The sequence below is a fragment of the Herbaspirillum autotrophicum genome (genome assembly GCF_001189915.1).
GTDB lineage: Bacteria > Pseudomonadota > Gammaproteobacteria > Burkholderiales > Burkholderiaceae_D > Herbaspirillum > Herbaspirillum autotrophicum.
Genome location: NZ_LFLS01000007.1, coordinates 57,672 through 173,014 on the forward strand (window position 1 = coordinate 57,672; position 115,343 = coordinate 173,014).

Here is a 115,343-nt window from a genome sequence, read left to right on the forward strand (position 1 = left end):
GCCGTCGCCACAATCTTGAACGTCAAGACCAGCAACACGGTTGACCACAACCAGTCGGTATGCAGCAATGAATTCACCACGCTGTAGCCATTGCCCCAGACTTCCGGCACCTGCACCGACAACAACCCGACCAGCAAACCACCCAGCCCGAGTCGCACCGGTAACGGCAACGCGGTTTTCTGAAACTGCCGCTTGCTGAAGTCCAGCAGGCGCAAAAACTGCGGCGCGAGAAAGCCGGCCAGAATACCGAGCAGGACGAACAGCGCTATTTCCATACCGGCAACTTCCGGAAAATACGGCATTTCGTAGGCAGGCTTGTAGCCCGGCAATTCACGCATGGTGATGTTGGCCACCACCGAGGCCACCACTACCGGCCCGAAACTTTCCATCACCAGTGCGCCCAGCACGATTTCAGTAACAAAGAAAGCGCCGGCAATCGGCGCGTTATACGCCGAGGTGATGCCGGCGGCGGCACCGCAGGCAACCAGCAGCCGCAAGCGCGAAGCAGGAAAATGAATCAGGCGCCCGGCCAGTGAGGCGCACAAGGCCGATAGCTGCACCATCGAACCTTCGCGGCCAATCGAGCCGCCGGAAGCAATCGTGGCCAGCGAGGATATGCTGCGCAACAACGTCTGCCGCACCGGAATGCGACCATCACCGATTGCTACCGCTTCCATATAGTCAGAGGTGGCACCGGCAGGAACGCGTTTGGCCCACACCAGAAATCCGCCCGCCACAATACCGCCGCAGGTCGGCAACAGCACCCGCATCTGCCACGACAATCCTTTGGCGATTTCGACAAAACTGCCGCTGTGACCGGTCAGCAGAATTTGCAAACCGCTGATGCATTCCCGAAAGACAATCGTCGCCAGCGCCCCCAGAAAGCCGATGACCGCCGCCCATACCAGCATCGACTGGCTTTCCGACAGGTGCAGCAGCGTTTGCAGCCGCGTGCGGTATTTAAGCAGCGTGGCGCGCATCACGAGCGTCAGTTGGAGGTGACGACGATCAGCGACTGCAGAAAAGCCATATCATCGGCCACCGCTTTTTCAGCATTGATTTGCATGCGCCGGTAACGCTCGATCACCGTATGCGCCAGCTCGGTAATGCGTGCCCCGCCGCCTCTGGCGCCGCCGGTAGCGGTCTCGACCAATGGTTGCGCGAAGCTGCTGTTCATTTCTTGCACCAATATCCAGGCGCGCCGGTAAGACATATCCATATCGCGCGCGGCCGCAGAGATCGAGCCGGAGCGCTCAATCCCCAGCAACAGGTCAACCTTGCCCGGCCCGAAGGCAATCGTGTCGCCATGCATCACGCGCAAGCGAAGCGTTTTGGAATTCATCATGCGGCAGATTGTATAACGAAGCAGGCGGTTGACGATCGTTATGTCCTTGCGTATATTTCGACTGAATTTCCCTCTTTACTTTGCTGTTCACTTACAAGGAAGCCCATTCTTATGCCCTTCGCGCCCAACAAACTGAAATCACTGACAGCCGCTGCCCTTTTGTCGCTGCTGACGTTGTCGACGGCGCAAGCGGCTGAACTGGTGGTTTCAGCCGCTGCCAGTCTGACCAATGCATTCAAGGAACTGAGCCAGTCGTTCGAACAGCAACATCCTGGCACCAAGGTGGTCACCAATTTCGGCGCTTCCGACATCCTGATGCAGCAAATCGTGCGCGGTGCGCCGGTGGATGTGTTTGCTTCCGCCGATCAGACCGCGATGGACAAGGCGCTCACCGAAAAGGCCGTGAATCCGGCCACGCGCAAGAATTTCGCCGCCAACCAGATCGTGCTGATCGTACCGATCGACAGCAAGCTGCCGCTGACCACGTTGAAAGACCTGACTCAGCCTGCAGTGAAAAAGGTCGCCTACGGCAATCCGGCATCGGTGCCGTTTGGTCGCTATACCAAAACTGCATTGGAACAGGCCGGCTTGTGGGATGCCGTCTCGGCCAAGGGCGTGCTGGCGCAAAACGTGCGTCAGAGTCTGGACTATGTTGCGCGCGGTGAAGTCGAAGCCGGCTTTGTCTTTGCCACCGACGCCGCAGTCATGCCTGACAAGGTCAAGGTCGCCATCCGCATTCCATCCGATACGCCTGCCACCTACCCGATTGCTGTGACTGCCAGCACCACGCAAAGCGAACTGGCAAATCAGTTCATCGCCTATGTGTTGTCGCCGGCCGGTCAAAATGTACTGGCGCGCTACGGCTTCCTCAAACCTTAAGCTGCAGACCCTGCTAATCTGACGCCTGTCGCAAGCATTGCCCGTGGCCATCGCGCCTGCCGGGCAATGTTTGCATTTCAACGACTACCATACCGCCATCCTTATGAGTTCAGTCTGGACGCCGCTGTTGCTTTCGCTCAAAGTTGCCGGTTGGGCCACCGCGCTCAATCTGGTGCTGGGCGTCGCCGTGGCTTACGGCCTGTCGCGCTGGCGTTCGCCGCTGAGCGAGCTGATTGATTCGATTCTGACGCTGCCGCTGGTACTGCCGCCGACCGTGCTGGGTTACTACCTGCTGGTACTGCTCGGAAAACGCGGCACCTTTGGCGCCTGGCTGCACGACATGGGCATCGAACTGGTATTCACCTGGCAAGGCGCGGTGATCGCCTCCACCCTGGTGGCGTTTCCGCTGGTACTGAAATCGGCCCGCGCTGCATTTGAAAACGTCGACAGCCAGTTCGAGAACGCGGCACGCGTACTCGGCACCTCGGAAGCCGGCGTATTCTTCCGCGTCAGCTTGCCGCTGGCATCCAAGGGAATTATCGCCGGCGTGCTGCTGGCATTTGCGCGCGCACTCGGCGAGTTCGGCGCCACGCTGATGATCGCCGGCAATCTGCCGGGCCGCACCCAGACCTTGTCGGTCGCCATTTACGAAGCGGTACAAGCAGGCGACGACGGCAGCGCCACCACACTGGTCATCATCACCTCGGTCACCTGCGTGGCCGTGCTGCTGATCGCCAACCGCCTGGTGCCTGGCAAATCCCGCCGCATGGAGATTTGACACCATGAGCGTAGACATCCACATCAACAAACGCTTGCGCGCCAATGACCGCGTGTTCGATCTCGAGATCGCATTTTCTTCCGCCAGTGACCGCATCGTCTTGTTTGGTCCGTCGGGTGCCGGCAAGAGTCTGACCCTCAAAGCGGTTGCCGGTCTGATGCATCCCGATCAAGGCCGCATCCGTCTCAACCAGCGCACCTTGTTCGATGCCGCGCAACAGATCGACATCCGGACCCAGGAGCGCAACGTCGCTTACCTGTTTCAGGATTACGCGCTGTTTCCGCACCTGACGGTCGCGCAAAATATTGCCTTCGGCCTGCAACGCGGCTGCTTCAACTTGCGCCGTCCGGCGACCCATCCGGCAGTCAAAAAATGGCTGGCAACGTTCGAGCTGAACGCCATCGCCAACAGTTATCCGGGACAGATTTCCGGCGGTCAGCGGCAACGCACGGCACTGGCCCGGGCGCTGGTGCCGGAACCCGACATCCTGTTGCTGGACGAGCCGTTTGCGGCGCTGGATTTGTCACTGCGCGCCCATATGCGACGCGAACTGAGCGAGCTGCAACAACGGCTGCACGTGCCGATGCTGATCATCACCCACGATCCGGCCGATGTCGACGCGCTCGGCGAAGCGGTATTCGAAGTCCGCGACGGCCGCATTTACACACCGGCCTGAACAAAAAAAAGCCGCACCCTTGTGAGGTGCGGCTCAAACTGCACACAGCGCGCGAGTACGACGGAGTTACCGCCGCGCCCGGCACTTACATCTACTACCAACATCTGCTACTTGCTGCCGGCCGTTCCCGCTACGGCAAGAACCACCGGCCAAGTCAAACAACACCGCTGATTCAGGCCACCTTCTTGTCGGCGTTGCCGTCAAAGAATTGCTCATCTTCAGTCGAGCCATGCAATGCCGTGGTCGACGACTGACCTTGCTGAATCGCCTGGGTCACGGCATCGAAGTAACCGGTACCGACTTCACGTTGGTGCTTGACTGCGGTGAAGCCCTTGTCGGCTGCTGCGAATTCGGCTTCCTGCAATTCCACGAAAGCCGACATGTTGTTACGGGCATAGCCATGCGCCAGATTGAACATCGAGTAGTTCAGCGCATGGAAACCGGCCAGTGTGATGAACTGGAACTTGTAACCCATGGCGCCCAGTTCACGCTGGAACTTGGCAATCGTTGCATCGTCCAGATTCTTCTTCCAGTTGAACGATGGCGAGCAGTTGTAGGCCAGCAGTTTGCCCGGGAACCTGGCGTGAATCGCATCCGCGAATTTCTTGGCAAATGCCAGATCCGGTTTACCGGTTTCACACCACACCATGTCGGCAAATTCCGCATAGGCCAGACCACGCGAAATCGCCTGATCCAGACCTGGACGGGTCTTGAAGAAGCCTTCGACAGTACGCTCACCGGTCAGGAATGGCTTGTCATTGTCATCCACATCGGAGGTCAGCAAATCGGCGGCTTCGGCATCGGTACGGGCAATCACCAAGGTACGGGTACCGGAAACGTCGGCCGCCAGACGTGCCGCATTGAGCTTTTCAACGGCTTCACGGGTTGGCACCAACACTTTGCCGCCCATGTGACCGCATTTCTTCACCGATGCCAGCTGATCTTCGAAGTGCACGCCCGCAGCGCCGGCGTCGATCATCGACTTCATCAGTTCATAGGCATTCAACACACCACCAAAGCCGGCTTCGGCATCGGCCACGATTGGCGCGAAAAAGTCGATATCGTTTTTGCCTTCCGACCATTGGATCTGGTCAGCGCGCTGGAATGTATTGTTGATGCGCTTGACCACCATCGGCACCGAATTGGCCGGATACAGCGATTGGTCAGGGTACATTTCACCGGCCAGATTGGCATCGCCGGCAACTTGCCAGCCGGACAGGTAAATTGCTTTCAGGCCGGCCTTGACTTGTTGCATCGCCTGATTACCGGTCAGCGCGCCGAGCGTATTGACGAACGGTTCCGTGTTGAGCAAGTGCCACAATTTGTCGGCACCGCGCTTGGCCAAGGTGTGTTCGACTTGCAGCGAGCCGCGCAGACGTACTACGTCATCCGCCTTATAGTTGCGTTGAACGCCCTTCCAGCGTGGATTTTCGGCCCAGTCTTTGGCCAATGCCTGGATTTGTTGTTCGCGTGTCGGTGTCGTCATGCTCAAGCTCCTTAGGTGAAGTGAAAAAGTAGAACAAAGATCAAATTCAATGACTTCATCTTAGGCTTCTCTGTGCAGAGCAACAATGTCTTATATAAGACATATAAATAAATTTTATTTGTTTATTTTCAAATACTTAAACATTGAATTTCGCGATGCAGAACGACATCTCTGAAAATGAAATGAATCCATGCTGCCACGCAACCGCACTTTTCACAATGCGAAATAAGAATTTCGTATTGTGAAAAATACTGTCAATAGGTCAAGTTTCCGTTCCCTGTCATCAGCTTGATGATTTTTGGTAGTGTGGCAATACTGCAGAAAAAGCCACGGACTGCATATGGCGCAGAATTGCATCGGTAGCGCTGCATCGCAGAACGGATTGTCTGCCAAGCAAAACACCGCGCTTGAAGGCATAATCCGAACAGTCTTTCATAACAATAGTGACGCACCCGCACGGGTACACCAGATAATAAGGATGCAAACATGAGTAACAAAGCAGAAGTCTTGATGCAGTGGCAAACGCGTGAAGCCGAGGTACGCGCCAAACTGGCGCCGCCCGGCATAGCGACAATGGAGCAACTCAAGTCTTGCAGCGGCATGGCGTTTTTGCAGCGCATCTGGGACGGCGAGTTGCCATCGGTCCCGATTGGCGAAACGCTGGACTTCGTGCCGGTCGAAGGCGAACCGGGACGCATCGTATTTCAGGGTACGCCGGGTCCCAAACACTACAACCCGCTGGGCAGCGTGCATGGCGGTTACTTCTGCACCCTGCTCGATTCCGCTGTTGGCTGTGCGGTGCACTCCATGTTGCCGCAAGGTGTCGGCTATACCACGCTGGAACTGAAGGTCAATCTGATTCGGGCGCTGACTGCCAAGACCGGTCCGGTACGCGCCGAGGGCAAGGTGATTCAGGTTGGCAGCCAGGTCGGAATTGCCGAAGGCCGCATCGTTGACGCCGATGGCAAACTCTACGCGCACGCCACCACCACCTGCCTGATCTTCAAGCTGCCCTGATGCCGCGCATGCCGGCGCGGCAATTGACCAGCGCGCCGGCCGTCGCTCACAGTACGACAGTTCAGCACGAGCAAATCAATGCCGCATCACCCGCTTGGTGCACAGCGGTTGTTTAATTGGCAAAGAAGGCACAGAATGGCAGCTACTGAAATTTAGCGGCGCGCCGACGTCGATTGCCTTCATGCATTACGCCCTGGATATCCGTACCTTCCTCTTCAGTCATTATTTCAATACCGGTCTGCGCATCGCCACCGGAGTCGTCGGCATCACCATGCTGGTGTTCAATCTGGCCGACATGCAAACCACCATGACGGTATTTCTGGGCGCGCTCTGCACCAGCCTGATGGATTTGCCCAGCCCGCTGCGCCACAAATTCAATGAAATGCTGGCCGGGGTACTGCTGTGCACGCTGGTGATGCTGGTCATCAGCCTGTGCGCGCCGGTGCCGTGGCTGGTCAGCGTGATGATGGTACTGGTCAGTTTTTTCGCCAGCATGATGGTGGTGTATGGCAAAAAGACCTTGCCGCTGCAATTCGCCGCGCTGATGGTAATGACGCTGGCGATGGAAAACAATGTGCCGTTCGAAGCGGCCTTCCTGCACAGCGGCTTCTTCCTCGCCGGCGGCATGGGTTACCTCACCTATTCCATGATCGTGTCGTGGTTCCTCCGGCGCCGCATCAAGCAACAGATTCTGGCCGAAGCCCTGTTCGAACTGGCGCGCTATCTGCGCATCAAGGCCGACTTCTACGATGTGCGCAGCGAACTCGGCACCCAGTTCACCAAACTGGTCCGGCAGCAGATCGTGCTGGCCGACAAGCAGCAGGCGGCACGCGACCTGATCCTGCGGGATCTGCATACCAAGCAGGATGGCTTGCTGGTGCAGGTGCACCTGAGCATGCTCGAACTGTACGAACAAATTCTTTCGACCCACGCCGATTACGCCCTGCTGCGCAGCCATTTCGGCAGCAGCGATGTCATGATCTTCCTGCGCGATCTGGCCAACAAGACCGCCGAAGATATTGAATCGATTGCCTACGCCATTACCCGCAAGCGCGGCTCGGTGCCCTCGGTCAATTACAAGGCGGAACTGCGCGCGATCCAGTACGAGTTGCAGCAATTGCAGCAGGACAGCCTGGCCGGGCAGATTCCGGATGAAGCCATTACCGTGTTGCGCGTGACCTACAACAAGATTCGCGACATCATCGAACTGATTGCGCAATTGCACCTGGCCACGCAAAAGCCGGTTGACCCGATTCCGCTACTGCCCGGCTCCGACATGACGCCGTTCCTGACCCAGCAAAAATACAAGGCCAGCCTGCTGATTGCCAATCTGCGCTGGCAGTCGCCGATTTTCCGCTTCGCCATCCGTGTCGCGCTGGCCGTCTCGACCGGTCTGTGGATTGCCAACAGCCTGCCCTACGGCGCCCACGGCTACTGGATCGTGCTGACCATCGTCATCATTCTCAAACCCAATTTCAGCACCACCAAACAACGCCTCAGCGATCGTCTGATCGGCACCATCGTCGGCTGTCTGCTGACCGCCTTCATCTTGCGCTTCGTGCACGACCCGATGGGCTTGCTGGCGGTGTTGTTCGTGGCCAGCGTGGCAGCGCCGGCTTTTACTTACATCAAGTACCGCTACACCGCGATTGCCGCTTCGGTGCAAATCCTGATGTTGCTCAATCTGCTGGTGCCGGCCGGTCATCAGGGCATGGTCGGCGAACGCCTGATCGATACCGTGATCGGCGTCGCCATCGCCACTGCCTTCAGCTATGTGCTGCCAAGCTGGGAATACCGCGACCTGCCACGGCTGCTGAAAAATGTATTGCAGGCCAGCCTGCGCTACATCACCGCCAGCCGCGACATGCTGGAAGGCAAAGTACGCGACGATTTCTTTTACCGGGTCTGCCGCAAAGGTTTCATGGACAGCCTGTCGGCACTGATTTCAGCTCAGGTGCGCATGATGGATGAACCGATCAGCAAGCAGCGCGCGGTGCGCGAAATCAATCGCTTCGTGGTGCAAAACTATCTGGTGGCGGCCCACATCGCCGCCTTGCGCATCATGTTGCGGCGGCATGCCGAAGGCTTGCCGCGCGGACCGGTCAATACCCTGATCGAAAATGCCTACACCGACGCCAACAGCAAATTGCTGCAGGCGCAGGAAAAACTTGATTTCCACGGCAGCAGTGACAACGACACCATGGCCGATCATATTGCCGCGGCGGTCGCGGCAGCGGCCGAGCCGCCGTTCGCATTGGAATCCGACCAACCGGAAACCACCGAATGGTCGGGCTGGCATACGCTGCAACGCCGCGCGGCAATGCTCAACAACGATTTGCAAGAAATCGTCAACCAAACCGACACGATCAGCCGCATCCTGCGGCAACCCTGAATCGCCAGCTCTGGGCGGCGCATTCCTGCCGCCGCCCCGCCCGCCTGAAAAGCCGATATGGACATGCGCGTGTTTCATCCGGGCCGTGCGCATGGCATGGCGTCGCCTGTCTGCGGTGACGCCGGTCGGCCCCCTCACCCCGGGCTTCCCTCGAAAGGAAAATCTGCATGCTTGCAATGTCATCCGCTCCTGAGCTGACCGTTTCCGCGCGATCTGCTGCTGCCTTCGCTACGCGTTCCTCACCGGCATCGCCGGCCTGCGCCACCCATGACGATACCCTGCAATCCGATATGCTCAACACCGCCGCACCAGTCAATCTGCGCACCTCGCAACAGCGGATGAACGCATTGGCTGCCGCTGGCGCCTTGTACACGCCGAATACACCGGAAGTGTCAGCGCCGGCAGGCCACAGCACTGACAGCCGTCACAAACGCTTCGTACCGGTGATACTTGCCGCCGATGAAATCGTCACCAACGTGATTGACCAGATCAGTACCGCCATCACCACCAACACCATCGGCACCGAGCTGACAGCCGAAGCCGGCGCCGCCGAGGCCGCCGCATTTCCACGCGCAACCGTGATGGCAGCCGCCGCCGGCGGTCAATTGGCGGGCCAGGATGCTGGCATGGCTGCCGGCGCCGTGCACGGTGCCGAAAGTGGCGCACTGGAAGGCGCGCTCGCCGGCGCGGCGCGCGGTGAGCAGGCCGGTGCCATTACGGGCGCGTCGACCGGCGCATTGGCCGGCAGCCTGACCAGCGGCGGCGAACTGGAAGGAGCGATCTGGGGTGAGATGGCGGGCACGCATGCCGGACGCGCTGCCGGCAGATCACTGGGTCGCACCATTGGCTCCGGTGCCGGCCGTGACGCCGGCGCCAGATCGGGTGCTGCATTCGGCGCCACCGCCGGCAGCATTGCCGGCCAGCAGGCGGGAATGCTGGCCGGGCGCCTGGTGGCAAACGATCTGCTGCTGCGTCTGCCGCTGGAGGAACGAGATGACATCGTGCAAGTCTGGAGCATTGCCGAGGCACATGAGCATGCGGCCACGGTAGCCGGTCGTGAAACGGCGGCACTGGCAGCCCGTGAAGTGGGCGCCATGGCCGGAGAACGCGCCGGCATTCTGGCCGGTCGCCGCATGGGACAGGAAGTCGGCGGCCGCGACGGCGAACTGGCCGGCGCCCGGGCCGGTAACGAAGCCGGTCACCGTGCCGGCATCCGCGCCGGCGAAGTGATTGGCCGGCTGGCGCGCCATCCCCACAGCCAGCCCCATGTCAGCCAGAGCATCGATGCAATCCTGCTGGCGGGAATGGGAGTCGGCCACTACTTGCGCTAAGCCGGATATCGACCATCAGCATCTGCATGCGCGCGCAGTGCCGGGCCGCGCACATGGAGTCGCAGCAGGTACCCGGCATCACTGCTGCCCGCGCTTCCCTTGCCCGGCTTTCCGTCGCCACCAGGAGAATTTGCATGATGCTCATTTCATCCGTTCCAGCTTTATCTGCCGCCGCTCTGGCGCCTCGGTCCGTCACGCCGGCGGCGAACGATGGCAACACCAACCCGCAGCGCCCTGCCCCCATGACCACCGCCAGCCAGGTCGACCTCACTGCCTCGCGCCAGCGCATTTCATCCTTGGCAGCAGCCGGCGATTTGTACCACCCGGCCGCCGGCGCGCCATTGCATGAACCGGTCGCTGGCCGACAAAAACGCTTCGTACCGACCATGCTGGCCAGCGAGGAAATCACCACCAATGTGATTGACGAAGTCAGCGCCGCCATTCACGACAACACCGTCGGCGACGCACTGATTGATCACGTCACGGCCGCCGACGACGCGTTGTTTTCCGGTGCAACGCTGCAATCGGCGGCATTCACCGGATTGAGTGCCGGCCGCGAAGCCGGCCGGCTCAGCGGCGCATTTCAGGGTGGCGCCAGCGGCGCGCGCGAAGGTGCCTTGGCCGGCGCCACCCGTGGCGCGATTGCCGGCGGCATCATGGGTGGCACCAATGGCGCACTGGGCGGCATAATGGCCAGCCACGGTGAACCGGAAGGCGCGGTCTGGGGTGAAATGGCCGGGACTACGGCCGGCCGGTTTGCCGGCAGAACGCTGGGGCATATCATCGGCGCCACGGCGGGCCGTGAGGCAGGGGCACAATCCGGCAGTGCGTTCGGCATGACGGCAGGCGGCATCGCCGGCCAAAAGGCGGGCATTCTGGCGGGACGCATGGTGACCGACATGATGAGCGAAGATTTGTTGCAGCATTTACCGCTGGAAGACCGGGACGATCTCGTGCAGTTCTGGCATATCGCGGAACGCCATGAGCATGCCGCCGCCGTATCGGCCCGGGAAATCGCCGCACACACCGCACATCAGGTGGGAGACCTGGCAGGCAAACGCGCCGGCATGCTGGCCGGACTTCGCATAGGACAGGAAATCGGTGGCCGCGAGGGTGAATTGGCCGGCGCCCAGGCTGGCAACGACGCCGGTTATCTGGCCGGCATGCGCGCCGGCGGTGTAATTGACCAACTGGCCCGCCATCCCAATCGCCAAACGCATGTCAGTCAGGGCGTCGAGGCGCTGCTGCTGGCGCCGCTGCCTCACGGATAACGCCGGACAGGAAACCGCTGCACTTGCCACGTGCAGCGGAACGATCAGCGGCAGATCATCGTCAAACCAGTCGTGACGCCAGCCACCGCCCGCACAGCAAATACCATGCACATGTGCGCGCAACATCCGGGTGTGCGCATGCGTCCGCATCAGCCATGCCGCAAGGTGTCTGTTGCCCTTTCCCCGCCCGGACTCCCGACCTGGAGAACATCCATGACGATCATTTCATCTGCGCCCGCCTGGCGCGCTGCCGCTCCGGCTTCGACGACAGTCACGTCCGGCCCGGAACATGGGCGGCGTGACGCCCGCCACCTGAGGAACAACGCCGCGTTTACCGATCTGGCTTTCGGGCAACGCAGAATGTCGGTACTGGCCGCCGCCGGCCCGCTATATCAGCCGCAGCCTTCCGCTTCACTGCCGCCTGCCGAAGACCTTTCGCAGCACCGGCAAAAACGCTTCGCACCGGCCATGCTGGTGGCCGCTGAAATCAATGACATCAGCGCCGGCGCGATCAGCAAAACACTGGTCAGCATTGCCGACAACAGCATCGGCAATGAACTGCTGAGCGACCTCGGCGCCGCCGATACCTTTTCCCGGACAACGATCGTATCGGCGGCGCTGACCGGCGAACGGGTTGGCCGCAACGCCGGCCTCGCCATGGGCGAACTGGAAGGCACTCAAAGCGGCATGCGCGCAGGTGTCTTGAGCGGCGCCACGTATGGCGCGCTGGCCGGCAGCATTACCGGCGGCGCGCGCGGCGCATGGGCTGGCAGTCTGGCCAGCGGCGGCAGACTGGAAGGCGCCATCTGGGGCGAGCTGGCTGGCACCGCAGCCGGGCGCAACGCCGGCCTGTCAGCGGGCCGGACCGTCGGCATCGAGGCCGGCCGTGAGGCTGGCGCCAGAGCGGGAGCGATACACGGCGCCAGAGCCGGCGGCATCGCCGGTCAAAAGGCCGGGATGTTGGCCGGTCGTGCTGTCGCAGAACATTTGTTGCCGCGTCTTTTATCTGTCAACCAAAGAGATGATGTCATGCAAATCTGGAGAATTGCAGACGAACATGGACAGGCGGCCGCAGTAATCGCGCAAGAACCGGCCGAACGAGCTGCGCATGAAGTGGGAAAGCTGGCCGGCGAGCGCGCCGGCATTTTGACCGGTGGCCGCATGGGACATGAAATTGCCCGCCGCGACGGCGAACTGGCCGGCGCCCGGGCCGGTGCCGATGCCGGCTATCAGGCCGGCATGCGGGCCGGCAAAGTGATTGAACGACTGGCGCGCAATCCCAACGCTCAGATGAAAATCGGTCCCGGCATCAATGCACTGTCGCTGGCCCGAACCAAGAGCGCTGCGCATTCCTATCAGAATATTGATACGCTTTTGCTGCCGGCAACCATGAGCACCAAGCCCGCATCCCGCAACCTCGATGCACTCGCACTGGCGACCATCCGGCCTGGCGCGCAACCACGCTGAACCAGCCCACCGCCATGGCCGGTCACGATGTTGCAATGTTCGTTCGTGCCCGACTGGCGCCCCCGCTCGCCGGCATTGCCGGACCAATCGTACCTGCGCGATGTCGTCGATACCCCGCGCGCAACCCGTTACCGCAATCTGCCCGATGTTGAATTGCTACAAGCGGCAAGGAACGAAAAAAGTCCGCGCCACTTGAGATGACGCGGACTTCTGCACTGACTTCTGACGCAGTTGCTACTTCAGGGTTTTCAGATAGGCGATCAGATCAGCCCGTTGCTTGGCATCGGCAATTCCGGAAAACGGCATCAGATTGCCCGGCACCACTGCTTGCGGATTGGCGATATAGGCGTCCAGCGTCTTTTCATCCCAGGTCAGTTTGGCGCGTTTCATCGCCGGGCTGAAACGGAAGCCCGGCGTGACACCGGACTTTTCACCAACGATCCCGAGCAAACCGGGACCAACGCCATTGGCGGCCGTCACCGCATGACAGGCAGCACATTGCGCATACACTTGCTTGCCGGCGTTGACATCCTGGGCCAGTGCCGCAGTCAGCGGCAACGCGGCAATCGCCAGTGCCGCCACAACTTGATTCAATCGATTCATTGCATCACTCCTTCAAAGTCGGATTCAGCCGCGCCGGCTCACAGCATGCGCGGACGTTGTACGTATTGCACCAGATCATCGCCCAGACGCAAGGCCATGGCCGCCAGCGGTCCGGTCGGGTTGTAGCCCGAGTTGTGCTGGAACACCGAAGCGCCGACGATAAACAGGTTTTGCGCATCCCAGTGTTGCAGGCGCGGTGACACCACGCTGGTTTCCGGATCGGTACCCATGGTAGTGCCGCCGACGATATGCGTGGTCTGATAAATCCGCGTATCAAACGGGCTCTTGCGCGGTGCCGCCGGCCCCACGATGTCGGCCCCCATGGCTTTGGCAATCGCTTCCATTTTCTTGGTCACGTAGGCCGACATCTTGGTTTCGTTATCGCGCCAATCGAAAGTCATGCGCACCAACGGCTGACCATAGGCATCCTTGTAGACCGGATCGAGATCCAGGAAATTTTCGGTGTGGGGATAACAACTGCCCTGAATCGACAAACCAAAGGAATGCGCGTACCAGTCGACGTTGGCCTTTTTCCATTCGGTACCCCAGCGTGGCGTACCCGGCGGCAAACGGCGCGACGAAATCGGACGACCACCGAAGACATTGGCGCTGATGGCACCGCCGCCCAGAAAGCCGAGTCTGGTGTGATCGAAGTTATCGTTGTTGAAGTCGTCAATCACCATGCCGGTGCTGCCGGTCGCCAGGAACGGATTGATCCAGCGGTCCTTCATGAACAGATTGACGGACGACGTCGTCTGATAACAGAAATTGCGTCCGACCACACCCTTGTTGGTCACCGGGTCATACGGCCGGCCGATGCGATCGAGCATCAGCAGCTTGTTGTTGGTCATGGTGAATGCCGCCAGCACCACCACATCGGCCGGCTGCTCATACTCCAGACCATTGCGCAGATCGACGTAACGGACGCCGCTGACGCGCTTGCTCTTGCGGTCGTAATTCACACCGAGCACATGCGCCTGCAAACGCAGCTCAAAACCTTTGCGCTGGCGCAGCATCGGATACAGCAACACTTCCGGCGAGGCCTTGGCCTGCGCTTCACAAATGAAGCGTTCACAGTGACCACAGTACTGGCACTGGCCCAGCTTCTGTCCGTCCGGGTTGGTATAGACGCCTGAGGAATTGCCGGCAGGCGTCGGAAACGGATGATAGCCAAGCCGTTCCGTGGTTTGCTTGAAGATCAATCCGGCTTCGGTGATTTCCAGCGGCTTTTGCGGATACTCGCTGGTGCGCGGCGCTTCAAACGGATTGCCGCCGGGCAGGATCTTGCCGTTGACGTTACCGGCCTTGCCCGACAAGCCGAACAGCTTCTCGAACAGATCGTGATAGGGCTCCATTTCCTTGTACGTGATACCCCAATCCTGCAACGACATGTTGGCGGGAATCGCATTCTTGCCATAACGGTTGGTGTAATGGGTACGCAAGACCGGATCATATTCGGCCCAACGCCAGGTATGGCCGTTCCAGTGATTGGCGGCACCGCCCATGCCTTCGCCGGGCAGGAATGCTTCCATCCAGCGTACCGGCAACGAGGTGTCGCTGCGCGAGTGACGCAAGGTATAAGTCTGGACATCGTATTTCTGTACCAGGCCTTGCCGTACATCCCAGCGCAATTCATCGCGCTGGCTGGGCAACTTGGCCTCAGCGCCGTTGGTGTGATCACCGCCGCGCTCCAGTACCAGTACATCAATGCCTTGCGCCGTCAGTTGACGCGCAATGAGGCCCGCAGTGAGTCCGCCACCGACGATGACGACCGTCCGCTTTTCGAGTTTTTTTACCATGAAGTGCCCCTGTTAGCTGAAGTCGATAATCGACTTGGGATCTTTCGCACCCGGAAACGGCTTGCCCCGGAAATTCACCATATCCAGCGTATGCGTGGCAGGCAGGCCGGGATAGCCGACCATTTTCCAGAACACTTTATTGTTGTTGCCGCCGTAAAGCGGATCAGCAAAACAGGCTTGCGAAAACAAGGGGTAAATCAAATCGTTGAACCACGACGCCAGCGGCACATCGTCATCGGTCACCTTGCCACCGGCGATGCTGTTGAGGAAGGCGTCGGCATCTGCCGGCGTCAGCTGGTCGAAGGTCTTGTTGAATTTTTTCTGGCATTGCCGGTTGGCGGCCTCGACACCGGCCTTGAAGAACTGCTCCGGCGTCATCGGCAATTGCAAACCCAGTTCAGGTTTGCCGGGTTGCCACGGCCCGTGCATGTAGCGCCCGGCACCTTTGCCATACGCACCGGCGAGCTGGCGGTCAATGAAAATGGCGAGGCCGCAGTCGACGCCGTTCGGCGTGTACTGATCGGCCGGACACATGACATTGACCATGGTTTCGGTAAAGGCGGATTCATCGGCGCTGAAACATTCGTAACCGATCAGCGGCGGCGGTGCTGCAGCAGTCGCGGCATCAGCGGCATGCGCCGATGCTGCCGCCACGGCTGCAGTAACACCTGCTCCGGCAACAAACTGGGATGAAAATGGTGCGGCGCCAGCGACAGTAATGACCTGTCGCAAGAAGTTACGCCGTGGCGGGGGTGTGGGAATATCGTCGCTCATCTGTGCCTCCTTGAATAAGTGGGTGAGATTGCTGGAACGCGATTTAGATATTACTTTTTTATCCCCGCCCTATTTCCTTTTATATAACAAAGATGAATTGCAAAATTTGCAACAATGTTTGATGCTTACAACTGTCCCCGGGAAATCAGTATGCCATCGGCATCCGCGTAAATCCAGTCGCCGGGATAAATCGCAACACCGGCAATCGACACGCGGATATCCGCATCACCACTGCCTTTGCGCATGCTGCGCTGCGGGTGTGTCGTCAGCGCCCGCAGTCCGATTTCGCAAGCGTTGAGTTCGAGCACATCGCGCACGCAGCCGTTGACCAGGATACCGGCCCAGCCATTGTTTTGTGCCAGCACGCCAAGGTTGCCGCCGACCAGTGCACAACGCAGGCTGCCGCCGCCATCCACCACCAGCACCCGCCCCTGCCCCGGCGTTTCCAGTGCGGCACGCACCATCACGTTGTCTTCAAACACTTTCAGAGTTTTGGCCGGACCGCTGAAAGCGACCTGTTTGCCGAACGAGGCAAACATCGGCGGCAATACGGTCAACGTGCCATTGGCCAGCTTGTCTTCGTTGGCGTCACACAAATCACAGGTAGCAAATGTCATCAGCAAATCTCCTGATTGCAAAAAAGAGGAAAGCGATCAATACGATGTCAGCAGGACATCACGCGGTGCATCCGTTTTTGATCGAACATGCGCGAATCAGCCACGCGCAGCAGGGTTTCGATATCCAATCCGTCTTGCGGATAGAGCGCCATGCCGATCGAGGCTTCGATCTGATATTCCAGGCCGTCGCGACCGGCGACCGGCTTGGTCAGGAAGGTGCGGACTTTGTCGATAATGGCATGGGCAATTTCTTCGGTTTCCACGCCATGCAGATAGACCACGAATTCGTCACCGCCAAACCGCGCCACCGAATCATCGCGCCGCACCGCGCGCTGCAATTGCTGTGCCGCGGCAATCAGCACTTTGTCGCCTTCATCATGACCATACTGATCATTGATGGCCTTGAACTTGTCCAGATCGATGAACAGCAAGGCAAAGTGCAATGGGTTGGCTTCAGAGGCATTGCGCCGGCGGAAATCGATCTGGGCAATCAGGGAATCGCGGTTCAAGGCGTTGGTCAGGCGATCTGTGCGCAAATTTCGCTCCATCTCTTGAAAGCTGTGCGCCAATTGACCGATTTCATCGCGCCGGTCGATATTGAGGGACGGAAACGGTTCGCCGTTGCCGATACTCTTGGCCGCTTCGGTCAGCTTGCGGATGTCGCGCAAAACCCAGCGCAAAATCACGAAGCCGAAGACAAACGTCAGGCATACGGCAACAAACCCCAACAACAAGGTTTGGTAAACACCGCCCGTGACCGAGCCGAGGAAATCCGAACGCGGCACGGCACTGACGGCAATCCAGTCGAGGCCGGCGCTGTCGCGGTGCAGACGAAATGCCACCTCGGTTTTATCGTTGCTGCCGGCCAGGCTGTGAATCACCAGTTCACCGGGCACCAGCGCCTGGGTCTTGAGATAGTCAACCAGATTGCTGTATGCCTGACGCACCAGCGCCGAGTTGCTTTGCGCCGCATTCAGGCGGACAAAATTGCTGCCGCTTTGATCCACTTTGTAAATCGCTTCGGCATCCGAGGTGGCGATGAATTCGCCGGAAGGTTCGACAATGAAGGACACGCCGTTCTTGCCGGGCGGCAGTTTCTCCAGAATCTTGCCCAGCCGGAGCAGGCCGATGCTGCTGGTCGCCACGCCGAGCAAGACGTGGTCTGCGGTGTAGACCGGTTTGGATAAGCTGATGCCGAGGAATTTGAGGCGGAAATCGGTAAATACCGGCGACCAGGTTTCTTGCTTGCGCTCGACCGCGCGGACATACCAGGGACGATTGCGCGGCTCATAGTCTTGCGTCGCCACCAGTTCCGGCACGGTGCCGGGTCCGTGCAGATAATAGACGTAATTCTTGCCCTGCTGACCATCGCGAATGCTGTACATGAAGAGATTGGTTTCCTCCTGACGCAAGCCGAGGAAACTGCCGTCAACACCGCCGAAATACACGTAACTGGGCTCATCAAACAGCGAATTGGCGAGCCACAGGCGCTCTTCCAGCGCGGCATGGTCTTTCGGAAATGGCAACAATACCGGCTCGCCAGCCGGGGTCGCCGGCGGAATGGCATCCGGCGCCACCACCCGCAGGGTTTCACGTGCCCCCAGCAGTTGCCGGTCAGTGGCCTGGCCGACCCGCGCCATCGTATCAACCAGCGCATTGCGCGCCAACACCTCGGTAGCGTCATCACCGGCCCGGAATAAGAACCAGCCGATGGTAACAATCAGGCATAACATGAGAAATACAAACGGCAGAATGAATAGCCGTTGTAGCGAAGATTGCTTCAGAATTCCCCCTTGCCTGTACTGCGATCAGTATTACGGTTGCGCGCTCTTGCTGCTTTTTTGCTGCTTTTGCTGCTTTTGCTGCTTCTTGTTTATTTGTACGAAGGCGCGGTACCGGGGGGAACAGAAATATGACGATGAAAACAGTGCTTGTCAGCCGTTCGTCAGCATCGGCAAAAAAAACTCCCCGGGTTCCGGAAAGTGCCACATTGCAGCATGGCATTTTCCAAAGCCTCAGGGAGAGTAAATATCATAACCGTGTCGGTTTGATCAAGGTATTTCAGTGCTGGCCGAACGAAAGTGCACCATCTTGTACACCCACGTGCACAACGTCCTTGGGGCCAAACTTGCCGGACAGGATCAACTTCGACAGCGGATTCTCGATCTGCTGCTGAATTGCCCGTTTCAGCGGTCGTGCACCATAGACCGGATCGAAACCGGCTTCGGCGATTTTTTGCAGACCGGCATCTGAAATCACGAGGCCGATATCCATCTTGGCCAGACGTTGCTCCAGAATATGCAACTGAATCTTGGCAATCGCACCGATGTTTTTCTCATCGAGCGCATGGAACACCACGATTTCATCTACCCGGTTTACAAACTCCGGACGGAAATGCAGTTTCACCTCTGCCATGACAGCCATCTTGATCACCGCCGGGTCGCTGCCTTCCATCGACTGGATTTTGTGCGAGCCGAGATTCGACGTCATCACGATCACCGTGTTCTTGAAGTCCACGGTGCGGCCCTGACCATCGGTCATGCGGCCATCATCGAGCACTTGCAGCAAGACATTAAACACGTCCGGATGGGCTTTTTCAATTTCATCCAGCAAAATCACGCTGTAGGGCTTGCGGCGTACCGCTTCGGTCAGATAACCGCCCTCTTCGTAACCGACATAACCTGGCGGCGCACCGATCAGCCGCGCCACCGAATGCTTTTCCATGAACTCGCTCATATCGATGCGGATCATGGCTTCTTCGGTATCGAACAGATACGATGCCAGCGCTTTGCACAACTCGGTCTTGCCGACTCCGGTCGGGCCAAGGAACATGAACGAGCCGTATGGCTTGCTCGGATCACCAAGACCGGCACGGGAACGACGAATCGCATCCGACACCGCGACAATCGCTTCGTCCTGCCCCACCACGCGCTGATGCAACACTTCTTCCATGTGCAGCAGTTTTTCGCGTTCGCCCTGCATCATGCGTGACACCGGAATACCGGTGGCGCGCGCCACGATTTCGGCAATTTCTTCGGCACCGACCTGGGTCCGCACCAGCGTTGGCCGCGTGCTGTTGTGTTCGGCCGCCGCATCTTGCTTGTTCTGCGCTTCAAGTGCCTTTTCCAGCTCGGCCAGCTTGCCGTACTTGAGTTCCGACACTTTTTGCCAGTCGCTCTTGCGGGTCGCCTCTTCCATTTGCAGGCGAATCTGCTCGATTTCTTCCTTCAAATGCTGACTGCCCTGCACCGTCGCCTTTTCCGCTTTCCAGATTTCTTCCAGATCAGCGTACTCGCGATCGAGCTTAAGGATTTCTTCCTCAATCAAGGCCAGCCGTTTTTGCGAGGCTTCATCCTTTTCGCGCTTGACCGCTTCGCGTTCGATCTTCAACTGGATCAGTCGGCGGTCCAGCTTGTCCATGACTTCCGGCTTGGAGTCGATTTCGATCTTGATCTTGGCCGCAGCTTCATCGATCAGGTCAATCGCCTTGTCCGGCAGGAAACGGTCGGTAATGTAGCGATGCGACAATTCAGCCGCCGCCACAATCGCCGGGTCGGTGATATCGACGCCATGATGGACTTCGTATTTTTCCTGCAAGCCACGCAGGATGGCGATGGTCGCCTCCACGCTTGGCTCGTCCACCAGAATCTTCTGGAAGCGGCGTTCCAGCGCGGCATCCTTTTCAATGTACTTGCGGTATTCATCCAGCGTCGTGGCGCCCACACAGTGCAATTCACCGCGTGCCAGGGCCGGCTTGAGCATGTTGCCGGCATCCATCGCGCCTTCGGCCTTGCCGGCGCCGACCATGGTGTGCAACTCATCGATGAAGACAATGGTTTGCCCTTCGTCTTGCGCAATTTCCTTGAGCACCGACTTCAGGCGTTCCTCAAATTCACCGCGATATTTGGCACCGGCCAGCAGCGCCGCCATGTCGAGCGACAACACGCGCTTCGACTTCAGGCTGTCGGGGACTTCGCCATTGACGATACGTTGCGCCAGTCCTTCGACGATGGCGGTCTTGCCGACGCCCGGTTCGCCGATCAGCACCGGATTGTTTTTGCTGCGTCGTTGCAGCACCTGAATCGCGCGCCGGATTTCATCGTCGCGGCCGATCACCGGGTCCAGCTTGCCGCTGCGGGCACGCTCGGTCAGATCGAGGGTGTATTTCTTGAGTGCTTCGCGCTGGCCTTCGTCTTGCTGCGAAGACACGCTGGCGCCGCCGCGTACGGCATTGATGGCGCTTTCCAGCGATTTGCGCGAAAGGCCATTGGCCCGCGCCAGCTTGCCGGCTTCCGATTTGTCATCGGCCAGCCCGAGCAATACCATTTCGCTGGCGATGAACTGATCGCCGTGCTGCTGTGATTCCTTGTCGGCCAGATTGAGCAGCGACACCAGATCGCGGCCGATCTGCACTTCGCCGCCATGGCCGGAGACCTTGGGCAAACGCTCCAGCGCGCCTTGCAAGGCGGTGCTCAGACCGGCGACGTTGACGCCGGCGCGTTGCAGCAAGGAACGGCTGCTGCCGTCATCTTGCGCCAGCAGTGCGCGCACCAGATGGATGGGGTCGATATATTGATTATCGTGACCGACTGCCTGACTTTGGGCATCGGCCAACGCTTCCTGCAATTTGGTAGTGAGTTTGTCGAGACGCATGTTTCGCTCCAGTTCTTGAATAACAACAAGGTTGGGACATCCTGTCCCTTTTCAAGAAAACCTGACGTGATCTATATCAATCAGATCCATAACAAGCCGCACAGCAAGGCACGTGGCAAGCCCTGCAACAAACCCGGTCGGCCTCAGCCGAAAATTGCCCGATAAGTTGCAAAACCGGCAATACATAACGCAATCGACCCCATCAGGTGCAGCGCCGAGTGCGCCAGCGCCCACAGATAATCGCCCCGTTGCAGCAAGATCATGGCTTCTGCCGAAAAACTGGAAAACGTCGTCAGACCGCCCAGAAACCCGGTGATGGCGAACAAGCGCCATTCCGCCGGCAAGCCCGGATAGCGCTCAAAAAACGCCACCAGAAAGCCGATCACATAGCCGCCGCCCCAGTTGGCCGCCAGCGTTCCCAACGGCATGGCCTGACCGGCCACGCTCAACCACAATCCCAGACACCAACGCAGCCACGCGCCCAGCGCAGCCCCGACACCTACCGCAACCCAAGCCATTCATCGTCTCCCGTTCCGAACCTGCCCGATCCATTTTCTCTGCACCCGATCATGCCGAATGCGCGGCAATCCGGTCAAGCGCCAAATGATCTTCTTGCAAGGCCTTGTCCACGCTTTCGTGCATCCAGTCGACCCAGGTACTGATCTTGGCGTCCAGATACTGGCGCGACGGGTACAGTGCATACACGCCCATTTGCTGCATGCGGTATTGCGGCAGCACCCGCACGATAGTACCCGAGCGCAGCGGGTCGACCGCAGAATAAATCGGCAGCACACCGATGCCCATGCTTTCGCGGATGCTCAGCAACATGGCTTCGGCCACGTTGACCTGAAAGTTGCTCTTGATGGCAATCGATTCGTGTCCCTCCGGCCCTTCCACCAGCCACTCATCAAGCGGCGACACCGGACTCACCAGTTGCAGACAAGCGTGATTGACCAGCTCCGACGGCCGCTGCGGCGCGCCATACTTTTCAACATACGACGGCGAGGCACACACCACGCTGTAAATCGTGCCGAGTTGCCGAAAAATCAAACCGGAGTCCGGCAACTCGCGCGCCAGCACCAGCGACACGTCATAGCCCTCTTCCAGCAAATCAGGAATGCGTTGCGCCAGCGTCAGCTCGATGGCGACGTCGGGATAACGTTTCTGATAACTGGAAATGGCCGGTATCACATAGCGCTGACCGAAACTGGTCATGGCATGCACGCGCAAGCGGCCGGACGGTCGCACATTGGCGTCGCCGGCCTCGGCCTCGGCTTCCTGCACATACGACATGATTTGTTCGCAGCGTAATAAATAGCGCTCGCCGGCTTCGGTCAACGCAATCCGGCGCGTGGTCCGGTTCAGCAACCGGGTACGCAGATGTCGCTCCAGATCCGCTACCGCGCGCGACACATGGGCGGTCGTCAATTCCATCTGCTGCGCCGCTGCGGTAAAGCTGCCGGCATCCACCACGCGCATGAAAACGCGCATGTTTTGCAAGGTATCCATTTCATTCCCGATCTGCACGCGCCGCGCTGGCGGCGTCGCTGGTTGCCATCATTTGTTGCTTGCCGATGCAATTACCACCGGCCGGAGATCACATTAGGCGATACTGCAACAATCGTCTTGCTACCGCATTGTTACCCAATTTTGGCCAATGATTATTGCGATAATTGATAAAAACCTTTGTGTTTAGCGGCATTTCTCTATCAATAATTACAAAATATAATCGTTTGGAGAGGGTTTTGTAATAATTGATTGTGAGTCCGAACGCGGTCGCAGGCGTTACGTGCCTGGCGCAGCGGTGCTGCAGCAACGAGTTGCAACAACCGCATGTGACGCCTGCGGCCCGTTCCCGAAAGAGGTCGAACGCATCGCACAAGTCAATTGTTACCAGACCCTCAATATTTGCATTTTATTGGGTAATCTCATGAACACTCAGGCAAGCACACCAAACCAGCAAAATACCGCCCAGCGCCACTTGGCGACGGCGGCGCTGAGCCTGCCGCTGGCTTTTTGCCTGCTCGTCGCCGGTTGCGCCAGTGACGGCGGCATCGCCCCGCAAGCACATTTACAACCGGTTGCCACGTTTGATGTCGGCAACGCGATCCGCACCGTCGGCGCCACTGCCGGCTGGCCGCAACGCGCCTGGTGGGAAAAATATGCTGACCCGCAACTGAATCGACTGGTGACGGCCGCCATTGCCGACAATCCAAGCATGGCGATTGCCGCCGCCCGCGTACGGCAGGCGCAGGCGCTGACCGAGGTCGCGCATGCCGGCGAGTTGCCGCAAGCCAATCTGGATGCCGGCATCAACCGCAAGCATTGGTCCGACAACCCCTATTACGGTGGCGGTGCCATGGCCAGTACCGATACCTGGAATAACAGCGCCGTCATCAGCATGTCGTACAACCTCGACCTGTGGGGCCGCAATCGCAGCAATAGCGAACGCGCACAGGATGAATTGCAAGCGGTGGCCGCCGATGGCCGCGCCGCCCAGCTCGATCTGGAAAGCAATATCGTGCGCGCCTATGTCATGCTGTCACTGCAATACGGATTGCGCGACAACACCGAAGCCACGCTGCAGCAACAGCAACAAATCCTCGACCTCGCCAACAAGCGCTTCAAAGGCGGTATCGGCACGCAGCTGGAAATCAGCGAAGCGCAAGTGCCGCTGCCGGAAACCCGGCGTCAGATTGAAGCGCTGGATGAAAACATCGCGCTGGCGCGCAATCAGATTGCCGCCTTGCTCGGCAAAGGTCCCGGCGCCGGCGATAGTATTACCCGGCCAGCGCTGACAATGGATGCCGCCATCGGCTTGCCGGCGGTACTGCCAGCCGCATTGCTGGGTCGTCGACCCGATCTGAGTGCGGCGCGCTGGCGGGTCGAAGCCGCCGGCAAAAACATTCAGGTCGCCAAGGCCGCCTTTTATCCCAACATCAATTTGCTGGCCAGCATCGGACCGATGGCAGCCGGCGGTGGCTTGCTGTCGTTCCTGACGCTCGGCAATGTCAGCACCTCATTCGGGCCGGCTGTATCGCTGCCGATTTTCGAAGGCGGACGCCTGCGCGGCCAGCTCGGCGCCACCACCGCCGGTTACGATCTCGAAGTCGAACATTACAACCAGTTGCTGAGCATGGCACTCAAGAGTATTGCCGATCAGGTGGTGACCTTGCGCTCGCTGCAACGCCAGCAACAACAGGCAGAGCTGTCGGTCGATACCGCGCGCAAGAATGTGGCGATTGCCATGCGCGCCTTCCAGCGCGGCCTGACCGGCTATCTGAATGTACTGAATGCGCAGACCCAATTGCTGCGCCAACAGCAAATCATCCAGCAATTGCAGGCGCAAAAACTGAACGCCTACGCCACCCTGACAGCGGCGCTCGGCGGCGGTATCGAAGAGGATGTCCGGCACGATGCGCAGGCCAGCGCGGGTAGCAAACAATGACTACCGACACCACTGCCGCTGAGCGCCTGCCATGGTCGCGGCAACTCAAGGATGCCGTGACCGACTGGTATCAGAACGACCGTCTGGTCTGGACCTATATCTTCAAGATGGCGCTGGCGTCGCTGCTGGCACTCGGGATCGGCATGCTGCTCGATCTGGAATCGCCGCGCACCGCGATGACCACCGTGTTCATCGTCATGCAGCCGCAAAGCGGCATGATTCTGGCCAAGAGTTTCTACCGCATCATCGGCACGCTGATCGGCACTGCCGCCGTGTTCGTGTTCGTCGCCTTGTTTGCGCAAACGCCGGAACTGTTCCTGTTATGCACCGCGATCTGGATCGGCCTGTGCACCGCCGGCTCGGCCCACAACCGCAACTTCCGCTCCTATGGTTTCGTGCTCTCGGGCTACACCGTGGCACTGATCGGGATTCCGGCAGTGGTTCATCCGGCGCTCACCTTCGATTCGGTGGTCACGCGGGTTACCGAATTGTCGCTCGGCATTTTGTGTGCCGCCATGGTCAGCTCGCTGGTTTTTCCGCAACGTACCGCACCCAATCTGGTGCGCATCATTCGCGGCCGTTTTTCCGCCTTCGTCGATCTGATCGGCGGCACGCTGGCCGGCAAGGTTGATCGCAAACAACTGGAAGCCACCAACGCCCGCTTCATCAGCGACATCATCGGTCTGGAAGCGATCCGCAGTTCAGCGGTGTTCGAAGATCCCGATGTGCGTTTGCGCAGCGGCCGGCTGACGCGCATGAACAGCGAATTCATGGCCTTGTCGACCCGCGTCCATGCGCTGCACCAGTTGATGAACCGGCTGCACACCAACCATGCCGACACCGTCATTACCGCAATTGAGCCGTACTTCAAGGAAGTCACGCCGTTGCTGACACGCTCCGGCGGAGAACCGGTCATGAGCGCTACCGATGCCGCCGAATCCGCCATCAAGCTGGACCGTTTCAAAAAAGAATTGCCGAAGCGCATTCGCCAGACCCGCGCCGCGCTGCCGGAAGACAATGCCGTCACGTTGCTGGATTTCGACACTGCCAGCGAACTGCTGTATCGCGTGATCGAAGAGTTGCATGCCTATACGCTGACCTATGCCTCGCTGGTGCAGCGCTCGCATGAGCGCGAGCAATGGGACAAGTCATACGCCCCCAAGACCAGTCTGTTCACCGCTGCCGTGGCCGGCACCCGCGCTGCCGTCGTGCTGTTGTTGCTGTCGGCGTTCTGGATTGCCAGCGGCTGGCCCAGCGGCGACTTCGCCGCCCTCAATGCGGCCGCCTTCTGCGCCATCACCTCGGCCGCCCCCGACCCGGCCCGCACCACCCGCAACATGAGTTTCGGCGTGATCGCCGCCATCATCATCGGCTATTTTTACGTGTTCCACATATACCCGCATCTGGATGGATTTTTGTTGCTGGCCACGGCCCTGTTGCCGTTGTTGCTGTTTGCGGTATATCTGACCACGCGCCCGGCCTGGGCCGGATTCGGCATGGGTATCTGTATCTTCTTTCCGTTTCTGGCGGTGCCCGATAATCTGGCCAACTTCAATGCCGCCACCTATCTCAATGAATCGGTCGCCTTGATGGGTTCCTTGCTGGTGACGACGGTCGCATTCATGATTCTGCTGCCGCCAGCCAACGCCTGGGTAGTGCGGCACATGGAAAAGAAATTGCGCAAGCAAGTGGTACAAGCCTGCTCTGGCAAACTCAATGATCTGGCCGGTCGCTTTGAAAGCGGCACGCGCGACCTGATGCACCAGATCAGCGTACTGACCGCCAGCCAGCCGGAATTGAAACAATCGGCGCTGGGCTGGATGTTTGCCACGCTGGAAGTCGGACACGCCATTATCGAACTGCGCCAGGAGCTGGCCAGTATCCGGCGCGAAACGCCCAATCTGTTGCCGCCTGCGGCCTATCAGGCCCTGGCCGATATCCGCCGCACCATCCCGGCCTTGTTCGATGCGCCCAGCGCGCAAACGCTGGCAGCGGCAATGAGCGCCACCAACGATGCCATCGCCGTGGTACATCAAACCATCGGCCCGCACCAGCGTCCGCGCAGCGAACGGCATCGCTTGCAACGCACGCTGAGCTACCTGCATTTCATCCGCACCGCCTTGCTGGATGAGCATTCGCCGCTGCATCCGATCCGCACCGGCAGCAACACCTCTGCCACTTCAACCTCGGAAGGTCCTTCTCATGCCGCGTGAAATTTCATTATTCGACGCCTATGTGCCGGCGCTGCTGCTGCTGACATTCTTGTCGGGGCTGATCACGATCGCGGCAGACCGATTGCTGGTACGTCTCGGGTTATACGATTTTGTCTGGCACGCCTCCTTGTTCCGGGTCAGCCTGTTTGTCTGCATTCTCGGCGTGCTCGGGCTGGCGGTATATCGCTAACGGCAGCAGCAGCTGTCACCGCAGCAATCAACACATTGGTCAACGAAGTCATCAAAGCAATATTCAGGAGCATTTCATCATGTCGGTCAAATCGATTTTTCGTTTCAGCATTACCCTGCTGATTTTCCTCGCGGCCATTTTTCTCGGATGGACCCTGTGGAAACACTACATGGTTTCGCCATGGACCCGCGACGGCCGCATCCGTGCCGACGTCATCAATATCGCACCGGATGTCTCCGGCCAGATTGTCGACTTGCCGGTGCGCGACAACCAGCTGGTGCACAAGGGAGATCTGCTGATGCAAATCGATCCGGCGCATTATCAATTGGCGTTGCAACAGGCGGAAGCCGCAGTGCAAGAGAAAAAAGCTGAACTCGACATGCGCCGTGCCCAGGCGCGCCGGCGCGCCGATATGGATAATCTGGTGGTCTCGCGCGAAACCCGCGAAGACTCCGACGTCCAGGCCAGCGCCGCGCAGGCGCAATACCAGATTGCACTGGTCCAGCGCGACACCGCCAAACTCAATCTGGAACGTACCAAGGTAATTGCCCCGGTCGATGGCTATGTCACCAACCTGAATGTGCGACGCGGTGATTACGCCAGTGTCGGCGCCGCCAAATTCGCCATCATCGACAGTCACTCATTCTGGGTTTACGGTTATTTCGAAGAAACCAAACTGCCTTATCTGAGCGTCGGCGACAAGGCCAAAATCCAATTGATCAGCGGCGCCGTATTGCAAGGCCATGTCGACAGCATCGCACGCGGCATCTACGACCGCGACAATCCGCAAAGCCGCGAATTGCTGGCCGACGTCAATCCGACCTTCAACTGGGTACGGCTGGCGCAACGGGTGCCGGTGCGCATTCACATTGATGAGGTACCGCAAGGGGTATTGCTGGCCGCCGGTCTGACCTGCACGGTGGTGCTGGAACCGTCGAACAAGGACGACAAGAAATAGAGTAAAAAAGGGCAAAGAAAGAAGCTGTCACCATCAACAGAAAAGCCGGACCTGTGCCTGACAGGTCCGGCTTTTTCACATGGCGGTCGTGATGATGTTTATTTTTTGGCGAACTGTTTCAGGTCCGGCAGCGGCACGCCCATGTACTTCTGGAACACGGTCGACAGCGTACCGTTTTTCACATTGTCGTCAGTCCATTGCGTCAGCCATGCCTTGAGTTCCGGATCATTCTTGCGCAAGCCGATGCCCAATGGCTGCACCGTCACATCCAGCTTGATCTCCAGCTTCTTGTCGGCGTACTGCTGTTGCAGCGACAGGAACATGCCGTAAGGTGCGCACAAGGCATCCACCTGTCCCGACAACAAGGCCGCGATGGTGGTGGCGTCATCGTCATAACGCGACAGGATGGTTCCCTGCGGCGCGCGCCGGGTCAGTTCGGTATCTTGCAGATTGCCGCGTACCACGGCTATTTTCTTGCCGACCAGGGTATTCATGGAATTGATCGCCACCGGCGCCGGGGCAAACACCACCAACCGGTTGACACTGTAGGGCACAAAATCAACCACCTTTTCGCGCTCCGGGGTAATCGCAAACGAGGAGATCACGATATCGGCCTTCTGCGTCATCAGGAACGGAATCCGATTCGGACCGGTGACTTCGACAATCCGCAATTTCACGCCCATGTCCTTGGCCAGTTTGGTCGCCACATCGACATCGGCGCCAAACGGTTGTAGTTGCGCATTGACGGAGCCGAACGGCGGCGTTCCCAGATCGACGGCAATCGCAATTTCACCGCGCTTCTTGATATCGGCCAGTGTATTGGCATGCGCCGCCGTCACGGCAGCGGCACACAGCGCCAATGCAACGGCGGTCTTGAACAGTTGAACAGTCATTTTTTTCATTGTTGGTCTCCGGATTGTATGGATCAAAGCTGCTTGCACATCTTGTCACTTGCGGCGACGCCCTCCTGCGTCGCGTGGATGATTGCCGGTAGCGCTTACCAGTCGCCAATGGTCCCGTCAGCGCGAAATACTTCAGGAATCCAGGTGCCGTGATTGTTGGCGCGGGCGAACTCTTCATTGACGTGAATACCCAGTCCCGGCCCCTTCGGCAACCCGACATAACCGTCGGCACCGACCTTGGGAATATTGTCGGCCAACTGCTCCAGAAAATCGTGATGCTCGTGTCGATGTTCCAGAATCACGAATGGTTGCAGTGCCGCCGCCAGATGCATGCCGGCTATCGATTGCACCGGGCCATTCGGATTATGCGGCGCCAGCGCCACACCATAGGTTTCGGCGAAGGCGGCAATTTTCATCATTTCAGTGATGCCGCCGGCATTCGCCACATCGGGTTGAATCACGGTCGCCCATTCATTTTCCAGCACTTCGCGGAAATCGAAACGGGTAAACAGGCGTTCGCCGACGGCAATCGGAATCACGCATTTTTCTGCCAGCCGCGCCAATGCCTTGGGCGTTTCCGGTAAGACCGGTTCTTCAATCCACAATGGTTTGGTATGACGAATGGCGGATTCGATTTCCACCGCAAAGCCGCTGCTCAGGCGACCGTGGAAATCCAGCGCGAAATCACGTTCAGCGCCGATTTCATCGCGCACCGCTTCACAGCATGCCACCACTTGCCGGATCGTCGCCAGGCTATCGACCGCATTGACGGCCGGCAGCGGATAGAACTTGACTGCGGTATACCCCAGCGACACTGCATGCCGCACGCGCCGGCGCAATTCCTCCGGATCACTCGACAGGCCGCAGTTGGCGTACAAGCGAATGCGGTCCCGCACTGCCCCACCCATCAGTTTGTACACAGGTTGATTGGCCAGCTTGCCGCGAATATCCCACAAGGCAATGTCCACCCCGGACAAAGCCGCCGTCTGAATCGGACCGCCGCGCCAGAACGCGTGACGGTACATGCGTTGCCAGCACCATTCGGTATTGGTCGGATCGGCGCCGACCACCAGTTTCTCAAGATCGGCCACCGCGCCGAGCATGGCGTTCGGCTTCCCCGGTAACGAACATTCGCCCCAGCCGATCAAGCCCGGCTGATCAGTTTCCACTTTGACAAATACCCAGTCTGAAACAGGACTTACAGTTGCAAATGCTTTGATGGCAGTAATCTTCACGGCTTCCTCTTTGAGTTGAGATACGGACGTTCACGACAGCTTTTTATTTGAGGACTAGTGTACCAGTCGTCTAGTTCATGTCAACCTGTTGTGCGGAGTGACTCTGTATAATGAGATTTGTGCGCCGGGAATCGCGACGCTTTTAACCCCAAGCGACAGCCAATTGCGTCGAAATACCGACAAGATGCCGCGATTACGCAGCAAACATGCAAAGAGAGGAAAAAATCAGGTCGCTTTTGCAGATGAAAAGCGCCGATAGCATGGCACAACGGATGGGAACGCCGGCCCGACATTGGAATCATTTGATGGAACAACAAGCATGGATGTCGTAGCAAAAATATTCCTGGAGACGCCGCTGGACCGGAAATTCCGCGCCTCCGAGCAGATTTACACGCTGCTCAGGCGCGCCATCATTTCATTGGAATTGCCGCCGAATCAGCCGATTTCGGAACAGGAAGTCGCATCGACGCTGGCCATCAGTCGCACACCGGTACGTGAAGCGTTTATCCGTTTATCGGAAGATGGTTTGTTGAATGCCTATCCGCAGTTCGGCACCTTTGTCGCACCGATCCGCATGGAAGCGTTACTGGAAGCACAGTTCCTGCGCGAAGCGGTAGAGTGCGCCACGGCACGCCGCGCCGCTGAAATCATCGACCCGCTCAAGGCAGTGCGACTGCGCGCCGTGATGGACAAGCTGCGGGCAGCATTGCAGGCCGAAGACTGGACCGCCTTTCATACCGTCGATGAAGAAACACACTATGAAATCTGCGTTGCCAGCGGCATGCCCGGTCTGGCGCGCACAGTGGAACAGGCACGCGCCCATCTGGACCGGGTGCGCTATCTGATTTTGCCGGACATCGCCACCAACCATCGGGTCATCAATCAACACGGCGCCATCATCGAGGCCATCTGCCAGGGGCAACCCGAAGCCGCCTATGCCGCCATGCAAATCCACATGCGCGACATCATCGATCATTTGCCGGAATTGAAGCAGCGCCACCCGGCCTGCTTCGAAGAAAAGATTCAAGCCAACCGCAATCGCAAGGCGACCAAACCGGCCTGATTTTTGATGATGCGTTGGGCCGGACGCGCCCCGCCCTTGCGCTCAACTTGCCGCCGGCTGGGCGGCGCCGGACAAGCCATTGCGTTCGGGCAGCAACAGCGAAAAAATCAAGGTGCCATGATGGCCGGCATTTTCCAGCTTCACCTCACCGGCATGCATGGTGGCAATGCGCTGCACCAGATAGAGTCCCAGCCCGGCACCCGGCAAATGTTGCGCAATGCGGCCGCGAAAATACTTCTGGAACAGACGCGGCACTTCATCGTCGGCAATCGGCGGTCCTTCATTGCACACGGCGATGCGGATATCACCGCTATCCTGTACCCCGGCATGCACCAGAATCGGCCGCCCTTCAGGCGCATGGCGGTCGGCATTGGTCAATAAATTGCGCAATGCCACCCGCAGCAAACCTTTGTCACACACGAACTGCGGCGGCAATGCTTGCAGTGAACGCTGCACACGTTCATGCGGCCACTCATCCAGTACGCCATCGATCAAGGCGCCGAGGTCGCAGCGCTCGGGCCGGAATGCCGCGATGCCGGTATCCATGCGGTCGGCCGTCAAATATTCATCCACCAGCGCCGCCATCCGCTGCGCCGCATTGCGCAGATTCTGACAACGCACCAGCGTCTTTTCGCGCACCGCATCGAGATTCTTGGCAATTTGCTGCGCCGTGGTATTGATGATGGCCAGCGGTGTCCGGAACTCATGCGACACCATCGCCACGAAATCTTTTTGCTCCTCGCGCGTGCGCCGCTCGACTTCCAGCGCATCACGCAATTCCAGTTCCAGCAACTCGCGCCGCGCGATTTCCTGCTGCAAGGCGACCGTGCGTTTGGCGACCTGATGTTCGAGGCCATCGTTAAGCTGGCGCACCGCCCGCACCATTTCCGATTGCGCCATTTCCTTGTCGCGTCGCAAGCCGTTATAGCGCAGGTTGAGTCGCAGGCTCATCAACAGCATATGCAAAAAGGCACCGATGGCGGACGCATGACCGGTCCAGAAATTGAACGGCACCCATCCCAGATTGCGCATAAAACTGATGATCACACCGGCATAGAAAATACCGAACGCCAGCAAGAAAAAGCGCGCCGGCCGGTAGCCGCGCGTGAGCAGCCACAAGGACATGCCGATAAACCCGACAATCAGCAGCAAGGCCAGGATTTGCACCAGAATCATGCCGTCGGGGTAGCGCCCGGACAGCACCAGCGCGCAGCCGGCCGCACTGGCCATGGCGGTACCGAAGCTGACGGCCTTGCTGAAGCGCGGCCATAAAGTCGGCAACTCAAGTTGCAACGACGAGAAATGCGCTCCAACGGTCAGACTGATGCAGATCGACAGCCCCAGCAACGGGTCCGAGATCGTCACCGGCATATTGAACAATTGCTGCGGCAAGGCGACCGTCATGACTTCGTTCATGGCGTTGAACCAGACGTACAGCAGATACCAGCCACTGAGCGCCTCTCCGGTCATGCGCCAGAACAGGGTATGAAACAGGATCAGCAGCAGATAGCAGCCGAAGTACAAACCGTAATACAGATATTCGCGACGTGAAAAATCGTTGAAGGCGATACTGGTCCAGATTTCCAGATCGGTAGCCATGGCATTCTTGGTCTTGAGACGCACCAGCCAGGTTTCCGGCCCCGGGTTCTTGACGCGTATCGGCAACACCACGCCGCGCTCATCCATGAGCCAGTTGGCGCGGCCCACATCCTCGCCGGAATGCAGCGGGGTCCAGACGCCGTCAGCGTCTTGCCGGTAAAAACGCACATCATCCAGCAAGGCGTTGGTAAACCGCAGCACCCAATCCCTGGGTGCATCGGCAGTCCGGTTTATCTCCAGGCGCAGCCAGACCACATCCGCGGTATACCCTTCACTGACTGAATTGGGCAACTTGCGCCAACCACTGGCGAGCAGTGCCTGCGCCGGTGTCATGCTGCCATTGGGATCGCGCAGCAGCGTCATGGCGCCTCTGGCCGGCAGATACGTGGTATCCGCGCCCAATGCCAGCACCGGCTGCGACAGCGGCTGCGCTTGCAGCAGCAACGGCAGCAACAGTACCAGCAAAAAGAAAAATGGCAGACGTTTCATGGCGGCGCAGGATAGCATGCCGGCTCAGGATTTGAGATCAATTTGACGATTGCTCAGATTTGCTCAGATAACTTGCCGCCACAATCGGCTATGCTTGCGTCATGCCAAGAACCCATCTTATTTTGCTGGAAGACGAAATCGTCTTGCGTCAGGAACTCGCCGAGTTCCTGACCGATATCGGCTATCGCGTCGACACGGCTGACAGTCTGGCGCAATTCCATCAGATCCATGATCCGGCGCTGCACCGCATTGCGATTCTCGATCTGAGCTTGCCGGACGGCGATGGCCTCGACCTGATGCGCCAGTTGCGGGCCCAGGATCAACAAGTCGGCATTGTCATTCTGACAGCGCGCGGCGGTTTGCAAGACAAGATCACCGGCATGGATGGCGGCGCCGATCACTATCTGGCCAAGACCGCCGATCTCGACGAACTGGCGGTAACGCTGGTGGCGCTGCGCCGGCGTCTGGGCGAAGCCGAACCTAAAGAACGCTGGGTGCTGGAACTGGGTCCGCGCCAATTGCGCCCGCCCGGCGCCAATCCGATACCGTTGTCGCATCAGGACCTGACGGTATTGCGGATCCTGATGCAAGCGCCGGGCACGCTGATCAGCCGCAAGGATATCGTGCTGATGCTGGGTGCCGATTTCATGGATTACGACCAGCGCCGCATGGATACCCAGATCTGCCGCCTGCGCCGCAAAGCGCAACGGGCATGCGGCCTGACATTGCCGGTCAATACTGCGCGCAATCTGGGTTATCGTTTTTATGCCGAGGCCGAAATCCGCCTCTGACGCGGACCAGCCGGTTTGCGCCCGACTTGTTCAGCCAGCCGGCTTCCATTTGTCCAGCGCCTGCGCATCGCTGTCGCGCGCATCCACCCAGCGCGCGCCCTCCGGCGTCTGCTCCTTTTTCCAGAACGGTGCCTCGGTTTTCAGATAATCGATGATGAATTCGCAGGCGGCAAACGCAGTGCCGCGATGGCGTGACGTTACCGCCACCAGCACGATCTGGTCCAGCGGCAACAATGGCCCGACACGGTGAATCACCAGTGCATCGCAGATATCCCAACGTGTTTTGGCGTCCGCCACAATCTGCTGCAGGGCTTTCTCGGTCATGCCCGGGTAATGCTCCAGCTCCATGGTGGCGACACTGGCGCCGTCATTGATATCGCGTACCGTACCGACAAAACTGACCACCGCACCGATGCCCGGATCGTTACGACGCAGTTGTGCAATCTCGGCAGCGAGATCGAAATCGGCAGTTTGGACACGTATAGGCATGCTGGGGACAATTGAAAGGCAGTGTTGAAAACAGGTCGGATCAGGCTCATGGTACAAGCCGCCGCGCTTTTCACCAAGCCCGGCAGCAGCGCGGTTTCAGCCTGGCATCAGGTCAGCAGCCCCCACAACAGCAACGTCATGCCGAGTCCGACTACCGAGACGATGGTCTGGATCACCGACCAGGTAGCAAAGGTTTGCTTGAGATCGAGGCCGAAGTACTCCTTGACCATCCAGAAACCGGCATCGTTGACATGACAAAAGAAGACCGAGCCGGCGCCGATGGCCAGCGCCATCAAGGCGTTATGCGTACCCGACAGCGACGCCACCAGCGGCGCCACGATACCGGCGGTGGCGGTGGTCGCCACCGTGGCCGAGCCGGTGGCTTGCCGCAATGCCACGGCAATCAGCCAGGCCAGCAAGATCAGCGGCAAGTGGGTACCGGCCGCGACTTTGGTAATGGTATCGCTGATGCCGGCCGTCAACAGCGCTTGCTTGAGACCGCCGCCGGCGCCGATTGTCAGCAACAAGCCGGCAATCGGTGGCAAGGCCTTGCGCAAGATGGCGCCGACATCGGTGCGACTGACGCCGCGTCCCCAGCCCAGCACCACCACGGCAAACAACACGGTAACCGTCAGCGCGATGATCGGCTCGCCGAAGAAATTCAACATCTCGAACAAGGTAGTCTCTGGAGTCAGCCAGATCTTGGCGACGGTGCGCCCCAGCATCAGCACTACCGGCAACAGGATGGTCACCAGCGACGGTATAAAACCGGGTTGCATCTCTTCCGCTTGCTGGCCCTTGAACAACGCCCCGATCTGTTCCGGCTCACCGATCGGCATGCGCGGCGCCAGCCACATGCCATACAGCGGACCCGCCAGAATCACGGCCGGAATCGCCACCACCAGACCGAGCAGCATGGTAGTGCCGAGATCGGCATGCAAGGCGCTGACCGCAATCAGCGGCCCCGGATGCGGCGGCAACAAGGCATGCAACGTGGTCATGCCGGCCAGCGCCGGAATCGCCACGCGCAGAATCGGTTGCTGCGAACGCCGCGCCATCACGAAAATGATCGGCGCCATCATCACCAGGCCAACTTCAAAGAACAGCGGCAAGCCGACCACGATGGCGACCAGCGCCATCATCCACGGAATGAAAGCGCCGCGCGCGTAGCGCAACAGCGTGGTCACGATCTTGTCGGCTGCGCCGGAGTCGGCCATCAGCGCCCCCAGCATGGCGCCGAGCGCGATGATGATACCGGCCTCACCGAGAATGCTGCCGGCGCCTTTGCTGAATGCTGAGGCAATCTTTTCCAGCGGCAAACCGGCGCCCATGCCGGCCACGAAAGTACCCAGCAGAATCGACAGGAACGGCGCCAGCTTGAGCACGCTGATCAACAACACAATCGCCACCAGTGCAATCAGGACGGAAAACATCAGACGGGTATCCTGGGCGGCCCAGGCGACGATTTGAGCAGTCATGAGCAAACTCGTTTCTTCAAATGATTTTTTTCAAAAGACTTGTGTTGCTGCCGCTCAGGCCCGGCGGACGCTGGCCAGCACCGCGCTGGCGCCGAGGAATACCGCGCCCGACAAGCGATTGAACATGCGCGCGCGGCCCGGCGTGCGCAGCCATGGCGCAATCCGCGAAGCGAAGTGGGCATAAAACGTCAGCCAGAATAATTCGAAGCAAACGAAGGTCGCGCCCAGCAATAAAAATTGCGGCAACTGCGCCGCCTGCGGATTGATGAATTGCGGGAAGAAGGCGGTAAAGAACAGCAAGGCCTTGGGATTGCTGCCGCCCACCAGAAAGCCTTGCAGATACAGGCTGCGGCGCGATTTGCTGCGGCCCTCGGCAGCGTCTTCGGCAGCAAAGCTGTTTTGCTGCGAAAAGAAAGTGCGAATGCCGATATACGCCAGATAAGCGACGCCGCACCATTTCAATACCAGAAACACTTTTTCCGACACCGCCAGAATCGCCCCGAGTCCGGCTGCCGACACCACCATGATCAGGCATACCGCCGTCACGCTGCCGAGCGCGGAAGCGAACGCGCGCCGGGTGCCGTGATGAATGCCGTTGGTCACGCACATCAGCACGCTGGGTCCGGGCGTCACCGTCAAGACGAAGACCGCCGCCAGATACAGAAAAAAGGTTTGCAGGCTCATGCCGCTACTCCAGATTGGTTTGCCGGGTGAATTAACGCAATGGTCGCCGCCATACCGTGGCCAGCCACGGTTGCTGCTCGCGCGGCAAACCATCAGGACGATAATAATGCCGCAATTCGGTAAAGCCCGCTGCCGTCAGGTAGCTCTGCCATGCCGCCAGATCGTGATAGGCGCCGTAACGACCGCCGTTCCAGCCTTCCTGATTGCTGCCGCGCGGATTCGAACTGAACAGCACCCCGCCCGGCTTCAGCGTGACAAACAACGCCGCCAGCACGCGCGGCAATTCCTGCGTCGGGATGTGAAACAGCACGGCATTGGCAAAGATGCCATCGAAATGCGCGGGCGGTAAATCCAGATCCAGAAAATCCTGTTGCCAGACTTCACAGCCGGAATCGGCGCGCGCCATGTCGACAAATGCCGGCGTGCCATCGAGACCGATGGCGACATGCCCGAGCTTGCGAAAGGTTTGCAGATCGCGTCCCGGGCCGCAGCCGAAATCCAGGATCGTATACGGTGCCGGTGCTTCGATGGCATCCAGCAAGGCCGCGATATTTTGCGTGACATCATGATCGCGGGTGCCGGCGCGAAAATCCTCGGCACGCTGATCGTAATGCTGCAAGGTCAAGGCCGCGATCTGCTTCAGATCATCGCTGTTGATAGTCATGCCTGCTCCCGGTTCACGGTGGGTTCAGTCACCGCGCATTATTGATAAAAGCCTTTGGCCGTCAGCCATTGATTGATGACTTCGGCCACTTCCTGATTGTTGCGGTCCATCATCATCATGTGACCATTGCCACGGATACCTCGCTGCGGCAAATTGATGACTTCCGGCTGGCCGCCGGCGGCGCGCAATACTTCATAAAACTTCAGGTTATTGGCCTTGATCACAGGCCAGCGCGCGTCTTGTTCAATGTAGTCGCCGTAGATCGAGACCAGCGGCGTATTGCGCAATATCGCAGCCTGTTGCGGATCGCCTTGCGCCGAAGGCTCCACCAGCACCAGTGCCTTGACCTTGTCCGGTCTGGCCTGCGCGGCGCGGTAGGCGAACTGTCCGGCTTGCGAATGGGCCAGTACCACGCAGGGACAGACCTTGTCGACCAGCGCAATATAGGCCGCCAGTATCGCTTCGTCGGTGGTGGTCCAGCGCGGCACCAGTTGCTTGGTGAAATTGTCGTAACCTTCGAGCGGGAACTGATTTCCCGGCAATGCACGCGCCTGGCTCATATCCTTGTTGTAGGAACCGGGGCCGGCGCCGATGCGAAAGCGCTCGAACGGATTGTTCTTGGTCACGAAGACCGGTTCGGAACGAAAGATATCGGGATACATGGCCCAGCCGGCACGCCCGCGCTCAACCGCATCCGCGTTGTAGACCGCCCAGCCGCGCTTGAGGAAAATATTCAGCCAGCCATCGCGACCGTCCGGCGTGGTCTCATACTCAACCCCGCTCAGACCGCCGCCATGCCACATCAGCAGCGGCAACTTGCCGCGTTGTCGGGCCGGAATGAAATATTGCACATAGGCCTGCTCAACCTGATACACGCCGTTCGGGTCGATTTTAGTCGGCGCACCGCCGGGCGTGAGCAGCATCTCCTTGACCGGTTTGCCGCTGATGGTGACTTCCCGGCCACCGACAAAAAATGAGCCCATGTCTTTCAGGCTGATGACATCGGATGGCGGTGCCGCGCAAGCCGCCAGCAACAAACCACTACCGGCAGCCAGCCACAACCTCAGCAGTTGTTTCGGACCAAACAGAAAATCAGTCATATGCGCTCCCCAAATTCCGGTTCAATATTGGTGTCCAGGCCTTGCGGCAAATTGCCATATGCGGTGGTCCTTAACCGCCGGTCACCGGCGGGAAAAACGCCACTTCGCCACCCTCTTCAATTTCGGTTTCCGGTTCGCACATCACCTGACCATAGGCCATGCGCAATGCTTTTCCGGGACCCAATACCTCGGTCCAGAGGCCGCCACGGCTCTGCAAAAAGCTACGAACTTCGCCGACGGTCTTGACCTGTTCCGGCAACTCGACGACTTCATGGGTAACGCCGAGGGCTTCACGTACAGCGGCAAAAAAACGCAGTTCTATTTTCATCTGTTTTCATCCTGAAAAAGTGATGGCACGTGCCATCAAGGGGCGATATGAATCCTGGGCCGGAGATGCTTGAGTTGCGCCACGATGGTAAAGGTCATGACCACCAGCAAGGCCCACGCGCTCCATTTGCCGATATGCACGGTAGACCAGGCGCCGATCTGATTCGGATAGCGCCAGATACCAAAGAAGGTACTGATATTTTCTGCCAGCCAGATAAAGAAGCCGATCAACAGAAACGCCACCAGCAACGGCATCTTGCGATCCCGGTCAAACGGCCGGAACACCACCGTGGTGCGCGCATACAATCCGAGCGCACAAGCGCCGAGATACCAGCGGTAATCACCGATGTAATGATGGGTGAAGAAATTCACATAAATCAGCACCGCAATCAGCGTCGCCATCCAGTACAGCGGATGATGCAAAATGCGCAGATGAAACAGGCGCCATGCCTGAATGATGTAGCTGCCGACGGCGGCGTACATGAAGCCGGAAAACAGCGGCACGCCGAACAGTTTGGAGTAGGCGAAGTCAGGATAACTCCATGACTGAATGCTGCCGGATGTCTTGAACACTTCGAGAGCAAAACCGATCACGTGAAATACGCTGATGGCCTTGAGCTCATCCATGGTTTCGATGCCGGTCCTGACCATCCAGAATTGCACCGCCAGCGCGAACAGCAGCAAGGCGTCATAGCGCGGTATCCCGAACAGTCCCTGACGCGGCATCAGAAATATGGCAGCGAAGAACAAGCCGGCAAACAGACAGGAACGCGCTTCCTTGATGCCGAAATACCAGAACTCGACAATAAAGCGCCGCACACCGGACAATTCCGGCCGGTCGGGCGGCGCCATCAAATGGTGATCAATATCAACGAGCATGAATGGCCGGCTTCAGTTAAGCAGATTGTCGAAAGCAATGAAGCGCACCAGATCACCGGCGGCAATGGTCTGCCCCGGCGGATTGTCGATCAGGCCATCGCCCCATACGGTCGAGGTCAATACCGCTGAGCCCTGATGCGGAAACAGATCCAGTCCGCCTTGGTCATTGAATCTGACGCGCAGGAATTCCTGGCGGCGATCGGCCTTGGACCAGGTGAAGTCGGCGCGCATCTGCAACACGCGCGGCATCACCTGCGTCACGCCTTGCAAGCGCAACAGGAAGGGCCGCACAAAAATCAGGAAGGTGACGAAGGTCGATACCGGATTGCCCGGCAAGCCGATAAAGAAAGCGCGCTCAGCGCCGCCGGTCCGATTGATTTCACCAAACGCCAGCGGTTTGCCCGGCTTCATCGCGATCTGCCACATGTTGAGACGGCCTTCCGCTTCCACCGCCGGTTTGACATGGTCTTCTTCTCCCACCGACACGCCACCGCTGGTAATGATCAGATCATGTTGCGCCGCCGCTTCACGCAAGGTATCGCGGGTCGCTTGCAGTTGATCCGGCACGATGCCGTAATCGCTGACCTCGCAGCCCAGCTTTTCCAGCAAGCCGCGCAGCAAAAAACGGTTCGAGTTGTAAATGGCGCCGGGCTTCAGGGGCTGGCCCGGCATGGTCAGCTCATCACCGGTAAAGAATACGGCGACGCGCAACTTGCGCACCACGCTCAGCTCTGCCAGCCCGACCGATGCCGCCAGTCCCAGCTCTTGCGGCCGCAACCGCACGCCGGCGGCAAGAATGGTGCTGCCGGCGCGGATATCTTCGCCGATGTGGCGCACCCATTCGCCGGCAGCCGGCACATGGCGCACGATGACATGATCGCCATCAACTTCACAGGCTTCCTGCATGACGATGGCGTCGGCGCCTGCCGGCACCATGGCGCCGGTAAATATGCGCGCCGCAGTCCCGGCTTCCAGTGCGCTACCGACATGACCAGCCGGAATCCGCTGCGATACCCGCAAGCGCGCCGAGCCGCTGCTGCAATCGGCGGCGCGCACGGCATAACCATCCATTTGCGAGTTATCCATGCCCGGCACATTGATCTGCGCCGTTTGCGGCACGGCTAATACGCGCCCATTGGCGCCCAGCGTGGCGATGTTTTCGACAGCGCCGATCGGAATGGCGGCCTGGAGCAGAAAATCTTGCGCTTCGGCGACGCTGAGCATGGGAGGTCTGGCTTGCATGAGGGGGATTGAATCAGTTGATGGTGGAGGTATTCTAACGCCTGGGGCGATGACCGACGGCCTTGCTTCAGGCCGGCATATTACCGGCCTGATACTGCCGGCGGATTGCGGATTGGGGATACTGGTGCCGGACACCATGTCGATCAGGACACGGCAGCACGGCGCATGATGCTGAGCGCCAGGCGGCCCGCATCAGCACCATTGCCATCTGCTGTTACAGACCGGTATGCGCTGCGACAAATTGCTTGATCCGGGCGGCATCGGCTGCCATCACCTCAAAGCGCTGCGGCAAGGCTTCAATGTTTTCAAATCCGGCCGGCCGTTCAGCATCGCGCCCCAAGGCTTCCCGGATGGTTTCATTGAATTTGGCCGGCAATGCGGTTTCCAGCACAATCATCGTCACGCCCGGTTGCAGATGTTCACGTGCCACCTTGATGCCATCGGCGGTATGCGTGTCGACGGTAATGCCATATTGTCTTTCGGCAAAACGGATGGTCTCCAGACGGTCGGCATGGGTCGACTTGCCGGACGCAAAGCCGTAGCGGATCACGCTCTCGAATTCATTGCCATCGCTACCCGCCGCTCCCGACAGATCGAAGCCGCCAGCGGTGTCGACCTGATGGAACAAGGCCTTGACGCGCGCGCTGTCGCGGCCCAGCAAGTCATACACGAAGCGTTCGAAATTCGACGCCTTGCTGATATCCATGCTGGGGCTGCTGGTGTGGTAGGTTTCGGCCGATTTGCGTACCCGGTAAATGCCGGTACGGAAGAATTCATCGAGCACGTCATTTTCATTGGTGGCCACCACCAGCTTGGCGATCGGCAGGCCCATCATGCGCGCGATATGACCGGCGCAGATATTGCCGAAGTTACCCGAGGGCACCGTGAACGACACTTGCTCGTCGCTGGCAGTGGTTGCGCTCAGATAGCCGCGGAAGTAATACACCACCTGCGCCACCACGCGCGCCCAGTTGATCGAATTGACAGTGCCGATCTTTTGCGCGGCCTTGTAACCGAGATCGTTGGATACCGCCTTGACGATGTCCTGGCAATCATCGAACACGCCTTCGACCGCAATATTGAAGATATTCGGATCTTGCAGGCTGAACATTTGTGCAGTCTGAAACGCGCTCATCTTCTTGTGCGGCGACAGCATGAAGACCCGGATGCCCTGCTTGCCGCGCATCGCATATTCGGCCGCACTGCCGGTATCACCCGAGGTGGCGCCGAGAATGTTGAGTTGCGCCTGATTCCTGGCCAGCGCATATTCGAACAGATTACCCAGCAACTGCATGGCCATGTCCTTGAATGCCAGCGTCGGTCCGTTGGACAAACCCTGCAGCACCAGTTTCTTGCCATCCTGCTGTTCCAGCACGCGCAGCGGCGTGATGTCGGCTGCATTTTCGCCGGCCCGCACGTTGCAATAGACATCGGCACGATACGTCTTGTGCGTCAGCGCCTTGAGATCGGCATCGGGAATGTCGGTAGCGAACTTGCGCAGCACTTCATACGCCAGATCGGCGTAGGACAAGCTGCGCCACTGGTCCAGCTCGGCGCGGCTGACTTGCGGATACTCCGCCGGCAAATACAGGCCGCCGTCCGGGGCCAGACCACCAAGCAGGATTTCGGAAAAAGAAGGAGTTGCAGCATGACCGCGAGTGGAGACGTATTGCATAGCGTAGATGAGTTGTGTGTCGTGGGCGAACATCAAAGAAAGCGAAGAGCGTCATTATAGCTGCCGGGCATCAGGCATTGCCATTTTCGATGCAGATTCCGCCGGAAGTGCGGCGATTACAGGATCACATGCGGTTGCGAGGTCAGCAAGGCGCGCAACAGTTCGGCCTGACGCCTGGTGCCGGTCTTGGCAAACAGGCTGGCCAGATGGGTGCGTACGGTATTGCGACTGACATTCATCTTGAGTGCGTACGATTCAATGGTTTCATTGTCCAGCAAGGCTTCCACCAGCCGGGTTTCAGCCGGCGTCAGACGGAAAATCAGTTGCAGTTGCGTCGCCTGCGGCAGCGTCTGCCGCCTCGGATCTTGCAAAATCAGCAACGCGAACGGGCCGCCGCTCAATGGATCCAGCGCTTGCGGCATGGTCGCCGGAATCACGGAGACCAGCAGCGGCACGCTTTGCTTGCGACGCCGGATCCCGAACCACTGCCCTTGGCGCCCCTGCGGCGCGGTCGCCATTTGCACCGCCCGGCTCAGCTTTTCCATATCGTCCGGATGCACCGCACGCAATTTGTCCTGCCGCACCAGCAAACCATCGGCCAGCGCTAATATGGCCGAGGCTTGTTGATTGATAGCAACAATTCGTCCTTCCGCATTGACCCAGACCGTGCCGTACGGCAGATGGGCCGTGATCGACTCATCGGCTGCCTGCTGACGCTCCAGCTTCTGCACCTGCCGCCGCAACACCGATGAGCGCATCCAGTGCGATGACAGGCCGCGCAGATAGGCGTATTCATTTTCTGCGTATTCCGGCGCCCCCAGCGGCCGCAGCAATGCCACTGCTTCAGACTGCCCGACATGTTCGCCGATGCGTCCGACCACCATGTGGCGGCCACCATACTTGAACAGAAAGTCGTTATAGATTTCACTCTTGCGCACGAAATTTTCGTCGAAGTGCTGATGATCGGCGCGCCACTCGCCTACTTGCCCGGCGGCAAGCCAGCCGAGGCGATTGTCCACCTGACTGTAGTAATTCTTGTATTCGAGATCGCCGCTCTGATAGTCGTCACTGCTGACGCACGAGGCCGTGACCTCTCTGGTGGCCAGATCCATATGCACGTAGTGCCCCGCCACCGCACCCAGTTCGGTGCACATCAGCTCCATGGCCGGTGCAATCCGGCTCAGATCCTGGACCGAGTCGTATATCAGTTCGAGCAATTGCCCGAAGCGCTGCTGTTTATTATTTTCAATGCGCATGTCCACACCCCTGAACCGCTTGTTTGACGCAACTTTTGATGCGATTTTTTTACTTCTGGTGAGCATAGAACATTTCAAGATCTCATTCAAATGAATGAGGCTTTTTTTGCGAGCGATCTTTAGAATTCAAGCAACAAAAATACAGTCCGGCAACTTGCCGGCACTGCGCATCTGTCCTGGGGAGGATCGTTTCATGTCACAACAACATCTGTCCGCGCCGCAACGCGCAGCTAAAAGTCTCGTCGGCGGTCTCTGCATTACCGCGCTGCTGGCCGGATGCGCCATGCAAGGCTATGACAAAAAAGCCAGCTCGACGGTCGATGCCATGAAAGTCGGCAATGCCGATCTTGCCTTGCAGACACTGGAACAACAAAATCCGGATAAAGAAAAAGACCTGTTGTATTTCATGGAAAAAGGCGAGCTGTTACGCATGAAAGGGGCTTATGAAAGCAGCAAGGAAGTATGGCTGGCGGCGGATGAAAAAGTGCGCGGCTGGGAAGGTCAGGTCAAGACCGATCCCGCCAAATTGATGGGCGATATCGGCGCCTTCATCCTCAACGACACTAGCCGTCGCTACGATGGCCGCGACTATGAAAAAGTGTTCATCAATGTTCGCCTGGCGCTCGATCATCTGGCCATCGGCGACTGGGAATCGGCGCGCACCGAAATCAAGAAAATGCATGAGCGCGAAGCCATCATCGCGCAATTTCGCAGCAAGGAACTGGATGCCGCCAAAGACAGCGCCGAATCCAAAGGCCTGAAAACCACTTCATTCAAGGAATTGAATGGATACCCGGTGGAAACCTTGACCGATCCCGCGATTCAGGCGCTCAAGAATTCGTACGAGTCCGCCTTTGCCAACTATCTGGCCGGCTTTGTCTACGAAGGATTGGGCGAACCGTCGCTGGCAGCAGCGGGTTATCGCAAGGCGATTGAAATGCGCCCGAATCAGGCGGTGCTGGATGACGGCTTGAAGGGACTCGATGACCGGGTCCGCGCGCGCACGCCGAAACTGGTGGATACCCTGATCGTCGTCGAATCCGGCAGCGCGCCTGCCATCAGCTCGATGACGCTGCCGATCATTTTGCCGATTCCCGGTCGCAGCGGCCTGAGCCTGATCGCGACGCCGATTTCGTGGCCGGTGATTCGCCCCGCAGACAGCTCGATCGTGCCCGGTTCCGTCAACGTCAATGACAAGCAGGTGCCGGTTGCCTTGCTGACCAGCGTCGACCAGATGGCGCGTCGCGCACTGTCCGATGAAATGCCGGGCATCATCGCGCGCTCGTCGGTCCGCGCCATCACCAAAGGCGTGGCACAGAAAGCGATTGACGACAATGCCGGTTCACTGGGCGCCTTCGGCTCCTTGCTGAGCATTGCCGCCAAGGTCGGCACGATTGCCGGTGAAGTAGCGGATGAACGCAACTGGCGCACCCTGCCCGGCTTCTTTTCGGTAGCGCGGGTCAAACTGCCGCCGGGCACCCACACCGTCAGCCTGCCGACGCCCGGCGGATTGCAAAGCCGTCAGATTCAAGTGTCCGGCGCCTACGCGCTGATCTCGCTGCGCACCTCAGGACCTTCGGTCTATCTGGCGCAAACGCCCTATAACGCGGAACAGGCAGCACTGGCGCTGGCCGCGCCGGAACCGGCGCCACTCCAGACCGCCGCCAAGGGCAAAGCCAAGGCCAAGAAAGGCACACCGAATCAGGCTGGGGCTGCCGCTGCGGCCAGCAACGCTGCTGACAAAGCACGCACTGCCAGCGCCAGCAAGAAAACCGCCATCGTGCCGGTATCAGCGGCACTGCCCTGAGCACACTACGACTTCCTCTCCAACGCCTCACTCAAGGTCATCATGAAAACCACCTCCCTGTTGCGCGCCATTATCTTGAGCGGCGCCTGCGTGGCCGCGCTCGGCGTAACGCCGGCCGGCGCCCAGAGCATCGCATCCAAGCTGGAATTGCTGGGCACGCCGGCATCACTTGAATTCACCGGTTTGCGCATGCGCGAACAAAATGGCTTGCTCAACATTCAGGCCGAAGTCACCAATCGCGACAGCCGCCCGCAACGCGCCTTCTATCGCGTCAAGTGGACCGATGAAAGCGGCTTTCAGGTGTGGGAAGACGAACCGTGGAAACCGGTGCTGTTGCATGGCGACCAAAAGCTGACGCTGCAGATGTCGGCACCGACCACCAAGGCGCGCGACTTCACGATTCAGTTCAGCGCGGCCGACAACAAATCCCTTGGCGGCGCCAATGGCGGCAACTACGCCGCACCCTGACCTGCATGCGCCGCATTGACACTATTTATCGATAAGGAAACCGACATGACTTCCCCTCAATTCCGTTACGCCGCCCTGTGCCTGACCAGCGCCACCTTGTTCGGCTGTGCCACCAGCAGTTCACCAACGGTCGGCAGCAACGTCCAGTACGGCGATGCCAAAGCCGTAGAACAGGTCACCAATGAATTCGGTTCAACCGACTTGCAAACCATCGCCGAATCGATGGCCCGTTCGCTGGCGCAAAACGCCGCCGGCTTCAAAACCAAACCACTGGTCACGATTGCCGATGTCAAAAACAAAACCAGCGAATACATCGATACCAAATCGATTACCGATACCATCCGCACCCAGTTGATGAAGAGCGGCACCATGCGCTTCGCCACCAGCATTTCGGAAATGCAAAATCAGAATGACGAACTGATTCGCCAAAACAATTCCGGTCTGTACAAGAAATCGACCACGGCAAAAATCGGCAAGATGGAAGCTTCGCAATATCGTATCGATGGCAGCATCACTTCCATCGTCAAGCGCAGCGGCGACATCAAGGATGTCTATTACAAATTCAGTCTGGTCATGACCAACACCGAAGCCGGCACGCTGGAATGGGCCGACGAAAAAGAAATTCGCAAGACGTCGAAACGCTGAGCGCCGGCCTCCCTTCAGGAAAGATCATCATGTCGAATACATTACTGAAGACCGCGCTGGCAGCATGGCTGATGCTGGGCGCAGCACTGGTATCGGTGGCGCAGAATATGCCGAAGATCGCCGTTACCGACTTGTCCTATGAAGAAAAGGTAAAGGAATACTTTCAGTATTTCGAAGCCCGCGAAAAACATGACAACAGCTATTCCGCCAATGACCGCTATCGCGATTCGAATCTGAGTTCATCCGGCGCCTCATCGGCGCGGGCCTCCAGCCGCGGCGAAAGCTCCGTGGTCGCCGCATCCGGTTCGATCACCATGATCAGCCGCGGCGAACTGCGCAAATTTACCGCCGACATCAAAGGTGAACTGTTGAAATCGGGTTCCTATCGCCTGGTGCAAGGCAAACCATGGACCCAGCAAAATACCGAAAAACTGTACGACATCATCGACCGCATCAAGAAAGGTTTTTACCCCGGGGCCGATTATGTCTTGTTCGGTTCGATCAACAATATCGACTTCCGCCAGGAAGCCAATCCGCAACAAGGCACCAACACCATGGCGTACTCGCTGGCGCTGGAACTGGTCGGCGAGTTTTCGCTGATCAATACCCGCACCTATGAAATCAAGGCTGCCTTTTCGGCCATGGGTGAAGGCGCCGACGTGCGTCTGGTGAATGCCGCCGGCACCACCATTTCACTTAACAAGAGCAAGGTCATGCAAGAAGTGTCGCGCTCGCTCGGCGATGCCGTCGCCAGCGAAATGGAGGCGCAGTTCAATCCGGCCGGCCGCTGCCGCAATTCGCGCATGAATGAACAGCGGGTGGAACCGCAGGCGGAATCGAAGACGGTCATTTTCAAGTGACGCATGCAGGCGACGACACATGTTTCCTGCATGAAACACGACATGCAACTGCGATATCGACGACGACAAAATGTGATGTGCATCAAGGACGATATCGATTTTTTTCGCGCATAATGAAAATGACTGTTGTCGCCGGCGAAAAATACGAATTTGCGGCGATCGGATTTCTGCAAATACCCTGAAATGGCAGAAAGCAAATGGTTGCTTCACGCATCACCGAACCCGGTTGCTGTGACGGCATCAAAAGTCCGCATGCCATCTGCATGCAACATGATCACGACATTTTTGATAACGCCAACAACAAATTCAACCATGAAAACAACTCCTCTGCTTCTGCTGTCACTGGCCGCCCTGTTCGCTGCCGGCAATGCCAGCGCCCGCACCCAGCAATGCAAACCGATCAGCGAACAACAGGTCAGCGCCCTGTTCGAGCGCTGGAACAACGCCGTGCAATCGGGCGATCCGCAACAAGTGGTTGCCAATTACGCACCGAAATCAGTGTTGCTGGCTACCCTGGCCAACAAACCCTTGCTGACGCGCGAAGACAAACTGAATTACTTCACGCATTTCCTGGAAAAAAAACCGAGCGGCAAGATCGATGCGCATACCGTGGAAATCGATTGCAATACGGCGGTCGATGCCGGCCTGTACACTTTTACCTTCGGTGACGGCCAGCAGTTGCAGGCGCGCTTTACCTATACCTACAAGTGGAACGGCAAGAAATGGCTGATCACCAGCCATCACTCTTCCATGTTGCCTGAGAGAAATTGAATCTGACTGTATCCATCCTTGAAAGCCGGCGCAAGGCACGTTATGCTGGCGCCCGGGAATGCACGATCCGGGGAATTGCACCGGATCGTGCAAGTCAAACCGGCGAATCACACCAAATGAATGGATACGGCATGAAAAAATGGATATGGATGTTGGCTTTTGTCTGTGCAGGCGCCAATGCGGCTGACTGGCGCGTTCTGGGCAGCAGCGACACGGCTGAACTGTCGATTGATGCAGCCTCCATCAAGGATCAGAATGGCATGCGTACCGCGTGGTCGATGTGGAACTTCAAGGAAGCACGTGCGAATGCGGGTGACAAGACATTCCCGTCGCTCAAGTCGTATCAGGATCTGCACACCTATGACTGCAAGAACAAGACACTGAAACTGACGCGCGAAATCATCTTCGCCGGCGCCAACGGTACTGGCGACAAGCGCGATCATTCCGACGCTCTCAAGAACATGCAGTTTGCCAAACCGGCAACCGGCTCAATTGCTGAAAGCATGCTTACCGAAGTATGTGGCGCAATACTGACCGCCGAATGATTGCAGCACCGACTGACTGATGTAGCAATAACACGTCCCGCCAAAGAAAACAGGAGCCTCGGCTCCTTTTTCTTTTGTCATTGGCCAAACGAACATTATTCTGTACCCGGCATCACATGACGGCGCAGCTCCGGCACATTAATGTGCTGTATCGTTGGAGTGCCTTGACAGCAGACTCACTCACGGACTGTCCCTGCTGCCTGCTGCCTGCTGCCCGCTGCCTTCCACCAGCCCCCGCCCATCGCCTGAAACAACGCCGCCGTATCGGCATAACGGCTGGCTTGTGCCTGCACCAACGCAATCCGCGTCAGTTGATAACTCTGCTCGGCATTGAGCAGCGTCTGCGGCGTGACCGCCCCCAGCGCTACCGCACGCCGCGCCACGGCCAGGCTCGCGGCCGCACTGCGTTCGGCCTGCAATTGGGTACGCAAGACTTCGGCGTCATACTGCAGCGCGCGCAAACTATCGGCGACATTCTGAAACGCCGTGATCACCGTGCTGCGATACTGCGCAGCCGCCTGATCCAGCAGGGCCTCGGCCGCGCGCTTGCGATGCAGCAAGGTCCCGCCGGCGAACAAGGGCTGCGTCAAACCGCCGACCACACCCCAGATACCCGTGCCGGGTGCAAACAAGCTGCCGAACCCCGCCGCCGCGCTGCCGGCACTGGCGCTCAGGGTGATTTGCGGCAGCATGTTGGCAGTGGCGACACCGACCGCCGCGCTGGCCGCATGCAACTGAGCGCTGGCGTAGCGAATATCGGGACGCTGTTCAACCAGTTGTGACGGCAGGCTGAGCGGCAATTGTTGCGGTAATTGCAAAGCGGACAAATCAAAGGTTTCCGTCACGCCGTCGGCAGGCAGATTGCCGGTCAGCGCCGCCAGCAAATTGCGTTGTTGCGACAGCGCCTTTTGCAACGGTGGCAGGCTGGCCTGACTTTGCGCCAACGCCGTGCGCTGCGCCAGCAGATCGGCTTGTGCCACATCCCCGAGCCCATATTGCCGTTGCAGCAGCGTCAGCAATTCCTGTTGCAGCCGGATGATGTCATTGGCAGCGGTGATCTGGTCGCGCAAGGAAGCCTCTTGCACCACTGCCGCCACGACATTGGCGGTCAGGCTCAGATAAGCCGCCTGCAACTGATATCCCTGCGCCTCGGCCAAGGCTTGCAGATTTTCGACCTGCCGCCGGTTGCCGCCAAAGGCATCGAAGGTATAGGACACACTGACCTGTGCCGTACGCAACGTGTAGGGTGGCAAGGTCGGATCAGAGCGTTGCCGGCTCGGCGCCAGACCGGCATTCACGGCCGGATAATATGCTCCCTGTTGCGCCAGGACATTTTCCTGCGCTGCGCGCAATGCCGCCTGCGCCGATTGCAGATCGGGATTGGCTTGCAAGGCGCGGGCAATGACCGCGTTGAGCGGTGCCGAGGCAAACAAGGTCCACCACTGCGCCGGAATATCCATGCCGCGCACAAAATGCTGCGCCTCACCTCCTGCGATTCCGGCGGCTGCAGTAGTGGCGGTCAGCGGCTCCGGCGTATAGCTGGTCGCGGCGGGTGCTGCCGGTGCATGAAAATCCGGCCCGGCAGCGCAGGCTGCCAACAACACGCTGAATGCGCATCCTGCAATCCGCCCGCAACAGCGTGCCACTGTGGGCAACGACCAATGTACCTGCAGGCGCGCGTGATTCATTTTCGTTACCTGAAACGGGGTTGGCAGCAATGGGTAAAAAATGGTGGTGGTCATGTGCTTATCGCCCTTCATGTTCCGGTCCGTAACCGCGCCGCCGCTCAATGAAACTCTCCAGTGAGAAGTAAAAGGCCGGCAAAATGAACAGCGTCAACAAGGTCGCCACCACCAGACCGCCGACCACCACCGTGGCCAGTCCGCGTTGCACGTCAGTGCCGACGCCGGTAGCCAGCGCCGCCGGCAACATGCCGACCGAAGCCACGGTCGCCGTCATCAGCACCGGTCGGAAACGCTCGAACGCGCCGCCCAGCACCGCTTCGTGCAATGGCATGCCCTGATCGCGCACGCGATTGATGTTGGAGACCATGATGATGCCGTTCTGTACCGCCACCCCGAACAGCGCAATGAAGCCGACACCGGTCGCCACGTTGATGGTGCCGCCGGTAATGTGCAAGGCAACCAGGCCGCCGAGCGCCGCCAGCGGCACCACGCCGAGGATCAGCAGGGCTTGCCGCAACTTGCGGAAGCCGGCATACAGGATCATCGCCATCAATCCCAGCACCAGGCCGAATACCAGCAGCAACCTGGCTTGTGCGCGTTCCTGATTTTCAAATTGGCCGGCCCATTCGAGACGATATTGCGTGGTATCGAAATGCACATTGTTCGCCACTTTGTCCTGCGCCTCCTGATAGTAGGACAGCAAATCGCGGTCGGCATAATCCAGCCGCACCGTCAGTTGCCGGTGAGTCGCCTCGTGCGTGATGGTGCTTTCGCCGGTGGCGGCACGAATCCGGGCAATCTGCGCCAATGGAATGCGGGCGCCGCCGGCCGAGGTCAGCAACAAATTGCCGAGCGCTTGCGGACTGCTGCGCTGTTCTTTCGGAAAGCGCGCGGTGACGTTATAAATACGGTCGGCGACATACATCCGGGTCACCCCCGCCCCGCCGACGCCGGTCTGGATCAGATTCGAGACATCCGCGATATTGATGCCGAGCCGGGCTGCGGCGGCGCGGTCGATATCGATGCGCATTTGCGGCACCGGCGGCTCCTGAAAAATCGACACATCGGCAGTGCCTCTGACACCGCGCAACACCGCCACCACCTCATTGCCAATACGCCGCAGCTCTTTGAAATCTTCACCGTAAATCCGGATCACCAGCGGACTGTGGGCACCACCGACGGCATCGTTGACGTTGTCGCTGATGGGTTGACTGATGCCGATGGCATAGCCCGGCAATTGCTTGAAGCGGTCATTCAGACGGCGCACGAAAGCTTCCTTGTTTTCGCCGGCGGGCCAGGTATCGTAGGGTTTCAGGCCGACCGGCACTTCCATGTGCGATGGCGTCCACGGATCGGTGCCGTCATCACTGCGCCCCAGTTGCGTCACGACATACGACACTTCGGGAAAAGCCAGCAAGGTGCGCCGCAACTCGCTCGCCATGTCGCTGGCTTGTTCCAGCGACAGGCCGGAAGGCAGTTGCACTTGCAACCACAAGGCACCTTCATCGAGTTGCGGCATGAATTCACGGCCGACGCTGCCGCCCAGCACGATGACTGCCACCAGCGCCACGACGCCGATACCGTAGCCGACGCGCGGATGCGCCAGCAGCCGTGACAGTGTGCGACGATACGCCCCGCTCAGCCATTCCAGCGGTTTGTTGTGAAAGATTTTGCGCGGCTTGCGCAAGGCCATGTAAGCCAGCCCGGGCACCAGCACCAGGCTGCACAACAAGGCGCCGATCAGGGCATAACTGACGGTGAATGCCATCGGCGACAGCAACTTGCCTTCGGCCCGTTCAAAGGCGAACAGCGGCAAATAGGCGCTGATGATGATCAGCGTGGCAAAGAAGATCGGCCGCACTACCTCAGTGGTGGCCGCGCGCACCTCGGCCTCGGTCAGCTCGACCTCAGGTCTGGCTTCACGCCGCCGCAAGATGGCTTCGGTGACCACGATGGCGCCATCGACAATGATGCCGAAATCGATGGCCCCCAATGAAAACAGATTGGCCGGCATCTTGGTCAGGTACATCATGATGAACACCGCCACCAGCGCCAGCGGAATCGTCACGGCTGCTACCAGTGCACTGCGCGGGCTGCCGAGAAACAGGATCAGCACGATGCAGACCAGACCGATGCCTTCGATCACGGTGTGGCTGACTTTATGCACGGTCAATTCAATCAACTCGTCGCGGTCAATAAACGGCACAATCTTCACCCCTTGCGGCGCCAGTTGCTTTTGCAACTCATCGACCCTGGCGTGTACCTGCTTGATCACTTCCGACGCATTCTGATACTTGAGCAAGCGGACGATGCCTTCAATCGTATCGGGATTGTTGTCCTTGCCCAGAATGCCCTGACGCTCCTGATGGCTGTTTTGCAATTTGCCCAGATCGCGCACCAGAACCGGTACCCCGTTGACTTGTTTGACTACCACGTTGCCAAGGTCTTGCAGCGAACGCATCATGCCGATGCCGCGCACCACATAGCCCTGCTCGCCGCGCGTAATGCGGCTGCCGCCGGCATTGGCGTTATTGTTGTTGATCGCGGTGGTGACGTCGGACAGCGACACGCCGTAACGCTGCAATTGCTGCTGGTCGACCTCGATCTGATATTCCATCGTGAAGCCGCCGAAATTGGCAACCTCTGCCACGCCGGGTACCTGCATCAGTGCCGGCATCACAATCCAGCGCTGAATTTCCGATAGTTCCATCAGATTCTTGCGATCGGATTCCAGCGTATAGCGATAGATTTCACCGGCAGCACCGCTGACGGCATCAAGGCTGGGCGTAATCCCGGCCGGCAGCGTGGCCTGCGCCATGCGCTCCGTCACCCGCTGGCGTTCCCAGTAATCTTCGGCGCCATCCTTGAAACTGAGCGTAATCAGCGACAAGCCGAAGGTGCTGGACGAGCGCATGTGCACCAGCCCCGGCGTGCCACTGAGTTGTCGCTCCAGCGGAATCGTGATTTGCTGCTCTACTTCCTCTGCCGCCAGACCCGGTGCCTGCGTGGTCACCTGCGCCATCACGTCCGACAATTCCGGGTAGGCCTCGAGCGCCATCCGAGTCCACGAGTAATAGCCGAACACGGCCACCAGCAGCGTGACCAGAATCACGGCATAGCGTTTGTGCAGGCAATAACGGACGATATTGTTAATCATTGAGTAGTACTCCGACCTTGATCACGATCCGCTCGCCGCCTTCCAATCCATGCTGAATACGTACCAGACCCTGTTCTTCATAGCCGGTTTCTACCGTGCGGCGCACAAAGGTCCACGGTACGACTTCGACAAACACGGTGGTATTGTCGTTATTCATCAACAATGCCGACGCCGGCACCACCACCTGCTTCGGCTGCGTCACGGCAAACGTGACATTGGCGTACATGTTCGGCTTCAATCTGCCATCCGGATTGCGCATGGTGATGCGCACCGGCGAACGCCGCGTATCGGGTTGCAGAATGTCGCTGATGAAAGCTACCTTGCCTTGATATTTTTGCGCCGGATACGCCGGCAGACTGATATTGACCGCTTGTCCGGCCGCCACCGCGGACAACATGTTTTCCGGCACATTGGCCGTGACCCAGACGCTGTCGAGATTGGCGATGGTCATCATGGACGCGGTCAGGTCATTGGCATTCTGACCGACGCCGGTGGCCAGGGCGGTAATGCTGCCGGCGGTAGGCGCCAGTACCGTCAGGCTGCGGCCGCCGCTATCCAGTGCGGCATTGCCAAGCGACTTGAGCCGGGTATCGGCACGTGCGAATTCGGCGCGGGCCTGAACATAGTTGCTTTCCGCCTGCTCCAGATCCTTGGCAGCGCCGGCACCGGCCTGTTGTACGCCGCGCTGGCGCTCCACCACTTTCTGCGCCAGTTGCAGCGCATCGCTCGCCTTTTGCCGATCCGATGCGGCCTGGGCATAGTCGCCCGAGGTCATGATCAGCAGTGGCTGCCCTTGCCTCACCCGATCCCCGAGGCCGACTTTCAAGGCGATGACTTTGCCAGCCACCGGCGGCAACACGTTGATCGTGTGCGCCGGATCAGCCTCAATCTGCCCCGGCAATTCCACCGCATGTACGCCCTCGGACAACACTGTCGGCGCCACCGCGAGACGCTGCCGCAAGGGCGACCCGGCGGGGACTTCGATCCGTTCGCCGCTACGGATCATGGCCGGCACCGGCGCCGGCGCGGCACGACTGCTGCCGCTGCGCAAGAGCAACCAAGGCAGGCTGAGCGCCAGCGCCAGCACCAGCACGACAGCGATAAAGGACAGCGTCTGACGACGTTGGGCAAGTGACAGGATTTTGTTTTTCATGGCAACACAACTTTTGGTGTGCATCTTCACCGCATGCGACGGCGAGACGAAAACGATTAATGAAACCGGCGCCATGGGCCGTGCAAGTGCAAGTGCAATGAATGAATGAATGCGGCGGTGCTGGTGCCATACCAGCCCGGCGCGCATGCCTGGGCGTCGGGATCGCACGGTGGCGGTTGTGCGCCCGACTTGCGGCGCAACGACTGAGGCGTTTTATTTCAGCGGCAAGCTTACGGGCCCATGCTGTCGGGCGTATGACGAAGCGCTGACAAAATCTTGACAAGCGGAAAACTTGTTTGCAACGGTGGACGTGCAACCAGCATGCATACCACGGTCAATAGCCGCGGCAGACAAACCGGAATACAAAAAAAATGAGCCGGGGCCCCTGACGAGGTCCCGGCTCATTCGTATTGCATGCAACATCACCGGCTTCAGTACCGCCACCGGCAAATGACTTCTTAGTTCAGCTCTTCCAGACGAATCTTGGTGACACTGCCGACCACTGTCGACAAGGCTTCAATCTTGGCAATCGCAGCCTCGATATTGCGCTCCTGGGTCTGATGCGTGAGCATGATGATATCGGTCTGGGTTTCGCCTTCGGTCGGCTCTTTTTGCAGCATGGCGTCGATGGAAATCGACGAGTCAGCCAGAATGCGGGTGACGTCAGCCAGCACGCCCGGCTTGTCGGCAACATGCATGCGCAGGTAGTAGCTGGTGGTGACATCGGCCATCGACAGCACCGGTGTATCGGCCATCGAATTCGGCTGGAATGCCAGATACGGCACCCGGTGCTCCGGGTCAGCCGTCGCCAGACGGGTGATATCCACCAGATCGGCAATCACGGCCGACGCCGTTGGCTCGGAGCCTGCGCCTTTGCCGTAATACAGCGTTTCGCCGACGGCGTCGCCGCGTACCATGACGGCGTTCATCGCGCCTTCAACATTGGCGATCAGGCGGGTCGCCGGAATCAGCGTCGGATGCACGCGCAGTTCGATGCCCTGCTCAGTCTGACGGGTGATGCCCAGCAGCTTGATGCGATAGCCCAGTTGTTCGGCATAGCGGATGTCGGTGGCTTGCAGTTTGGTGATGCCTTCGACGTGTGCCTTGTCGAATTGCACCGGGATGCCAAAGGCAATCGAGGCCATGATGGTCAGCTTGTGCGCAGCGTCCACGCCTTCGATATCGAAGGTCGGGTCGGCTTCGGCATAGCCCAGTCGTTGCGCTTCCTTGAGCACGACATCGAAGTCGAGACCCTTGTCGCGCATCTCGGACAGGATGAAGTTGGTGGTGCCGTTGATGATGCCGGCAATCCATTGAATGCGGTTGGCAGTCAGGCCTTCACGCAAGGCCTTGATGATCGGGATGCCACCGGCCACGGCCGCTTCGAACGCCACCATCACGCCCTTTTCCTGGGCGGCCTTGAAGATTTCATTGCCGTGCGTGGCAATCAGCGCCTTGTTGGCGGTAACCACGTGCTTGCCGTTGGCAATCGCCTTCAACACCAGATCCTTGGCGATGCCATAACCGCCGATCAGTTCGATGACGATATCGATGTCCGGATCGCTGACCAGCAGATTGGCATCGTTGACGACTTTCACTTCTCCGTTGGTCAGCTCGGTGGCGCGCGCCGTGTTCAGGTCGGCCACCATGGTAATTTCAATGGCGCGTCCTGCACGCCGCGCAATTTCTTCCTGATTGCGCTTCAACACATTGAAAGTACCGGAACCCACGGTGCCGATGCCGAGCAAACCTACTTTGATGGATTTCATATTGTCTTCGTCATTGATAAAAAAAGCCGCCATGTCCACATGGCGGGTACTGCAGTCATACTTGAAAAGCGTATTCAGTGCGCTGGCGCATGCGCCCCGGCATTACCCCGCTCAGGCCGTGCCGTGCCGGCGCCGGTAACCTTCGAGGAAATGGGCAATGCGGCCCATCGACTCGGTCAGGTCATCCGTATTGGGCAGGAACACGACGCGGAAATGATCCGGCGTCGGGCAGTTGAAACCGGTGCCCTGCACAATCAGCACCTTTTCTTCGGCCAGCAACGCGTAGGCAAAATCCTGATCATTGCTGATCGGATAAATCTGCGGGTCCAGCCGCGGGAACATGTACAGCGCCGACTTCGGCTTGACGCAGGTGACGCCGGGAATATCGGTCAACAGCTTGTGCGCCAGATCGCGCTGCTTGGTCAGGCGGCCATTCGGCGCCACCAGATCATTGATGCTCTGATAGCCCCCGAGCGCGGTCTGAATCGCATATTGCCCGGGCGCATTGGCGCACAGGCGCATCGAGGCCAGCATGTTCAGACCTTCAATATAGTCGCCGGCATGCTTCTTTTCACCCGATACCACCATCCAGCCGGCACGATAGCCGCAGGAACGGTAATTCTTGGACAAGCCGTTGAAGGTGATGAACAGCACGTCATCGGCCAGCGACGCCAGCGAGGTGTGGGTATTGCCGTCGTACAGCACCTTGTCGTAGATTTCATCGGCAAAGATGATCAATTGATGCTGACGGGCAACTTCGACGATTTCCTTCAACACTTCCGTGGTGTACAGGGCCCCGGTCGGGTTGTTCGGATTGATCACCACGATGGCCTTGGTATTGGGCGTGATCTTTTTGCGGATATCGGCAATATCGGGTTGCCAGCCGGCCTGCTCGTCACAGACATAATGTACCGGGGTACCGCCCGACAAACTGACGGCAGCGGTCCACAACGGATAATCGGGCGATGGCACCAGCACTTCGTCGCCGGTATTGAGCAAGGCATTGACGCTCATGACGATCAGCTCGGAGGCGCCGTTGCCGAGGTAAATGTCGTCAATCGTGACGCCCTCGATATTCTTTTGCTGGGTGTAATGCATGACCGACTTGCGCGGCGCAAACAAACCCTTGGAATCGGTATAGCCGGAGGCATTGGCCATGTTGCGGATCATGTCCTGCACGATTTCATCCGGCGCATCGAAACCGAACGCGGCCAGATTGCCGATGTTGAGCTTGATGATCTTGTGGCCTTCTTCTTCCATCTGGCGTGCTTTTTCCAGCACGGGGCCACGGATGTCGTAGCAGACATCTGCCAGTTTTTTCGATTTTTGAATCGGTCGCACAGCGCAATCCTTTGAATGAGACTAAGCCCAAAGCATGTCTTGGGGCTTCCATACCACATGAAGTCCGGCACAAATCCGGTACGGCGAATCAGCATGCTGCATTGCCGTAACCGGCCATTTTGCCGAAAGCCCCCGAATTTATCAATCAATAAGCGTCAATAAGCGTCGCCCGCCAAAGGAAAACGCTACAATGCAGCACTTTTAGACCTAATGTGTCGATGTCCGGACCTCCCCTGGTGCCAGACGGCACACTCTGCGCCATGAAGCTTCATTCCACACAGACCCAGCAATACCAGACAGTCACCGCCTACGACGAAGACGGCATTGAACTGAATGCCGTGCGCTTCGGTCACAGCCTGCTGGTTTTGCCGGAAACCTTGCCGGTGGTCTGGCCGGTAGACAATTTCGACCTGCTCGATGTCAGCCATTTTGAACAGATCGACGCCACCCGGCCCGATGTCGTCATTCTGGGCACCGGGCGCAAGCAACGCTTTGTGCACCCGCGCCTGACCGCGGCACTGACGGCGCGCCGCATCGGTGTCGAATGCATGGACAATCAGGCTGCTTGTCGTACTTACAACATCTTGATGGCAGAAGGCCGCAAAGTAGCACTGGCCCTGATCATCGAACCAAAAACTGCGTAAGGAAATCGCCGCAATGCGCGAACTGCACAAATCAAAAGCATTCCTCTGGACCCTGCTCATTCTGTTTCTGCTGGTGTGGTTCTACATGCTGGGAGCACGCACCCTAGTGCCGACCGACGAAGGCCGCTACGCCGAAATGGCGCGCGAAATGGTGGCGACGCAGGATTGGATCACGACCCGCCTGAATGGCATCAAGTATTTCGAAAAACCGCCGCTGCAAACCTGGATGAACGCGATCACGTTCGAACTGTTCGGCCTCGGCGAATGGCAGGCGCGTCTGTGGACCGGTTTGTGCGGTTTGCTCGGCATCGGTCTGGTGGCATACGCCGGACGCCGGGTATTCAACGAACGTACCGCGTATTACGCACCGCTGGTGCTGGCATCCAGCTTTTTCTGGGCCGGCATGGGTCACATCAACACGCTCGACATGGGACTGGCCGGCATGATGACCATCAGCCTGTGCGGCCTGTTGCTGGCGCAGCGCAATGACGCCAGCCGCAGCGAACAGCGCAACTGGATGCTGGCCTGCTGGGCCGGCATGGCGCTGGCGGTGCTGTCCAAGGGTCTGATCGGGATTGTGCTGCCGGGTGCGGTCTTGGTGCTGTACACCTTGCTGTCGCGCGACTGGGCCATCTGGAAGCGTCTGCATCTGGTCAAGGGCCTGATCCTGTTCTTTGCCATCACCACGCCATGGTTTGTGCTGGTCTCGCTGAAGAACCCGGAATTCCCGCAATTCTTTTTCATCCACGAACATTTCCAGCGTTTCACCAGCAAAATTCACAGCCGCAGCGGCCCGTGGTACTACTTCATCCCGATCCTGCTGCTCGGCATCTTGCCGTGGCTGGGCGTGATGTTCCAGAGTCTGTTGCAGAGCCTGCGCGAACCGGGCCGCAGTGCCGGCAGCTTTGCCAGCCTGAGTGAAGGCAAATTCCAGCCCGGCAAAATGCTGATGGTGTGGTCGGTCTTCATCTTTTTCTTCTTCAGCATTTCCGGTTCCAAGCTGCCGTCGTATATCTTGCCGATCTTCCCGGCGCTGGCGTTGCTGATCGGCAGTTATCTGGATCGTGCCAGCTACAAGGCAATCGTGCTGTCGGCCTCGCTGGTGGCTTTGTCTTGTGCCGTCGGCATGGCATTCATTCCACATGTGCCATCGCTGGCGCGTGATGCGTATTCGTTGCCGCTGGTCACCGCCCACGTGCCATGGATCTACGCTGCCACCATCATCGCCTTCATCGGCGGCGTGCTGGCCATCCGCTTTGCCCGCACCCAAAAAGATCTGGCCGTGACACTGTTGGCGATCGCCGGTTTTGTCGCCGGTCAGTTGCTGATGCTGGGCCATGAGCCGCAAGGCCGTTACTCTGCCGGTATCGATTATGTGCCGGCACTGCAAGCCGAACTGACGCCGGCCACGCCGATTTATCTGGTCGGCCGTTATGAACAGGCGCTGCCGTTCTATCTGCGCCGCACCATGATTCTGGTCCAGCATGCCGACGAAATGGAGTTCGGCCTCAAGCAAGAGCCGCAGCTGTGGCTGCCGACCATAGACGCTTTCGTCGCGCAGTGGATCGCCGATCATGATGCCGGCAAGAAAGATATCGCCATCATTGATCCGTCCATTTATGTCACGCTGCAACAGCGCGGCCTGCCGATGCGCCTGATCGGTGAGGATCCGCGGCGCGTGATCGTCGCCAACAATCCCGGCGCCGACAGCAAGAAGGTGGCACCATGAATCTGCCCACCTTCGGCTTCATCTTCGTCGGCATTTGCCTCAACGCCGTGGCGCAACTGCTGCTCAAGGCCGGCACCAATGCCGTTGGCGCGATTCACCTGACGGCCGAAAACTGGTTTTCCACGGGCATCAAACTGGCCACGCAATTGCCGATTCTGGGCGGCCTGACCTGCTACGTGATCTCGGTCGTGGTGTGGATCATCGGCCTGTCACGCGTGGACGTGACGATTGCCTATCCGCTGTTGTCGCTGGGCTATATCATCAATGCCATCGGTGCCTGGTACTTCCTCGGCGAGGTAGTGTCGGCGCAGCGCATTCTGGCCATCGGCGTGATTATCGTCGGCGTCATCCTGCTGACCCGCAGCTGATGCAGCGCACCAATCGATTCATGTGAAATTAAGGTGCGCGGCAGTAAAATATGCCGCGTACCGCATCCCTTCCCTGCCACCCTGCTTTTATTCTTTACGCGAGCACTTGATGACGCAGCCAACGCTACCATTTTTGCCATTTTCCAAACCGACCATCGACGAAGCCACCATTGCCTCCGTAGCCGACGTTCTGCGCTCCGGCTGGATCACCAGCGGCCCCAAGGTGCAGGCCTTTGAAAAAGAGTTGTCGGATTATTTTGATGGCCGCATCACGCGCAGCTTCAATTCCGGCACCTGCACCATGGAGATTGCACTGCGCATCGCCGGCATCGGTCCCGGCGATGAAGTGATCACGACCCCGATTTCGTGGGTAGCCACCGCCAATGTCGTCATCGAAACCGGCGCCACGCCGGTATTCGCCGACATCGATCCGGTCACACGCAACATTGATCTGGACAAACTGGAAGCCGCCATCACGCCGCGCACCAAGGCCGTCATCCCGGTCTACCTGTCGGGCCTGCCGGTCGACATGGATCGCTTGTATGCGATTGCCGCCAAACACAATCTGCGCGTGATCGAAGATGCGGCGCAAGCTCTTGGCTCCAGCTGGAAAGGCAAGCGCATCGGTTCTTTCGGCGACTTCGTCTCGTTCAGTTTTCAGGCCAACAAGAACATTACCTGCTCCGAAGGCGGTTGCCTGGTCGTCAACAATGCCGACGAAGCCCGGCTGGCTGAAAAATACCGGTTGCAAGGCGTCACCCGCACCGGCTTCGACGGTCTCGACGTGGATGTCCTCGGCGGCAAATTCAACATGACCGATGTCGCCGCCGCCATCGGCCTGGGCCAGTTCGCCCATATCGATGCGGTCACCGCCAAACGCCGTGAGCTGGCTCGCCACTACTTTGCCTGTTTCGGTGCGGACTTCGAAAGCCGGTACGGCGCTCAGTTGCCGGTAGCCGACTTCGACAATTCGAACTGGCACATGTACCAGCTGGTTTTGCCGGAAAGCACCACCCGCGCCAGTTTCATGGAAAAAATGATGGCGCTGCAAATAGGCATTGGCTATCACTACCCGCCGATTCACCTGCTCAAACTGTATCGTGACCGTGGCTTCAAGGAAGGCATGTTCCCGGTCGCGGAACGGGTCGGCCGCCTGATTGTTTCCCTGCCGATGTTTACTGCGATGAGTAAAGAAGATGTCGAACGGGCAGTTGACGCGGTAAAATCCGTGCTCGGATAATTTGCCGGAACGGCGCAAGTGTCATATCAACCCGATGTTTCCACGTGGAAATGCCGGGTAATCAGTTGTCGGGACAGGTATTTCGCCCCATGATCCGCGGCGCCATTGGCAACACTGCAACCAGGATCAAGATGCAGCGCTGCGGCAGCGTGCACGAATACTGAGTTACCAAGTGAATACTGAATATGCACATGGCCCGGGCATTTCCGCTGCTGCAACTTTCACCTATTTTCAGGCTTTGATGAAACCAGAACTCTCCGTCGTCATTCCCGTCTACAACGAGGAATCCGGCCTTGCCCAGCTCTTTGCGCGCCTGTACCCGGCGCTGGATGCCCTGGGCATTTCCTACGAAATCATTTACGTCAACGACGGCAGCCGCGATACCTCTGCCAGTATTCTGGCCGAACAGTTCCGCCAGCGTCCGGACGTCACCCGCGTGGTCCTGTTCAACGGCAACTATGGCCAGCACATGGCAATTCTGGCAGGCTTTGAAGCAACCCGCGGCAACATCGTCGTGACCCTCGACGCCGACTTGCAAAATCCACCGGAAGAAATCGGCAATCTGGTCGCCAAGATGAAGGAAGGCTACGACTATGTCGGCTCGATCCGTCGTCTGCGCCAGGATTCAGCCTGGCGCACCGTGGCGTCCAAGGCCATGAACCGCCTGCGCGAAAAAATCACCCACATCAAGATGACCGATCAGGGCAACATGCTGCGCGCCTATGGGCGCAACGTCATCGATCTGGTCAATCAGTGCCGTGAAATCAATACTTTCGTACCGGCGCTGGCCTATACCTTTGCCCGCAATCCGACGGAAATCGTGGTCGAACACGAAGAACGCGCCGCCGGCGAATCGAAGTATTCGCTGTACAGCCTGATCCGCCTCAACTTCGACCTCGTCACCGGCTTCTCGCTGGTGCCGCTGCAATTCTTTTCATTGCTGGGCATCGGCTTGTCATTTGCCTCGGCTGCGCTGTTCATCCTGATGGTGATACGCCGCTTCATTCTGGGCGCCGAAGTCCAGGGTGTGTTCACCCTGTTTGCGATCACGTTTTTCCTGATCGGCGTGATCCTGTTCGGCATCGGTTTGCTGGGCGAGTACATCGGCCGTATCTATCTGCAGGTACGGGCGCGTCCGCGCTACGTGTTGCAGGCGATACTTGAACAATCCACCGCAGAGGACAAACAAAACTCATGAACGCAGTCGTCTTTGCTTATCATGACGTCGGTGTGCGCTGCCTGAAGGTATTGCTGGCGCGCGGCATCCGCGTGTCACTGGTGGTCACGCACGAAGACAATCCGAACGAAAACATCTGGTTCGCCTCCGTCGCCGAAACCTGCCGCGAATACGGCATCACGTTCGTGACGCCGGAAGATCCGAATTCGGCCAAGTTGCTGAGCCAGGTGCAAGCCGCCAAACCCGACTTCATCTTCAGCTTCTATTACCGTCACATGTTGCCGGTCGGTTTGCTCAGTGAAGCCAGGTATGGCGCCTACAATATGCATGGCTCGCTGCTGCCGAAATATCGCGGCCGGGTACCGATCAACTGGGCGGTGTTGCACGGTGAAACCGAAACCGGCGCCACGCTGCATGAAATGGCCGCCAAGCCGGACGCCGGCGCCATCGTCGCGCAAACGGCGGTGCCGATCCTGCCCGACGACACGGCACATGAAGTCTTCTGCAAGGTGGTGGTTGCCGCTGAGCAAACTTTATGGAATGTATTGCCGGCCATGCTGGCCGGGCGCACCCCGAAATTGCCCAACGATTTGTCGAAAGGCAGTTATTTCGGTGGCCGCAAGCCGGAAGATGGCCGTATCGACTGGAAAAAACCGGCGCAGCAGGTGCATAATCTGGTACGCACCGTGGCGCCACCCTATCCGGGCGCCTTCGAAGAAATCGCGGGTGATAAAATTACGCTCGCAAGAACCCGACTCGTCCCGACTTCGGCCCGCGCGGCACTGGAACGGACGCATGGGGCGCAAGACAAGTTCTTTGAGGGAGGCCGTCTCTACGCGCGCTGCGGCGATGGCAACTACCTGCAAATTATGGGTATCCTGATCAACGATCAAGATGTCTCTCTTAACAATTATCTGAAATACATGGCTGTTTAAAGCGGCTCACATACTATGAAAAAAGTCCTCATTCTCGGCGTCAACGGCTTCATCGGCCATCACCTGTCCAAGCGCATTCTGGAAACTACCGACTGGCACGTCTACGGTATGGACATGATGACCGACCGCATCACCGACATTCTGGAAAATGAGGCGTTCAAGTCGCGCATGCATTTCTTTGAAGGCGACATCACGATCAACAAGGAATGGGTCGAATACCACGTCAAGAAGTGTGACGTGATCTTGCCGCTGGTGGCGATTGCCACGCCGTCGACCTACGTCAACAAGCCGCTGCGCGTGTTTGAACTGGATTTCGAAGCCAACCTGCCCATCGTGCGTTCGGCTGCCAAGTACGGCAAGCATCTGGTATTCCCGTCGACCTCGGAAGTCTATGGCATGTGCCACGACGACGAATTCGATTCGGAAGAATCGGAACTGATCTGCGGTCCGATCAACAAGCCGCGCTGGATCTACTCCTGCGCCAAGCAATTGATGGACCGCGTGATCTGGGGCTACGGCATGGAAGACAACCTGAACTTCACGCTGTTCCGTCCGTTCAACTGGATCGGCGCCGGTCTCGATTCGATCCACACGCCGAAAGAAGGCAGCTCGCGCGTGGTCACGCAGTTCTTCGGCCACATCGTGCGCGGCGAGAATATTTCGCTGGTCGACGGCGGTCAGCAAAAGCGTGCATTCACCTACATCGACGACGGCATTGATGCGCTGATGAAGATCATCGCCAACGAAAACGGCATTGCCACCGGCAAAATCTACAACATCGGCAATCCGGTCAACAATTATTCGATCCGCGATCTGGCCGGCATGATGATTGAACTGGCCGCCGAATATCCGGAATATGCCGACAGCGTCAAGCAAGTGAAACTGGTCGAAACCACCTCCGCCAGCTACTACGGCAAGGGCTATCAGGACGTGCAAAACCGCGTACCGAAGATCACCAACACCTGTGAAGAGTTGAACTGGAAGCCGACCACCACCATGGCCGACACCCTGCGCAACATTTTCGACGCCTATCGCGGCCAGGTCGCCGAAGCCCGCGCATTGATGGACTGATGCTCCCCGACCTGACCGGCAACCCCGGTCAGGTTATCTGTTACTGCCCCTCCCCTTCCTTCTGCATTCCTGCTGCATTCACCGGCATGGCATTGCGCCCCGCCGCCCGCACGCACTGCGCGCATCACATTACTGCTGAAATGGTTTATTGCAGCGCACTTTCGTGCCACAATTCGCCATCCGCCGCTGGTTTCCGCGCTGCCCGCCAGTTGCTCTCGCTATCGCCACAGAAGTCCGTTGCCCGCTGCACCGGCCATTTTTTCTCAGAGAACGCATTTGCCACTACTCATCCTCAAAATCGACGCCGACACTTACCGCGGCACCCGCGAAGGCGTCCCCAATCTGGTGCGGCAACTGCAACGCCATCAAGCCAACGCCACGTTCCTGTTTTCGCTGGGACCGGATCATACCGGCTGGGCCTTGAAGCAAGTCTTCCGGCCCGGTTTTTTCAGCAAGGTATCGCGCACCTCGGTGGTCGAGCACTACGGCATCAAAACCCTGATGTACGGCACCCTGCTGCCGGCGCCCGATATCGGTAAAACCTGTGCCGCGCCCATGCGGGCGGCGCGCGATGCCGGCTTCGAATGCGGCATCCACACCTGGGACCACCGCGTCTGGCAAGACCACGTGCGGCAACGCGGTGCCGAATGGACCAGAGAAACCATGCAACGCGCCTATGCGCGCTTTCATGAAATCTTCGGCCAGGCGCCGGTAACGCATGGAGCGGCCGGCTGGCAGATGAATGAATATGCGTTCGCGCAACTGGATGAATTCGGCATCGCCTACTCCTCCGATGGTCGCGCACAATTGAATGAAGATGGCTCGCTGGCCGATCCGAATGCCGGGCCGCACCGGCTCAAGGCGCTCGGACGTCCGCTGTCCTGCGTCCAGTTGCCGACCACGCTGCCCACGCTCGATGAGTTGCTGGGCCGCACCATCAACGGCCAGGTCATCGACGCGTCAAATGCGGCTGCCATGATTCTGCGGCTGACCGCGCAACCGCGCGATCATGTATTTACCCTGCATGCAGAACTTGAAGGACAGAAACTTGCCCCAATATTTGAACAACTGCTGTCAGGCTGGCGCGCACAAGGCTATGAACTGACGTCCATGGGCCGCTATCACGAAACGCTCGGGGACGACGTGCTGCCGATCCTGCCGGTCGCCTGGGGCGAACTGCCGGGACGCTCCGGCGACATGATCCTGCAGGCAGCCTGAGCTCAGCAACGCATCACGACCACACGATAAACCTTTACTTCGGGGCGCCATTTTGACAGACGACAGACCATCCATTATCAACAAGACCGTACCGGATTTTTCGGCAGCCATGACCAGCGGCAAGACGTTCAGGCTGTCTGACTATCAAGGTAAAAATCTGGTGCTGTATTTTTATCCCAAGGACAACACGCCCGGCTGTACCACCGAGGGTATCCAGTTCCGTGAACTGTACCCTCAGTTCCAGGCGGCCAATACCGAAATCTTCGGCATCAGCCGTGACAGCCTGAAATCCCATGAAGGCTTCAAGGCCAAGCTGGACATGCCGTTCGAACTGATCTCGGACCCTGATGAAACGCAGTGCATCATGTTTGATGTCATGAAAATGAAGAACATGTACGGCAAGCAGGTACGCGGCGTCGAGCGCAGCACGTTTATCATTGACGGCGCCGGCACATTGGTGAAAGAATGGCGTGGAGTGAAGGTGCCGGGACACGTGGATGACGTCTTGGCGTTTGTGAAAACCATTGCCGGGTAATAACATCGCAACAGCAGCAAACAAGTTTCAGAACGTCTTGCACTGGCTGTGGCAAAATGGAGCGGCGTCTTACCCGCAGCCATTTTGCGGCAACCTGCCGAATTATGCGGTCAATTTATACAAGCCTTTGAATTCAAACAGAAAATCGTTTTTTGAAAGCCGTTTATGGATTAGGTCACTGACCTTCCAAAACGGCTTTTTTACTTTGCGATTTAGCCCTCCCAACAAAACCCTGCTGCCGCCGGCCACATTGCCGCATCGGCAACGTGAGTTGCAACAGGTTTTTCTTGGTGGCGGCCCCATGTTGTTTGCACCGCGGTACCTGATCGCTCTGACAAAGCGGCATTTTTCCCGAGTTCTTTCCTTTTACTACCGAGGTTCTGATGCCCCTGCCCAAACTGCCAAGTAAACCAGCAGCCTTATTGGCTCCCAAAGATTATCCCAAGGCCGAACGCGGTAAAACTGTCAAACCCCATATCGCACTGGTAGAACCTGCGCCTGTGACGCCGGCAGCCAAGGCGCCGGCGGTTACCCAGCCGCGCGCCAAGATCAGCACCAAGAGCCCGGCGGAAAAACCGCGTGCCACGCCGAAAGTCACCGAGTCGCGCGTCAAGTCGACCACCAGCCGCACCGCCGACAAACTGGGCGTATCCAAACTGTTCGTGCTGGATACCAATGTGCTGATGCATGACCCGACTTCCCTGTTCCGCTTCGAAGAGCATGACATCTATTTGCCGATGATCACGCTGGAAGAATTGGACAACCACAAGAAAGGCATGTCCGAAGTCGCGCGCAATGCCCGCCAGATTTCGCGTTCGCTCGACGCGCTGGTCAGCGACATCGCCGAAGATGCGATTGACCTCGGCATTCCGCTGTCGAAGCTCGGCAACAAGGATGCCAAGGGCCGTCTGTTCTTCCAGACCAAACTGCAAAATGCCAAGTTGCCGGACGGCCTGCCTGAAGGCAAGGCCGACAATCAGATTCTGGGCGTGGTACGCGCGCTGGATCAGCAGTATCCGGAGCGTCCGGTGGTGCTGGTGTCGAAAGACATCAACATGCGCCTCAAGGCCCGCGCCATCGGTCTGCCGGCGGAAGATTACTTCAACGATCACGTACTGGAAGATACCGACCTGCTGTATTCGGGCATCCAGCAATTGCCGGACGATTTCTGGAACAAGCACGGCAAGGGCATGGAATCGTGGCAGGAAAACAAGCACGGCACCAGCTATACCTATTACCGCGTGACCGGCCCGCACGTGCCGTCGATGCTGGTGAACCAGTTCGTCTTCATCGAGCCGAAGAATGGCGAAGCCGCCTTCTACGGCCAGGTCACGCAGATCAACGGCAAGACTGCCGTGCTGCAGACCCTGCGTGATTACGGCCACGCCAAGAACAGCGTGTGGGGCATCACGGCGCGCAACCGCGAGCAGAATTTCGCGCTCAATCTGCTGATGAATCCGGAGTGTGATTTCGTCACGCTGCTGGGTCAGGCCGGCACCGGCAAAACACTGCTGGCACTGGCCGCCGGTCTGGCGCAGGTTCTGGAAAACAAGACCTACAACGAAATCATCGTCACCCGCGTCACGGTGCCGGTGGGCGAAGACATCGGCTTCCTGCCCGGCACCGAAGAAGAAAAGATGGGACCGTGGATGGGGGCCTTCGACGACAATCTGGAAGTCCTGAACAAGTCGGATGGCGATGCCGGCGAATGGGGTCGCGCGGCAACGCAAGACCTGATCCGTTCACGCATCAAGATCAAGTCGCTCAACTTCATGCGCGGCCGTACCTTCGTCAACAAGTTCCTGATCATCGACGAAGCGCAGAATCTGACGCCAAAGCAAATCAAGACCCTGGTCACCCGTGCCGGCCCCGGCACCAAGATCATCTGTCTCGGCAATATCGCGCAGATCGATACGCCATATCTGACCGAAGGATCGAGCGGCCTGACTTACGTGGTTGACCGCTTCAAGGGTTGGTCGCACAGTGGTCACGTCACCCTCGCCAAGGGCGAGCGCTCACGTCTGGCGGATCATGCCAGCGAGGTGCTCTGATCCCAGCAGGCAGACTCTCCGCAGTAAAGAAAAAGCCACCGCAAGGTGGCTTTTTCTTTGTCCGTCACTTTCTGCCCGGGCGCCAAACCGTGGCGGACAACCACCGATTCGTCAGCGCAATTCATGCATATCAACATCATGATTTCGCATAAGGCATTAATCAGATTTGAATATCAAATATCGGTCTTTGACCAAGTAAGTACGCGTTGTTTACCATCGTCAACACGATGGAAATGCGGCTCATATCTGTTTTAAGCATGCGTCATCAAACCCAAGTCGTTAAATTGAATTTGGATCAAAAATTCCCAGGAAAGCAGCTTCGCCATGTACGCAGCACTTAATCCCACCGCACCGACAACCGCGTCGTTTGATCCTGCTTCGGATCACGCCGCGACCAGGATTGTGCATGCAGACCAACAGCCGCAGGCATTGGTGAGTGCCCGCAACGTTTCCAAATTGTATGCGACCGCCACCGGGGTGAACTGGGCACTGGATGACGTGAGTCTGGACATCGCGCCGGGCGAATTTGTCTGCGCGATTGGTGCCAGCGGCTGCGGCAAGACCACGCTGTTGAATATGCTCGCAGGATTTGTCGCGCCTTCGCAAGGCACACTGTCTTTCAATAATGCGCCATTACGTGCAGCAGGCCCCGACCGCGGCGTGGTGTTTCAAGAGTACGCCCTGTTCCCGTGGCTGACCGCCCGACGCAATGTTGAATTCGGGTTGCGCCTGAATGGCATGGACCGGAAAGCCAGACGCCTTGAAGCGGAGCGCTTGCTGGAACTGGTCGGACTCGCACGGGCGGCGGACAGCTATCCATTTGAATTGTCTGGCGGCATGCGTCAGCGCATTGCCGTGGCGCGTGCCTTGGCAACCAAACCAAAACTCTTGCTGATGGATGAACCGTTTGCCGCCATCGACGCGCTCACCCGCACGATGTTGCAAGAAGAGTTGATCAAGCTGTGGAAAGAACTCGGCATCAGTGTGTTCTTCATCACCCACAACATCGAAGAAGCGGTGTTTTTAGGTCAGCGCGTCGTGGTCATGAGTGCGCATCCGGGATGCATCAAGGAAATCGTCAAGGTCGATTTGCCGTATCCACGGCATCGTGAAGATCCGCAATTCGGCCGCTATTACGCACACATTTCCGAGGCGTTTGCCCATCATGCTTAATGTCACGACAGCGGCTGAACGTACACGGCTCGAACAACATGTGCTGGCAGTGCGCCGCCAATCACAACATCAGGTACGACTGCGCAAACTGGTGCTGGGCGTGGTCGGCATGCTGGTGTTTTTGCTGACATGGGAAGTGGCGCCACGGGTGGTCGATGGCGTCAATATTCTGATGTTTCCACCACCGTCGGTGGTGGCCAAGACCTTCTGGTCGATGACCGTCAGCGGCGAAATCTGGCCCCATATGCTGGCCAGCCTGTATCGCATCCTGATCGGCTTTGTGGTGGGCGCAAGCACCGGCGTGCTGGTCGGTGTGGTGACCGGCAGCAGTGCACTGGCGCGCTATGTCAGCGACCCGATATTGCACGGCTTGCGCGCGATTCCTGTCATCGCGATCGTGCCCTTGGCAATCGTCTGGCTGGGCCTGGGCGATATAGCGAAGATTGTCTTGATTGCCTGGGGCGTGTTTTTCCCGGTATGGGTCAACACCTTCATCGGGATTCGCAGCGTCTCCATTCTGTATCTGCGCTCCGCGACATCCATGGGAGCCAATGCACTGCAATTGATGTTTCTGGTCGCATTGCCGGCCGCACTGCCCTATGTCTTTGCAGGTTTGCGTCAGGCCACTTCGCTGGCATTTGTAGTGATGGTCGCCGCCGAGCTGGCGGGTGCCGAAACCGGATTGGGATTTCTGATTTCCTATTCACATCTGGTGTTTCGCATTGACATGATGTTTGTCGGATTGATTTATCTGGGCGCGCTGGGTTTTCTGTCGGATCAGTTTTTTGTTGCCATGCTGCATAAGTTCTTCCCTTGGTATCAGGAACGCCGGTAAGTGGATCACAGCTTATTAATTTAATTTATTTCGGGGAGTGGGAATATGGATCGTCGTCGTTTTCTGGCCGTGCAAGGTCTGGCAGCCGCAAGTCTGGTGGGTGGTTTGAGTTCACGTTTTGCTTTTGCGGCAGCCGGTACCGCGGTGACCATTGCTGAAAGTGAGGGACATAGCTGGGCCGTGCCGTTTGTCGCGGATGCCGAATCACTGTGGTCACGTCATGGCCTCAATGTCACCACCACCCACTTCACTTCCGGACGACTGACTGCGGAAGCGGTACTGGCAGGCAAGGCCGATTTTGCAACGACCACCGACAGCGTGGTGGCATTGGCGGCATTGCAAGGACACAAGCCGGTCGTGTTTGCGGAATTCGCCAATTCATCGACGCAAATGCTGGTCGCCGCGCGCAAGGACAAAGGCGTACTGAAGCCGGCGGATCTGCGCGGCAAGCGCATCGGGACCTTCTTTGGCTCGGCCGGACATTTTTATCTGAACCAGTATTTGAAGCTGCACGGCCTGACGCCAAAAGATGTATCGATCATCAATCTGCGCCCGCAAGACATGGTCACCGCGTTGGCCCAAGGCAGTATCGATGCCTTTAACTGGGACTGGTGGGCGGCAGATGCAGCCGCCAAACAAGAAGGCAAAGGCAATGTGCATGTACTGAGCACGGAAGGTATCGAGAAGGTATATACCAGCCACTTCCTGTTGATTACCAATGAAAAGACGGCCAAGGAAAAACCGGCGGCGTTGCAGGCCGCGATCCGGGCCCTGATCGATGCTGAAGGCGTGTTCAAGAAAGACTTCAACCGTGCAGTCGCCGTATTGGCAGAACGTACCAAGGGCACGCTCGAATCGTCACGCAACGGCCTCGAGCGCAATCATACCGAGGTACAACTGGCGCCCCGTCTGATTACCGATCTGGTGGCCAACGGTGAATGGGCGATCAATGAAAAAATTGCCCAGGCACCTGCCGGCGACTTGCGTCAGTTATACGCAGGCTTGATTGATACATCGGCATTGAAAGCAGTCGATCCGGCGCGCGTCAAATCATGAGTCGTTCGTCAATCGGGTTGATACTGCACAATGCCAACATCATCACGATGAATGCGCAACAGCCTGCTGCTCAGGCAGTGGCTGTTGCCGGCGGCCATATTGTCGCCGTCGGTCGCGATGAGGACGTGCTACCGCTGGCCAATGATGCTACGCGCATTGTCAATCTGGGCGGGCAGACCGTCACGCCGGGCTTTATCGACGCCCATGCACACATGGAGCGCGAAGGCTTGAAAACGCTGCGGCCATCCTTGGCGCATGCGCGCACGATCAACGATGTGCTTGAGGTGGTGCGGCAAGAAGTCGCACGTCGTCCGCAAGGCGAATGGATTATCACGATGCCCGTGGGCCAGCCGCCCTACTACTTCGGCGGCCCCGACAATCTGGTGGAAAAACGCATGCCGGATCGCTGGGAACTCGACGCGGTCGCCCCCGATCATCCGGTATACATCCCGGGGCTGTTTGGCAACTGGGGCGCGCCGCCGGGTTACAGCGCACTGAACTCGCTGGCACTGCAACACAATCACCTGCATCCGGATACCTGCCCTTGCTGCCAGGGGATCGACATCCAGCGCGCAGATAACGGTGAGCTGAACGGCATTATCGTCGAGACGAACAAACGACCGATGGTGGAGTTCGATGTGTTGTCGAAGGTCCCTGCATTTTCCTATGCCGACCGCATCGAAGGATTGCGCCGCTCCCTGAAAACCTATCATGCCTACGGCACTACCAGTATTTATGAAGGCCATGGATCGGCCCCCGAAACACTCTCGGTGTATCGCAAGCTGTGGGAAGACGGTGAATTATCGATGCGCAGCCGCTTGTGCATCAGCCCCACCTGGACCCGCGACAACGCTGACGTATTCTTGCGCGACAGTTATGCCTATGCGCGCGGCATTGGCCTCGGAGATGACTTCCTGCGCATTGGCGGCATCAATCTTGGGCTCGGGGGCGCTGCCGAATCTGCTGCGGCCTCACGCAACGCCTTGCCCAACACGGGCTGGGCCGGTTTTGTCGAGTGGCACAACTCGATTGACGATTACCGCTTTTATGCCACCGCAGCCGCCCGGCACAATATCCGCGTGCACAGCGTTGTCGATGATCGCCTGCCTGAGGTGCTGGATGTCTACGAAGCGATTGACCGTCAGTATCCGCTGGCAGGACGTCGCTGGGTGGTGGAACATATCGGCAATGTCAGTCCTGAAGACATTGTGCGCCTGCGTCGCCTGGGCATATTCATCACCACCAATCCGCTGTACACCGTCTGGAAAAACGGCGCGCCCAAAGTCGATGCAGCGCATGGCGGAAACCGTTTCATGCCGTTAAAGACATTGCTGGAAGAAGGTTTTCAGGTATCTGCCGGCAGCGACAATATTCCCGTGAATCCGTTTTATGCCGTGTGGACCAGTGTCGTGCGACAAGAGCGCACTACCCAAAAGATCATTGGCGCAGAGCAGCGTTTGAGTCGTTTGCAAGCGCTCAGCCTGATTACCGCGCATGGCGCATGGTTAAGCTACGAAGAAGACCTCAAAGGGACGATTGCCGTCGGCAAGTTTGCCGACTTTGCGGTCCTGAGTGCCAATCCGTTAACGGTGGCGGATGATGCGTTGACAGACATTCATGCGCATCTGACCGTGGTGGGCGGCAAGGTCGTGCATGGCGAGCTTGCTTCATTTCCTGCGTGACGGAGAAGAGTATGTCGGATAAATATGTTCCTGTCGGTGAGCGACATGTCTTTGACCACGATCTGGGCCCCTGGCATGACGCCGTCGAGGCATTGGCTGCCATTCTCGGCGAGACAGCCATTGCACGCGACAAAGCCGGCGGCACAGCGTTGGCTGAACGCGGCGCGATACGTGACAGCGGCTTGCTGACCCTGCGCCTGCCGGATGCTGCCGGTGCCCCACGGGAGGCATGGCCACGCATTTTGCGCATTGTGCGACGTCTGGCTGCGGTGGACAGCTCGCTGGCGCATTTGCTGGCCTTCCAGCATTTGCAGGTGGAAACCCTGACGCTCTTTGGCACCCCGGCGCAGCAACAGCAGTTCTATGCGCTGACGCAACAAGGCTGGTTCTGGGGCAATGCCACCAACGACCGCGATATCCGGTTGAATCTGATCCAGGATGGCGGCCGTTACTATCTGGATGGCGAGCGGATGTTTTGTTCCGGTTCGGCCGACTCGGATGGTTTGATTATCAATGTTGCCCACCCGGCCTTGCCCGGCGCCCGCGTATTTATCGCATTGGCCACCAGGCAGCCCGGCATTGAGGTGGCAAATGACTGGGATGCCATCGGACAGCGTCAGACCGACAGCGGCACCGTGCGCTTCCATAAGGTATTGGTCGAAGAGCAGGCGTTTTTAGGATGGATTCCGGGCCAGCAACCATTGCAGCGTTCGCCCCGGCATTCATTGCGCGCCTGTCTGGCGCAATTGATCCTGGCAGAAATCTACCTCGGCAATACCGAAGGCGCCCTGGCGCATGCGCTGGACTACGTCGGCACCCGGCGTCGACCCTGGCCGTTACTGGGCGAGACGGATTTGCTCAATGACAGCGTATTGCAATTGCGCTTTGGTCAGTACTGGACCCAGTACCGTGGCGCGCGTGCCTTAACCGACCAGGCGGCAATTGCCTTGCAAGCCGCATGGGACAAGGGTGATGCATTGACAGCGCGGGAGCGCGGGCAACTGGCATTGCTGATTGCGGAGGCGCGCCTGGCCGCGGTGGAGGCGGGATTGACGATTACCAGCGGAATATTCGATCAGGCGGGTGCGAGCGCAACTTTATCGGCATTCGGACTTGACCGCTTCTGGCGCAATATTCGCGTGCACAGCTTGCACGATCCGCTGGACAGCAAGCGTCAGGCCCTCGGTGCATGGCTGTTGAAAGATGAAATTCCGGCACCCTCCGGGTATAGCTGAAGTGAAGACCGGGCGCAGTAAAGAAAAAGCCACCGCAAAGGTGGCTTTTTCTTTGTCCGGCTGCACTGACGGCAACGCCATGCGTTACAGAATATGCTTGCCGATCCACCACGCTACTGCCGCGACGAACGCCGAAGCGGGAATGGTGAAAATCCAGGCCCACACGATATTGCCGGCCACGCCCCAGCGCACGGCCGACATCTTGTGCGAAGCACCGACACCGACGATGGCACCGGTAATGGTATGCGTAGTCGATACCGGAACACCCATGGCAGTGGCGATGAACAAGGTGATGGCGCCACCGGTTTCCGCGCAAAAGCCACCGACCGGCTTGAGCTTGGTAATCTTCTGGCCCATGGTCTTGACGATCCGCCAGCCACCGAACAAGGTCCCCAGACTGATCGCACAGTAGCAGCTGATGATGACCCAGGTCGGCGGATTGTCGGTACCGGAATAGCCGGCTGCAATCAGCAGCATCCAGATGATACCGATGGTTTTCTGGGCATCATTGCCACCGTGACCCAGACTGTACATCGACGCCGACACCAGTTGCAGACGCCGGAACCAGCCATCGATCTTGCGCGGCGTGGAGCGCACGAATATCCACGAGACCAGCAACATCATGATCGAGCCGAGAATGAAACCGAGCAGCGGCGACAACACAATGAACAGGATGATCTTGAGCAGACCTGACGAAATCAGCGCGCCGGTACCGGCCTTGGCCACTGCCGCGCCGACCAGGCCACCGATCAGTGCATGCGACGACGACGACGGGATCCCGTAATACCAGGTCACCAGATTCCAGAAGATCGCGCCTACCAGCGCACCGAACACGACCACGTGATCGACCACTGCCGGATCAATCGTACCCTTGCCGACCGAGGCCGCCACGTGCAACTGGTGAAAGACGAACACTGCCGCCAGATTGAAAAACGCCGCCATGGCGACTGCCGTCTGCGGCCGCAGCACGCCGGTAGAAACCACGGTGGCAATGGCATTGGCCGCATCATGAAAACCATTCATGAAGTCGAACAGCAATGCCAGAACAATCAGCAAGGCAAGGATATGAAGGCTTATTTGGACTGTATGCATGGAAAAATTCTTAGACAGACATCAACGACCCCGACGCCCGACCGGTCGCAACCGGTGACGTCAAGGCATGCGAATCAGGCGTTCTCGACAATAATGCCTTCGATAATGTTGGCAACGTCTTCGCAACGGTCGGTGACGGTTTCCAGAATTTCGTAAATCGCCTTGAGCTTGATCAGGTTGCGCACATCGGGCTCATCCCGGAACAGCTTGGACATCGCGGCGCGCATGACGTGATCCGCATCCGATTCCAGACGGTCGATTTCTTCGCAGATCGACAGAATCTGACGCGAGTTGTCCATGTTGTGCAACAGGCCCACTGCGGCCTTGACCTTCTCCGTACAGGCCAGGCACAACTCCGCCAGCCGTTTGGCTTCCGGCGTGATGGCCTTGATGTCGTACAGCGAAATGGTCTGCGCACCATCCTCGAGCAGATCGAGAATGTCATCCATGCGCGTGATCAATTGATGGATGTCGTCGCGATCGAGAGGGGTAATGAAGGTCTTGTGCAACAGCTCGATGGCATTGTGCGTGATCTTGTCGGCCTGTTTCTCCAGCGTCTCGATGGCATGCACGCGCAATTCCAGATCATCGAAATTGACCATCAGTGCGACCATTTCCTTGGCGCACTTTACGCCCAGTTCGGCGTGCTGATTGAAGAGGTCAAAGAATTTGCCCTCGGTGGGCATAAAGCGTCCAAACATGTTCCACTCTCTTGTAATTTATCAATGCTTTTGATTCATGCGACGGCTGCATGGCGCAGTCGCCGGCACAACGGATTCGCTTCTACATCAATCTCCGCCGTAAGGCGAAGCCAGACTACCGGAATAATTGTCGAATTTGGTAAATTGGCCCAGGAATGCCAGCCGGATACTGCCGATAGGTCCGTTACGCTGCTTGCCGATGATAATTTCGGCCGTGCCTTTGTCCGGCGAGTCCTGATTGTAAACCTCATCGCGGTAAATGAACAAAATGACGTCGGCATCCTGCTCAATAGCGCCGGATTCACGCAAGTCGGACATCACGGGACGTTTATTGGGGCGTTGCTCGAGCGAGCGGTTCAACTGCGACAAGGCAATCACCGGGCAATTCAGCTCTTTCGCCAGCCCCTTCAGATTTCGCGAGATTTCGGAAATTTCAGTGGCGCGGTTTTCACCACCGGAGTTACCCGACATCAGTTGCAGGTAATCGATGATGATCAGACCGAGCTTGCCGCACTGGCGCGCCAGACGACGCGAACGCGCCCGCAATTCGATGGAACTGAGCGCCGGCGTTTCGTCGATATACAACTGGGCGTCGTTCATCTTTTGAATCGCATGCGTCAGACGCGGCCAGTCTTCATCGACCAGACGGCCGGTACGCAAGCGATGCTGATCGAGACGACCGACCGAACCCAGCATACGCATGGCCAGCTGGGCGCCACCCATTTCCATCGAAAACACGGCGACCGGCAAGCCACTGTCGATGGCGACGTTTTCACCGATGTTCAAGGAAAACGCGGTTTTACCCATCGACGGACGACCGGCCACAATGATCAGGTCACCCGGCTGCAAGCCGGAGGTCATCTTGTCCAGATCCATGAAACCGGTCGGCACCCCGGTGATGTCGCTGGTGCTGTCGCGGTTGTACAGTTCATCGATACGTTCGACCACCTGCGTCAGCAGCGGCTGGATTTCCTGGAAACCCTGAGAGCCGCGCGAGCCCTCTTCGGCAATCGCAAAAATCTTGGACTCGGCTTCGTCCAGCATCTGCTTGACTTCCTTGCCCTGCGGATTGAAGGCATTGCCGGCAATCTCGTCGGACACGGTAATCAGTTTGCGCAAGATGCCGCGATCCCGCACGATCTCGGCGTAACGACGGATATTGGCGGCCGACGGCGTGTTTTGCGCCAGCGCATTGAGATAAGTCAGGCCACCGACTTCTTCGGCCTTGCCGGTACTCGACAAGGCTTCATAGACAGTGATCACGTCAGCCGGCTTGGTTTCATTGATCAGCTTGACGATATGCTGAAAAATGATGCGATGGTCGTAGCGATAGAAATCGTCAGCACTCACGAAATCGGCGATCCGGTCCCAGGCCGCATTATCCAGCAGCAAACCGCCCAGGACGGATTGTTCGGATTCGATGGAGTGCGGGGGAACACGGAGTGCGTCTAGTTGCGGATCGGAAGGTGCATTCATGGCGCGAATTATAACCGCTAAGCGCAATTGCTTCGGCGGCGAGTGTGAAATTAGCCGATAAGTATTTGATTAAATTGCCGATGATCATGCACCGCCGGCACCGGGCCGGCGACTTGTCGAGAAAGCATCAGACGACAAAAAAGCCAGGCGAACCCGGCTTTTTTTGCACTGCGGCAATACAACGCGATTAAGCGTGCTCACCTGTAACGGCAACGGTGACATCCACAACGACGTCAGTGTGCAATGCCACCGACACGGCGTGTTCGCCAACAATCTTCAACGGACCTTGCGGCAGGCGAATTTGCGCCTTCTCGACCGCGAAACCTTGCTTGACCAGGGCTTCCGCGATATCGGCATTGGTAACGGAACCGAACAGACGGCCGTCAACACCCGATTTTTGCGAGATCTGAACGGTCAGACCGCTCAGCTTTTCGCCTTGCGCCTGCGAAGCTGCCAGCTTTTCAGCTGCTGCTTTTTCCAGCTCTGCGCGCTTTGCTTCGAACTCGGCGATTGCCGTGGTGGTAGCACGGCGTGCCTTGCGTTGCGGGATCAGGAAGTTACGTGCATAACCGTCCTTGACGCGAACTACTTCGCCCAGACCACCGAGATTAACGACTTTTTCCAACAGAATGACTTGCATGTTTTTCTCCTATATCCAGTCGTCAATTAAGCGTTGTGCAGATCAGTGTATGGCAGCAACGCGAGGTAACGTGCGCGCTTGATCGCAGTGTCAACTTGACGCTGATAGTGTGCCTTGGTGCCGGTCAGGCGTGCTGGCATGATCTTGCCGTTTTCCTGAACGAAATCTTTCAGCGTGTCGACATCCTTGTAGTCGACTTGCTCAACACCAGCCGCGGTGAAGCGGCAGAATTTTTTACGCTTGAACAGCGGATTTTGCTGTTGACGCTTTTGCTTCAACTTGCTTTTATCGAATTTTTTACCGAATGCCATTTGGGGCTCCTGATATCTGAATTGGGTGAAAACCTAAACTACTGGTTCAAAATCAACGATGTGAAACACGAGGCTTTTGCTGTTACGATTTTTTTTCGCCAGAAAACCGGAAAACCGGAACTGACTGCCGAGAGCCGCCTGATTGAATCGCCCTGAAATCTCGCCCGCAGCAACTGCGGCAATATCCAGCTCAACCAATCTCTTGATACCGGCTTCCATCTGTTCCGACTGATGCTGCAATCTCGCTGCAACGATCGGTATGCCGGCCGGGGTGTAACGGACTACGTCACGTTCGGCAATGCTGGCATCAAACTGAAGCTGGTTCACTCTCCGGGTACTTTTATCGTCATCAAAGGCAATTAAGCTGCTGGTGCTTCAGAACGGCTGCTCTTTGCAGCGTCTTCCTTCTGGACAGCCTTCAGGATTGGCGAAGGACCGGTTTCGGCCTTCTTCAACTTGACTGTCAGGTGACGCAGCACGGCATCATTGAACTTGAAGCCGGTTTCGATTTCAGCCAGCGTTTCGCTGTCGACTTCGATGTTCAGGCAAACGTAATGTGCTTTAGCCAGTTTCTGGATTTGATAAGCCAGTTGGCGACGGCCCCAATCTTCAACACGGTGAACCTTGCCGCCGCGTGCAGTAACGATACCCTTGTAACGCTCGATCATCGCAGGTACTTGCTCGCTTTGGTCCGGATGGACGATAAATACGATTTCATAATGACGCATGTAGACTCCTTTTTGGACTATTAACAAATTTGCCCACCTCGGCGTCAAGACGAGTGTGGGAAGAGGAAAACGCGAGATCATACAGGACTGTGGCGAAAAACTCAATCACTTCAAGGATTTACTGGCAGCAGCCCCGCAATGTCCCGGTGAAATAGTCGGGGTTGGCACATTGACAGCGCCACACAACTGTATAAAAATACAGACTGTTTATGCACCCAGCATAATTCCAGGACCCGCCCACACCATGCTCAAACTGACCGCCCGCCAGGAACAGATCCTCAATCTCATCAAGGATGCCATCGAAAACACCGGCTTCCCGCCGACGCGGGCGGAAATTGCAACAGAACTCGGTTTTCGCTCGGCCAATGCCGCCGAAGAACATTTGCAGGCACTGGCCCGCAAAGGCGCCATCGAAATCTCGCCGGGCACGTCACGCGGCATCCGCCTGCGCGAGAACGGCATCACCGGCCACCGGCAAATGGCCCTGCCCCACCCGGCCCTGATGCAACTGAGTCTGCCGCTGGTGGGCCGGGTTGCCGCCGGCTCGCCGATCCTGGCGCAGGAACATATAGAGAGCAACTACAACGTCGACCCTGCGCTGTTCTCCTCCAAACCGGACTATCTGCTCAAGGTGCGCGGCATGTCGATGCGCGACGCCGGCATCCTCGACGGCGACCTGCTGGCCGTCAAGAAGACCGATCAGGCGCGCAATGGCCAGATCGTGGTCGCCCGCATGGGAGATGACGTTACCGTCAAACGCTACCGCAAGACCGGCACCCTGATTGAACTGATCCCGGAAAACCCGGATTTCAACATCATCAAGGTCGAACAGGATGATTTTGCGCTCGAAGGCCTGGCCGTCGGCCTGCTGCGCAGCTGGCACTGAAGGCAGCGGTGACACCCGAATCGCGCCGCCCGCTACCGCACGAACCCGAAAGCCTGCCATGCGCAGGCTTTTTTATTGGCACAACAACATCGCAACGAGACGAATTACCTGTTTTTTTCTGCCTGTTCCTGCATTCGAATCCGGAATCGGCCCCTTATGATGGAGCCTCAAATTATTCTGTCCGCCAGTAACGATCTGCCAGTACATGCCCGGATCGACTGTCCGGAACCATCATCAAGCCAAGGAAATGCAGATGTCCACGCGCAACAGCAAGAAACCGGTGAAGAACAACGGCCATGACCTGAAAGATCTGCTGGCGGTCAGGGAATGCCTGAATTTACTGGAGCAGCACAAGCTGGCAGAGGCAAAAAAAATCTGCCAGGAAATCCTCAAGCGCGCACCGAGGCTGGTCTTTGCCAATCATGCGATGGGCTTGATTGCGATGGAAGAGGAAGATTTCAGCACCGCAGAAACTGAATTGCGCAAAGCGCTCGCCGCCGACCCCGACAATGCCGGCTACCTCACCAACCTCGGCAAGGCGGTTCTGAAATCCAATCGCATTGATGATGCCATCAAGCTGTTCGAGCAGGCGATTGCCATTGATACCGACAGCAAGGAAGCACGTATCGGCCTGGCCAATGCGCTGCACGAAAAAAACGACCCCGATGCCTCGATCGCCTATTTTGAAGATGCGGTCCGCCGCGCACCCGATGCGCCCGGCCCCCTGTCGCACCTCGGCAGCGCCCTGATTGATGCCAAACGCTATCAGGAAGCAGTCGCCACGTTGCTCAAGGCACTCGAACTGCAAATCAACTTCGCTCCCGCCCACACCAATCTGGGCACCGCATTCCAGGAAATGGGCATGCTCAACGAAGCAATTGAATGCCACAAGACTTCGCTGCTGCTGGATCCCAAGGATATTTTTGCGCACAACAAAATGGCAGATACCTACGCCAAGCTCAAAGACTACGACAAGGTCCATGAAATATATCAACAGGTAATCGAACTGGCGCCTCTCGATGCCAACAGCTACGCCAAACTTGCCTCCAGCTACTTTGAGAAACAGGATCGCTACGACGACGCCATACAGTTATTTCACAAAGCACTGGAAATTGCCCCCAGACACGCCCTGACACACAACAACATCGGCGCAGTCATGCACGACCACGGCGACACCGATGCCGCAATGGTCTACTTCAAACAGGCACTGCAACTCAAGCCCGACTACACCACTGCCCTGCACAACCTGGCGCTGGGCCAGTTGCTGGCAGGCGACTTTGCCGAAGGCTGGAAGAATCACGAAAGCCGGCTTGAAGTCAAGGAGCGGCGCGCGGTATACCGGGTCATCCACAAATTGTTCGCGCTCATCCCGAAATGGGATGGAACATCCTCGCTCAAAGGCAAATACATCCTGCTGATGCATGAACAGGGCTTTGGCGACAGCATTCAATTCGTGCGCTATGTGCGCATCTTGCTGGAGCAGGGAGCACGCGTGGCGCTGCACGTCAAAGATCCGCTGGCGCGCCTGTTTCGCAGCGTTTCCGACCAAATTACCCTGGTCCGGGAGTCCGACCCTATTCCCCAATGCGATTGCGCCTATGTGTTGATGAGCCTGCCGCAAGCACTCGGCACCAATCGCATCGAAGACATTCCGGCCTACCCGTCCTATCTCCGCGCCAACCCGGCAGAACGCGCACGCTGGGCGGAAAAAATAGACAGACTAACAAATGACAAAAAGGCATTGCGCGTGGGCGTAGTCTGGGCCGGCAATCCCGAGCACGGCAACGATCGCCGCCGCTCAATCCCGTTGACCACCTTTGCAGAGCTGTTCAAGGTTCCGGGCGTACAGTTCTACTCCCTGCAAAAGGGCAAGCCGAGTGAAGAATTGCAGACATTGCCGGCAGCAGCGGAGGTTATCAGCCTGGGCGAAGAATTCACCGATTTTGCAGTAACGGCCGCCGCCATGGACAATCTTGACCTGATCATCAGCGTCGACACCTCGGTCGTGCATCTGGCCGGCGCCCTCGGCAAACCGACCTGGACCCTGCTGTCGGATCCGCCAGACTGGCGCTGGCTCAAGGAGCGCAGTGACTCCCCCTGGTACCCGAGCATGCGCCTGATCCGGCAAACGACCCAGGGCGACTGGGCCAGCGTCATTGCCAAAACAGCATCAGATCTGGCTGCGCTGCGCGACAGCCGCGCTCAATAATCCCCGCCTGACAAGCCCGGCAAGGCAGGCCGCAAGCGCATTTGCGGCCTGCCTTGTGCAATCGGCACAAAATCCCGCCCGCCATCGCTAAAGTTTTCTTCAATCGCGTCGAAATAGGATGTGCTTGACGTATGAAGCACGCAGTTTTGGTTCGGACAGCAAGGGAAAAAGAATTTTGGCGAAACCTCTAAACTTTTTCCGATACCGTCCGATAAAGCATACAACAGCGGTGAACGCCTGAGGCTTTTAGGTAAAAACCAAAGTTAAGCACTAAAACTCGGATTTATCGGCCTCAAATTTTAGGAGAACTAATATGGCATCAGTAATTAACACCAATATTGCGTCGCTTAACACGCAACGCAACCTGAACACATCGCAATCGTCGCTGAATACTTCGATCCAACGTTTGTCCTCCGGTTTGCGTGTCAACAGCGCCAAGGACGATGCAGCCGGCCTGGCAATTGCCGACCGCATGAATTCGCAGATCAAGGGTCTGGCCGTTGCGCAACGCAACGCCAACGACGGTATCTCGCTGGCACAAACTGCTGAAGGCGCACTGAGCAAGGTTACTGACAACCTGCAACGTATGCGTGAACTGGCTGTGCAAGCAACCAACGGTTCCAACGGTGCACAAGACCGCGCCACACTGAACAACGAATACAAGCAACTGTCGGACGAAGTGTTCCGCGTCCTGAACGGCACTACATTCAACGGCCAGAACCTGTTCACAGGTACCGGTTCGGGCGCCAGCGCTGGCGTCGGCTCCGACAACACATCCGCCTCCGCAGCACTGTCGCTGACCTTCCAGGTCGGCGCCAACGTGGTCGACGGCAAACTGAATGACCAGATCAGCATTTCGCTGGGCGACCTGTCCAACGATAAATCGATCGCTGATGTCGTTGGTACCAGCGCCAAGGGCCTGATCGGTCTGGGCGACCAAACCAGCGTCACGACCGCGCAAACCGCTTACACAACTGCCAAGGCAGCTCTGGATAATCTGTTTGCAACCGGTTCGACACTGACTTCGACAGCGCTGGCTTCGTCGGCTGTGTCACTGCAAGCGACTATCGACAGCGCCAAGCTGACACTGGACAAGGCAATTGCCGATCCGACAGCACAAAGCGATGCCGCCAAGGCGATCAAGAACCTGGACAAGGCCATCAGCGTGATTTCGTCCAAGCGCGCAGAGTTCGGTGCAGTACAAAACCGTTTCGACGCCGTGATCAGCAACTTGCAAATTTCCAGCGAAAACATCACATCGTCGCGCAGCCGTATCATGGATGCCGACTTCGCTTCGGAAACTGCCAACCTGACCCGCGCGCAGATTCTGCAACAAGCTGGTACGGCAATGTTGGCGCAGGCGAACTCTGCTCCTAACAACGTCCTGTCGCTGCTGAAGTAATTCTGAGCAATATGTAGGATGATGTGCGGAGAATATGCAAGTATTCTCCGCATATTCCTTTAACAAGGAGTCATGCCATGTCAATTTCCCCACTCAACATCACTACTTCCGGCGACGCCGGGGCCTATGCGCCAGCACCAGTTGCCGGCAACCGCCCTGACCCGATCGTTTCGGCAGGTGCGCCGGCTGCCACTCCGCAAGTCAAGCGCTCTACCGAAGCCGATGTCGCCAATGCCGTAGATACACTCAACAGCTTTGCCGCCACTGCTGCTGCTGCACTGAATTTCTCGACCGACAAGGAATCGGGCAAGACCATTGTGAAAGTCGTCGATACCGCGACCGACCAATTGATCCGCCAGATCCCGAGTGAAGAAGCGATTGCAATTTCACACTCGATCGACAAGATGCAGGGTTTGCTGGTGAATCAAAAAGCCTGAGTCTGCTACGAACTACTGCGGCAATGGAGGCCTGATGGACGGTTTGAACCGTTCAGCGAGGCCGGCTATGCCCAGCGACGGTAGTTCATAACAGATTTGCAATGCTTTTTGCCATCTGTTCACGCCTTTGACCGGATGGCAAATTATGACCATAGCGGTTATTCTCGGAGGATAATGCCTGCGCACAATATCGACGCGGCAACCTCGGCAGAGGTCCGCCCGACATGACCGTGGCACGCGTAAAACAGGAGAATTAAATGGCATCAGGGACAATTTCCTCACCAGGGGCCGGCAACACCGGCCTCGACGTCGCTGGCATCGTCGCCAAACTGATGCAGGCGGAGAACACCAAGCTGGATCCGCTCACCAAGCAGGCAACCAGCTACAACACGCTCCTGTCGGCCTACGGCAACCTGAAAAGCGCGCTGTCGACTTATCAGTCCGCCATCAAAGGCCTGACCAGCGCCACCTTCAGCGCCCAGAAATCCACCGTCAACAATACCGGTACTGCCCCCACCGGCAGCACCCTGACGACCGACGCCTTCACTGCGGACGTCAACACCGATGACGCCACCAAGATCAAATCGCAGAAATTGCAGAGCAAGGGCTTTCCCAGCTCGGCCGTTTTCAACGCCGGTGATTCGATGGCCATCAAGATCGGCACCAACCAGCCGGTGTTCATCACTTTGGGCGGCGATGCCACACTGACCGGCCTGCGCGACACCATCAACAATTCCAAAGCCGGCGTCAGCGCCTCGATCGTCACGGATGACCAGGGCAGCCATCTGGTGTTCGAATCGCAGACCGGCGGCACCGCCAACACCATCAAGATCACCTCGAACAACAGCCTGTCGGATTTTGCCTATGGCGGTGCCAGCGACACCACCACCTCGGTCAAACAGATTCAGGCCGCGCAAGACCAGACGGCAGCAGCCTCCGGCAATTACGACATCAGCATTTCACAGCTGGCATCGGCGCAGAAACTGAAATCGCCTGGCTACGATGCCGGCGCGACTTTCGATACCGGTATTCTGGCGATCAAGACCGGCGCCAATTCCACTGCCATCATCAAGCCAGCCTCCAACACACTGGCTGGTATCCGCGATGCGATCAATGCCAGTACCGATGCCGGCGTAACCGCCACCATCGTCAATGACGGCTCCAAATCCCATCTGGTTCTGACAGCCAAGGATTCGGGCGCAGTGAATTCGGTCAAGATCACCGGCACCGAAAGCTTTGCCGGCCTGTCATTCGACCCGAGCGCCACCATCACTTCGCCGGGCATCACGCCAGGACAAGCATTCGCCAGCGGCGCACTGACACTCAACGTCGGCGGCAGCGACATCACCATCAATCCGGGCGTCACACCGCCGGCCACGCAGCCGGCGCTGGCCGACATCATGGCCGCGATCAATACCGCCGGCAACGGCGCCGTTACCGCCAGCATCACCAACGACGGCACCAACGACCATCTGGTCCTCAAGCCCACCGGCAGCAACTCGGTATCGCTCAACGGCAGCGGCGACTATACCGCCCTGACCGGCAACCAGATGGGCCAGCTGTCGGCCGCGCAGGACGCCAAGCTGACCATTGACGGCGTAGCCGTCACCAGCAAGTCGAACAAGGTCACCGATGCCATTTCCGGCGTGACGCTGAATCTGTCCAAGGTCACCACCGCCAATGACAAGATGTCGCTCAATATCGCCAACGACAATACCGGCGTACAAACCACCGCGACCAGTTTCGTCACTGCCTACAACACGCTGGTCAAGACCATCAATGGCATGATGACCTACACTCCGGCAGCCAACCTCGGCGATGCCGGCACCTCCGGACCGCTGTATGGCGAAACCTCGGTATCGTCACTGATCGGCCAGATGCGTCAGGCACTGATCCAGTCGGTGCCGGGCGGCGGCTCGATCCAGACCTTGTCCGACATCGGCATTTCGTTCCAGAAAGATGGCACGCTGGCAAGCGATGCCACCAAATTGCTGAAAGCCACGACCGACAACTTCGCTGGTATACAGAATTTGTTTACGTCGACCAACGGCATCGTCACCAAATTGAATACGTTCATGACGGGCGTACTGGCAGACGATGGTATGATCGCTACCAAGACCAATGGCATCAAAACCAGTCTCAAGATCAATACGGATCGCACCACTGCCATGCAGGCGCGACTGAATTCGCTGCAAGACTCCTACACCACGCAATTCAACAATCTGAATTTGACACTGGCCAACATGAACAGCACGCAAAGCTACCTGACTCAGCAGCTGGCAGCATTGGCAAAGAGCACCGGATAATACAAGCAGACTGTTTATTTCTGTCTACGCGAGGAGAATACAATGTTCGGATCGACACAACGCGGTGCCAATGCGTACGCCAACATCGGCGTCGAGACCGGCGTGATCGCGGCCAGCCCGCACAAGTTGATCACCATGTTGCTCGATGGCGCGCTGGTGGCCATTGCCATGAGCCAGAAATACATGAAAGCCGGCGACATCAAGAACAAGGGCGAGTCGATTACCAAGGCCATCCTGATCGTTGACAATGGCCTGCGTGCCAGCCTGAACAAGGCGGTCGGCGGCGAAATTGCCCTTAATCTGGACTCACTGTATGAATACATGAGCCGCCAGCTGTTTACCGCAAATCTGAAGAACTCGCCGGAAATTCTGGATGAAGTGCATGGTTTGCTGGAAGAACTGCGCGGCGCGTGGGAAGCCATTGGCCCCAACGGCGGCGCATCGCAACCATCAACAGCCGGCATGGCCGCCAATCAGGAAAACCAGATCAGCTACGCGAAAGCATAATCATAATGGACAGCGCCGAAGTCCTCGCCCTCTACGAATCCGTGGCCGACCTGACCAATCAGATGCTGGTGGCGGCCCGCGACAGCAAATGGAATGTGCTGGCTGAGCTCGAAGTGCGTTGCGCACAACACGTCAACCGCCTCAAGCAACATGAATCTCTGGTCACGATGTCCGACGACAACCGTGAACGCAAGGTTGCCATCATCAAGAAAATCCTCGAACACGACCGCGACATCCGCGATCTGACCGAACCGGGACTCAAGCAGTTATCGGCCCTGATCCAAAATACCAGCACTGAGCGCAAACTGGCCAAAACTTACGGCATGACGCCCGGAGGTTGACGATGCTGCCGCGGGTCGATGTCGCCAATATCGTGCAGCCGGTGGCCGCGATTGAGGCGCCCACCGCGACGCTGGCCGTTGCCGATGCCAAGCAGGAGGCGTTCAGCCGCCTCGCGCAGATTGCCATCGGACAGCAAATGCAAGGCAAGGTACTGTCCTTGTTCAATGACGGCACTTATCTGGTGCGCATTGCCAATACCGCCGCCCGCATGGTGCTGCCCACCAGCACCCGCACCGGCGACTCGATGCTGCTGACGCTGGTCAGCAAAGACCCCCGCCCGACCTTTCTGATGGGCGAAAGCCAGCCCGCCGAAGAAGGTGACACCGTCACGCTCAGCCCGGGCGGACGGCAAATGGAAAAAGACCTGCAATCGTTGCGCACCGCCCAGCGCGACATGACCGGAACGATCGGCAAAAACGATGCACTGGAAGTGGTGGATGGCAAGTCAGGGCAAGCACCGGCCAACAATCCGCAAGCCAGCAGCACCACCTCACTGAGCGCCGCCGGCAAACTGATCGATACGCTGTTGCAAGCGTCCCAGCACGGCAATGTCTCCAATGCCATTGCAGGCAAAACGCCGCTGATCCCCTCACCTGCCGTCAGCACCACGCAACTGGCAGGCGCGCTGCATGATGGCGTGACGCTGAGCGGCGTCTTTTACGAGTCGCACGTTGCAGCCTGGAGCGAAGGCAAACGCCCGGTCGCCGAACTGCTCAAGGAGCCCCAGGCGCAACTCGGCCCCAAGACCGGCGCCACCAGCGACCTGCTCACCAGCAACGATCCGGCCCACACCCAGCTCGGGCAAATCATCAATCTGCAGCTCAATGCACTGGAACAACATCGCGTTACCTGGCAAGGCGAAGTCTGGCCCGGTCAGCACATGGAATGGGACATCAGCCAGGAGCATCGGCAAGAGAACGGCGCTCAGGAAGATGAAACAGCACCGACCTGGCACAGCGTGGTGCGCTTCAACTTCGAACACCTGGGTGCGGTCTCCGCTTCCATTCGCCTGGTTGGGCAACAGATTCACATGCAGGTAAGCACCAGTAATGACAATGCCGCCGCGGCGCTGCGCGCCAATGGCAATTTGCTGACCGAGGCCATGAGCGCGGCCGGCACCTCGCTGGACTCACTGATTGTGAAGCAGGATGGAGAAGCCTAAGTATCAGTCGGCGGTAGCGCTGGCCTACAACACCACGCAAGCGGCCCCCAAAGTGGTGGCCAAAGGCAGCGGGCTGGTAGCCGAGGCAATCATCACGCGCGCCCGGGACAGCGGCGTTTTCATCCACGAATCGAAAGAGCTGGTGTCGTTGCTGATGCAAGTCGAACTTGACCAGCAAATTCCGCCGGCACTTTATCGTGCCGTAGCGGAACTTTTGGCATGGTTATATCGTATTGAAAATATGCAATTAGACCAGCATGATGTATGATACGAGGCTACTTTGAATCTGCCCGTCACAGGCAGAAATCATCCCTTAATACCGATTTTCGACGCACAGCAAGTACAGATGGCAACCAATAACGACACCCCAGACGACAGCCCCTTCCGCGTGCACTCGCGCAGGGAAATCGTGTCCCTGCTGAGCAGCATGATGGACCGCAATCAATTGCTCAGCCTGCTGATCAAAGGTGGATCAGAGTCTGTCATCACTTCCATTCTTGATGTCGACGACGGTCAAGATTATGTCGTTATCGACGCTGCACCGAGCGCCACGCTGAACGACCATATCCTGCAGAGCAACCGGATCGGCTTCGAAGCGCTGTACAACAATATCCGCATCACCTTTACCGTCACACAGGCCAAGCAGCACATGTTCCAGGGACGCCCGGCGTTCAAGGTGCAGATTCCCGAAAGTCTGGTGCGCCTGCAACGCCGCGAGTACTTCCGTATTGCCACGCCGATTGCCAAACCGCTGCGCTGCACGTTTCGTGTCGACAATCCGGACGGTACTTTCACGACGGTGGTCACACTGCTCAACAACATCAGTGCCGGCGGCGTCGGCCTGACCGATGAAAAAAAAGTGCTGGACACCACACTGGGCCGCATCTACGACAACTGCCAGATTGAAATGACCGACAACACGGTGGTCACCGTCAAACTGCAGGTACGCGACTGCAAGGAACTCAAGCTGGCGAGCGGCAAGACCGTCAATCGCTTCGGCTGCGAATTCATTGATATTCCGCGCGCAATCCTGGCGGCGATTCAGCGCTTCATCACCAAGCTGGAACGCGAACAGAACGCCAAGGCATCCGGCATGCTCTGACCTGATCAGCGCCGCCCGGAATCCTGAGCGACGCGATCACGGCAACATAAAAAAGGCTGCTCTGCATTTTCATGCAGGCAGCCTTTCACTTCCCACCCCTGAGTACCTTCTGCAGCGCGCTACACCTGCATTGTCATAATGTCACGATAGGCCGACACCAGCTTGTTGCGCACCTGGATGCTGGTTTGAAAGGAAATGCTCGCCTTTTGCATTGCGATCATGACATCCGACAGATTGACGTTGTCGTCACCCATCGAAAAACTTTGAGACATGTCCGACGATTTCTTTTGCGCGGCACTGACCTGATCCAGCGAGGATTTCAGCACGTTGGCAAAATCCACGCGCGGCGCAGGCTTTTCGGCACCGGCCACCGCCGCCACGCCCTCGACCGGCGCTACGCCACCCTGCGCCCGGGCAGCAGCAGCCTTCAACTGCGCCACCATTGCTTCGATTCTGCTGGTATCAATCATGCTTACTGCCACTGTGCACCTCACTGTATTCGTCTGAATTCGGATCCTGCCCTGCGCCTGTCCGGGACAATCGCAATTACCGCTTCTACAACGGCAGATTAGCACGCCCCAAATCCCGCCTCACCGCAATAAGCGGGGGAATTGCCATTCTGTTCCATAGATCAAATTCGCCCTCTGGCCTGACAATCCAGACTGGGCAAAAAACCTATATTCGGGCAGGGAAGCAGTGAAGCAAACAATACATAGTCAAACATCCAGCGGCAAACGCGGGGGGAAATCATGGCGGTAGCAGCAGATGGCACGCTGACGAACGACAGCAATGCCGCCAATTCCAACGACGGCGTGGCCGGCGGCGACAATACTGTCGCGGCACCGGTGCGTAGCGGGCCGCTAGGCTATATCCAGTCGCCTCAGGGGCGCAGGGTGGCGCTGATGGTGGCGGCGGCGGCCGTGATCGCGCTGATGGTCGGGATCTGGATGTGGGGGCAAAAAACCGAATATCGCGTGCTGTTCTCCAATTTCTCCGATCGTGACGGCGGCGCCATCGTCGCCTCGCTGCAGCAGATGAACGTGCCCTACAAGTACTCCGAAGGCGGCAGCGCCATTCTGGTACCCGAAACCATGGTGCATGACGCCCGCCTCAAGCTGGCGGCGCAAGGCTTGCCCAAGGGCGGCAACGTCGGCTTCGAGCTGATGGAAAATCAGAAGCTCGGCGTCTCCCAGTTTCTGGAGCAGGTCAATTTTCAACGCGCCCTCGAAGGTGAGCTGGCGCGTTCGATCCAGTCATTGTCGGCAGTACAGGCTTCCCGCATTCACCTCGCCTTGCCCAAGGCATCCGTCTTTGTCCGCGACCAGCAAAAACCGACCGCCTCGGTCATTCTGAGCCTGTATCCGGGCCGCATGCTCGACAGTCAGCAAGTCAGCGCCATCGTCCATCTGGTCGCCAGCAGCGTACCGGAGCTGTCCCCCAAAAATGTGACCGTGGTTGATCAGAACGGCAATCTGCTGTCCGACACCACCAAGCAAACCGCCAACGGCCTTGATCCGAGCCAGCTCAAATACGTGCAGGACCTGCAGCAGGATATCGTCAAGCGGGTCGAATCGATCATCTCGCCTATCGTCGGCAGCGGCAACGTCCGCGCCGAAGCGACTGCCGATGTCGATTTCTCGCGCAGCGAACAGGCTGCGGAAACCTACAAGCCGAATCAGACGCCTGACAGCGCTGCCGTGCGCAGCAAGCAAAACAGCGAGTCGCAGAATGGCAGCGCCAGCGCTTCCGGCGTTCCCGGCGCCCTGACCAATCAGCCGCCGGCCCCGGCCACGGCGCCGATCGTCAATCCGCCGGTTGCCGGCGCTCCCGGCGCGGTGCCAGGCCAGCCAGCCGCCACACCGGCTACCACCAGCGGCACGTCGCACAAGGACGCCACCGTCAATTACGAGGTGGACAAGACCGTACGCTACGTACAGCAACCGATGGGCGGCATCAAGCGCCTGACCGTGGCGGTGGTCGTCAACTACAAGCGCACCACCGACAACACGGGCAAAGTGGTGATGAAACCGCTGACCGATGCTGAAAAGAACCAGATCGGCGATCTGGTCAAAGAAGCAATGGGTTACAACAAGGATCGCGGCGATTCGCTCAACGTCGTCAATACCCAGTTCAGCAATCAGGTCGAACCGGAATTGCCGTTGTGGAAACAACCGGACATGATCCAGCTGGCCAAGGAAATCGGCAAGTATGTCTTGCTTGGCGCCGTCCTGCTGTACCTCTACTTCGGCGTATTGCGTCCGCTGATCTGGAAGATCACCGGCAAGGAAGAGAAAGAAGCCAAGGCAAAGGCCGAAGCCGAAGCCGCCGCTGCTGCCGAAGCCGCTGCCAACGCCATGTACGATCCCGACAATCCGGACGCCGTGGTGCAGTTGTCCGGCGAAGACGAGCCCGACGAACGCGCGATCTACAAGCAAAATCTCGAAACCGCCAAGCAATGGGCCAAGAATGATCCTAAACTGGTGGCCAGCATCATTAAGACATGGGTGAACAATGAGTAACGAAGGCGTTGAAAAAGGTGCCATCCTCATGTTGGCGCTGGGCGAAGACGAGGCCGCCGAGGTCATGAAATATCTCGGCCCGCGCGAAGTCCAGAAGCTCGGCGCGGCCATGTCGGCGATGAAGAACATCAGTTTTGAACAAATCAACGACGTGCTCATCGAGTTCGTCGGCGAAACCGGCCAGGCATCGTCGCTCGGCCTCGATTCCGACGACTACATCCGCAGCGTGCTGACCAAGGCCCTCGGCGACGACAAGGCCACTTCCCTGCTCAACCGCATTCTCGGCGGTCGCGATGCCAGCGGCATCGAAAGTCTGAAGTGGATGGATGCGCAATCGGTGGCCGAACTGATCCGCAACGAACACCCGCAGATCATTGCCACCATTCTGGTCCATCTGGAGCGCTATCACGCCTGCGACATCATCAATCACTTCACCGAGCGCCTGCGCAACGACGTGGTGTTGCGGATTGCCACGCTGGACGGCGTGCAGCCGGCCGCACTGCGCGAACTCAACGACGTGTTGACCAAGCTGCTGACCGGTAACGAAAGCCTGAAGAAACAGCAAATGGGCGGCATCCGCACTGCTGCTGAAATTCTCAACTTCCTGTCCGGCGAAAATGAAACTTCGGTGATGAACAATCTGCGCGCCTACGATGAAGACATGGCGCAAAAGATCATGGACGAAATGTTCGTGTTCGAAAACATCATCGACATCGACGGCCGCGGCATCCAGTTGCTGCTGCGCGAAGTCCAGTCGGAGTCGCTGATCGTCGCCCTCAAGGGTGCTTCGCAAGGTCTGCGCGACAAGATCTTCAGCAACATGTCGCAACGTGCGGCGGAAATGATGCGCGAAGATCTGGAATCCAAGGGTCCGGTACGGCTGTCGGAAGTCGATGCACAGCAAAAGGCAATTCTGCTGATCGTGCGTCGTCTGGCCGACGAAGGACAGATCGTGCTCGGCGCGAAGGGCGAAGATGCATTCATCTGATGTCCGCAGCACTCGCCTGAACGCCGCTGCTGCGGTGTCGGCGCTGCACGCCGGATGCCGCACGCAACGGATCTGACATGGCGGTCAAGCCTAACATTCTGCCCAAGGAACTGATGACGCCCTACCAGCGCTGGGAGCTGGCGTCATTTGATGAAGAAGAGATCGTGCCGGAGCCGACGGCAGAACAGATCGCCGAACCCGAACCGCCACCACCGGTCCTGAGCCAGGAAGAACTGGATGCCATCCGCGAGCAAGCGCGCCAGGAAGGCTATGCCGAAGGCCAGGAGCGCGGATTCAATGCCGGCCGCACCGAAGGCTACATGGCCGGCCTGCAACAAGGGCAAAAGGAAGTCACCGAAACCGTTCAGCATTTGCGGCAGATCGCCGCCGCATTCGGCACCGAAGTGGCGCAAGCAAGCGAAACCATGGCGCCGGAAATGCTCAATGTCGCGCTCGATATCAGCAAAGCCATGCTGAAGACCGCGATCACGGCCCGCCCCGAACTGCTGCTGCCAACCATCAGCAATGCCATCCACGCCCTGCCGTGCCTGCAATTGCCGGCCCTGATGTATCTGCATCCCGAAGACGCGGCACTGGTCAAGGAGCACATGGGTGAAGAACTGACGCAAAACGGCTGGCGCCTGGTCGAAGATCCGGAACTGGAACGCGGCAGCTGCCGCATCGAAACCGGTACCAATCAAATCGATGCCACGCTGCCAACGCGCTGGCGCCGGATCGGCGAATCACTCAGCAAGCAACTTGACTGGCTCGACTGACATGGCACGCCCGCCCTTCGCCGGCTGCCAGGCCATGCATTTACCCGGGGTGACACGATGAATTCCCCGATGCCCTCGCACAACGGCCGCTGGCAAGCTTATCTGCACAATTGCCAGAGCCTGATCACGATGACCGAGCCGATGCAGGTATCGGGCCGGATTACCCGCGTAGCCGGCCTGGTGATGGAAGCCATCGGTCTCAAGCTGCCGGTTGGCAGCCCGTGCACGGTACCGCTGCCCAACGGCAAACTGATCGAGGCTGAAGTCGTCGGCTTTCAGGATGAACGTCTGTTTCTGATGCCGCAAAGCGATGTCGAAGGCATTGTGCCGGGCACCCCGGTATATCCGGTGGAGCCGGCCAAGCCGCCGCCACGCACCGGCCCGCTGGCCTTTGTCGCACGCCGTGCCGAAGATCAGAGCCGGCGGCTGCCGGTCGGCTGGGAATTGCTGGGACGCGTGCTGGATGGCGCCGGCCGGCCGCTCGATACCTTGGGGCCGCTACATACGGAAAACTCGGCGCCACTGAGCGTGCGCGCGGCCAATCCGCTCACGCGCGCGCCCATCGTCGACATCCTCGACGTCGGCGTGCGTGCCATCAACAGCATGCTGACCGTCGGACGTGGTCAGCGCATGGGACTGTTCGCCGGCTCCGGCGTCGGTAAAAGCGTGTTGCTCGGCATGATGGCCCGCTATACCAGCGCCGATGTCATCGTGGTCGGCCTGATCGGCGAGCGCGGACGCGAAGTCAAGGAATTCATTGAACAGATTCTCGGCCCTGAAGGTCTGGCGCGCTCCGTGGTGGTGGCCGCACCGGCCGATACGCCGCCGCTGATGCGGCTGCAAGGTGCCGCCTATGCCACCGCGATTGCCGAATATTTCCGCGATCAGGGCAAGAATGTCTTGCTGATCATGGATTCACTGACGCGCTATGCCATGGCGCAACGCGAAATCGCCCTCGCCATCGGCGAACCGCCCGCTACCAAGGGCTATCCGCCCTCCGTCTTTGCCAAGTTGCCGGCACTGGTGGAACGCGCCGGTAACGGCGATGACGGCGGCGGCTCCATTACCGCGTTCTATACCGTACTGACCGAGGGTGACGACCAGCAAGATCCGATTGCCGATGCCGCGCGCGCGATTCTGGACGGCCATATCGTGCTCAACCGGGTCCTGGCGGAAGCCGGCCACTATCCGGCCATTGATATCGAGCAATCGATCAGCCGCGCCATGCACAGCATCACCTCGCCCGAGCACCAGCAACACACGCGCCGGCTCAAACAGTTGTATTCCCGCTATCAACGCAATCGCGACCTGATCAATGTCGGCGCCTACAGTGCCGGCAGCGACCCGGTGCTGGATCAGGCGATCCAGCTGCTGCCCCGGATCGAAGCTTTTTTGCAACAAGGCATTCCCGAAAGAGCAAGTGTTACCGAGAGCTTGGGGCAACTTACCGCTCTGTTCGAATGATTGAGAAACTGAGCGCAAAAATATAATCGAGCTACCATGGCTACGACCTCCGCACTTGATACGCTGATCGAATTGGCGACCAAAGAGACTGACGAAGCGACCAAGCGCTTGGGCAGAGCCGTACGCACGCATGACGAAGCACAGCAGAAACTCGGCATTCTGGAACAATACCGCGATGACTACGCGGTCCGTTTTCAGAACGGCCTGACGGCAGGATTGACGGCAATGAGCTATCGCAATTTTCAGTTGTTCATTGAAAAGATCGACAGCGCCATCACCGGCCAGCAAGATGTAGTACGCAGTTCGCAGCAACGCGTCGCCGAAGCGCGCGCGGCATGGCAGGCGTGTGAACGCAAGCGCATGTCGTACGGCACCCTGGCGACCCGTGCACGACAGACTGAACAGCTGCGCGAAAGCCGGCGCGATCAAAAGCAGACGGATGAGCATGCCTCGCGCATTTCGTTCTACAAACAACGGTAGGCACTGAACTGGCGGATATCATGAATACACCTTTTATACTGAATACGGTAGCCAGTACCCAGCAAGCGGCCCGTCCGGCGACGATGGCCGATTCCTTCAGCGCGGATGTACCGTTCAATCAGGTCCTCAACAAAGAAGTCAGCAACCGCAACAACGACACCCGCGACAAACCGCGTGACGTTGTCAGGGAAGCCACACCCGACCCGGTGAAAGCCGGCACCCCGGTCGCCAGCAACCAGACCGCTGCCGCCCAGACTGCGCAGCCAGCCAAGAGCAGCGACAAGGATGTCGCAAAAAAAGCCGGGGACGACGAAGACGGCGACAGTGACAGCGCCACTGCTGCCTCGGCACAACTGCTGGCACTGGTTGCCAATCTCGAACAGAAGCCGGTCCGGCCGGAAGTCAGGGACGGCGACGCTCAGGCCGCACTGGCAGCGCAACTTGCCGCCAGGACCGTCGGCAAGATCGACCAGACCGCGGCCAAACCGGCCAGCGATGGCATCGAAGCCGCCGGCGACGATGACGGCAAACAGCAAAAACCCGATTTTTCCGGTCTGCTGAGCGGCAAGGAAAAGAGCACCGACAAGCCGCAGGCGGAAGCTGCCGTGGCGGAGCATCCTGCCGCTGCAAAGAAAGCGCCCGAACCGGCGTTGCAAAATACCAAACCGGCGGCCGTTCAGGGGCAGGATGCAACTGCCGCCGCACCGCGCCAGGCCGACGTCAAACCGGTACCGGAATTGTCCGCCAAAATCCAGGAAGCGCTGCCGGCCGCACCCGTGTCTGCTACACCGGCCTTGCAGCAAGCCATGGCACTGACACAGGCTCAGGGCAGCGCCATGACCAAACTGACGCAGCCCGTGGGCAGCCAGGGCTGGGATCAGGCGCTCGGTCAGAAAATCGTCTGGATGGCAAGCGGCGCACAGCAATCCGCTACCCTGACCTTGAATCCGCCGGACCTGGGTCCGCTGCAAGTGGTTCTGCACGTCACCAATTCTCACGCCGATGCTGCATTCATGACGGCACAACCGGAAGTCAAACAGGCGCTCGAAGCCGCCATGCCAAAACTGCGTGAAATGCTCGATCAGGCCGGCATTCAACTGGGGCAGGCCACCGTCAGCACCGGCACGCCCAACCAGCAGCAAAATGCCGGCAACCAGACCCCGGGCCACACGGGCCGCAATACTGGCTCAGGTACTGGCAACGACAGCGATATCGCCCTCACCGCCGCGCCGGCGACACAGATCACCAGCACCGGGCAGGGACTCGTCGACACATTCGCATAAGCTCGCTGAACAAATCACACATACGCACGCAGAAGTCTGAGCAGGGATCACTCAATATCGGCAACTTGTTGCCGATAAGTGAATACAAGTGAAACCACAGACGCGCACGAAAGGGAATTAGATGGCAACAAAAGCACCAGCAAAGGCCGCACCGGCAGCAGAGGCACCCGCAGCAAAATCGAGCAAGAAGATGCTGTTCATCATTATTGGCCTGGTGCTGGTACTGGTGATTGGCGGCGGTGCAGCGGCTTTCATGCTGATGGGAAAATCGAAGAAAGCCAGCGACGACCACGTCGAAGAAAAAGCCGTTTCCAAAGTACCCGTCTTCGTGGTGATCGAACCGTTCGTGGTGAATCTGATGTCGGAAACCAGCGGCGACCAGTTCCTGCAAATTGCGATGACGCTGCAAGTGCCCAATCAGGAAACTTCCGATGCCATCAAACTGTTCATGCCGCAAGTGCGCAGCCGCCTGCTGATGGTATTGTCGAGCAAGAAAGCATCCGAACTGCTCAGCAATGACGGCAAAAAGGCATTGACCGAAGAAATCATCGATCAACTCGGCGAGCCGTTTGCCAGTGGCAAGGGCCCCAACATCACGGACGTGTTCTACACTTCCTTTGTGATTCAACAGCAATAAGCGACCATGGCTGAACATTTTCTCTCTCAGGAAGAAGTTGATGCCCTGCTCAAGGGCGTCACCGGGGATGAAGACGACGAAAAAGTTGTCGAAGAAGCGCCCGGTACGGTACGTACCTACAATCTGGCGACGCAAGAGCGTATCGTCCGTGGGCGCATGCCAACGCTGGAAATCATCAACGAGCGTTTTGCCCGGCTGTTCCGTATCGGCCTGTTCAACTTCATTCACCGCACCGCAGAAATTTCGGTCGGTCCGGTCAAGGTATCCAAGTACAGCGAATTCATCCGCAACCTGGTGGTCCCGACCAATCTGAATCTGGTGCACATCAAGCCGTTTCGCGGGATTGGTCTGGTAGTGTTCGACCCGCAACTGGTATTTCTGCTGGTCGACAACATGTTCGGTGGCGACGGCCGCTTCCACACCCGCATCGAAGGTCGTGAATTCACGCCGACCGAGCAGCGCATCATCATGCGCGTGCTGGAAATCTGTTTCGAAAATTACGCCAAGTCGTGGGAGCCGATCTATCCGATCGAGTTTGAATATATCCGCTCCGAAATGAATACCCAGTTCGCCAATATCGCCACCCCCAACGAGGTCGTGGTATCGACGACATTTACGGTCGAGCTTGGACCGGTCAGCGGCGAACTGCATATCTGCACGCCCTACTCCATGATCGAACCGGTGCGCGACCGCCTGACCAGCAGCATGCAGGGCGAAGCGCTGGAAGTTGACAAGCGCTGGATCCGCCTGATGAAGCAGCAGATCCAGACCGCAGAAGTGGAGCTGATCGCCAACTTCGGCACGGCCCGCGTGACCTTTACTGATTTATTGAATATGCAGGCGGGCGATGTGATTCCGCTGCAAACCACCAATCCGGTGACAGCGCAGGTAGATGGCGTACCCGTGATGGAATGCAGCTACGGAAAATTGAACGGCCAGTACGCCTTGCGCGTTGAAAAACTGCTATCCATCTCGCAAAACGAAACACCGGAAAGCATACAAGGAGAATTAAATGGCTGAAGACAACGTTGACCAGACAGCGGCGGAAGACGATCCGTGGGGTGCCGCGCTGGCCGAACAGACACAGGCAGAAGACGCGCAGAAAAAAGCGGTAATGGACGATGAAGAAGGCATCAGTGCCAAGCCGGCGCAGGCCACGATTTTCAAGGATTTGAGCGCATCGGACCTGCAAACCAATACACCGAACGATATCGATTTCATCCTCGATATTCCGGTGCAGCTGACGGTAGAGCTGGGCCGGACCAAGATTGCCATCAAGAATCTGCTGCAACTGGCGCAAGGTTCGGTAGTGGAACTCGACGGCATGGCCGGCGAGCCAATGGACGTGCTGGTCAATGGCTGCCTGATTGCCCAGGGCGAAGTGGTGGTGGTCAACGACAAGTTCGGTATCCGTCTGACCGACATCATTACGCCGGCAGAACGCATTCGCAAGCTCAACAGATGAGCTGCAACAAACGCTTCACCGGTATTGGTCGTCCGACCTTGATGGCAGGCATTGCACTGCTGGCGGCAGCGACGGCGCATGCTGCCGATACCGTCACCGCCGCCAGCGCACCGGCAGTTGCCGCTGCGGCGGCTGCGACCTCCTCCGCGCCATCTGCCACCGGCAGCGTCTTCACCATGCTGTTTGGCCTGATCGCCGTACTGGCCCTGATGGCGGCGATTGCCTGGCTGTTCAAGCGCAGCGGCCTGACACCGGGCGGCAGCAGCAATGCGGTCGCCAAAATCATCGGCGGCGTCAGCGTCGGCTCACGCGAACGGGTCATGGTGATCGAAGTCGCCGATCAATGGATTGTGGTCGGCGTCGCTCCCGGCCGCGTCAACACACTGGCCACCATGCCACGTCAGGAACACACGCCGGCAGCAGGCAGCGCCCACGCCCACGCCGGCAATTTCTCTGCGTGGCTGAAACAGACTATCGAAAAACGCAATGGCGGTAATTAAATCACTTTCTTCCCCGGCAGCAGCGCGCCGCTGGCGCGGCCTGCTGTCGCTGGTACTGCTATGCCTGCCGCTGGCAGCAGCGGCCCAGCAAGGTTTGCCGGCGCTGACCAGCACCCCCGCTCCGGGCGGCGGCCAGACCTACAATCTGAGCCTGCAAACGCTGATTCTGCTGACGTCGCTGTCGTTCATTCCGGCCGCATTGCTGATGATGACCAGCTTCACCCGCATCGTGATTGTGCTGTCGCTGCTGCGACAGGCACTCGGTACGCAGTCGGCACCGCCGACCCAGGTGATCGTGGGACTGTCGCTGTTCCTGACATTTTTCGTCATGGGACCGGTATTCGACAAGATCTATGTCGAAGCCTATCAGCCGTTTTCGGAAAACAAGATTTCGATTCTCGATGCGATGGAAAAGGGTTCGGGTCCGCTCAAGGAGTTCATGCTCAAGCAAACCCGGCAAGCCGATCTGGCGCTGTACGTCAAACTGTCCAACAGTCCCGATCTGCAAGGCCCGGAAGATGTACCGCTGCGCCTGCTGATTCCGGCGTTCGTCACCAGTGAACTGAAGACCGCGTTTCAGATCAGCTTTGCGGTGTTCATTCCATTCCTGATCATCGATATGGTGGTCGCCAGTATCCTGATGTCGATGGGGATGATGATGATGTCCCCCGCCATCGTCTCACTGCCGTTCAAGCTGATGTTGTTCGTGCTGGTCGATGGCTGGCAGTTGCTGATCGGCTCGCTGGCACAAAGTTTTTATTAGGGCTCCCCATGACACCTGAAAGCGTAATGACACTGGGCCGTCACGCCATGGAAGTGACGCTGATGATTGCCGCGCCAATGCTGCTGACGGCGCTGTTCATCGGTTTGATGGTCAGTATTTTCCAGGCCGCCACGCAAATCAACGAAGCCACGCTGTCGTTCATTCCGAAACTGGTCGGCGTCTTTCTTGCGCTCATCATCGCCGGCCCGTGGATGCTGGGCATCATGGTCGACTACATGCGACTGATGTTCAGCGGCATTCCGGCGATGGTGCAATAAGCTTGTCACGCCGGCGCGCAACCCCTCGTGATCTGCATCACGCATGATTTCGGTCACCAGCGCCCAGCTCTATGTCTGGGTTGCTTCCTTTATCTGGCCGCTGACGCGGGTACTGGGCTTGCTGGCGATTGCACCGCCGTTCAGCAGCGCCAGCGTACCGCTGCTGGTCAAGGTAGTGCTGGGCGTCATGATCGCCACCGTCATCGCACCCAATGTACCGTTGCCGGCGGCACTCGACCCGATGTCCAGCGGCGGCATGCTGATTCTGGCGCAGCAGTTGCTGATCGGTCTGTCGATGGGATTTGCCATGCGCATCGTGTTCGCCGCCGTAGAAATGTCCGGCGAACTGGTCAGCATGACCATGGGTCTGGGCTTCGCCATTTTCTTCGATCCGCAAACGCAAGGCCGCACCTCGGCCATCAGCCAGATGTTTTCCTTGCTGGCCACCATGGTGTTCCTGAGCATCAACGGTCATCTGATTCTGCTGTCGGTGCTGGCCGACAGCTTCAATACCCTGCCGATCAGTGCCGTGCCGATCACCGCCGAAGGCTTTCATCAACTGGCACTGTGGGGGTCACGCGTATTCAGCATGGGCTTGCAATTGTCATTGCCGATTCTGGTGGCATTGCTGATCACCAACATGGCATTGGGCATTCTGACCCGCGCCGCGCCGCAATTGAATTTATTCGGCATCGGCTTTCCCATTACGCTGCTGACCGGCTTTGTGCTGATCGCCATTACGCTGCCTTATATCGTCACGCCGATGCAGAATTTCATGAGTCAATCGATAGAAATGATTCGACTTCTGGGTGCTGTTCCGCCTGTTCCGGTACGCTGAAACGCCAGCCCGGAACCATCCGGCAGCCTCGTCATCCAACCAGCCACTTGCATTTACACCGGGCTTACAAATACTTTGCCCGGCTTTACAATGTGCACTGCTGATTACGGGGCACACTCTCGAACATCTTTCAGGACCAGACATGATGTCATGTCACAACCTTTTCGCATGAACGTATCCAAAACTACCAAATACAGCGTCGCCGCTCTTGCCCTCATCGCCGTCATTGTCGTCATCAAGGTCAAATTCTTCACGTCGCCGCCGGCCCCGACCTATCTGACCGCCACTGCTGCCACTACCGATATTGAAGATACCGTGCTGGCCAGCGGCACCGTCAAGGCATTCAAGCAAGTCAGTGTCGGCGCCCAGGCTTCGGGTCAGGTCAAGTCGCTCAAGGTGGCGCTCGGCGATACCGTCAAAAAAGGCCAGCTGATTGCTGAAATCGACGCCCTGGCGCAAGAAAATGCACTCAAGACCGCCGCCGCCGAACTCGACAATATCCGCGCCCAGCTGCGCGCCAAGGAAGCCACGCTGAAACAAGCCACGCTGGCCTACCAGCGCCAGCAGCAAATGCTGTCGCAGGACGCCAGTTCGCGCGAAAACTTTGAAACGGCCGAGGCCACCCTCAACACCACCAGCGCCGATATCGCCGCGCTCAAGACCCAGATCGACAAGGCCATGATTTCGGCCGACACGGCCCGCCTCAACCTCAGCTACACCAAAATCACGGCGCCGATGGATGGCGTGGTGGTCGCGGTGGTCACACAGGAAGGCCAGACCGTCAACGCCAATCAAAGTACACCGACCATCATCAAACTGGCGCGTATGGATACCGTCACCGTCAAGGCACAGATTTCGGAAGCCGATGTGACCCGCGTGCATGCCGGCCAGAAGGTCTGGTTCACCATTCTCGGCGAACCGGACAAACGGTATGAGAGCACCTTGCGGGCAGTGGAACCGGCGCCCGACTCGATCCTGCAGGATGACACCGCGGCCTCCACCGCAGCCAGCTCGGTCACCGCCACGGCAATTTATTACAACGGCCAGCTCGACGTCCCCAACCCGGAAGGCAAGCTGCGCATTTCAATGACGGCGCAAGTGCACATCATCCTGAGCGCAGCCAAAAATGCCGTCGTGATTCCGTCCACCGCCCTCGGCACGCGCGGTGCCGACGGCCAGTATGAGGTCAGCGTGGTCGACGCCAAGGGCCAGGTCAGCAAGCGCAAAGTACGGGCCGGCATCAACACCAATGCCAGCGTGCAGATACTGGAAGGCCTCAAGGCCGGCGAAAAAGTCATCATTGGCGACGCTGACGGCAGCGCCGATCAGAATACCCACCGCGGTCCGCCGCCGGCGATGTAAGCGGGCCGCGCATGACGACTCCTTTGCTGGAACTGAAAGATCTGCGCCGGGAATTTCCGGCCGGCGACCAGACCCTGACGGTACTCAACAATATCAACCTGCGCATTGATGCCGGTGAGATGGTGGCGATTGTGGGTGCGTCAGGCTCGGGCAAATCGACGCTGATGAACATCCTCGGCTGCCTCGACAAACCGAGCGCCGGCACCTATCACGTGGCCGGCCGGGAAACCGGCAAACTGGATGCCGATGAGCTGGCCCAATTGCGGCGGGAGCATTTCGGCTTCATCTTTCAGCGCTATCACCTGCTGTCGGACCTCAGTGCGCTGGGCAATGTGGAAATACCGGCGATCTATGCCGGCGTCACCGGTGCTGCACGCCATGCCCGCGCCAGCGCCCTGCTGCAACGCCTGGGTCTGAGCGAGCGCATGCACCACCGGCCCGGGCAATTGTCCGGCGGCCAGCAACAACGCGTCAGTATCGCGCGCGCCCTGATGAACGGCGGCGAAGTGATTCTGGCCGATGAACCGACCGGCGCCCTCGATACCCACAGCGGCCACGAAGTCATCAATATCCTCAAAGAGCTGAACGCCGACGGCCACACCATCATCATCGTCACGCATGACATGCAGGTGGCCGAACACGCACGCCGCATCATCGAAATCCGCGATGGCGAAATCATCGCCGACAATGTGCGCGACGCCAGCGCCGCGCCGGTCCCACGCAGCAAGCCGCAGGCAGCGTCCGGGCCACGCATCGGCGCCGCCCTGGACCGGCTCAGGGAAGCGTTCCGCATGTCCTTGCTGGCAATGAACGCGCACCGGCTGCGGACCTTTCTGACCATGCTCGGCATCATCATCGGCATTGCCTCGGTGGTGTCGGTGGTGGCGCTCGGTGCCGGCTCGCGCGAACGCATTCTGCAAGACATCAGCTCGATGGGCACCAATACGATTGATGTCTTTCCGGGCAGCGACTTCGGCGACATGAAAGCGGCTGCCATACGCACCCTGGTGCCGGCCGATGCCGATGCCCTGGCGCAGCAAAATTATGTCGACAGCGTCACGCCCAGTGTCGTCACCGCCTCTTCGGTACGTTATCGCAACGTCTCGATCAATGCCCAGATCAACGGCGTCGGCGAACAATATTTCCGGGTGCGCGGCATGACCATGGCCGAAGGCCAGAGCTTCAACCGCGACAGCGTGCGGCAACGATTGCAAGACGTCGTCATCGACGCCAACACGCGCAAGAAACTGTTTGCCGATGACGTCAATCCGATTGGTGCGGTGATCTTGCTCGGCAGCGTGCCCTGTCGTGTGATCGGCGTGGCCAGGAAACAGGAAAGCGGCTTCGGCAACAATGACAGCCTGCGCGTGTGGGTGCCCTACACCACGGCCATGAGCCGCATGCTGGGTCAGAACTATCTGCAATCGCTGACGGTGCGCATCAGCGACAAGGTATCGAGCAGCGCCGCCGAACAAGGCATCATCAAGCTGCTGACGCTGCGCCATCGCACCAAGGATTTCTATGTCTTCAATACCGACAGCATCCGTCAGACCATCGAAAAAACTACTGCCACGCTGACCTTGCTGGTATCGATGATTGCCGTGATTTCGCTGATCGTCGGCGGTATCGGCGTCATGAATATCATGCTGGTATCGGTCACCGAACGCACCCGTGAAATCGGCGTACGCATGGCAGTTGGCGCACGCCAGAGCGATATCCTGCAACAGTTTCTGATCGAGGCGATTCTGGTCTGTCTGACCGGCGGCATGCTCGGGGTGTTGCTGGCGCTCGGCATCGGCGTGCTGTTTTCAAGTCTGGTCAGCAGCTTCAGCATGGTGTATTCGACGACCTCCATCGTGACCGCATTTGCCTGCTCGACGCTGATCGGCGTGATCTTCGGTTTTCTGCCGGCACGCAACGCAGCCCGGCTCGATCCGGTCGATGCCCTGGCCCGAGAATAATGAAAAAAATGACCTTACTTTCTACCCGCCCCGCACTGCTCGCCGCGCTGTCGGCCATGATCCTGTTATCCGGCTGCGGGGCATTGCTGCATACATCGTATGTGACGCCGGCCACGACCGTGCCAAGCCATTGGCAACAAGATACCCCGGCTGGCGACGGCTTGCCGGCGGATCAGTGGTGGCGCCGGTTTGGCGACAGCCAGCTCGATCATCTGATCGATGAAGCGTTACGACGCAACAATAATCTGGCCGCCGCCAGCATCAAGGTCCGGCGCGCCCAGCTCAGCGCCGGCTTGGCTGCGGATCAGCAATGGCCGGTGCTGAGCGCCAGTATCGGCACCAACAACAACCGCAATTTGCGCGGCAGTCCGAATGCCTACAACACCAGTTCGGCCAACATCTCGCTCAGTTACGAAGCCGACTTGTGGGGCCGCCTGGGCAGTCAGTACGATGCAAAAAAATGGGAAGCGCAAGCAACCATTGAAGACCGGGAAAGCACTGCCCTGACCCTGATCGGCACCACCGCCAATCTTTACTGGCAAAGCGCTTATCTGAATCAGCGGCTGGCGCTCAGCAGTCAAAGCATTGCGTATGCCGAGAAAACGCAAGAACTGGTAAGAGTGCAATATCAGGCCGGCGCCGTGTCGTCGCTGGAGATGCTGGAAGCGGAACAGAATCTGGCCGCGCAACAAGCCAGCCGCACCGATCTGCTGCGGCAACAGGTGGAAACTGCCAATGCACTGGCACTGTTATTCGATAATCCTCCCGGCCAAGGCTATGCGATACCGGCGACCTTGCCTGCCCGGCCGCTGCCGCCGTTACAGGCCGGCATGCCGACTCAATTGCTGAGCCGTCGTCCCGACCTGCGCGCCGCCGAATTGCGGCTGCGCGGATCGCTGGCGACCGTCGATGCCACGCGTGCCAGTTACTATCCGACCCTGACGCTGACGGCCGCCGCCGGCGGCAGCAGCAATGCCTTGCGGGATGTATTGCAAAACCCGATTGCGACGCTCGGTGCCGGTCTGGTGCTGCCGTTCCTGCAATGGAATCAGATGCAATTGAACATCAAGGTGTCACAGGCCGACTATGAACTGGCCGTGGTCAATTTCCGCAGCACGCTGTATTCCGCATTTGGTGATGTCGAAAACGCCTTGTCGGCACGCCGCCAGTATGCCGACCAGACCGTGTTGCTGGAACGCAATCTGCAAGCGGCGCAAGCGGCTGAGCGTTTGTATGAGTTGCGTTACCGCAGCGGCTCCGTAGCGTTGAAATCCTGGCTCGATGCGCAGGAAAAACGCCGCACCGCAGAAATCACGCTGGCGCAGAACCGCCTCGATGCCTTGAAAAATCAAGTCACCTTGTATCAGGCATTGGGTGGGGATATGCAGACTGCAACGACGAGTGTCGCCGCACCATGAGGCGCGACCTGCTGCGAGCTTGCCGCTCGCAGCAGGCGCCAAATGATTATTTCAGATAGTTCAGCAGCGACAGGCTGCTGGTGGACACGAAGGTCTTTTGTGCTGCCTGCAGGAAAGTCTGTTGCAGCGCCAGCTGGCTGATCATCGCGGTCAGGTCGCCAGGAGTACGCCCCAACAAATTGTTGGTGGTATCCGTGTACATCACATTCTTGGCAGCACCGGAATCGTTGAGGTTATCGATTTCGGTTTGACGTGCGCCCACCGATGCCTTGACCGCACCGATATTATTCATTTGCGTATCCAGACTGGTGCCGATCTGGCCGAGCGCCTTGACCAGTGCCGCCTGGCTGCCAGGAATCGGAGTCCGGGCGGCATTGGCGGCATCGGCGCCGAGCTTGGCTTGCGCGGCCTGCGTGAACAAGGTGCCGTAATTCGGATCGGTCGGCGATGCCGCATCCAGATTGGCTTGTGCGGTCTTGTAGGCAGCAATCGGCGTCTGGCCGCTGCCGGCCGGGTAGACAAACGACAACGCTGCCGCATTGTCGGCGTTATTGGCGGCTTCCGTGACCGGCACTGCCAGGGTATTGATCAGGTTCTGGATGGTCTTGAAGGTATCTTGTCCGTTACCCTGGAACACGGTCTGACCGGAAGCGCTGATTTCCATTTGCCGGGTCGAATCGACCTGCAACGTTTGCTGGCCCTGATCACCGTTGTAGACAATCGCGCCGGAAGGATCGGTAGTAAACGGCTGAGTAGTGCTCTTGAAACCCGAAAACAGGTAATTGCCCAGCGCATCGGTCGCATTGGCGTAACCCAGGATTTCCTTGAGATTGCCTTGCAGTTCGGTCGCCATGTTGGCGCGCTCGGCATTGCTGAATGAGGCATTGCCGGCTGAAATCACGTTCGATTTGATCTTGGTCAGCATGGCAGTCATGCTTTCCAGCGTGTTATTGACTTGCGACAGCGACGCATCCGCATTGTTGCGGTTGGTCTGATACTGCGCATTCATCACCTGCGATTGCGTCACGTCCAGCGCGCGTGCCGCCGCTACCGGGTCGTCGGACGGCGTCAGCACGCGTTGCTGAGCATCGATCTGCTGTTGCAATTTGATGAGTGACCCTTGCATGCTGGTCAAATCGTTATTGCTCAACTGATACAACATATTGGTGCTGATACGCATTTTATTCTTCCTTCAATTCTCTGGACTAGCGGAGCGCCAACAAGGTGTTGAGCATGTCGCTGGCGGCCTGAATCACTTTCGATGCAGCCTGGTACTGCAATTGATTCTTGATCATGTTGGCCAGTTCTTCATCCTGATTGACGCCGGATTCGGATTGCTGCTCCAGTGTGATCGCCTGCAAGCGTGCGTTTTCCGCCTTGTTGGTGACCGAGATTTCATTGGTCTTGTTACCGATCATGCTGACCAGTTGCGAATACGATCCCTGGAACGAGGTATTGCCAACCGTATTGGCGGTCTGCAAGGCATTCAGCGCCTGCGCATTGCGGTTGTCATTGACACCGTTGGTATTCGGACCGACAAAGAACTGGTCGCCGTTGGCCGGTTGGCCGGTCAGTGTGAACGTGACGCCCGACACCGTATAAGTGTCACCGGCAACGTAAGGAACCGGCGAACCCGATGCCGCCGTCGTGGTGCTGCCGTCAGCATGCTTGATGCTGACCGCTGCTGCCGGCGACATGGCAAACGAGCCGCTGGCGCTGTCGAAGGTGAAGCCGATCTTGCTGCCCGGTGCCATCGGCGTATAAGTGGAATCGATTGATCCCGGGCTGATGGTGGCAGTACCGTTGTTGGCAGGTACCGGCGCAAACTTGAAGGTGTCGCCGTTGGCTGGCGCACCGCCAAGGATGAAGCTGACACCGCCGCTGGAAATCGTGGCACCGGCCGAATATGGCACCGGCACACCGGCGGCATAAGTGGTCGTGACACCATCCGTTCCGGTGACATTGACGCTGGCGGGAGGCGTCAGTGCCAAGGTATTGGGCGTGCCGGTAGCATAGGTATACGTTTGATTCGGGCTGCCCGCAGCCAGAAAGGCGGCCTTGTCGAGGGTGGCGGCACTCACGACGCCGGTACCGGTACCGGTGGTCGATGCGCCCATCGTGGTCACGGCGTTGGTCGATGTCAGGATGGGCGAACCGGCCGCGATTTTCTGCGTATTGGTAATCGCCACACCAATCGAGGCAGCGCCGTTGACGGTTGGCTTGATCAGGAAACTGTCATTGGCGTTCATGGTCGGCGACGAATAGGTCACGCCATCAAGCACGACCGGGAACGTGCCGGCCGGCGTTGCCAGCGGATCAACCACGGTCTTGCTGTTATCCGACAGGCGCGTGAACGTATATTTGCTGCCGTCGTAATCAAGACGGTAATCGCTGGTCGTCAGCTTGCTGGCATCTGTGATGGTAGCCGTCACCGTTGCTGCTGCCGAATTGCTGGTGCTGCTATTGACGATCGGCGAACCGATCTTGAAAAAGTCGGTGCCGATATCGCCGTTCTGATCCTGCCCCAGCTTGTGCTGCGCATTGAAGCTGTTGGCCAGCGCAATCGCCACGCGTCCCAGCGTATTTTGCGCCACGTCCAGTGTTTCGCTGCGATAGCTCATGATGCCGCCGAGTGCACCGCCGGCAAAGCTGCCGTCGGGAATCAATACATTATTGCCATTGGCCTGATACGACACTTGCAGACGGGTCGGATCGTCGGCAGCCGGCGTTGTCACCAGTGTGGTGGCCTGATTGCCCAGTACCAGCGGCTGGCCGGTGCCGATAAACACGCTCAGCGAACCATTGTCCTGCGGCAAGGTGGTGACCTTGACGATCTTGTTCAGATTGGCGATGACCTGATCGCGCTGATCCAGCAAGTCGTTCGGCGCATTGCCGCCGCTGCCGCCCTGCACCTTGAGAATCGCATTGTTCAGTTCCACCAGTTGCGCGGCATAGGAATTGATGGCCGTCACATTCGAAGTGATCTGGCTGTTGACCGCGGTGCGGCTTTCCGCCATCTGGTCATTCAGGCTCTGAAAACGTGCCGACAGTGACTGCGCGGCCGACAATACGGCCTGCCGGGCGCCATCGTTGTTCGGGGTCGATGCCAGATTCTGGGTCGCCTTGAAAAAGCTTTGCAATGCCGGCGACAGGCCGGCCGAAGTATCGGCCACCAGATTGTCGAGCTGACTGATCTGGGCGTAATACGAATTGAGCGAACTGGCCGAAGTCTGCGACGCCAGCAATTGCGTATTCAGGAAATCGTTGTAGACGCGCTTGATTTCTGCGACCTGGGTACCTTGGCCGACGAAACCGTAACCGTAGTTGATGCCGCCGGCCGTGCTTTGCACGACTACCTGACGGTTATAGCCCGGCGTAGTTGCGTTCGAAATATTGTGGCTGGTAGTGGCTTGCGCTGCCTGAGCGGCTGCAAGTGCACTCTGCCCGATACTGAAGATATTGGTCGCCATACTATATTTTCTCTAACGGAATACCTGTGTCATCGGCACATCGCGGCAAAACTTTAGCACTGCATGCAGCGCCCGGCCCGGAGACCGGATTCAGGCCAGCGATTGCCGGATGATGCGGGAAAGTTTCTCGGCGTAATGCGGGTCGGTAGCGTAGCCGGCGCGCTGCAACCCATACGCAAAGCCATGTACGTCCTGGGCATTGGCCAGCACTTTTTCGTAGCGCGGATTGCTGCGCAGCAAGTTGCCATAGTCGCGGAAGGCGTCGGCATACGAATCGTAGGCACGGAATTTCTCGACCCGGCGTTGCGGCACGCCATTGATATATTCAATCGTGGTCGCCTCGACAACTTTGCCGGTCCAGTTGCCGGTGGCCTTGATGCCGAACAGATTGTGGCTGTTGGACCCATCCCGGGTGCGGATCTGTTTCTTGCCCCAGCCGGTTTCCAGTGCCGCCTGCGCCAGCATGAACTTGGCCGGAATCCCGGTCACCTTGCTGGCCTCATCGGCCTCGGCCTGCAGACGCTGCTGGAAGGCCTCGACATGGGCCGGCCGCGGCGCGCGCCGCTTGTCCCGCGACTGTGCGTCGTCAGTGGCACTGCCGATCCCCTGCTGTACCAGCCTCGCCTTGTCGGCATCGTTGAGCAAGCCGTTGGCCAGCGGAATCGGCAATGGCATGCCATCCTCATCCTGCACGCCGGGCGGTTTGGTCAGGCTGTTCGACAACTGCCGGATCAGCACATCAGCCAGACCGACGCCACGCTGCGCCAGATTCTGGCTCATCTGCTGGTCCAGCATGCTGGTAAACATCTTGGTTTGCTGATTGTCGAACGGACCATCCTGCGGCGTCGCATCGCGCATGCTTTTCATGACCATGTTCAGGAACATGGCTTCGAATTGCTTGGCTGCCCCCTTCAACGCTTCCGGCGAATTCTGCTTGGCCGAACTGCGCAAACCATTGATGCTGTTGGCATCAATGGCCAGACCATCGGCCGCATTGCTGACGCTGCTGTTGAGGGGGTTATTGATCATCTTAGATGACTTCCAGTTCTGCGCGTAATGAGCCGGCGGCTTTCATCGCCTGCAAGATGGCCAGCAAATCCTGCGGTGAAGCGCCAATTGCATTGAGCGCCTTGACCACGTCCGCCAGCGACGCTCCGCCCTTGAGCAACATCACCTTGCCGGGCTCCTTGTTGATCGATATCTGGGCATTCTGATTGGCGGCGGTTTGTCCGCCCGACAATGCGCCCGGCTGACTGATGCTGTTGTCGGCATTGATCACGACCGACAGATTGCCGTGCGACACCGCGCACGAGTCGAGGGTCACGGTCTGGTTCATGACCACCGAACCGGTACGCGCATTCAGAATCACCTTGGCCGGCAGTTTGGCCGGCACCACGTCAATGCTTTCCAGCGCACCGAGGAACGACACCCGGTCGCTACTGCCGATCGGTGCCCGCACCCGGATCACCCGGCCATCTTGCGCCATGGCGGTATCGGAGCCGAAGCGTTTGTTGACGGCTTCAACCACCCGGCTGGCGGTGGAAAAATCGGTATCGTTGAGTTCGAGGCTGATAATGTCACCCTGTCCCAGCACCGACGGCACGGCACGTTCCACCGTGGCGCCACCCGAAATGCGGCCGACACTCAAATGATTGATGGTGGCGCTGCTGCCGGCAGCCGAGGCGCCGGCACCGCCGACCACCACGTTGCCTTGGGCAATCGCATAAATCTGGCCATCGGCGCCTTTGAGCGGCGCCATCAGCAAGGTACCGCCGCGCAAGCTTTTGGCGTTACCGATGGAGGACACCGTGACATCCAGCGTCTGCCCCGGTTGCGCAAACGCCGGCAGCGAGGTGGTCACCATCACGGCCGCCACGTTTTTCAATTGCATGTTGCTGGTGGTGGTGCTGGGCAGATTGACGCCCAGTTGCTGCAACATGCTGACCACGCTCTGTACCGTAAACGGTGTTTGCGTGGTCTGGTCACCGCTGCCGTCGAGACCGACCGCCAGCCCGTAGCCGACCAGTTGGTTGGCGCGCACGCCCTGAATGCTGGCCAGGTCCCGGAGGCGCTCCGCATGACTGACATTGCTCCAGCACAAGGCCGACAATGCCAGCAAGACCGAAATCCGGCCCGTGGTGCGCAACAAGGAAAATTTACTTATATTCATGTGGTCATGCCCTGCTTAAAACGGTGACACGCTGAAGAAAAAGCGTCCCAGGGATGACATGAATTCTGCCATGTCGAGTCGGGTATTGGTGCGGTACTCCACCTTGGCATCAGCCACCAGTGTGGAAGACACGGTATTGCCGGTGACGATGTTGTCGGGGCTGACGGTGCCGGAAAAGCGCACGTATTCAACCCCCTTGTCCAATGCCACCTGCTTTTCGCCACTGACCACCATATTGCCGTTGGGCAGTACTTCAATCACGGTCACGCCGATGGTGCCGGTAAAGTTGTTGCTGGAAGTGATGGCACCCTTTTCATCGAACTTGCTGGTGCTGCCACCGCTGCCCGACAATTCATTGACCTTGAAGCCAAAGATGGTCGGCGCCACGGCGCTGGCGCTGCCGGTCTTGCTCGAGGAACTGCCCGCCGCCTTGCCGGCGCTGGTCTTTTCATTGATGATGATCGTCAGCGTATCGCCCACCAGACGCGCGCGACGATCTTCCAGCAACGGCCGGTAAGCCGCCGACTGGAAAATCGCACCACTGGTCGGCGGCGGATAGGACGCCGGCTGCGGCTTGGCCGTCAGCGGCGCGGTGACAATCGATTCCGGGACCGTACTGCACCCGGCGAGGAAAACTGCTGCGACGATGGCGGCAAGTTGCAACAGACTTTTCATTTTTGCCTCACCCAATTCAACAAAACGCATTACAACTGCGACAGCTTGGCCAGCATCTGATCCGATGTCGTAATTGCCTTGCTGTTGATTTCATACGCGCGCTGGGTCTGGATCATGTTGACCAGTTCTTCCACCACGTTCACGTTCGAGGTTTCGACATAGCCTTGCCACAAGGCGCCGGCGCCATTGGTCCCCGGCGTATTCGGATTCGGCGTGCCGGAGGCGGCAGTTTCCACGTACAGATTCTCGCCGCGGCTTTCGAGGCCGGCCGGATTGATGAACGTCGATACCTGCAAGGTACCGATCTGGGTATTGGCAGCCGTGCCCGGTTGCGTGATCGAGACCGTACCGTCACGTCCCACGGTCAGCTTGGTGGCATTGGCCGGCACGGTGATCGGCGGCTGCACCACATAACCGCTGGACGTCACCAGCTGGCCCTGGCTGTCCGTTTGAAACGCGCCGTCGCGCGTGTAGGCCGAGGTGCCGTCCGGCATCAATACCTGGAAAAAGCCGGCGCCCTGAATCGCCACATCCTTGTCATTGCTGGTCTGATTGACGTTACCCTGCGTGAAGATGCGCTCGGTTGCCACCGGACGCACACCGGTACCCAGTTGCAGACCGGATGGCAATTGCGTTTGCTGCGACGACTGCGCGCCAGGCTGACGCACGGTCTGGTACAGCAGATCCTCGAATACCGCGCGCGAGCGCTTGAAGCCGTTGGTGCTGACGTTGGCCAGGTTATTGGAAATCACATCCAGCTGCGTTTGTTGCGCGTCCAGACCGGTTTTGGAAATCCACAAGGAACGAATCATATTTTCTCCAGTAATCCTGTTGGCAGCCTGAATTCAGGCTGCGCATTCAATGCGATCAACCGACCGACAGCAACTGCGTTGCCTTGGTGGCATCGCTCTCGGCGGTTTGCACGACTTTCATATTCAGTTCGAACTGACGCGACAGATTGATCATGTTGACCATCGCTTCGACCACGTTGACATTGCTGCCTTCGAGCGCGCCGCCGATCAGCTTGACGTTGGCATCCGCCGGTGCCTGGGCACCGACGGTGACGCGGAACAGACCGTCATCACCGCGCTTGAGCGATTTTTCGTCGGGGTTGACCAGCTTGATGCGCCCCAGAATGTTGACCGCATTCGGCGTACCGTTGGTCGGAATCGCCGATACCGTGCCATCCGGCGCGACCGCTACCGTGACATCGGCCGGAATGCTGATCGGGCCGCCGTCACCGGCGACATTGAGCCCGCGCTGTGTTTGCAGGATGCCGTTTTCGCTGAGCCTGAAACTGCCGTTGCGGGTATACGCTTCGCCGCCATCGGCGGTTTGCACGGCAATCCAGCCCGGACCTTGCACCGCGACGTCGAGCGCACGGCCGGTGTCCTGCACCGGACCGGCGGCGAAATTGGTGCCGGCAGTGGAATCGACCACAAACGCACGGGTCGCCAATCCTTCGCCGACAACCGGCGCCGAACGGAACGTATTGAGCTGCTCCCGGAAGCCGGTCGTGGTGGCATTCGCCAGATTGTTGCTGGCGTTGGCCTGCTGCTCCATCGAGTGCTTGGCGCCCGACATTGCGGTGTAAATCACGCGATCCATCATTTCCCCTTTGCTGGCGTATGGCACAAGCGCCATACGCGTCCCCCGTCACACAATGACTATCGCAGGCTGACCAAGGTCTGCAGCACGCTGTCCTGCACCTTGATGGTTTGCGAGTTGGCCTGATAAATACGCTGCGCCACGATCATGTTGACCAGTTCGCTGGTCAGGTCGACGTTGGAATCTTCCACCGCGCGCGCCTGCAGCAAACCGAACTGACCGGTAGTCGGCACGCCGACCAGCGGCTGACCGGCATCCGGACCAGCCGTGTACAGGTTATTGCCGAGCGGTTGCAGACCATTGGGATTGGCGAAATTGACCAGCAACACCTGACCCAGTGTCTTGGTCTGGCCGTTGCTATAACTGCCGATGATCTTGCCGTCCTTGCCGATGGCAAAGCTCGACAGCACGCCGGGCGACATGCCGTCCTGCGATTGCGCCACCGGGGCGAACGCGGCGCCGGTTTG

General features: G+C 58.5%; 106 protein-coding genes and 1 pseudogene (2 of these 107 cut by a window edge). 62 read left to right on the plus strand and 45 right to left on the minus strand.

Features of this window, described 5'->3' with window-relative positions; genetic code table 11:
* Positions 1–980, minus strand: partial view of a ClcB-like voltage-gated chloride channel protein gene (locus tag AKL27_RS07475; protein WP_050462181.1) — the 5' portion only. It extends 760 nt beyond the left edge of the window; only the first 980 of its 1,740 coding nucleotides appear in the window; it begins with the start codon at positions 978–980; the stop codon falls past the left edge of the window.
* An 8-nt stretch (positions 981–988) separates the two neighbouring features.
* Positions 989–1,345 carry a winged helix-turn-helix domain-containing protein gene (locus AKL27_RS07480; protein ID WP_050462182.1) on the minus strand — a complete coding sequence of 119 codons (357 nt, stop codon included), beginning with the start codon at positions 1,343–1,345 and terminating at the stop codon, positions 989–991.
* 111 nt (positions 1,346–1,456) lie between these two features.
* Between AKL27_RS07480 and modA the strand changes: the two genes are divergently transcribed.
* The 3 genes from modA (at position 1,457) to AKL27_RS07495 (ending at position 3,678) form a co-directional block, all read left to right on the plus strand.
* Positions 1,457–2,224 (plus strand): molybdate ABC transporter substrate-binding protein, encoded by a 768-nt coding sequence (gene modA / locus AKL27_RS07485; protein WP_050462183.1) that lies wholly within the window; start codon positions 1,457–1,459, stop codon positions 2,222–2,224.
* A gap of 103 nt (positions 2,225–2,327) precedes the next feature.
* The gene (modB, locus tag AKL27_RS07490) at positions 2,328–3,002 is read left to right on the plus strand and encodes a molybdate ABC transporter permease subunit (RefSeq protein WP_050462300.1); all 675 of its coding nucleotides are present in this window, start codon (positions 2,328–2,330) and stop codon (positions 3,000–3,002) included.
* 4 nt (positions 3,003–3,006) lie between these two features.
* Positions 3,007–3,678, plus strand: coding sequence for a sulfate/molybdate ABC transporter ATP-binding protein (locus AKL27_RS07495; protein WP_050462184.1), 672 nt, complete (start codon positions 3,007–3,009; stop codon positions 3,676–3,678).
* A 172-nt stretch (positions 3,679–3,850) separates the two neighbouring features.
* On the opposite strand, the gene aceA is transcribed toward AKL27_RS07495, so the two are convergent.
* Positions 3,851–5,164 carry an isocitrate lyase gene (aceA, locus tag AKL27_RS07500; RefSeq protein ID WP_050462185.1) on the minus strand — a complete coding sequence of 438 codons (1,314 nt, stop codon included), beginning with the start codon at positions 5,162–5,164 and terminating at the stop codon, positions 3,851–3,853.
* Positions 5,165–5,650: 486 nt separating this feature from the next.
* Here aceA and AKL27_RS07505 point away from each other — a divergent pair, with 486 nt between their 5' ends.
* The 5 genes from AKL27_RS07505 to AKL27_RS27630 all read left to right on the plus strand — a co-directional run bounded on the left by AKL27_RS07505 (position 5,651) and on the right by AKL27_RS27630 (position 12,642).
* Positions 5,651–6,181 (plus strand): PaaI family thioesterase, encoded by a 531-nt coding sequence (locus AKL27_RS07505; protein WP_050462186.1) that lies wholly within the window; start codon positions 5,651–5,653, stop codon positions 6,179–6,181.
* Between the two features lie 181 nt (positions 6,182–6,362).
* Positions 6,363–8,573, plus strand: a complete 2,211-nt coding sequence (locus AKL27_RS07510; RefSeq protein WP_050462301.1) for an FUSC family membrane protein — start codon at positions 6,363–6,365, stop codon at positions 8,571–8,573.
* Positions 8,574–8,740: 167 nt separating this feature from the next.
* Positions 8,741–9,904 carry a hypothetical protein gene (locus AKL27_RS07515; protein WP_050462187.1) on the plus strand — a complete coding sequence of 388 codons (1,164 nt, stop codon included), beginning with the start codon at positions 8,741–8,743 and terminating at the stop codon, positions 9,902–9,904.
* Between the two features lie 134 nt (positions 9,905–10,038).
* Positions 10,039–11,175: a hypothetical protein gene (locus AKL27_RS07520; protein WP_157056838.1), complete on the plus strand. Its 1,137-nt coding sequence runs from the start codon at positions 10,039–10,041 to the stop codon at positions 11,173–11,175.
* 213 nt (positions 11,176–11,388) lie between these two features.
* Positions 11,389–12,642: a hypothetical protein gene (locus AKL27_RS27630; protein WP_050462189.1), complete on the plus strand. Its 1,254-nt coding sequence runs from the start codon at positions 11,389–11,391 to the stop codon at positions 12,640–12,642.
* A 234-nt stretch (positions 12,643–12,876) separates the two neighbouring features.
* Here the strand turns inward: AKL27_RS27630 and AKL27_RS07530 are convergent, their stop codons facing one another.
* From AKL27_RS07530 to AKL27_RS07565, 8 genes are all read right to left on the minus strand, one after another.
* Positions 12,877–13,245 carry a c-type cytochrome gene (locus AKL27_RS07530; protein WP_050462190.1) on the minus strand — a complete coding sequence of 123 codons (369 nt, stop codon included), beginning with the start codon at positions 13,243–13,245 and terminating at the stop codon, positions 12,877–12,879.
* Positions 13,246–13,283: 38 nt separating this feature from the next.
* Positions 13,284–15,044 (minus strand): GMC family oxidoreductase, encoded by a 1,761-nt coding sequence (locus AKL27_RS07535; protein WP_050462191.1) that lies wholly within the window; start codon positions 15,042–15,044, stop codon positions 13,284–13,286.
* Positions 15,045–15,056: 12 nt separating this feature from the next.
* A complete protein-coding gene (locus tag AKL27_RS07540; protein WP_050462192.1) occupies positions 15,057–15,818 on the minus strand; it encodes a gluconate 2-dehydrogenase subunit 3 family protein in 762 nt (253 codons plus the stop codon).
* Positions 15,819–15,943: 125 nt separating this feature from the next.
* On the minus strand, positions 15,944–16,435 hold the full coding sequence (gene rraA, locus AKL27_RS07545) for a ribonuclease E activity regulator RraA (RefSeq protein ID WP_050462193.1): 492 nt from the start codon (positions 16,433–16,435) through the stop codon (positions 15,944–15,946).
* Between the two features lie 47 nt (positions 16,436–16,482).
* Positions 16,483–18,168, minus strand: a complete 1,686-nt coding sequence (locus AKL27_RS07550) for a sensor domain-containing diguanylate cyclase (RefSeq protein WP_050462194.1) — start codon at positions 18,166–18,168, stop codon at positions 16,483–16,485.
* Positions 18,169–18,496: 328 nt separating this feature from the next.
* Positions 18,497–21,088, minus strand: coding sequence for an ATP-dependent chaperone ClpB (clpB, locus tag AKL27_RS07555; RefSeq protein ID WP_050462195.1), 2,592 nt, complete (start codon positions 21,086–21,088; stop codon positions 18,497–18,499).
* A gap of 143 nt (positions 21,089–21,231) precedes the next feature.
* The gene (crcB, locus tag AKL27_RS07560) at positions 21,232–21,606 is read right to left on the minus strand and encodes a fluoride efflux transporter CrcB (RefSeq protein ID WP_050462196.1); all 375 of its coding nucleotides are present in this window, start codon (positions 21,604–21,606) and stop codon (positions 21,232–21,234) included.
* 49 nt (positions 21,607–21,655) lie between these two features.
* Positions 21,656–22,597 carry a LysR family transcriptional regulator gene (locus tag AKL27_RS07565; protein WP_050462197.1) on the minus strand — a complete coding sequence of 314 codons (942 nt, stop codon included), beginning with the start codon at positions 22,595–22,597 and terminating at the stop codon, positions 21,656–21,658.
* Positions 22,598–23,018: 421 nt separating this feature from the next.
* Between AKL27_RS07565 and AKL27_RS07570 the strand changes: the two genes are divergently transcribed.
* From AKL27_RS07570 to AKL27_RS07585, 4 genes are all read left to right on the plus strand, one after another.
* Positions 23,019–24,536, plus strand: a complete 1,518-nt coding sequence (locus AKL27_RS07570) for an efflux transporter outer membrane subunit (RefSeq protein WP_083438924.1) — start codon at positions 23,019–23,021, stop codon at positions 24,534–24,536.
* A complete protein-coding gene (locus AKL27_RS07575; protein WP_050462199.1) occupies positions 24,533–26,749 on the plus strand; it encodes an FUSC family protein in 2,217 nt (738 codons plus the stop codon). Before AKL27_RS07570 ends, AKL27_RS07575 begins: the two co-directional genes overlap by 4 nt.
* Positions 26,739–26,939 carry a DUF1656 domain-containing protein gene (locus tag AKL27_RS07580; RefSeq protein ID WP_050462200.1) on the plus strand — a complete coding sequence of 67 codons (201 nt, stop codon included), beginning with the start codon at positions 26,739–26,741 and terminating at the stop codon, positions 26,937–26,939. Before AKL27_RS07575 ends, AKL27_RS07580 begins: the two co-directional genes overlap by 11 nt.
* 79 nt (positions 26,940–27,018) lie before the next feature.
* Positions 27,019–27,897 (plus strand): efflux RND transporter periplasmic adaptor subunit, encoded by an 879-nt coding sequence (locus AKL27_RS07585; RefSeq protein ID WP_050462201.1) that lies wholly within the window; start codon positions 27,019–27,021, stop codon positions 27,895–27,897.
* 98 nt (positions 27,898–27,995) lie between these two features.
* On the opposite strand, the gene AKL27_RS07590 is transcribed toward AKL27_RS07585, so the two are convergent.
* Both AKL27_RS07590 and dgoD read right to left on the minus strand, forming a co-directional pair.
* Positions 27,996–28,799, minus strand: a complete 804-nt coding sequence (locus tag AKL27_RS07590; protein WP_050462202.1) for a transporter substrate-binding domain-containing protein — start codon at positions 28,797–28,799, stop codon at positions 27,996–27,998.
* 95 nt (positions 28,800–28,894) lie between these two features.
* Entirely contained in the window at positions 28,895–30,034 is a 1,140-nt protein-coding gene (gene dgoD, locus AKL27_RS07595; RefSeq protein WP_050462203.1) for a galactonate dehydratase, read from the minus strand.
* 319 nt (positions 30,035–30,353) lie between these two features.
* Here dgoD and AKL27_RS07600 point away from each other — a divergent pair, with 319 nt between their 5' ends.
* Positions 30,354–31,097, plus strand: a complete 744-nt coding sequence (locus AKL27_RS07600; RefSeq protein ID WP_050462204.1) for a GntR family transcriptional regulator — start codon at positions 30,354–30,356, stop codon at positions 31,095–31,097.
* A 42-nt stretch (positions 31,098–31,139) separates the two neighbouring features.
* On the opposite strand, the gene AKL27_RS07605 is transcribed toward AKL27_RS07600, so the two are convergent.
* The gene (locus tag AKL27_RS07605; protein ID WP_050462205.1) at positions 31,140–33,185 is read right to left on the minus strand and encodes a sensor histidine kinase; all 2,046 of its coding nucleotides are present in this window, start codon (positions 33,183–33,185) and stop codon (positions 31,140–31,142) included.
* A 101-nt stretch (positions 33,186–33,286) separates the two neighbouring features.
* Here AKL27_RS07605 and AKL27_RS07610 point away from each other — a divergent pair, with 101 nt between their 5' ends.
* Complete coding sequence (locus AKL27_RS07610; RefSeq protein ID WP_050462206.1) at positions 33,287–33,976, plus strand: response regulator transcription factor; 690 nt, start codon at positions 33,287–33,289, stop codon at positions 33,974–33,976.
* A 30-nt stretch (positions 33,977–34,006) separates the two neighbouring features.
* On the opposite strand, the gene moaE is transcribed toward AKL27_RS07610, so the two are convergent.
* From moaE to AKL27_RS07660, 10 genes are all read right to left on the minus strand, one after another.
* The gene (moaE, locus tag AKL27_RS07615; protein WP_050462207.1) at positions 34,007–34,465 is read right to left on the minus strand and encodes a molybdopterin synthase catalytic subunit MoaE; all 459 of its coding nucleotides are present in this window, start codon (positions 34,463–34,465) and stop codon (positions 34,007–34,009) included.
* Positions 34,466–34,572: 107 nt separating this feature from the next.
* Positions 34,573–35,943, minus strand: coding sequence for a GntT/GntP/DsdX family permease (locus AKL27_RS07620; RefSeq protein ID WP_050462208.1), 1,371 nt, complete (start codon positions 35,941–35,943; stop codon positions 34,573–34,575).
* A 54-nt stretch (positions 35,944–35,997) separates the two neighbouring features.
* Positions 35,998–36,627: a LysE family translocator gene (locus tag AKL27_RS07625; RefSeq protein ID WP_050462209.1), complete on the minus strand. Its 630-nt coding sequence runs from the start codon at positions 36,625–36,627 to the stop codon at positions 35,998–36,000.
* A gap of 31 nt (positions 36,628–36,658) precedes the next feature.
* Entirely contained in the window at positions 36,659–37,291 is a 633-nt protein-coding gene (locus tag AKL27_RS07630; RefSeq protein WP_050462210.1) for a class I SAM-dependent DNA methyltransferase, read from the minus strand.
* A gap of 38 nt (positions 37,292–37,329) precedes the next feature.
* On the minus strand, positions 37,330–38,391 hold the full coding sequence (locus AKL27_RS07635; protein ID WP_157056839.1) for an alpha/beta hydrolase family protein: 1,062 nt from the start codon (positions 38,389–38,391) through the stop codon (positions 37,330–37,332).
* 70 nt (positions 38,392–38,461) lie between these two features.
* The gene (gene moaD, locus AKL27_RS07640; RefSeq protein WP_050462211.1) at positions 38,462–38,719 is read right to left on the minus strand and encodes a molybdopterin converting factor subunit 1; all 258 of its coding nucleotides are present in this window, start codon (positions 38,717–38,719) and stop codon (positions 38,462–38,464) included.
* 35 nt (positions 38,720–38,754) lie between these two features.
* Complete coding sequence (locus AKL27_RS07645) at positions 38,755–39,570, minus strand: DUF817 domain-containing protein (protein ID WP_198155913.1); 816 nt, start codon at positions 39,568–39,570, stop codon at positions 38,755–38,757.
* A gap of 39 nt (positions 39,571–39,609) precedes the next feature.
* Positions 39,610–40,839 carry a molybdopterin molybdotransferase MoeA gene (locus tag AKL27_RS07650; protein WP_050462213.1) on the minus strand — a complete coding sequence of 410 codons (1,230 nt, stop codon included), beginning with the start codon at positions 40,837–40,839 and terminating at the stop codon, positions 39,610–39,612.
* Positions 40,840–41,053: 214 nt separating this feature from the next.
* On the minus strand, positions 41,054–42,514 hold the full coding sequence (thrC, locus tag AKL27_RS07655; protein WP_050462303.1) for a threonine synthase: 1,461 nt from the start codon (positions 42,512–42,514) through the stop codon (positions 41,054–41,056).
* A gap of 116 nt (positions 42,515–42,630) precedes the next feature.
* Positions 42,631–43,770 (minus strand): helix-turn-helix transcriptional regulator, encoded by a 1,140-nt coding sequence (locus AKL27_RS07660; RefSeq protein WP_050462214.1) that lies wholly within the window; start codon positions 43,768–43,770, stop codon positions 42,631–42,633.
* A 193-nt stretch (positions 43,771–43,963) separates the two neighbouring features.
* On the opposite strand from AKL27_RS07660, the gene AKL27_RS07665 reads away from it, so the two are divergent.
* The 6 genes from AKL27_RS07665 to AKL27_RS07690 all read left to right on the plus strand — a co-directional run bounded on the left by AKL27_RS07665 (position 43,964) and on the right by AKL27_RS07690 (position 48,866).
* Entirely contained in the window at positions 43,964–45,577 is a 1,614-nt protein-coding gene (locus AKL27_RS07665) for a COG3014 family protein (RefSeq protein ID WP_050462215.1), read from the plus strand.
* A 42-nt stretch (positions 45,578–45,619) separates the two neighbouring features.
* Positions 45,620–46,045: a YcfL family protein gene (locus tag AKL27_RS07670; protein ID WP_050462216.1), complete on the plus strand. Its 426-nt coding sequence runs from the start codon at positions 45,620–45,622 to the stop codon at positions 46,043–46,045.
* Between the two features lie 45 nt (positions 46,046–46,090).
* The gene (gene lpoB, locus AKL27_RS07675; RefSeq protein ID WP_050462217.1) at positions 46,091–46,690 is read left to right on the plus strand and encodes a penicillin-binding protein activator LpoB; all 600 of its coding nucleotides are present in this window, start codon (positions 46,091–46,093) and stop codon (positions 46,688–46,690) included.
* A 29-nt stretch (positions 46,691–46,719) separates the two neighbouring features.
* Positions 46,720–47,550, plus strand: coding sequence for a hypothetical protein (locus AKL27_RS07680; protein WP_050462218.1), 831 nt, complete (start codon positions 46,720–46,722; stop codon positions 47,548–47,550).
* A gap of 312 nt (positions 47,551–47,862) precedes the next feature.
* Positions 47,863–48,321 carry an SgcJ/EcaC family oxidoreductase gene (locus AKL27_RS07685; protein WP_050462219.1) on the plus strand — a complete coding sequence of 153 codons (459 nt, stop codon included), beginning with the start codon at positions 47,863–47,865 and terminating at the stop codon, positions 48,319–48,321.
* A gap of 131 nt (positions 48,322–48,452) precedes the next feature.
* Positions 48,453–48,866: a surface-adhesin E family protein gene (locus AKL27_RS07690; protein ID WP_050462304.1), complete on the plus strand. Its 414-nt coding sequence runs from the start codon at positions 48,453–48,455 to the stop codon at positions 48,864–48,866.
* Between the two features lie 176 nt (positions 48,867–49,042).
* Here the strand turns inward: AKL27_RS07690 and AKL27_RS07695 are convergent, their stop codons facing one another.
* From AKL27_RS07695 to AKL27_RS07715, 5 genes are all read right to left on the minus strand, one after another.
* Positions 49,043–50,626: an efflux transporter outer membrane subunit gene (locus tag AKL27_RS07695; protein ID WP_232310930.1), complete on the minus strand. Its 1,584-nt coding sequence runs from the start codon at positions 50,624–50,626 to the stop codon at positions 49,043–49,045.
* Complete coding sequence (locus AKL27_RS07700; protein ID WP_050462220.1) at positions 50,613–53,708, minus strand: efflux RND transporter permease subunit; 3,096 nt, start codon at positions 53,706–53,708, stop codon at positions 50,613–50,615. The genes AKL27_RS07695 and AKL27_RS07700 overlap by 14 nt, the downstream gene beginning before the upstream one ends.
* A complete protein-coding gene (locus AKL27_RS07705; RefSeq protein WP_050462306.1) occupies positions 53,701–54,861 on the minus strand; it encodes an efflux RND transporter periplasmic adaptor subunit in 1,161 nt (386 codons plus the stop codon). Before AKL27_RS07705 ends, AKL27_RS07700 begins: the two co-directional genes overlap by 8 nt.
* A 458-nt stretch (positions 54,862–55,319) precedes the next feature.
* Positions 55,320–56,630, minus strand: coding sequence for a homoserine dehydrogenase (locus tag AKL27_RS07710; protein ID WP_050462307.1), 1,311 nt, complete (start codon positions 56,628–56,630; stop codon positions 55,320–55,322).
* Positions 56,631–56,741: 111 nt separating this feature from the next.
* Positions 56,742–57,971 carry a pyridoxal phosphate-dependent aminotransferase gene (locus AKL27_RS07715; protein WP_050462221.1) on the minus strand — a complete coding sequence of 410 codons (1,230 nt, stop codon included), beginning with the start codon at positions 57,969–57,971 and terminating at the stop codon, positions 56,742–56,744.
* Positions 57,972–58,231: 260 nt separating this feature from the next.
* Here AKL27_RS07715 and AKL27_RS07720 point away from each other — a divergent pair, with 260 nt between their 5' ends.
* The 16 genes from AKL27_RS07720 to AKL27_RS07790 all read left to right on the plus strand — a co-directional run bounded on the left by AKL27_RS07720 (position 58,232) and on the right by AKL27_RS07790 (position 74,920).
* Positions 58,232–58,615 carry an Mth938-like domain-containing protein gene (locus AKL27_RS07720; protein WP_050462222.1) on the plus strand — a complete coding sequence of 128 codons (384 nt, stop codon included), beginning with the start codon at positions 58,232–58,234 and terminating at the stop codon, positions 58,613–58,615.
* A gap of 13 nt (positions 58,616–58,628) precedes the next feature.
* On the plus strand, positions 58,629–60,344 hold the full coding sequence (locus tag AKL27_RS07725; RefSeq protein WP_050462223.1) for a glycosyltransferase family 39 protein: 1,716 nt from the start codon (positions 58,629–58,631) through the stop codon (positions 60,342–60,344).
* A complete protein-coding gene (locus tag AKL27_RS07730) occupies positions 60,341–60,712 on the plus strand; it encodes an EamA family transporter (protein WP_050462224.1) in 372 nt (123 codons plus the stop codon). The genes AKL27_RS07725 and AKL27_RS07730 overlap by 4 nt, the downstream gene beginning before the upstream one ends.
* Positions 60,713–60,821: 109 nt before the next feature.
* The gene (locus tag AKL27_RS07735; RefSeq protein ID WP_050462225.1) at positions 60,822–61,952 is read left to right on the plus strand and encodes a DegT/DnrJ/EryC1/StrS family aminotransferase; all 1,131 of its coding nucleotides are present in this window, start codon (positions 60,822–60,824) and stop codon (positions 61,950–61,952) included.
* A 241-nt stretch (positions 61,953–62,193) separates the two neighbouring features.
* Positions 62,194–63,150 (plus strand): glycosyltransferase, encoded by a 957-nt coding sequence (locus AKL27_RS07740; RefSeq protein WP_050462308.1) that lies wholly within the window; start codon positions 62,194–62,196, stop codon positions 63,148–63,150.
* Positions 63,147–64,064: a formyltransferase gene (locus AKL27_RS07745; RefSeq protein WP_050462226.1), complete on the plus strand. Its 918-nt coding sequence runs from the start codon at positions 63,147–63,149 to the stop codon at positions 64,062–64,064. Before AKL27_RS07740 ends, AKL27_RS07745 begins: the two co-directional genes overlap by 4 nt.
* A 15-nt stretch (positions 64,065–64,079) precedes the next feature.
* Positions 64,080–65,135 (plus strand): bifunctional UDP-4-keto-pentose/UDP-xylose synthase, encoded by a 1,056-nt coding sequence (locus AKL27_RS07750; protein WP_050462227.1) that lies wholly within the window; start codon positions 64,080–64,082, stop codon positions 65,133–65,135.
* Between the two features lie 276 nt (positions 65,136–65,411).
* A complete protein-coding gene (locus tag AKL27_RS07755; protein ID WP_050462228.1) occupies positions 65,412–66,353 on the plus strand; it encodes a polysaccharide deacetylase family protein in 942 nt (313 codons plus the stop codon).
* A gap of 52 nt (positions 66,354–66,405) precedes the next feature.
* Complete coding sequence (locus tag AKL27_RS07760; protein WP_269749194.1) at positions 66,406–66,888, plus strand: peroxiredoxin; 483 nt, start codon at positions 66,406–66,408, stop codon at positions 66,886–66,888.
* Entirely contained in the window at positions 66,878–67,297 is a 420-nt protein-coding gene (locus tag AKL27_RS27635) for a hypothetical protein (RefSeq protein ID WP_157056841.1), read from the plus strand. The genes AKL27_RS07760 and AKL27_RS27635 overlap by 11 nt, the downstream gene beginning before the upstream one ends.
* Positions 67,272–68,939: a PhoH family protein gene (locus AKL27_RS07765; protein ID WP_050462229.1), complete on the plus strand. Its 1,668-nt coding sequence runs from the start codon at positions 67,272–67,274 to the stop codon at positions 68,937–68,939. The genes AKL27_RS27635 and AKL27_RS07765 overlap by 26 nt, the downstream gene beginning before the upstream one ends.
* 324 nt (positions 68,940–69,263) lie before the next feature.
* Positions 69,264–70,112 (plus strand): ABC transporter ATP-binding protein, encoded by an 849-nt coding sequence (locus AKL27_RS07770; protein WP_083438926.1) that lies wholly within the window; start codon positions 69,264–69,266, stop codon positions 70,110–70,112.
* Positions 70,105–70,947: an ABC transporter permease gene (locus AKL27_RS07775; protein WP_050462230.1), complete on the plus strand. Its 843-nt coding sequence runs from the start codon at positions 70,105–70,107 to the stop codon at positions 70,945–70,947. Before AKL27_RS07770 ends, AKL27_RS07775 begins: the two co-directional genes overlap by 8 nt.
* A 45-nt stretch (positions 70,948–70,992) precedes the next feature.
* Positions 70,993–72,003, plus strand: a complete 1,011-nt coding sequence (locus tag AKL27_RS07780) for an ABC transporter substrate-binding protein (protein WP_050462231.1) — start codon at positions 70,993–70,995, stop codon at positions 72,001–72,003.
* Positions 72,000–73,685 (plus strand): amidohydrolase, encoded by a 1,686-nt coding sequence (locus tag AKL27_RS07785; RefSeq protein ID WP_050462232.1) that lies wholly within the window; start codon positions 72,000–72,002, stop codon positions 73,683–73,685. The genes AKL27_RS07780 and AKL27_RS07785 overlap by 4 nt, the downstream gene beginning before the upstream one ends.
* A gap of 11 nt (positions 73,686–73,696) precedes the next feature.
* A complete protein-coding gene (locus AKL27_RS07790) occupies positions 73,697–74,920 on the plus strand; it encodes an acyl-CoA dehydrogenase family protein (protein ID WP_050462233.1) in 1,224 nt (407 codons plus the stop codon).
* Positions 74,921–75,004: 84 nt separating this feature from the next.
* Here the strand turns inward: AKL27_RS07790 and AKL27_RS07795 are convergent, their stop codons facing one another.
* The 7 genes from AKL27_RS07795 to rpsF all read right to left on the minus strand — a co-directional run bounded on the left by AKL27_RS07795 (position 75,005) and on the right by rpsF (position 79,868).
* Positions 75,005–76,012 (minus strand): inorganic phosphate transporter, encoded by a 1,008-nt coding sequence (locus AKL27_RS07795; RefSeq protein ID WP_050462234.1) that lies wholly within the window; start codon positions 76,010–76,012, stop codon positions 75,005–75,007.
* A 74-nt stretch (positions 76,013–76,086) separates the two neighbouring features.
* Positions 76,087–76,713: a DUF47 domain-containing protein gene (locus AKL27_RS07800; protein ID WP_050462235.1), complete on the minus strand. Its 627-nt coding sequence runs from the start codon at positions 76,711–76,713 to the stop codon at positions 76,087–76,089.
* Positions 76,714–76,800: 87 nt separating this feature from the next.
* A complete protein-coding gene (locus tag AKL27_RS07805) occupies positions 76,801–78,189 on the minus strand; it encodes a replicative DNA helicase (RefSeq protein WP_050462236.1) in 1,389 nt (462 codons plus the stop codon).
* Positions 78,190–78,376: 187 nt separating this feature from the next.
* The gene (gene rplI / locus AKL27_RS07810; protein WP_050462237.1) at positions 78,377–78,829 is read right to left on the minus strand and encodes a 50S ribosomal protein L9; all 453 of its coding nucleotides are present in this window, start codon (positions 78,827–78,829) and stop codon (positions 78,377–78,379) included.
* Between the two features lie 26 nt (positions 78,830–78,855).
* Positions 78,856–79,140 carry a 30S ribosomal protein S18 gene (gene rpsR / locus AKL27_RS07815; protein WP_007882558.1) on the minus strand — a complete coding sequence of 95 codons (285 nt, stop codon included), beginning with the start codon at positions 79,138–79,140 and terminating at the stop codon, positions 78,856–78,858.
* A 33-nt stretch (positions 79,141–79,173) separates the two neighbouring features.
* Complete coding sequence (gene priB / locus AKL27_RS07820; protein ID WP_050462238.1) at positions 79,174–79,467, minus strand: primosomal replication protein N; 294 nt, start codon at positions 79,465–79,467, stop codon at positions 79,174–79,176.
* A gap of 32 nt (positions 79,468–79,499) precedes the next feature.
* Positions 79,500–79,868, minus strand: coding sequence for a 30S ribosomal protein S6 (gene rpsF, locus AKL27_RS07825; RefSeq protein WP_050462239.1), 369 nt, complete (start codon positions 79,866–79,868; stop codon positions 79,500–79,502).
* Between the two features lie 244 nt (positions 79,869–80,112).
* Between rpsF and lexA the strand changes: the two genes are divergently transcribed.
* The 10 genes and pseudogenes from lexA to AKL27_RS07875 all read left to right on the plus strand — a co-directional run bounded on the left by lexA (position 80,113) and on the right by AKL27_RS07875 (position 90,221).
* On the plus strand, positions 80,113–80,754 hold the full coding sequence (gene lexA, locus AKL27_RS07830) for a transcriptional repressor LexA (protein ID WP_050462240.1): 642 nt from the start codon (positions 80,113–80,115) through the stop codon (positions 80,752–80,754).
* A 253-nt stretch (positions 80,755–81,007) separates the two neighbouring features.
* Positions 81,008–82,963, plus strand: a complete 1,956-nt coding sequence (locus AKL27_RS07835; RefSeq protein WP_050462241.1) for a tetratricopeptide repeat protein — start codon at positions 81,008–81,010, stop codon at positions 82,961–82,963.
* A 313-nt stretch (positions 82,964–83,276) separates the two neighbouring features.
* Positions 83,277–84,365: a flagellin N-terminal helical domain-containing protein gene (locus AKL27_RS07840; protein ID WP_050462242.1), complete on the plus strand. Its 1,089-nt coding sequence runs from the start codon at positions 83,277–83,279 to the stop codon at positions 84,363–84,365.
* Between the two features lie 77 nt (positions 84,366–84,442).
* Positions 84,443–84,802: a flagellar protein FlaG gene (locus AKL27_RS07845; protein ID WP_050462243.1), complete on the plus strand. Its 360-nt coding sequence runs from the start codon at positions 84,443–84,445 to the stop codon at positions 84,800–84,802.
* 257 nt (positions 84,803–85,059) lie between these two features.
* Positions 85,060–87,108, plus strand: a complete 2,049-nt coding sequence (fliD, locus tag AKL27_RS07850; protein ID WP_050462244.1) for a flagellar filament capping protein FliD — start codon at positions 85,060–85,062, stop codon at positions 87,106–87,108.
* 42 nt (positions 87,109–87,150) lie between these two features.
* Positions 87,151–87,615, plus strand: coding sequence for a flagellar export chaperone FliS (gene fliS / locus AKL27_RS07855; protein ID WP_050462245.1), 465 nt, complete (start codon positions 87,151–87,153; stop codon positions 87,613–87,615).
* A 5-nt stretch (positions 87,616–87,620) separates the two neighbouring features.
* Complete coding sequence (locus tag AKL27_RS07860) at positions 87,621–87,956, plus strand: flagellar protein FliT (protein ID WP_050462246.1); 336 nt, start codon at positions 87,621–87,623, stop codon at positions 87,954–87,956.
* Between the two features lie 2 nt (positions 87,957–87,958).
* Positions 87,959–89,119, plus strand: a complete 1,161-nt coding sequence (gene fliK / locus AKL27_RS07865; protein ID WP_050462247.1) for a flagellar hook-length control protein FliK — start codon at positions 87,959–87,961, stop codon at positions 89,117–89,119.
* Positions 89,106–89,403, plus strand: a pseudogene (locus tag AKL27_RS07870) (EscU/YscU/HrcU family type III secretion system export apparatus switch protein). Before fliK ends, AKL27_RS07870 begins: the two are co-directional and overlap by 14 nt.
* Positions 89,404–89,465: 62 nt before the next feature.
* Positions 89,466–90,221, plus strand: coding sequence for a flagellar brake protein (locus AKL27_RS07875; protein ID WP_050462249.1), 756 nt, complete (start codon positions 89,466–89,468; stop codon positions 90,219–90,221).
* 119 nt (positions 90,222–90,340) lie between these two features.
* Here the strand turns inward: AKL27_RS07875 and fliE are convergent, their stop codons facing one another.
* Positions 90,341–90,691, minus strand: a complete 351-nt coding sequence (fliE, locus tag AKL27_RS07880) for a flagellar hook-basal body complex protein FliE (RefSeq protein WP_408609760.1) — start codon at positions 90,689–90,691, stop codon at positions 90,341–90,343.
* A 279-nt stretch (positions 90,692–90,970) separates the two neighbouring features.
* On the opposite strand from fliE, the gene fliF reads away from it, so the two are divergent.
* The 16 genes from fliF (at position 90,971) to AKL27_RS07960 (ending at position 106,953) form a co-directional block, all read left to right on the plus strand.
* A complete protein-coding gene (gene fliF, locus AKL27_RS07885; protein WP_050462251.1) occupies positions 90,971–92,740 on the plus strand; it encodes a flagellar basal-body MS-ring/collar protein FliF in 1,770 nt (589 codons plus the stop codon).
* The gene (fliG, locus tag AKL27_RS07890) at positions 92,733–93,728 is read left to right on the plus strand and encodes a flagellar motor switch protein FliG (RefSeq protein ID WP_050462252.1); all 996 of its coding nucleotides are present in this window, start codon (positions 92,733–92,735) and stop codon (positions 93,726–93,728) included. Before fliF ends, fliG begins: the two co-directional genes overlap by 8 nt.
* 77 nt (positions 93,729–93,805) lie before the next feature.
* The gene (gene fliH / locus AKL27_RS07895; protein WP_050462253.1) at positions 93,806–94,504 is read left to right on the plus strand and encodes a flagellar assembly protein FliH; all 699 of its coding nucleotides are present in this window, start codon (positions 93,806–93,808) and stop codon (positions 94,502–94,504) included.
* 57 nt (positions 94,505–94,561) lie between these two features.
* Positions 94,562–95,968 carry a flagellar protein export ATPase FliI gene (gene fliI, locus AKL27_RS07900; RefSeq protein WP_050462254.1) on the plus strand — a complete coding sequence of 469 codons (1,407 nt, stop codon included), beginning with the start codon at positions 94,562–94,564 and terminating at the stop codon, positions 95,966–95,968.
* A gap of 36 nt (positions 95,969–96,004) precedes the next feature.
* Complete coding sequence (fliJ, locus tag AKL27_RS07905; protein WP_050462255.1) at positions 96,005–96,448, plus strand: flagellar export protein FliJ; 444 nt, start codon at positions 96,005–96,007, stop codon at positions 96,446–96,448.
* A 20-nt stretch (positions 96,449–96,468) separates the two neighbouring features.
* Positions 96,469–97,731, plus strand: coding sequence for a flagellar hook-length control protein FliK (locus tag AKL27_RS07910; protein ID WP_050462256.1), 1,263 nt, complete (start codon positions 96,469–96,471; stop codon positions 97,729–97,731).
* Positions 97,732–97,852: 121 nt separating this feature from the next.
* The gene (gene fliL / locus AKL27_RS07915; protein ID WP_050462257.1) at positions 97,853–98,368 is read left to right on the plus strand and encodes a flagellar basal body-associated protein FliL; all 516 of its coding nucleotides are present in this window, start codon (positions 97,853–97,855) and stop codon (positions 98,366–98,368) included.
* A gap of 6 nt (positions 98,369–98,374) precedes the next feature.
* Positions 98,375–99,388, plus strand: a complete 1,014-nt coding sequence (gene fliM, locus AKL27_RS07920; protein ID WP_050462258.1) for a flagellar motor switch protein FliM — start codon at positions 98,375–98,377, stop codon at positions 99,386–99,388.
* Complete coding sequence (gene fliN, locus AKL27_RS07925) at positions 99,381–99,833, plus strand: flagellar motor switch protein FliN (protein WP_050462259.1); 453 nt, start codon at positions 99,381–99,383, stop codon at positions 99,831–99,833. The genes fliM and fliN overlap by 8 nt, the downstream gene beginning before the upstream one ends.
* Before the next feature lie 41 nt (positions 99,834–99,874).
* Positions 99,875–100,333 (plus strand): flagellar biosynthetic protein FliO, encoded by a 459-nt coding sequence (gene fliO / locus AKL27_RS07930; RefSeq protein WP_050462311.1) that lies wholly within the window; start codon positions 99,875–99,877, stop codon positions 100,331–100,333.
* On the plus strand, positions 100,320–101,096 hold the full coding sequence (fliP, locus tag AKL27_RS07935) for a flagellar type III secretion system pore protein FliP (protein ID WP_083438927.1): 777 nt from the start codon (positions 100,320–100,322) through the stop codon (positions 101,094–101,096). Before fliO ends, fliP begins: the two co-directional genes overlap by 14 nt.
* Before the next feature lie 8 nt (positions 101,097–101,104).
* Positions 101,105–101,374 (plus strand): flagellar biosynthesis protein FliQ, encoded by a 270-nt coding sequence (fliQ, locus tag AKL27_RS07940; RefSeq protein ID WP_050462260.1) that lies wholly within the window; start codon positions 101,105–101,107, stop codon positions 101,372–101,374.
* Positions 101,375–101,417: 43 nt separating this feature from the next.
* A complete protein-coding gene (gene fliR, locus AKL27_RS07945) occupies positions 101,418–102,212 on the plus strand; it encodes a flagellar biosynthetic protein FliR (RefSeq protein ID WP_050462261.1) in 795 nt (264 codons plus the stop codon).
* A 168-nt stretch (positions 102,213–102,380) separates the two neighbouring features.
* Positions 102,381–103,574, plus strand: a complete 1,194-nt coding sequence (locus AKL27_RS07950; protein ID WP_050462262.1) for an efflux RND transporter periplasmic adaptor subunit — start codon at positions 102,381–102,383, stop codon at positions 103,572–103,574.
* A gap of 11 nt (positions 103,575–103,585) precedes the next feature.
* A complete protein-coding gene (locus AKL27_RS07955; RefSeq protein ID WP_050462263.1) occupies positions 103,586–105,535 on the plus strand; it encodes a MacB family efflux pump subunit in 1,950 nt (649 codons plus the stop codon).
* Between the two features lie 8 nt (positions 105,536–105,543).
* Positions 105,544–106,953: an efflux transporter outer membrane subunit gene (locus AKL27_RS07960; protein WP_456298573.1), complete on the plus strand. Its 1,410-nt coding sequence runs from the start codon at positions 105,544–105,546 to the stop codon at positions 106,951–106,953.
* Positions 106,954–106,999: 46 nt separating this feature from the next.
* On the opposite strand, the gene flgL is transcribed toward AKL27_RS07960, so the two are convergent.
* From flgL to flgE, 8 genes are all read right to left on the minus strand, one after another.
* Complete coding sequence (gene flgL, locus AKL27_RS07965; protein ID WP_050462265.1) at positions 107,000–108,133, minus strand: flagellar hook-associated protein FlgL; 1,134 nt, start codon at positions 108,131–108,133, stop codon at positions 107,000–107,002.
* 25 nt (positions 108,134–108,158) lie between these two features.
* Entirely contained in the window at positions 108,159–110,423 is a 2,265-nt protein-coding gene (gene flgK / locus AKL27_RS07970) for a flagellar hook-associated protein FlgK (RefSeq protein ID WP_050462266.1), read from the minus strand.
* A gap of 90 nt (positions 110,424–110,513) precedes the next feature.
* Positions 110,514–111,452, minus strand: a complete 939-nt coding sequence (flgJ, locus tag AKL27_RS07975) for a flagellar assembly peptidoglycan hydrolase FlgJ (RefSeq protein WP_050462267.1) — start codon at positions 111,450–111,452, stop codon at positions 110,514–110,516.
* 1 nt (position 111,453) lies between these two features.
* Entirely contained in the window at positions 111,454–112,593 is a 1,140-nt protein-coding gene (locus tag AKL27_RS07980; protein ID WP_050462268.1) for a flagellar basal body P-ring protein FlgI, read from the minus strand.
* Between the two features lie 15 nt (positions 112,594–112,608).
* Positions 112,609–113,268, minus strand: coding sequence for a flagellar basal body L-ring protein FlgH (locus AKL27_RS07985; RefSeq protein WP_050462313.1), 660 nt, complete (start codon positions 113,266–113,268; stop codon positions 112,609–112,611).
* 29 nt (positions 113,269–113,297) lie between these two features.
* Positions 113,298–114,080, minus strand: coding sequence for a flagellar basal-body rod protein FlgG (gene flgG, locus AKL27_RS07990; protein ID WP_050462269.1), 783 nt, complete (start codon positions 114,078–114,080; stop codon positions 113,298–113,300).
* A 55-nt stretch (positions 114,081–114,135) separates the two neighbouring features.
* Positions 114,136–114,876 (minus strand): flagellar basal-body rod protein FlgF, encoded by a 741-nt coding sequence (gene flgF, locus AKL27_RS07995; protein ID WP_050462270.1) that lies wholly within the window; start codon positions 114,874–114,876, stop codon positions 114,136–114,138.
* Between the two features lie 59 nt (positions 114,877–114,935).
* Positions 114,936–115,343: the end of a flagellar hook protein FlgE gene (flgE, locus tag AKL27_RS08000; RefSeq protein WP_050462271.1), read on the minus strand. The gene runs 858 nt beyond the window's last position; only the last 408 of its 1,266 coding nucleotides appear in the window; its start codon lies beyond the right edge, outside the window; its stop codon occupies positions 114,936–114,938.

What these genes read in the sequence shown, in the direction of transcription:
- AKL27_RS07480 (WP_050462182.1), bottom strand. Translation starts at nt 1,345, where the DNA reads ATGATGAATTCCAAAACGCTTCGCTTGCGCGTGATGCATGGCGACACG.
- modA (WP_050462183.1), top strand. Translation starts at nt 1,457, where the DNA reads ATGCCCTTCGCGCCCAACAAACTGAAATCACTGACAGCCGCTGCCCTT.
- modB (WP_050462300.1), top strand. Translation starts at nt 2,328, where the DNA reads ATGAGTTCAGTCTGGACGCCGCTGTTGCTTTCGCTCAAAGTTGCCGGT.
- AKL27_RS07495 (WP_050462184.1), top strand. Translation starts at nt 3,007, where the DNA reads ATGAGCGTAGACATCCACATCAACAAACGCTTGCGCGCCAATGACCGC.
- aceA (WP_050462185.1), bottom strand. Translation starts at nt 5,164, where the DNA reads ATGACGACACCGACACGCGAACAACAAATCCAGGCATTGGCCAAAGAC.
- AKL27_RS07505 (WP_050462186.1), top strand. Translation starts at nt 5,651, where the DNA reads ATGAGTAACAAAGCAGAAGTCTTGATGCAGTGGCAAACGCGTGAAGCC.
- AKL27_RS07510 (WP_050462301.1), top strand. Translation starts at nt 6,363, where the DNA reads ATGCATTACGCCCTGGATATCCGTACCTTCCTCTTCAGTCATTATTTC.
- AKL27_RS07515 (WP_050462187.1), top strand. Translation starts at nt 8,741, where the DNA reads ATGCTTGCAATGTCATCCGCTCCTGAGCTGACCGTTTCCGCGCGATCT.
- AKL27_RS07520 (WP_157056838.1), top strand. Translation starts at nt 10,039, where the DNA reads ATGATGCTCATTTCATCCGTTCCAGCTTTATCTGCCGCCGCTCTGGCG.
- AKL27_RS27630 (WP_050462189.1), top strand. Translation starts at nt 11,389, where the DNA reads ATGACGATCATTTCATCTGCGCCCGCCTGGCGCGCTGCCGCTCCGGCT.
- AKL27_RS07530 (WP_050462190.1), bottom strand. Translation starts at nt 13,245, where the DNA reads ATGAATCGATTGAATCAAGTTGTGGCGGCACTGGCGATTGCCGCGTTG.
- AKL27_RS07535 (WP_050462191.1), bottom strand. Translation starts at nt 15,044, where the DNA reads ATGGTAAAAAAACTCGAAAAGCGGACGGTCGTCATCGTCGGTGGCGGA.
- AKL27_RS07540 (WP_050462192.1), bottom strand. Translation starts at nt 15,818, where the DNA reads ATGAGCGACGATATTCCCACACCCCCGCCACGGCGTAACTTCTTGCGA.
- rraA (WP_050462193.1), bottom strand. Translation starts at nt 16,435, where the DNA reads ATGACATTTGCTACCTGTGATTTGTGTGACGCCAACGAAGACAAGCTG.
- AKL27_RS07550 (WP_050462194.1), bottom strand. Translation starts at nt 18,168, where the DNA reads ATGTTATGCCTGATTGTTACCATCGGCTGGTTCTTATTCCGGGCCGGT.
- clpB (WP_050462195.1), bottom strand. Translation starts at nt 21,088, where the DNA reads ATGCGTCTCGACAAACTCACTACCAAATTGCAGGAAGCGTTGGCCGAT.
- crcB (WP_050462196.1), bottom strand. Translation starts at nt 21,606, where the DNA reads ATGGCTTGGGTTGCGGTAGGTGTCGGGGCTGCGCTGGGCGCGTGGCTG.
- AKL27_RS07565 (WP_050462197.1), bottom strand. Translation starts at nt 22,597, where the DNA reads ATGGATACCTTGCAAAACATGCGCGTTTTCATGCGCGTGGTGGATGCC.
- AKL27_RS07570 (WP_083438924.1), top strand. Translation starts at nt 23,019, where the DNA reads ATGAACACTCAGGCAAGCACACCAAACCAGCAAAATACCGCCCAGCGC.
- AKL27_RS07575 (WP_050462199.1), top strand. Translation starts at nt 24,533, where the DNA reads ATGACTACCGACACCACTGCCGCTGAGCGCCTGCCATGGTCGCGGCAA.
- AKL27_RS07580 (WP_050462200.1), top strand. Translation starts at nt 26,739, where the DNA reads ATGCCGCGTGAAATTTCATTATTCGACGCCTATGTGCCGGCGCTGCTG.
- AKL27_RS07585 (WP_050462201.1), top strand. Translation starts at nt 27,019, where the DNA reads ATGTCGGTCAAATCGATTTTTCGTTTCAGCATTACCCTGCTGATTTTC.
- AKL27_RS07590 (WP_050462202.1), bottom strand. Translation starts at nt 28,799, where the DNA reads ATGAAAAAAATGACTGTTCAACTGTTCAAGACCGCCGTTGCATTGGCG.
- AKL27_RS07600 (WP_050462204.1), top strand. Translation starts at nt 30,354, where the DNA reads ATGGATGTCGTAGCAAAAATATTCCTGGAGACGCCGCTGGACCGGAAA.
- AKL27_RS07605 (WP_050462205.1), bottom strand. Translation starts at nt 33,185, where the DNA reads ATGAAACGTCTGCCATTTTTCTTTTTGCTGGTACTGTTGCTGCCGTTG.
- AKL27_RS07610 (WP_050462206.1), top strand. Translation starts at nt 33,287, where the DNA reads ATGCCAAGAACCCATCTTATTTTGCTGGAAGACGAAATCGTCTTGCGT.
- moaE (WP_050462207.1), bottom strand. Translation starts at nt 34,465, where the DNA reads ATGCCTATACGTGTCCAAACTGCCGATTTCGATCTCGCTGCCGAGATT.
- AKL27_RS07620 (WP_050462208.1), bottom strand. Translation starts at nt 35,943, where the DNA reads ATGACTGCTCAAATCGTCGCCTGGGCCGCCCAGGATACCCGTCTGATG.
- AKL27_RS07625 (WP_050462209.1), bottom strand. Translation starts at nt 36,627, where the DNA reads ATGAGCCTGCAAACCTTTTTTCTGTATCTGGCGGCGGTCTTCGTCTTG.
- AKL27_RS07630 (WP_050462210.1), bottom strand. Translation starts at nt 37,291, where the DNA reads ATGACTATCAACAGCGATGATCTGAAGCAGATCGCGGCCTTGACCTTG.
- AKL27_RS07635 (WP_157056839.1), bottom strand. Translation starts at nt 38,391, where the DNA reads ATGACTGATTTTCTGTTTGGTCCGAAACAACTGCTGAGGTTGTGGCTG.
- moaD (WP_050462211.1), bottom strand. Translation starts at nt 38,719, where the DNA reads ATGAAAATAGAACTGCGTTTTTTTGCCGCTGTACGTGAAGCCCTCGGC.
- AKL27_RS07645 (WP_198155913.1), bottom strand. Translation starts at nt 39,570, where the DNA reads ATGGCGCCGCCCGACCGGCCGGAATTGTCCGGTGTGCGGCGCTTTATT.
- AKL27_RS07650 (WP_050462213.1), bottom strand. Translation starts at nt 40,839, where the DNA reads ATGCAAGCCAGACCTCCCATGCTCAGCGTCGCCGAAGCGCAAGATTTT.
- thrC (WP_050462303.1), bottom strand. Translation starts at nt 42,514, where the DNA reads ATGCAATACGTCTCCACTCGCGGTCATGCTGCAACTCCTTCTTTTTCC.
- AKL27_RS07660 (WP_050462214.1), bottom strand. Translation starts at nt 43,770, where the DNA reads ATGCGCATTGAAAATAATAAACAGCAGCGCTTCGGGCAATTGCTCGAA.
- AKL27_RS07665 (WP_050462215.1), top strand. Translation starts at nt 43,964, where the DNA reads ATGTCACAACAACATCTGTCCGCGCCGCAACGCGCAGCTAAAAGTCTC.
- AKL27_RS07670 (WP_050462216.1), top strand. Translation starts at nt 45,620, where the DNA reads ATGAAAACCACCTCCCTGTTGCGCGCCATTATCTTGAGCGGCGCCTGC.
- lpoB (WP_050462217.1), top strand. Translation starts at nt 46,091, where the DNA reads ATGACTTCCCCTCAATTCCGTTACGCCGCCCTGTGCCTGACCAGCGCC.
- AKL27_RS07680 (WP_050462218.1), top strand. Translation starts at nt 46,720, where the DNA reads ATGTCGAATACATTACTGAAGACCGCGCTGGCAGCATGGCTGATGCTG.
- AKL27_RS07685 (WP_050462219.1), top strand. Translation starts at nt 47,863, where the DNA reads ATGAAAACAACTCCTCTGCTTCTGCTGTCACTGGCCGCCCTGTTCGCT.
- AKL27_RS07690 (WP_050462304.1), top strand. Translation starts at nt 48,453, where the DNA reads ATGAAAAAATGGATATGGATGTTGGCTTTTGTCTGTGCAGGCGCCAAT.
- AKL27_RS07695 (WP_232310930.1), bottom strand. Translation starts at nt 50,626, where the DNA reads ATGAAGGGCGATAAGCACATGACCACCACCATTTTTTACCCATTGCTG.
- AKL27_RS07700 (WP_050462220.1), bottom strand. Translation starts at nt 53,708, where the DNA reads ATGATTAACAATATCGTCCGTTATTGCCTGCACAAACGCTATGCCGTG.
- AKL27_RS07705 (WP_050462306.1), bottom strand. Translation starts at nt 54,861, where the DNA reads ATGAAAAACAAAATCCTGTCACTTGCCCAACGTCGTCAGACGCTGTCC.
- AKL27_RS07710 (WP_050462307.1), bottom strand. Translation starts at nt 56,630, where the DNA reads ATGAAATCCATCAAAGTAGGTTTGCTCGGCATCGGCACCGTGGGTTCC.
- AKL27_RS07720 (WP_050462222.1), top strand. Translation starts at nt 58,232, where the DNA reads ATGAAGCTTCATTCCACACAGACCCAGCAATACCAGACAGTCACCGCC.
- AKL27_RS07725 (WP_050462223.1), top strand. Translation starts at nt 58,629, where the DNA reads ATGCGCGAACTGCACAAATCAAAAGCATTCCTCTGGACCCTGCTCATT.
- AKL27_RS07730 (WP_050462224.1), top strand. Translation starts at nt 60,341, where the DNA reads ATGAATCTGCCCACCTTCGGCTTCATCTTCGTCGGCATTTGCCTCAAC.
- AKL27_RS07735 (WP_050462225.1), top strand. Translation starts at nt 60,822, where the DNA reads ATGACGCAGCCAACGCTACCATTTTTGCCATTTTCCAAACCGACCATC.
- AKL27_RS07740 (WP_050462308.1), top strand. Translation starts at nt 62,194, where the DNA reads ATGAAACCAGAACTCTCCGTCGTCATTCCCGTCTACAACGAGGAATCC.
- AKL27_RS07745 (WP_050462226.1), top strand. Translation starts at nt 63,147, where the DNA reads ATGAACGCAGTCGTCTTTGCTTATCATGACGTCGGTGTGCGCTGCCTG.
- AKL27_RS07750 (WP_050462227.1), top strand. Translation starts at nt 64,080, where the DNA reads ATGAAAAAAGTCCTCATTCTCGGCGTCAACGGCTTCATCGGCCATCAC.
- AKL27_RS07765 (WP_050462229.1), top strand. Translation starts at nt 67,272, where the DNA reads ATGCCCCTGCCCAAACTGCCAAGTAAACCAGCAGCCTTATTGGCTCCC.
- AKL27_RS07770 (WP_083438926.1), top strand. Translation starts at nt 69,264, where the DNA reads ATGTACGCAGCACTTAATCCCACCGCACCGACAACCGCGTCGTTTGAT.
- AKL27_RS07775 (WP_050462230.1), top strand. Translation starts at nt 70,105, where the DNA reads ATGCTTAATGTCACGACAGCGGCTGAACGTACACGGCTCGAACAACAT.
- AKL27_RS07780 (WP_050462231.1), top strand. Translation starts at nt 70,993, where the DNA reads ATGGATCGTCGTCGTTTTCTGGCCGTGCAAGGTCTGGCAGCCGCAAGT.
- AKL27_RS07785 (WP_050462232.1), top strand. Translation starts at nt 72,000, where the DNA reads ATGAGTCGTTCGTCAATCGGGTTGATACTGCACAATGCCAACATCATC.
- AKL27_RS07790 (WP_050462233.1), top strand. Translation starts at nt 73,697, where the DNA reads ATGTCGGATAAATATGTTCCTGTCGGTGAGCGACATGTCTTTGACCAC.
- AKL27_RS07795 (WP_050462234.1), bottom strand. Translation starts at nt 76,012, where the DNA reads ATGCATACAGTCCAAATAAGCCTTCATATCCTTGCCTTGCTGATTGTT.
- AKL27_RS07800 (WP_050462235.1), bottom strand. Translation starts at nt 76,713, where the DNA reads ATGTTTGGACGCTTTATGCCCACCGAGGGCAAATTCTTTGACCTCTTC.
- AKL27_RS07805 (WP_050462236.1), bottom strand. Translation starts at nt 78,189, where the DNA reads ATGAATGCACCTTCCGATCCGCAACTAGACGCACTCCGTGTTCCCCCG.
- rplI (WP_050462237.1), bottom strand. Translation starts at nt 78,829, where the DNA reads ATGCAAGTCATTCTGTTGGAAAAAGTCGTTAATCTCGGTGGTCTGGGC.
- rpsR (WP_007882558.1), bottom strand. Translation starts at nt 79,140, where the DNA reads ATGGCATTCGGTAAAAAATTCGATAAAAGCAAGTTGAAGCAAAAGCGT.
- rpsF (WP_050462239.1), bottom strand. Translation starts at nt 79,868, where the DNA reads ATGCGTCATTATGAAATCGTATTTATCGTCCATCCGGACCAAAGCGAG.
- lexA (WP_050462240.1), top strand. Translation starts at nt 80,113, where the DNA reads ATGCTCAAACTGACCGCCCGCCAGGAACAGATCCTCAATCTCATCAAG.
- AKL27_RS07835 (WP_050462241.1), top strand. Translation starts at nt 81,008, where the DNA reads ATGTCCACGCGCAACAGCAAGAAACCGGTGAAGAACAACGGCCATGAC.
- AKL27_RS07840 (WP_050462242.1), top strand. Translation starts at nt 83,277, where the DNA reads ATGGCATCAGTAATTAACACCAATATTGCGTCGCTTAACACGCAACGC.
- AKL27_RS07845 (WP_050462243.1), top strand. Translation starts at nt 84,443, where the DNA reads ATGTCAATTTCCCCACTCAACATCACTACTTCCGGCGACGCCGGGGCC.
- fliD (WP_050462244.1), top strand. Translation starts at nt 85,060, where the DNA reads ATGGCATCAGGGACAATTTCCTCACCAGGGGCCGGCAACACCGGCCTC.
- fliS (WP_050462245.1), top strand. Translation starts at nt 87,151, where the DNA reads ATGTTCGGATCGACACAACGCGGTGCCAATGCGTACGCCAACATCGGC.
- AKL27_RS07860 (WP_050462246.1), top strand. Translation starts at nt 87,621, where the DNA reads ATGGACAGCGCCGAAGTCCTCGCCCTCTACGAATCCGTGGCCGACCTG.
- fliK (WP_050462247.1), top strand. Translation starts at nt 87,959, where the DNA reads ATGCTGCCGCGGGTCGATGTCGCCAATATCGTGCAGCCGGTGGCCGCG.
- AKL27_RS07875 (WP_050462249.1), top strand. Translation starts at nt 89,466, where the DNA reads ATGGCAACCAATAACGACACCCCAGACGACAGCCCCTTCCGCGTGCAC.
- fliE (WP_408609760.1), bottom strand. Translation starts at nt 90,691, where the DNA reads ATGATTGATACCAGCAGAATCGAAGCAATGGTGGCGCAGTTGAAGGCT.
- fliF (WP_050462251.1), top strand. Translation starts at nt 90,971, where the DNA reads ATGGCGGTAGCAGCAGATGGCACGCTGACGAACGACAGCAATGCCGCC.
- fliG (WP_050462252.1), top strand. Translation starts at nt 92,733, where the DNA reads ATGAGTAACGAAGGCGTTGAAAAAGGTGCCATCCTCATGTTGGCGCTG.
- fliH (WP_050462253.1), top strand. Translation starts at nt 93,806, where the DNA reads ATGGCGGTCAAGCCTAACATTCTGCCCAAGGAACTGATGACGCCCTAC.
- fliI (WP_050462254.1), top strand. Translation starts at nt 94,562, where the DNA reads ATGAATTCCCCGATGCCCTCGCACAACGGCCGCTGGCAAGCTTATCTG.
- fliJ (WP_050462255.1), top strand. Translation starts at nt 96,005, where the DNA reads ATGGCTACGACCTCCGCACTTGATACGCTGATCGAATTGGCGACCAAA.
- AKL27_RS07910 (WP_050462256.1), top strand. Translation starts at nt 96,469, where the DNA reads ATGAATACACCTTTTATACTGAATACGGTAGCCAGTACCCAGCAAGCG.
- fliL (WP_050462257.1), top strand. Translation starts at nt 97,853, where the DNA reads ATGGCAACAAAAGCACCAGCAAAGGCCGCACCGGCAGCAGAGGCACCC.
- fliM (WP_050462258.1), top strand. Translation starts at nt 98,375, where the DNA reads ATGGCTGAACATTTTCTCTCTCAGGAAGAAGTTGATGCCCTGCTCAAG.
- fliN (WP_050462259.1), top strand. Translation starts at nt 99,381, where the DNA reads ATGGCTGAAGACAACGTTGACCAGACAGCGGCGGAAGACGATCCGTGG.
- fliO (WP_050462311.1), top strand. Translation starts at nt 99,875, where the DNA reads ATGGCAGGCATTGCACTGCTGGCGGCAGCGACGGCGCATGCTGCCGAT.
- fliP (WP_083438927.1), top strand. Translation starts at nt 100,320, where the DNA reads ATGGCGGTAATTAAATCACTTTCTTCCCCGGCAGCAGCGCGCCGCTGG.
- fliQ (WP_050462260.1), top strand. Translation starts at nt 101,105, where the DNA reads ATGACACCTGAAAGCGTAATGACACTGGGCCGTCACGCCATGGAAGTG.
- fliR (WP_050462261.1), top strand. Translation starts at nt 101,418, where the DNA reads ATGATTTCGGTCACCAGCGCCCAGCTCTATGTCTGGGTTGCTTCCTTT.
- AKL27_RS07950 (WP_050462262.1), top strand. Translation starts at nt 102,381, where the DNA reads ATGAACGTATCCAAAACTACCAAATACAGCGTCGCCGCTCTTGCCCTC.
- AKL27_RS07955 (WP_050462263.1), top strand. Translation starts at nt 103,586, where the DNA reads ATGACGACTCCTTTGCTGGAACTGAAAGATCTGCGCCGGGAATTTCCG.
- AKL27_RS07960 (WP_456298573.1), top strand. Translation starts at nt 105,544, where the DNA reads ATGACCTTACTTTCTACCCGCCCCGCACTGCTCGCCGCGCTGTCGGCC.
- flgL (WP_050462265.1), bottom strand. Translation starts at nt 108,133, where the DNA reads ATGCGTATCAGCACCAATATGTTGTATCAGTTGAGCAATAACGATTTG.
- flgK (WP_050462266.1), bottom strand. Translation starts at nt 110,423, where the DNA reads ATGGCGACCAATATCTTCAGTATCGGGCAGAGTGCACTTGCAGCCGCT.
- flgJ (WP_050462267.1), bottom strand. Translation starts at nt 111,452, where the DNA reads ATGATCAATAACCCCCTCAACAGCAGCGTCAGCAATGCGGCCGATGGT.
- AKL27_RS07980 (WP_050462268.1), bottom strand. Translation starts at nt 112,593, where the DNA reads ATGAATATAAGTAAATTTTCCTTGTTGCGCACCACGGGCCGGATTTCG.
- AKL27_RS07985 (WP_050462313.1), bottom strand. Translation starts at nt 113,268, where the DNA reads ATGAAAAGTCTGTTGCAACTTGCCGCCATCGTCGCAGCAGTTTTCCTC.
- flgG (WP_050462269.1), bottom strand. Translation starts at nt 114,080, where the DNA reads ATGATTCGTTCCTTGTGGATTTCCAAAACCGGTCTGGACGCGCAACAA.
- flgF (WP_050462270.1), bottom strand. Translation starts at nt 114,876, where the DNA reads ATGGATCGCGTGATTTACACCGCAATGTCGGGCGCCAAGCACTCGATG.